Origin of the sequence: Phreatobacter sp. (assembly GCF_030691135.1) — a bacterium.
Lineage (GTDB): Bacteria > Pseudomonadota > Alphaproteobacteria > Rhizobiales > Phreatobacteraceae > Phreatobacter.
Genome location: NZ_JAUYFA010000058.1, coordinates 1 through 112,015, shown reverse-complemented (window position 1 = coordinate 112,015; position 112,015 = coordinate 1). Strand labels below are relative to the sequence as shown.

Genomic DNA, 112,015 nt, shown 5'->3' with positions numbered 1-112,015 from the left:
CCCGGATGCGAGGACGGCCATGACGCTTTCGGCCACCCCGGCACAGGCCCTCGCCGGACTGTCCGCGGCACTCGGCTGGTGCGCCCTCGCCCTGCAACTCGCCCTCAGCATCGGCGCCAGCCTGGCAGCGGGCGGATCGGTCGCCGGTGCGATCCTCGACTATTTCAGCTTCTTCACCATTCTGACCAACATTATCGTGGCCTGCCTGATGACGGTCATGGCTGCCGGACGGTCGATCGCGGCGGCGCTCCACGGCGCCGCGACGCTCTACATCACCGTCGTGGCGCTGATCTATTGGCTCGTGCTGAGGCCGACCGGGGATCCCGAGGGCTGGCAGAGGGTCGCCGATTCCCTGCTCCACGGCGTGGTTCCGGCGCTCGCTCTGGTGATGTGGCTCGGCTTTGCACCTAGAGGTGCCCTGAAACGCGCCGATCTGCCGGCATGGCTGATCTATCCGCTGACCTTCTTCGCCTATGCGATGGCCCGCGGGGCCGTCGACGGCTGGTACCCCTACCCTTTCCTCGATGCCGGGCGGTTCGGCTACCGGACGGTGCTGCAGAACGCCGTCGTGGTCACGGCGGTCTTCGCGGCCCTGGCCGTGACACTCGTCTGGCTCGACGGGTATCTGGCGCGCCGCGGCGGCAAAACCCCGTCCGGGTCACCTTGACACCCCTTCGGCCCGGACCTTATATCCGCGCTCTCGCGAGACGGTTCGCCGGATCGCATGCCCTTTGGGGCGGGGTAGCTCAGTTGGTGAGAGCGCAGGATTCATAACCCTGAGGTCGGCAGTTCGACTCTGCCTCCCGCTACCAAAAGGCCGTCACGGCTTCGATGCTCCCCATCCGTGGGACGCGGCCCACCCTGCCCTCTCCTGTTTCCCAAGCCCGGCGTCCACGCGTCAGCATTGTCGGTCGGCTCTCGCCCGCCGACTTCACGGTTGCGGCCTCGCCGGTTTGCCGTGTCGAGACTTGGCGGTCTGCGTCGGCACGCCACCGGGCGCCGTTCGCCTGCCCTCTCCGGCCGCGCTCCCGCAATGCAACCGTTTTGGCACAGCCTATCCTTACGGCTTCGTTAAACACCCGTATCGCCAGAACCGAAATGACCTCGCTGCCGGCCCGTGAAGTCGCCATTAGCGGCGAATTCCATCAATTCCGGTCGCTTTCTCAACGGCGCCGTTCTTGCTGCGTATCGGTCAACACCGTCGTCATGTCCCGATGGGAAACAGCGCCGGACCAGCCCCGCAGCGGGGCAGTCCGTTTCAACCCCATCCGGAAGGACCAAGGCGGTTAACGCTATCGGTAATCATCCGTTGATTGCCTCGGTCAAATGCAACACAACCGGTCCCGGGAACGGGGATCGGCTCGAAGGAGCGATCCGAAATGAACGTCAAGATCCGAGATATCATCGCCAAGACGGTTGAACTGCCGGGCGGCGTCACTGACCTCGTCGACACGAGCGATCTCTACGAGGCCGGAATGACCTCGTTCGGATCGGTGCAGCTCATGCTGGCGCTCGAAGAGGCGTTCGACGTGGAGTTCCCCGAGCGGATGCTGAACCGCCGGCTGTTCTCCTCCATCGCCACGATCCGCGCCGCTCTCGAAGAGCTGCGTTCCGAGAATGTCGGGGGCTGATCATGCTCGACAGGTCGGAACCCCGGAGCGTGCCGCAGGGCACCGATTTCACCGCACGCGCCAAGCAGGTCGCGAAGGTGGCGGCATCCCACGCGGATGCGGTCGACCGTGACGGACGCTTTCCCCGCGAGGCGGTGGCCGCCATGCGTGAGGCGCGCCTGCTCGGCATGATGATTCCGACCCATCTCGGCGGCGAAGGCGCCGATTTCGCCGACGTCGCCCGGGTTTGCACCACGCTGGGAGCCGCCTGTTCGGCGTCCGGCATGGTCTTCGCCATGCACCAGATCAAAACGTCGAGCCTGGTCCATCACGGGCTGGACAGCGACTGGCACCGCGACTTCATGGTCCGCCTCGCCGCGGAACAGTTGCTCCTCGGCTCGGCGACGACCGAGGGCGGCATCGGCGGCGACCTGCGCAATTCGATCTGCTCCATCGTGCCCGAGGGCGACATGGTGCGGCTGGAGAAGGACGCGACCGTCATTTCCTACGGGCTCGATGCCGACGCAATCCTGGCGACCGCCCGCCGCGCACCGGATGCCGCGTCCTCCGACCAGGTCATGGTCGTCATCGAGAAGGCACAGGCGAGCCTCGAGCAGACCTCAGTCTGGAACACGCTCGGCATGCGTGGCACCACCTCGCACGGCTTCAAGCTGGCTGCCACCGTGCCGGCCGCGCAGGTCTTCCCGAAGCCCTTCGCCGAGATCGCGGCCCAGTCCATGCTGGCGAGCTCGCATCTGTTCTGGGCCTCGCTGTGGTTCGGCATCGCCGGTTCGGCCCTGTCGAAGGCACAGGCGAGCGTGCGCGCCGCCGCTCGCCGCATGCCGAACGCTGTGCCGCCGGGCGCCGCCCGTCTCGCCGCCGCGGCCGCTGAACTCGCGGCTCTGAAGACCATCGTCCGCGACGGCATCGCCCGCTTCGAGGTGGCGCGCCATGACGAGGCGGCGATCAATTCCATGGCCTTCGCCGTCGCCATGAATGCGGTGAAGATCGAGGCCTCGCGCCGCGCCGTCGCCATCGTCCAGGAGGCGCTGACCATCGTCGGCATCCAGGGCTACAAGAACGACAATCCCTTCTCCATCGGCCGCCAGCTGCGCGACATCCTGTCGGCGCCGCTGATGATCGCCAATGACCGAATCCTCGCCAACACCGCGACCATGCTCCTCATGTCGCGTCTCGACACCGATCTGGAGGACTGAGACATGCTCGCCAAGACCGAGACCGCGACGTTCCTCGACGAACTCTTCGACCAGGGCCTGCTCATCGATACCGGCGTCGACGGCCTCTATGGCCGCTCCGGCCTGTTCGAGGCCATCGGCGACGGGTTCCAGGCGCTGGTCACCCGCTATGGCGGTGCCGACGACCCGGAAGTGGTGCGTTTTCCGCCTGCCATGTCGCGCTCGATCTTCGAGAAGTCCGGCTACATGAAGAGCTTCCCCCAGCTCGCCGGCACGGTCCACTGCTTCTGCGGCAACCCGGCCGACCATGTCAGCCTGCTGCAGACCATCGAGCAGGGCGGCGACTGGACCGAAGGGCAGAAGGCGAGCGAGATCGTGCTGACGCCCGCCGCCTGCTACCCGCTCTACCCGACGGCGGCGAAGCGCGGCACCCTGCCCGCCGAGGGGCGGCTTTTCGACCTGATGTCCTACTGCTTCCGCCACGAGCCCTCGAAGGACCCGGCGCGCCAGCAGTTTTTCCGGATGCGCGAATTCGTCCGCATGGGCACGCCGGACCAGGTCACCGAGTTCCGCGCCGCCTGGCTGGAGCGCGGCCAGGCGATGATCGGCGAACTCGGCCTGCCCTTCATGGTCGACGTCGCCAACGATCCCTTCTTCGGCCGTGCCGGCAAGATGCTCGCCGTCAACCAGCGCGACCAGCGCCTGAAATTCGAGCTCCTCATCGCCATCGAAAGCGAGGAGAACCCGACCGCCTGCCTGTCGTTCAACTACCACCAGGATCACTTCGGCAAGACCTTCGGCCTGACGACGGCGGGCGACGAGGTCGCGCATACGGCCTGCGTCGGCTTCGGTCACGAGCGGGTCATCCTCGCCCTGCTGAAGCACTACGGCACCAACGTGAAGCGCTGGCCGGCCTCGGTGCGCCAGTCGCTGGGGATTTGAACCATGGCAGCGATCTTTCCCCAGCTCTCGGCGGCGACCTACCGGCGCCATGGCCTGCATGATGCCGGCCGGGCCTGGCCGGAAACCAACTGCCACACCGATCTCTTCATCGAGCTCCTGCACACGCTCGGCCGCGAGCCGGCGGCAGCTCTCGGCATGACCCTCGCGCAGGATTTCGAGGGGGACCAGTTCACCTTCTTCAAGATCCCGAACGGCGACCTCGACGGGCTGTTCGGGCTCGACCTGCAGGAACTGTCGATCTACCGGCCACTGGTCGACCACCTCGAGGAGCAGGTCGCCCGCGGCCGTATCGTGCTGGTCGAGGTCGACGCGCATTTCCTGCCCGACACCCAAGGCGTGACCTACCGCACCGACCATTCCAAGACGACGATCGCGGTGAACAGCTTCGACCGTACGACGTCGAGCCTCGGCTATTTCCACAATGCCGGCTATTTCGAGATGGAGGGGGCCGATGTCGAGCATCTCCTCGGCTTTGGCGCCGTGCCGACGCCGCTCCTGCCGCCCTATACGGAATTCGTGAAGGTTGTCGGGCCGGGCTTGTCGGGCCGGGCTCTGAAGGATGCCGCACTGGCACGCCTCGCCTCGCATTGGGCCCGCCGGCCCGCGCGCAACCCGGTACTCGCCTATCGCGCGGCGATGCAGCGCCATCTTGACTGGCTGGCGACGCAGCCGGCCAGTTCGTTCCACCCCTACGCCTTCAACACCGCCCGCCAGTTCGGCGCCAATATCGCCTTGCTGGGCGACCATCTCGCCTGGCTCCGCGGCCAGGGTGTCGCCGGCCTCGACGACGCCGTGGCGGCGTGCGAGGCGATGGCGAACGGCATGAAGACCTTCCAGTTCCTCCTTGCCCGCGCCCTGGCGCGCAAGAAGACCGACGCGCTCGCCGCCGCCCTCGACGAGACCGCAGGGCAGTACGACCGGCTCATGGCGGAACTGGCCGAAGCCCTGCGCTTTCCCATGGCAGAAACCCGGACGCTCATCCGGGCGGCCTCCTGAGGCTCCGATGGATCCGATCCGCAGCGAAAAGGACGACGACCTCGTCCCGCTCGATGCGGGCTGGATGCTGGCCATCATGGAGCCGGGGGCCGCGGGCTCGCCGGCCGAGGCTGATTCACGCGGCGACTGGATCGCGGCTCAGGTGCCCGGGACGGCGGAAGCAGCGCTGATCGCTGCCGGCCGCCTCGTGCGCGGCACGCCGTCGGGCCTGCACGACCGGGACGTCTGGTATCGCTGCGGCTTCCATGCGGAAGGGCCGGCGACGCTCTGTTTCGAAGGCCTCGCCGGGCACGCCGACATCTTCCTCGACGATGAGATGGTGCTCGAGGCACGCTCGATGTTCGAGGCTCGCTCCTGCGACATCACCGCAACCGGCCGCCACCGGCTCGCCATCCGGTTCCTCGCGCTCAACCCCATCCTCGCCGCGGCCAAGGGCCCGCGGCAACGCTGGCGGCCGCAGATGATCCAGCCGGGGTCGCTGCGGCTGGTGCGCACCACGCCGCTCGGCCATATGCCGGGCTGGTCGCCCGATGTCGCGATCGTCGGACCCTGGCAATCGGTGACGCTGAGCCGTCACAATGACGGTCCCCGCCCGGTCGATCTCGCACTCGCGGCGCGCCTCGACGGCACCGAGGGCGTGCTCGATGTCTCCCTGTGTTTCGACGCTTCCCCTGCCGCGCCGGTCGAGATCCTCTGCGGCGGCCACGCCCAGACGCTCTATCCCGGCACCGACGGCCGTCTCACCGCAAGGCTGGTGCTGCCGGGTGTCGCCCCCTGGTGGCCTCACACCCATGGCGAGCCGACGCTCTACCCGGTGCACCTGCGCATCGGCGGGTGGCTGCTCGATTGTGGATCGGTGGGCTTCCGCTCCCTCGCCCTCGACCGCGGCCCAGACGGCAAGGGCTTTGCACTCATCGTCAACGGCGAACGGGTCTTCTGCCGCGGCGCGTCGTGGATGCCGCCCGATCCGGTCTCCCCGGGCGGCGCCGATCCGCTTCCCCTGCTGACGCTGGCGCGCGATGCCGGCATGAACATGATCCGCATTTCCGGTACCGCGACGCCGGAGAGCCGCGCCTTCCACGTCGCCTGCGACGCGCTCGGTATCCTCGTTTGGCACGACCTGCCCTTCGCCAATTTCGACTATCCCGGCGATGATCCCGCCTTCCGGACCGCTGTCGAGGCCGAAACCCGGTCGCTCCTCGGCCGGCTGCAGGCATCGCCCTCGCTGGCCGTGGTCTGCGGCGGCAGCGAGATCGCCCAGCAGGCGACGATGCTCGGCCTGAGGCCGGACCAGGCGGCCATGCCGCTGTTCGAGGAGGTGCTGGCAGCGGTCTCCGCCGTCGTCGCGCCGCAGGCGGTCTACGTGCCGCACACGCCCTGGGGCGGCCCCCTGCCCTTCGTCACCGACGAGGGCGTCACCCACTATTTCGGCGTCGGGGCCTATTGCCGTCCGATCGAGGATGCCCGCCGCGCCGATGTCCGCTTCGCCTCGGAATGCCTCGCCTTCGCCAATGTCCCGGCGCCGGCGACGCTGGCGCGGGAAGGCCTCGCCTCGCCGCAGGAGGCCGGCTGGAAGGACGGCGTGCCGCGCGATGCCGGTGCGTCCTGGGATTTCGAGGATGTGCGCGACCATTATGTCCGCACCCTTTTCGCCGTCGATCCCGTGACGCTGCGACGCGAGGATCCGGACCGCTACCTCGCCCTCGGCCGGGCCGCGCCCGCCGAACTGATGGAAGCCGTCTTCGCCGAATGGCGCCGCGCCGGCTCGCGCTGCGGCGGCGGTCTCGTCTGGTTCCTCAACGACATGAAGCCGGGGGCCGGCTGGGGCGTGGTCGACCGGCTCGGGCAGCCGAAAACCACATGGCACGCGTTGAAGCGCGCCTTCCGGCCGATCCATCTCGGCATCACTGACGAGGGACTCAACGGGCTCGGCATCCACCTCACCAACGAGACGGTATCGGCGAAGCGCGTGCGGCTGACGCTGGCGACCTATGGCGAGGGTCCGCATCCGCTCGTTCGTGCCGAGAAGGACATGGCACTCGCGCCGCGCTCGCAGACGAGCTTGTCCAGTTTCACGCTGGCCGGCCGGTTCTTCGACATGGCCCATGCCTATCGCTTCGGCCCCCTTGCCCACGACGCGACATTGGCCCGCCTGGTCGATCCCGACACCGGCGACCTCCTGGCGGAAGCCTGCCACTGTGTCGCCGGCCGCGCCGCCACACCCCGCGACATCGGTCTATCGGTGCGCCCGGTGATCCAGGATGGCGCTCCCGCCGTTTCCATCACGACCGAGCGGCTGGCTCGCTTCGTCACCGTCGACGATGCCGGTTTTCGTGCAGCCGACCAGGGGTTCAGCCTGGCGCCGGGCGAAACGCGTGTCGTTTCGCTCATCGGTGGCCATGATGACGCCGCCCCGCGGGGCGTCGTTGCGGCGCTCAACAGTTATCCAGTCCCCTACGAGGTCCCAGCATGATCCCCATCACGTTCAACGGCCTGATGGGCAAACTGCATCTGCCTGACGAGGGCCGCAGGTCCGGTGTCGGCGTCGTCATCGTGCCGCCGCACGGTGTCGAGGCGCTGGCGGCGACGAAGACGCTGCGCCGAATGGCGGAGGCCCTGGCCGAGGCCGGCCATGCCGCCCTGCGCTTCGATCTCCCGGGAACGGCCGATTCCCTCGGCGTCGATACGGATCCCGATCGCATCGCCGCCTGGGTCGCCGCGACCGGCGACGCGGCGACCGTCCTGGCGCGTCATGCGAGCGTCGGCGGGGTCGTCTATGCGGGTCTGCGCTTCGGTGCCACCATCGCCGCGATGGCGGCAGGGGATCGCTCCGGCCTCGCCGGGCTGATCCTGCTCGATCCCGTCGTGAAGGGCCGGCTCTACGCACGCGAACTGGCCATGACGGCCAGGGCTCTCGCCGAAGCGTCACGGCTCGATCCGGATGAGACCGCGACGGAAGCGGGCCTGTCGATCGCCGGGCTGACGACCTCGGTCGAAACGCTGGAGTCGATGCGCGGCATTGACCTGCAGCGGCTCGCGGTGCCTGCAGCGCCGGTTCTGCTGCTCTCGCGCAAGAGCAGCGCCGATGCGCGCCTGCTCGCCGGCGCCTGGGCCGCCGGTGACGTCACGGCCGCCGAGGTCCGGGGTTTCGAGGCGATCTCGCTCAGCCCGACCACGGCCGCTACCCCTGCGGATGTCCTGGCCGACACGGTCGCGTGGGTGAACGGGCTTGCCGGCAAGGTCGCCGACGCGCTCCCGCCCCCTGCCCTGGCCCTGCTCGCCGGACCGCACTTCACCGAGGAAGCGCTGGTCTTCGGTGAGGAGCTGGGTCTGTTCGGCGTGCTCTGCGAGCCCGAAACGGCTGCGCCGGGCCGCCCGGTTCTGCTGATCGTCAATGCCGGCCGCAATTCCCATGTCGGCTGGGCCCGGTCCGGCGTGCAGCTCGCGCGCGAACTGGCGGACCAGGGGATCGCATCGCTGCGGATGGACCTGGCCGGAATCGGCGATGCGGGCGACCGCGCCGGCAGCCCCGACAGTCTCGACAGCGTCCTCTACAACAAGGCCAACGAGCCTCAGGTCAGCGTTGCGATCGACCTGCTCGTCGGCCGCGGTTATGGAAACGTGACGCTGCTCGGCGCCTGCAGCGGCGCCTATCTGGCGCTCCAGCAGGCGACGCGCGACGAAAGGATCGGCGGCCTCATCATCGTCAATATACAGCGTTTCGTCTGGCGTCCGGGCGAAACCGTCGAGGAAGCGATCGCATCGGCCTATCCGCTGGCGGCGAGCTATGCCGCGAAGGTGTTCGAGGCGCGCGCCTGGCGACGGCTGCTGACCGGCGAGCGCAAGGTCGGCCCACTGATCCATGCCTTCGGCAAGCGTGCGACCGACCGTCTCAGGGCGCTGCGACCGAGCGACGGAACCAGGCAGGCGCGTGCGATCATGCGCCGGCTCAGTGAAAGGCGCGTCTCCGTCGACATCATCTTCAGCGAGAACGATGCGGGGCTCAGCGACTTGGCTCTGCATTTCGGCTCCGGCGGGCGTTGGCTGGCCGGCCAGGACAATGTCCAGTTGACGATCCTGCCGCAGGCCGACCACGACCTGACACCTCCTGCGGCCCGGGACATCCTGATCGCCCGGGCAGCGGCCATTGCCAAGCGCAGCAAGACCCCGTCCTGAGCAGCCGTTTCCCGCCGAGGCGTGGCACGGCATCTGCGATGGACCTGCCGAGGGCCCGACCGGCGTCCCCAAACGGGACAAGTCCGGGCACGCGAACCGAAGGTTCACGCCATGACGTTGAAGGAACTCGATCTTCCGGCCGGAGCCGTCGCCCGACGCGGTCGAGGCGGCTATGCCTGGATGCGGCTCGCGCTGAAGCTGTGCACCGCCGCAGTCGACTGGCTGGTGATCGCGCTCTCGAGCTATGTGACGTCCCTGCTCTACAGCCGGATCGCCAGCGGCGAGTGGTGGACCACGCCCTCACAGGCGACGCTCGCCATGCTTGTCGCCAGCACCTTCGTCATGCTCAGCGCGGTGCGGAGCCAGTATCAGATCGGCAATTATATCGGTGCGCGGCGCACCTTCGGCACCACCTTGACCATGTGGGGCGCCACCTTCTTCAGTCTGATGGCCTTCGCCTTCGCCACCAAGACCACCGACGCCTTTTCCCGCGTCGCCGTGATCCTGACCTTCCTCGTCGGATTGCCGGCGGTCTTCGTCGCCAGCGAACTGACGGGACGGCTGATGACGCTCGGTTCCAAATTCGGCGTCATCCCGGCCCGCCGCGTCATGCTGGTCGGCCGCGAGGATGACGTCTCGGATTTCGCCCGCCGCTACCAGCCGTGGAATGCGGGCATGTACATCGCCGGAACTGGGCTCCTGTCGCCCGGCGACGGCCCGGTCGGCCGAGACGATATCGCCCGCATCGCCAGCCAGGCGCGCGAGATGCAACTCGACGATGTCCTGATCATCGTGCCCTGGTCGCAGACCGAAACCATCGACCGGCTGGTCGATGGTTTCATGCGCATTCCGGTCACCATCCATCTCGGTCCCGAGCGGATCTTCGACCGGTTCCAGGACGTCCATATCGCCAAGGCCGGCGGCATCGCCAGCCTGCAGCTCGGTCGTCCGCCGCTGACTGCCGGCGAGGTGATGGCCAAGCGCGTCCTTGACATCGCGCTCGGGTCCTTCGCGCTGTTCCTGCTGACGCCGGTCCTGGTCCTCGTCGCCATCGCGATCAAACTCGACACCCCGGGGCCGGTCCTGTTCATGCAGCGGCGTCTCGGCTTCAACCAGCGGGCGTTCCAGATCGTTAAGTTCCGCACCATGACCGTCATGGACGACGGCGACGTGGTCCGTCAGGCGACGCGCAACGACCAGCGGATCACACGTGTCGGCCGTGTCCTGAGGCGCCTCAATCTCGACGAGCTGCCGCAGCTTCTCAATGTGCTGGCCGGCCAGATGTCGCTGGTCGGGCCGCGCCCGCACGCCATCGCCCATGACCGGGAGTTCGACGAGCGGATTGCGCTCTATGCCAGGCGGCACAACGTCAAGCCGGGCATTACCGGATGGGCTCAGGTCCACGGGCTGCGCGGCGAGACGGACACCGACGACAAGATGAAGGCCAGGGTGGAGCACGACCTCTTCTACATCGACAACTGGTCGATCCTGCTCGATGTCGAAATCCTGTTCCGTACCGTGTTCTCCCGCAAGGCCTACGACAACGCCTTCTGACGAAGACTCGGCTTGCCCCGGCCGCGCGCCGGGACGACAAGGCTGCGGCTGCCCCCGGGCGCCGCAGCCTTTTGTTCATCAGCGTGGGATTGTCGCGGCCGACGTGCCGGTCAGGCGGTCATGACCCGGTCGACGGCCGCCAGCGCATCGCGCCAGGAGGCCGCAACGTCGAGGCGGGCGCCGTGGCGCGGCAAGGCCGCTGCCTCCTCGACCGCCGCCGCGACCTCGTCCACCGTCGCCCGCAGTGGTACCAGCCTGAGTTGGCCTTCGCCGAGCAGACGCTGGTAGGTCGGGTGGTGGTCGAAGGCGCCCGGGCGTTCCGGCGCATTGACGACGACGGGGCGGCCGGACATGGCACAGGCGAGCACGCTGCCGCGCCGGCTGGTCAGCCCCTCGGCGAAGAGATAGGCGAAGACGTCGACCTCGGCGAAGAGCGCGAAGAGATCGGCATCGCTCGCGACATAGCCGGTGACGAGGACGCGGTCGGCGATCCCGAGGCTTTCCGCCCGCGTCCTGAAGTCCTCCTCGACGCGGTCCTGGCCCTTGACGAAAGAGCCGATGAAGACCGCGAAGGGATCCTCGCCGCGCTGCCTGAGCGCCGCGGTCAGGTCGAGGATCTGCGCCGACTGCTTGCGCGGATAGATGGATCCGAAATGGCCGAGGACGAGCTTGCCGCCACGACGCGCCTCGGCGAGGCGGCGTGCCGTCTCGTTCGACGGCAGGTCATCCGGTGCAACCACGTTGGGCGGGATCGGAACGATGCCGCGCCGGCGCGGCGCAAGGCGCGACAACGGATCTGCGGCTAGCTGGTCGGCGACCTCGGGCGATGAGAACAGCACGGCGGTGGCGAAGGGCAGCAGCGGCGCGTAGCTGGCGCGGCGTTTCCAGTCGAGATCGGCCCATTCGTGCAGGATGACGAGCACGGGCCGGCCCTGCGCCCTGGCTTGGGCCGCCGCAAGAACCGGATCGGCAAGCCGGCGTTTCCAGGCGACCACCGGCAGGTTGATCACCAGGACGCCGTCGCCGCGGCCATGGCCGAGCTGGCGCAACGCGGCCCGGTCACCGGCGGTCGCGGCCAGCCTGCGGGCGAAGGCCTCCACGCCGCAGGGTGTCGCGGTGTCGGAGACGAGAACATCGAGTCGGGCCTGGCCGCGGTCACTCAGCGACATGGGCGCGCCTCGCCAGAAAATGCAGGCCGAAGACCGCGAACAGGAAGGTGATCCAGATCGGGTCGAATCGGACGAAGAGGAAGCTCTCGAGCACGGACACATAGATCCCGAACAGCCAGATCTGCAGCAGCATCAGCAGGAGAGCCGGATCGGCGCCTCCGGCGCGCGCGGCGAGATAGTTTCGCAGCGGCCAGATCACGAAGACCGCCACCACGAGCACGAGACCGGGGATGCCCATGTTGAGCGCTGCGTCGATATAGCCGTTATGGGCATGGGCCGCGAGACCGCCCCACTGGGTTGTGTCCTCCTGGCCGAAGCGCGTCGATTCCAGCGCCCAATAGGCGGAATAACCGAAGCCGGTCAGCGGCCGTTCGCGGATCTTGTCGAGGGCGAGTTCCCACACGTCGGCGCGACCGGTGAAGGTGGCGTCGATCGGCAACATGCGGACGATGCCGGCAATCGCATCGCTGACGACGGTGCCGGGGCCGAGGATCAAAAGAATCGCCAGCGGCGTGAAGGCGACGACGCCGGCCCACCACCCGCTCCGGATGCGGGAAACCGCCAACGAGACCAGCAGGCTGACCACCAGGAGCATGGTGGAGCTCTTGGCCCCAGACATCAGCAGGATGAGCGAACAGAGCACGAGGAGCACGGAACCGCCCGGCACAAGGCCGGCGCGGATCGCGAAGATCATCATGAAGATGGTCATCGCGAAGATTGCGCCGGCCGAGTTCTTGTGCGCGAAGACGCCGCGCCAACCGCCGGCGAGCTGAGGCTCGCTGATGTCGGAGAGCTGGTGGACGGCGTATTCGGGAAAGAGCGCGATGCCGACGAGCGACAGGGCGACGAGAATGCCGACGGCGACCATCAGCAGGCCCGCGAGATCGCGCCGGCCCTTCGGCATCAGGAAGAGCGATGCGGTCAGCGCGGCGATCAGGCCAAACAGGATGAAGCGTCGCAGCGACAGCGAAAAGTCCGCCGAGGTGAGGACCGTGAAGGAAAGCCAGGCTGCGAGCGCGATCCACAGCGGATGGATCAGCGTCGCCACGGCCCTGGGCTGCGTCAGGATCGCGATGACGGCGGCGATGCCCGCCAGGATCCCATAGGCCGCATAGGCGGTGCCCTCCTGGCCGAAGGCGAATTCCAGCGAGGAGTTGTTGCCGAGGTCCGCATAGGGTTCCAGCGTCACCCAGGCGAGCAGGAACGCGCCGACGAAGACGAGCACGCGCGCCCAGCGCATCAGCTGAGCGAGATCGTCCGACGGCAGGCTGCGTGCCGAACCGGTGCCCTCGGCGGTGCTCATGAGGCGTTTCCTGCCCGGTAGGGCTGCTGCTCGACGCCGGCCCAGGCGGCGATGCGGCCGGCCGAGACGGCGAGCGGATGGGCGGCGACGACGGGGTTGCCGGTGCGCACCAGCGTCCCGATCGCGCGCAGCACCGCGAGCGGCACGATCGCGATGTCCTTAGCGATGATCCTGAGGCGTCCGGCCAGGCCCGGCGCATGTTTCAGCTCGACGGCCCGGTTGATCGAGCCGATCCGCATGCCCCGCCGCAGCACCCAGGATATGCGGGCCCGATCCGCAGGCACCGTCTCGGTGATCAGCGCCTCCTGGACCCAGAACGAGCGCAGTCCGGCCCGCCGGCAGCGGGTGAAGAAGTCCATGTCGCCGCCACCGAGGAAATTGAAGCGGGGATCGAGCGGACGATGGCCGAGACGCGCGAAGACGCGCCGCCGCATCAGGCAATTGCCGGTGCCGTAGATCATCGGAACAGGGCCGGAGCGGTCGTGGCTCGGCCAGAAGACCGGATGGCGGGCGAGCACGCGCGGCGCCTCATCGCGGAAGCGCGGCACGACGGGACCGCCGACGACGTCCGCATCCTCCCGTTCGGCGGCCGTGACCATGGCGTCGAGCCAGCCGGGAGATGCGACTTCGTCGTCGTCGATCATCAGGATGTGGTCCGCCCTGGGGAAGGTGGCCATGGCCCGAGCGAAGCCTGCATTGATCGCATGGACATTGCCCTGGGCGGTCTCGACGAAAGCCAGGCCCTGCAAGCCGCTCTCCGCCAGCCGGGTCTTGGCGACGGCGAGCCCCTCCAGGCCGGACGCGTCATTCTCGACGACCACCACCGCGAATGGGACAGCAGTGCGCTGGGCGGCGAGCGAGGCGAGCGTTTCGGCCAGCATGGCGGGACGCCGGAAGGTCGGGACGACGACGACGGCACGCACCGCGTCGGCGACCAGCCCGGCAGTCTGGAACAGCGCCGGTTCGGTGGACGTCTCGCTGCGGGACACTTCCATGGGGACAGTCTCAACCTGGTTCACGATCAAGGCCTCACGCGGGTGCGGACAGGGATGGTTGTCCTGCTGCAGCAAACCGCTTGCCGCCGGACGTCCCGCCTGCGTGACGGCTGCCCGCCGGTTGTTTGGCGCGTCTCTTGCCAGTTTCTTCCCAACGATCCGGACAAGGTGCGACTCTGTCCGGAAACAGGCCAGTCAGCCGGGAGGTGGGAGTGATCGAGGACAGCCGCAAGGTGACGACGAATCCCGCGTCGAGGCAGGAACGACCGCATGACGACCGTGGTGCGTCTCCCGACGGCGGCGATGTGTGCTCCGGTGGCCTTCTGCCGCGCCTCAGCCATATGGTGGGACGGCGCGTCCCGTTCCGTACGGCATCTCTCGCGCTCGACCAGCCGATCCTCTCGATCACCTTCGACGACTTCCCGCAATCGGCGTTCGAGCTCGGCGCGCGCATTCTCGATGATCACGGCGTCCGCGGCACCTTCTATGCCGCCTCCGGCCTCTTCGGGCTGACCGACAGCCGCTGGACGGTCGCAGGGGCTGACAAGGTCGCCGATCTGCATGAGCGCGGCCATGAGATCGGGCTGCATAGCCATGCGCACAAGCCGGCGAACAGGATGTGGCCCGCGGCCTTCGTCGCCGATCTCGCCGCCAACCGAGCGGCCTTGCGGCGGATCGTTCCGGGGCTGACGCGCGAGAACTATGCCTATCCCTACGGTCTCTGCGGCCTGATGCAAAAGAAGCACCTGGCTGGGACCGTGCGGAGCTGCCGCTCGGTGCAGACTGGGGTCAATGCCGGCCGCGTCGACCTCGACTTCGTCAAGGCCGTCGAGATCAGCGCGCGAGCGCTCACCGAGGCCAATCTCGAGCGCTGGCTGGACGCAGCCGAGGCCGCCAGGGGCTGGCTCGTCCTGTTCACCCATGACGTCTGCGACAGTCCGAGCATCTACGGCACGACCCCGCGGGTAGTAGAGCGCGTCGTCGCCCGTGCCCTCGAGCGGCGCTTTGCGATCCTTCCCGTCGATGCGGCGCTCGATCGGGCCGGTATCGCCTGAATCGAGACAGAAGCGGGTGGTCCCGTCCTTGCGGTGCATGAGCACGAACGAAGTCTCGTGTTCCACTCCGGTACGCCTCGTCCACCGAGGCAGGCCGGACAGGCCCAGGAAAGGACCCGACCATGTTTGACGATGGTCGTCCAGAACGCCGCGAACCGCCGATGCCGGCGCCTGTTGCAGGCCCGACGCTGTCCCCCACCGGTCTCGTCGCCGCCATTCTTCCTTACTGGCTGTCGATCCTGATCCTCGCGCTGATCTGCGCCGGGGTCGGCTACGCCGCGTCGCGCCTGATGACGCCGCGCTTCATGGCCACGGCCCAGATCTTTGTCGACCCGCGTGGCATCCAGGTCTTCGACAACGAGCTGACGCCGCGCCAGCAGGATTCCAACGCGGCCATCAACTTCGTTGAAAGCCAGGCGCGGATCGTCACGTCGCAGAGCGTGCTCTCGCGCGTCATCGACAGCGAGCGCCTGACGGAAGACCCCGAATTCAACGGACAGGGCGGCGCGTCCTGGGCCGTCAGCCTCCTGCGTTCCTTCGGCCTGCGCCAGGTAGCCGAGGAAAGCCTGCAGAACCGCGAGCGACATGCGCTCAACGCCCTCTACGACCGCGTCATCGTGCGGCGTCCGGAGCGCACCTTCGTGATCGAGGTGACGGTGCGTGCGGCCGACGGCGAGAAAGCCGCCCGCCTCGCCAATGCGGTCTCCCACGCCTACATCGACAGCCAGACGGCAGCCCGCGCCGATTCGGCCCGCCGTGCCACCCTGTCCCTCACCAACCGTCTCGACGAGTTGCGCAACCGCGTCCGCATCGCCGAGGAGCGGGCGGAGGATTTCCGCCGCCGCAACGGTCTCGTCGGCACGCGCACGCAACTCGTCAGCGAGCAGCAGCTGACCGATGCCAACAGCCAGCTCGCCCAGGCCCAGGCCCGGGTCGCCGAGGCCCAGGCACGCAGCGAGCAGATCCAGACGTCGCTGCGGACCGCGAGCCAGGCCGGCGCGCTGCCGGAGGCGGTCATGTCCCCGACGATCGCCGCCCTGCGCGGCCAGCAGGCCGAGGCGCGCCGCCGTCTCGCCGACGCCCAGACCGAGTTCGGTCCCCGCCACCCCACCGTCCGAAACGCCCAGGCCCAGGTCAGCGATCTCGACCGTGCCATCGCCGACGAACTCGGCCGTATCGCCCAGGCCGCCCGCGCCGATCTCGACCGCTCCCGTGCTGCCGAAATCACCCAGCGCCGGACCGTCGAGCAGCTGACCTCGCTCGCCTCGGAGGCCGGACAGGCCTTCGTCCAGCTCCGCGAACTGCAGCGCGAGGTGGACGTCAACCGTAACTTGCTGAACGCCTTCCTGGCACGGTCGCGCGAGACGAGCGAGCTGGAGCGGCTCGACACCAGCAATGCGCGGATCATCACCGTGGCGCAGCCGCCGCGCGACCGGGTGTTCCCGCCACGTGGCGTGGTCATGGCCTTTGCCGGCTTCACGATCGGCGGCGGGCTGGGCGTCGGCCTCGCGCTCCTGCTCGCGCTCCTCAAAGGGGGAACCGGCCAACCGCCATCGGTCGCGGTCGCCCGCCAGATCACCGCGCACCGCCCCGTCGCACGCCTGGTGCATTGAGATGAGCGACCCCTTCGACACGGCCTTCGCCGCCATCCCGACCGTCACGGTCGGCGATCTTCCGATCGCCGTCCTTGATCGCGCCGCGACCGCCGACTGGATGATCCGGGCGGCCCGCGAGCGCCGGCGCGGTCGGCGACCGCTCTACCTGACCTCGGCCAACGGCGAGGTCCTGGCCCGTGTCGCGGCAGAGCCCGAGCTCGCGGCCCTCGTGCGCGCGGCCGACCAGATCGTCGCCGACGGTCAGCCGCTGGTGGTCGCCTCCCGCCTCCGCTGCCGCACCGCGTTGCCCGAGCGGGTGGCGACGACAGATCTCTTCCACGACGTCGCACGCCGCGCCGAAGACAGTGGGACCAGCTTCTATCTCTTCGGCGCGACGCCCGACGAGAATGCCAGGGCCGTCGCCAATATTCGCCGGACCTATCCGCGTCTCAGGATCGCCGGTCATTGCCACGGCTTCCTCGACGGTGCCGCGCTCACGGCGAAGATCGCCGAGATCGACGCTCTCGCACCCGACATCCTGTGGCTCGCCATGGGCGTTCCGCACGAACAGCGTTTCGTGGCGAACCATGCCGACAGACTGACCCGCGTCGGGATGATCAAGACCTCCGGCGGCCTGTTCAATTTCCTGTCCGGGACCAATCGCCGGGCACCGGCCTGGATGCAGCGGGCGTCACTCGAATGGGCCTACCGCATCTGGCTGGAACCGCGACGCCTTTTCTGGCGCTATGCGGTCACCAACCCGAAGGCGATCTACCTGATGGCCCGGCACTCGGCCTGACACCCATGACCCCGCCCTGTTTGACCGTCTCGCGCGGTGCCCCTGATGGTCCCGTCGCCCTTGCCCGGAGCAGCACCCTGAACCAGAGCCGCGCGGATATCGCGATCATCCGTCCCTCCCCGACCCTGCTGACCCAGTTCAGCGGCGAGCGCCGGCTGTCGGTGCGGCCGTTGGAGGTGCGGGAGGCTGATTTCGACGCAAAGTTTGACGCGGATACACTCTTCTACGACGCGTTCATCGGCATTCGTGGCCGGATCGTTCTCGTCGGGCCGCCCTTCCTCAACCTGAGGCCGGCGCTCGAAGCCGCGACCATCGAGGCGAAGCCCTCTGGTCGCGTCTGTTCCTTCGAGCTGCGCGAAATGGACCGGCACGGGCAGATCCATGTCGTCGCACCCGACGGCACCGACGCACTCGTCATCACGTCGCCCCTCGGCCGAGTGGAGGTGAAGGTCCAGCCGAGCGAGGTCGATGTCTTCGCCGGCCGGCGCGTGATTTTCACCCAGTCGCGCAACAACGACCTGGTATGGATCCAGGACTGGGTGCGCTATGCGCGCGACATCCACGGCGCCGATGCCGTGCTGCTCTACGACAACGCCTCGACGCGCTACACACCGGAAGACATCGCCGACGCCCTCGGCGCCATTTCCGGCATCGCCGCCATTCGTATCGTGGACTGGCCGTTCAAATATGGTCCACAGGGGCTGGATGCCAAGCGTTTCTGGGATTCCGACTTCTGCCAGCATGGCGCCTGGGAACATGCGCGGCGGCGGTTTCTCGAGGCGGCGCGCAGCGTCCAGAACGCGGATGTCGACGAACTCGTGGTATCGGCTGACGGCCAAAGCGTCTTCGCCGCGGCGGAAGCCGATCCCTTCGGCATTTTGCGTTACCGGGGTCGCTGGATCGTCGGCACAGGCGATCCCGCCGCTTCGTTGGCCCCGCGGCTGCGGCACGCGGATTTCGATACCGTCCAGCGCGAAAAGCTGCAGCGGCGCTTCGGCGTTTTGCGACGAGATGTGCTGGCGTGCCCGGCCAAATGGTCCCTCGTGCCCTCGCGGTGTCCGGACAAGGCGCAATGGCGCGTCCATACGGTGGGGCATTGGCTCCCCGCCCTGAGGACCAGCGCCGCCTTCGGCTATCGCCACTTCCGCGAAATCAACGACAACTGGAAATATGCGCGCACGCGGGCGGACCGCTACGATCCGGCGATCCACGAGGTCGACGCTCGCCTGAAGGCGCATTTCGCCCGGGTCGACTGGACGGCGTAAGCTCGTCCCAAGGCGCACCGTCGCCGCCTTGCTCTGCCGTGAACAGCGCCGGTCAGGTCAGGGCGCTGCCCGGGCGGATACGCTGCATGACCAGCGAGCGCACGCCGGCGATATCGAAAGCGAAGGCCGCCGCGGCATAGGCGAGGACGCCCGTCACGACGGCGGCTGCGAAGGTCGCGACGTCGCCGGTCGCCCCGCTTCCCCCGACGAACGCGGTCGGGACCGCCATGATCAGCACCGCCGCCACGACCTTGAGGATCGGTCGCCAGGCGAAGGGCAGCGGATGGGCGCGGCGCGACAGCAGGTAGCCGGCGACGACCCCGGAGGCTTCGGCGATGACGAGCGACCATGCCGCGCCCTTCAGGCCGAAGGACGGCACGAGAAGGGTCATGGCGACGACATTGACGATGAGGATCGCAGTGCCGTGCGCCACCATGAGCGAGGGCTTCTTGGCGAGGTGGAAGCTGATCTGCACGAATTGCTGCGACACGGCATGGAACAGCCAGGCGAAGACCAGGATCGGGACCAGGACGGCGGCGGTGTCGCGAAATTCCGGGCCGAGAACGAGCGCGGCGAAATGCGGCGCGACGATCGCCAGGCCGACAACGGCGGGCGCGACGACGGCGAGAAGGAGCTCGCCGCTACGGGTGAGATGGGCGTCGGCAGCCGCTTTACCCTCCTCGGCCAGCGCCCGGATGGCGAGCGGAACCACCGCCGATCCGACTGACAGCGCCGGAAACAGGATGATCTGGCGGACGAGATCGGCGGACGCGCCATAGACGCCCGCGGCCGCATCGCCAAGGAGATAGGCGACGAGAAGCCGGTCGAGGGCCGAGTGGAGCGCGAAGACACCACCTGACATCGCCATCGGCACGCCGAAACCGAGCATGGCGCGGAAGGTAACGGGATCGACGGGCTTGCGCGGGCCCCTCCAGATGGCCGGAGAAAAGGCCAGGGCACCGATCACATAGGCGCCGGCGACGCCCGCGACGAGACCGAGACCACCCCAGCCCGCCTGCACCAGCGCGAAGGAGATGCCGATGGCGGCGAAGGCGCGGACCACCGTCGCCCGCATGTAGGAGGTCGAATCCAGCCGCGCCCGGAGGATTTCCTGGCCCAGTTCGAACAGGCCGAGCGCCGCCGCGAGCACGATCGCCGCCAGCGCCTTGTCGAGCGGGACGGCCAGTGCCCAGACGGTGACGCCGAGGGCCACGGGAAGCGTCGCGGCCGAGACGCCATAGGCGACGAGGGCCGTCAGGCGGATATCCGTCGCCTCGCCCTCCGATTCGAAGCGCAGGACCGACAGCCTGACCCAGGTGAAAAGCAGCGCCGAGACGATGCCGGCCACCGACAGCGCCACGACATAGACGCCGTATTCTGCCGGCGTCAGCAGCCGCGTGAAGAGGATCACCGACAGGAAGCCGAGGGCCGACGAGGTCCCGTGGGCCACCATGTAGGTGGAGGTCTGGCGGATCAGCATCAGCGACGATCCCGCAGGAAATGGGCGATGACCTGCATCATCGGCTTCGGCTGATAGGCGGCGTCGAGCGGCAACGGGCGGTTGATGAAGCCATCGGTGCGCTTGAAATAGATCGGTACCCAGGTGTGCTTGTCGGTAATGCCCCAGGTGAGGAGCGAATCGAGCGGCGCGGCGACGCGGATCGCATCCAGGAAATCGTAGACGCGCGACGCGACGAGGATGTCACGGACCTCCGGGGGGCCGGGCAGCTTGTCGTCGATGACGTCGAGTTCGGTGACCAGCACGGCGAGGCCCATGGCCCGGCATTCGGCGATGAAGGCGGAGAGCCCTTCCTTGTCGATGGCGAGCTCGCCGCGCAGGTGCCCCTGCAGGCCGACGGCATGAAGCGGCACATTGCGCAGCTTAAGGTCGCGGATGAGCCGCAGGAAGGCCTCGCGCTTGCGGCGGAACCGCGCGCCGACGAACTCGATGTCATATTCGTTGATGACGAGCTGGGCGGCCGGGTCGACGCGCGCCGCGGTGCGCAGGGCCAGCGCGATGTGGCTTTCACCCAGACGCTGCTGCCAGATCGACGGGCGGATGTCGGAACGACTCGCGGGATCATCGGGGATCGCCTCGTTGACGACGTCCCAGCTCTTGATGCGCCCGCGATAGCGCCCCATCACCGCCTCGATATGGCCGACAAGCAGCCTCTCGGCCTCGGAGGCCGAGGCGATGGACTTGGTCCAGTCGGGCATGGCCCCGTACCAGACGAGCGTGTGGCCGCGCAGCGACATGCCGTGGGCGGTCGCGAAGGCGATATGCTTGTCCGGCGCCGTATAGACGAACTGCTCGCGCGTCGGTCGGAGGTCATACCATTTCAGGCCACCCTCCCCGACAATCTGGCTGCAATGGCGGACCAGGGCGGCGCGGTAATCGGCTTCCTGATCAAGCGGCCCGTCGCGCACCGCCGCGCCATAAGGCAGTCCTGCCACCGGCGAGGTCGGCTGCGCAAAGGCGTTGCCGGCAAGCAGAGTCCCCAATGGGGACGAAGCGGCGAGGCCCAGCGCGGTGGCGGCCTTCAGGGACGACAGGATCGTTTCGCGACGGGACAGCATGGCGGCTCCTTGCCGAACTCTCGCAAGAGCCGTTCCCAAGAGAACCGGGGGGACAACGTGTCGCCGCGCCGATCGGCGCGCAGGACCCTTCGCCGGCAAGAATGACAGGTGACGGAAGAGGTTGGAACGCATTACAACGGATCGAAACACGGCAACCGCGCGTCGGGTCGGCAAGATCCAGGACCGCGGGGATTCGGCCCGGCATGAAAGAGGGACTGGCGACATGGTGAAGGCGATCCGCATCCACAAGACCGGCGGACCGGATGCGTTGGTCTATGAGGACGTGCTGGTGAAGCCGCCCGGTCCCGGCGAGGCCTATATCCGGCAGACCGCCATCGGCGTGAACTTCATCGACGTCTATTTTCGCAGCGGCCTCTACAAGCTGCCGTCCATGCCGCACGGCATCGGCATGGAAGCGGCCGGCGTGGTCGAGGCCATCGGGGCCGGCGTCACCGAAGTCGCTTTCGGCGACCGGGTCGCCTATGCCGGCGGCCCACCCGGCGCCTATGCCGAGAAGCGGATGATTCCGGCGACGCAGCTCGTCAAGCTGCCGAAAACGATCGACGACAAGACCGCCGCCGCGATCATGCTGCAGGGAATGACGGCGCGCTATCTCCTGAAGGAGACGCATCCGGTCAAGAAGGGCGATACGGTGCTCATCCATGCCGCGGCAGGCGGCATGGGGCTCTGGCTCTGCCAGTGGGCGAAAGCTCTCGGCGCGACCGTCATCGGCACGACGTCGAGTGCGGAGAAGGCGGCCCTCGCCAAGAAGAACGGCTGCAAGTTCCCGATCATCTATACGGAGGAGGATTTCGTCGCCCGCGTGATGGAGATCACCGGCGGCAAGGGAGTCCAGGTCGTCTATGACGGCGTCGGCAAGGACACGTTCCTGAAATCCCTCGAATGCCTCGCCGTGCGCGGCCACCTCGTCCTGTTCGGCACCGCCTCCGGCGTCCCCGACCCCGTCTCGCCAGCGGCGCTGTCGGCGAAGTCTGCGAGCCTGACGCGGCCCGGCCTCTACCATTACATCGCCACCCGCAAGGAGCTCCTCGCCAACGCCAAGGATGTCTTCGAGGCGGTGACCAACGGCACGGTGACGATCCAGAAGCCGAAGGAATATGCGCTCAAGGATGCCGCCAAGGCGCACAAGGACCTGGCCGGCCGGAAGACGACGGGGTCGATCATCCTGATCCCCTGACCGATCCCACCGGTTCGAGAAAGACAAACGCCCGGCCGCAAGGACCGGGCGTTCGTTTTTAAGGCACAGCTGGTCAGCCGCCCTGCCCCGGTTTGAGGCCCGGCGGGACATTGAGGAAGCCGCCCTGCTGTTGCGGTGCGCCAGGCTGGCCGCCGATGGCCTGCCCACCTGCCGGGGGCGCCGCCGCCCGACGGCGCTCGCCGAGGAGCTTCAGGCCATAGGCGCCGGCGACCCCGACGACGATCAGGATGATCGACATGATGGGACGGTGCCAGAACCAGGCGATGGCGAAGGTCGGCAGAGCGACCACCAGCGTCAGGGCCAGGGCGACGATCCCGGCTCCGGCAGCCATGGCCGATCCGAAGAGCGGAATGACGTCGGCAAGCACGACGAAGGGCCGCAGGATCATGTTGAAACCCATCCACATGGCGATCAGCACCACAACCCGCAGGATCCATGTCAGCATGCTGTTGGATTCATGCGCGTGGGCATAGAGTTCCTGGGCCGTCTTCGTGCCGGTCTCGCCGAGGAAGACCTCGCGGCCGTTCGATGCCTGATAGGGACCGAACCCCTGACCGACCTGGCGGGCGACCACCGTCGCCGGGCCTTCCGGCAGGACCGTGTAGGAGATGCGGACGTCGCCGACCACAGGGTTGCCGACGTCGTAGCCGACATAGACACCGCCGTCGTTCAGGCGGGCCTGACCGCCGAAACGCGACTGGAAGGCCCGCAGCTGCCCCTCGGTGATCTCGAGGCGGCGCTCGGTGGACGAGCCGAACAGGCCGATGACACGGCTGTCGGCACGGAAAGCGCCGAGGGTCGCGTTGCCGGCCGTCTGGCTTCGCCCGGTCACCGTCATGGCCGGGTTTGCATGGCCGTCCTGGCGGCGGAACCGGCTCGAATCGATGGGACGATCCGACCAGACCCGGGTGTAGTCATAGGTGGTGGTGCGGGTCTGGGAGCCGCCGGCATTGCTGCGCGTCTCGGTCCGCTGCTCTTCTTTCCACTGGTACATCTCGACCTTGCGGACGAGGCGCACCGCCTCGGTGGTAATCTGGAAATCACCGTCGGTGAGCCTGCCACCGGCGCGCAGATCGCCAGCGACATGGACGAGCTTGCCCTCGTTGGCCGGATCGACGCGGGTCGGCGCCACGGTCAGGGTCACGCCAGCGCCTTCGTTCAGGGCCCGGGTGGTCCCGATCGCCCGTCCCTCATTCCAGAAAATGCCCCAGATCGTGGCGGCGATCAGGCCGAGGCCGATCAGAATGCCGGTGATCGACTGCCACAGCCTTTCGAGAAAGCCGACATGCTCGGTCGTCGCATCGTCGACCGCGCCGCCTCCATCCTGAGGCCCCGTGCTCCAGCCGTCCGAATCCATCGTCATGAAACCATCCCCCTCGATCGTGGTGGACGGTAACTGGCCACAGGCGTGTTTCCGGGCTAGATCGCCGATGCCAGCGACTGTTTCAGCAGCGCAATCAGGGCGTGGCGATCAGTCGGTAGCCGATGCCCCGGACGGTCTGCAGATGCAGCGGATTGGCCGGATCGACCTCGATCTTGCGGCGCAGGCGGTTGACCTGGACGTCAACCGTGCGCTCGTTGATGTCGCCACCGGGGGCCGCGAGGTCGTAGCGCGGCACGGTCTCCCCGGGCTTCACCGCGAGAACCTTGAGCATGTCCTTCTCGCGATCGGTCAGGCGAACCACCTCGTCACCCTTCCTGAGCTCCAGCCGGGCGATGTGGAAATGGAAGTCGCCGAACTTCACCGCCTCGACGATCGGCTGCGGCGCGCTCATGGCCCGGCGGAGAATGCCACCGATGCGCAGCAGCAGTTCGCGTGGCTCGAAGGGCTTGGGCAGATAGTCGTCGGCGCCGATCTCGAGACCGGTCAGCCGGTCCGACAGGTCTGCACGCGCGGTCAGCATGAGAATCGACACGTCACTGGACGGACCCGCCTTGCCGCCCCGGATGGCCTTGGCCAGTTCGAAGCCGGTCTCGCCGGGCATCATCACGTCGAGGATGAGGAGGTCGAAGGTCAGCCCGTCGAGTTTCTTGCGGGCCGCGGCGGCGTTGTTCGCCGTGGTGATCCGATAGCCGTTATTCGTCAGGTAGCGCGCGAGCGTCTGGCGGATCACGCGGTCGTCGTCGACGATCAGCAGATGCGGCGCGTCGTCGGCGGGGGGCTTCGGCATGGTCGGCACGGTCGACATGACCTCAACGCTCCTTGCCGCGCAAGGCGCGATCGGCCTGGGTGATCATCCGCGTCACATCCTCGCGCCGCTCCGGATCGATCATCGCATAGAGGAAGCGCACCGCCTGGTCGCGCGTCGTGCCCGACTGGGCGATGGCACGGGCAAAGCGTTCGGTTTGCAGCTTGGCGAGCTCGAGAGCGAGCGCCTTGCCCTTGTCGGTCACGGCCAGCAGGCGCTGGCGGCGGTCGACCTGCCCTTCCTTCTGGAGGATGAAACCCTGATCGATCAGCTCCTTCAGGACCCGCGCGAGACTCTGCTTGGTGATCTTGAGGATGTCGAGCAGATCGGCCACCCGGATCTCGGGGTGTCGGAAGACGAAATGCAGCACGCGGTGATGGGCGCGGCCGAACTGGTAGCGCTCCAGCACATGGTCGGGATCGCCGACGAAGTCGCGATAGGCGAAGAACATCAGTTCGATGAGCTCATAGGCAGGATCGCGACCAGCCGGTTCTGTTCCGGTCATCGCGGTGCCGGAACTGGGGCGGCGCTGGGCCGGTGAGACATTTATGTCAGCCATGTTGACATATTCGATGCCGATTGTTACTCATCTGCCCGCATTCACGAAACGATCGTACCCAAAGGCTGCTCACCCCGTCGGGAATCGCCGCTCAGCGCCGCTTCCCGCATGACAAGGTTAGCCGGACCCGGCCCACTTCGCAAAACCGCGATGTGGACGCCCGAGAAGCCCGGAGAGTACAGGAGGAAGACATGTCTCTGGTCCCGTTCCACGACCGCGATGGATTTATCTGGATGGACGGCAAGCTCGTCCCCTGGCGCGACGCGCAGGTCCACGTGCTCACCCACGGTCTGCACTATGCCTCGGCGGTCTTCGAGGGCGAGAGGGCCTATGGCGGCGCGATCTACAAGTGCACCGAGCACTCGGCCCGGCTGCGCCAGTCGGCCGAACTCCTCGACTTCGAGATTCCCTTCTCGGTCGCCGAGATCGACGCCGCCAAGATGGCGACGCTGAAGGCCAACGGCCAGACCGACGCCTATGTGCGCCCGATCGCCTGGCGCGGTTCGGAGATGATGGGCGTCTCGGCCCAGCACAACACGATCCATCTCGCCATCGCCACCTGGGAATGGCCGAGCTATTTCGACCCGGCGACCAAGATGAAGGGCATCCGCCTCGACATCGCCGATTACCGCCGCCCGGATCCGGCGACGGCGCCGTCGACGTCGAAGGCGGCCGGCCTCTACATGATCTGCACCATCTCCAAGCACCGGGCGGAGAAGAAGGGCTACGCTGACGCCCTGATGTTCGACTGGCAGGGCCGCGTCGCCGAATGCACCGGCGCCAACGTCTTCTTCATCAAGGACGGCCAGGTGCACACGCCGCTCGCCGACTGCTTCCTCGACGGCATCACGCGGCGCACCGTCATCGACCTGTGCCGGAAGCGCGGCTTCGAGGTGATCGAGCGGCGAATCATGCCGGAGGAGCTGTCCAGCTTCAACGAGTGCTTCATCACCGGCACCGCGGCCGAAGTGACCCCGGTCTCCGAGATCGGCCCCTACTTCTACACGCCCGGCAACATGTCCAAGACCATCATGGAGGACTACACGGCCGAGGTGACGCCGAAGGCCGCAGCGGCCTGAGCCGCGGTATCTGCCGACAGGATGCGATGGCCGGGCTCGTCCCGGCCATCACCGTTCTGGGGACAATCAGAACAGCCGGCCGCCGCGCGGCACGTCATGGCCCGGGCCGATCAGGACGACCTCGCCGTCGGCATCCGGCACCCCAAGGGTCAGCACCTCCGACATGAATTTGCCGATCTGCCGCGGCGGGAAGTTCACTACCGCCAGCACCTGGCGACCGATCAGGGCCTCGGGCTGATAGTGCCGCGTGATCTGGGCGGAGGATTTCTTGCGGCCGATCCCCTCGCCGAAATCGATCACCAGCTTGATCGCGGGCTTTCGCGCCTCAGGAAAGGGTTCCGCCGCGACGATCTCGCCGACCCGGATGTCGACCTTCATGAAATCGTCAAAACCGATGGGCGGGCTGGACTGGGTCGGCGACATGGGGCTCTCGCGACGAAAAAGGCCGGGACGGACCCGGCCTTTCTCGCCCATTCATGCGGGACGTCAAGACATCCTCAGACCGGCGTGACCTTCGGATCGCGGAAATCGTCGCCGCGCCAGCCCCTGTCCCGGTCGTCGCGATCCTCGTTCGGCCGGCTCCTGGAAGACGAGCCGCGGCGCCAGGACAGCGGCGCGCAGAGGAGGCTCTTCAGCGGCGCCGTCAGCTGCTCGATGGACTTCAGCGTCTTCGCGGCCCGGCCCGCCTTGACGAGTTCCTCGTCGAGGACGCGCATGGTGCGCGCCAGTGCCGGGTCCTCGTCGTCGAGCCAGGCCTGCACCACCTTGGCGAAGGCGATGGCCAGCCCCTGGGCGCGGATCATGCCGCCCGCTCCCGGCACCTCGACGCCGGCGGCGGCCAGCATCCAGCGCTGCGAGCGCCGGGCCACGCCGTTGAGGGCGAGCGCCAGCGCCGGATCGCGCATGGCGGCGTGCGACAGGTTGCGGATCGCCGCCTTGTGGGGGGTCAGGAGATCGAGCCGGCGCATCAGCACGTCGAACAGCCGCTCCTTGGTGTCCTGGTCGGCGAGATCGGCGTCGATTCCGTCGAGCACCGCCCTGTCGATCCCGGCGACGAAGGCCTCGATGATGGAGAAGCGCGTATCGAAGCCGGCGCGGATCTCGCCGAGCGACAGGCCGGAGCGATCGGCGATGTCGGCCAGGGTCACGGCGTCGAAGTCACGTTCGGCCAGCAGGCCCATGAAGGCTGCGACGATTGCACCGTGGCGGTCTTTCGTGACGTCGGTTCCGGTCGTGTCGGTCATGGCCGTCTCCCTCGATGGAATGCCCTGAGACACAGATAGGTCGTCGGCGTCAGCCCGCCAGTTCCCGCGAGCGTTTCGTCGCAGCCGCGATGGCCTCGACGAAGGCGGCGTCGATGCCCTTCGCTCCCATCAGCACCTGCAGAGCCGCATGGGTCGTGCCGTTGGGCGAGGTGACGTTCTGCCGGAGCGTCGCCGGCTCGGTGTCGGGTGAGCGGAACATCAATTCGCCGGCGCCCTCGACGGTGGCGCGGGCGAAGCGTGAAGCGAGCTCGGCCGGCAGGCCCGCGGCGGCGCCGGCCCGGGCCATGGCCTCGGCGAGGAGGAAGACATAGGCCGGCCCGGAACCGGAAACGGCTGTGACGATGTCGATCCAGTCCTCGCGCATCAGCCATTCGACCCGGCCGACGGCGGCCAGAAGCGTTTCGACGGAGGCGCGCTGCGCCGTCGTGACATGGTCGTTGGCGGCCGCACCGGTGATGCCGCGGCCGACCGCAGCCGGCGTATTGGGAATGGTGCGGACGACGGCCGTGCCCCGACCGAAGACCTCCTCCAGCCGGGCGATGGTCTTGCCGGCCATGACGGAGACGATGACCGTGCGCGGGCCGACGACGTGACGCACCAGCGGCATGACGTCATCGGCGATCTGCGGCTTGACGGCCAGGATCAGCACATCGGCGACGGCGGGGTCGAGGGGATCGAGGGCGATGCCGCTGCCGTCGATGATGGCCTGGACATTGGCGGGCGGGCGCGGATCGATGACGGTGATGCGCGCCGGCGGCAGCCCGTGGCCGAGCCATCCTCGCAGAAGGGCGCCACCCATCTGTCCGGCACCGACCAGCACGACGTGACCGGTGAAAGCGGCAAGGGAACGGGAGGCGGCGGCGGGGTCGGTCATGGCGTCCTCGGGGCTCGACAGAGCCCACCGATAGCCGCCCGGGAGGCCGCTGTCACGCCTCGCCGGCCGTCTCGAACAGGGCGGAGTCCATGGCCTCGCGCGCCGACTTTCCAGCCCAGACGACGAACTGGAAGGCCTGATAGTAGCGGTCGCAGGCCTCCATCGCCGCGTCGAGCTGCGCCTCGCATTGCCGCCCAGAGGCCTCCGCGCCGCCGGCCAGAAGCAGGGCGTGGCGGAACATGACCACGCCTTCCTGCGGCCAGAGGTCGAAGTGACCAAGCCAGAGCTGCTCGTTGATGAGCTGAACCAGTTCCTTGACCTCGGACCGGCGACGGTCGGGAACCTTCAGGTCGAAGGCACAGGCCAGATGGAGCGATTCGATATCGTCCATCCAGGTGAAGGAGGCGTGATAGTCGGACCAGCGGCCGGTGACGGACAACGTGATCTCGTCATCCCCGGAACGGTCGAAGGACCATTCGTTCAGGGAGGCGAGGTTCTCCACCAGGTCGACAGGATTGACCTGGCGGTCGGTGCTTTCGATATCGGTCAAGGACATTCCGCCCCCGTGCGGTTCGCTCGGTTGTCGGACAGACGCGACGGGACTCAACTGAACCCGAGACCGACTGGCAACCGGCTGCGAGAGCCACCTGCAAGCTTTTGATTCGACTGTTCGAATCGATCTCTGACCCAGACCCTAACGCAGGATGGCGGCGCTGCCTACTGACCCGCCAACCGATCTTGGATTCGTCATCGTGCCGCAATCGCGACGTCATTCTTATCCACACGGAAGGGCTCGCGGCGATCAGTCCTCCACCGTTTCAGTGAGGATCGAGGTGAAATCGGCTATGGCCGCTTTTGCTCAAATTGCGGGCACGCTGCCGAGGCGTGCGGCAAGTGAAATCCAGCCATGCGCCCATTCCGGTTGTGCGCTGCACACGAACACGCCATCTTCGGCTGGTCGATAGCATTTTTCGGGTCACTTCCTCCCTGTGACCCTCGCGTCGCTGTCGGCGTTCCCCTCTGGAAGGCGGCTTCCAGGTGTTCTTCATCGGAAGCCGAAACTCATAAGGCCGGGCTCATCGAGCCCGGCCCTTTTTTTGGCACGCGGTGACGCAGTCAGGCCGCGCGTGCCTTGACGATCCGCTCCGCTTCACGGCCGGTCAGTTCCGCAAGGTGATCAAAAGCTGCGGTGAACGAGCCGACGCCGGCGGTCGCCGAGCGAATCTCGATGATGAGGTCGCCGACCTCCGCTTCCGGCAGCAACACGGAGACGATGTCCCAGCCGGGCCAATGGTCGCGGGTATCGAAGCCGAGAATCTGGCCGCGGCGGGCCGAGACGATGGCGTTGATCCGCGCCGTGGCATCCGAGGGGACCGCCACCGCGACACGTTGGATCGGTTCCAGCAGCACCGGGTGGCAGGCCCCGAGCGCCTCCTGGATAGCGATCCGCCCCGCCTGCTGAAACGCCATGTCGGAACTGTCGACGGTATGAAAGCTGCCGTCGGTCAGGGTCACGGCGATGTCGACCACCGGGAACCCGAGCGGCCCCTTGCGCAGGCCCTCCGCCACGCCCTCCCGCACGGCCGGGACATAGTGCCTCGGCACCACGCCACCGGCGATCGTCTCGTCGAACACAAAGCCGCTGCCGCGCGGCAGGGGCTTCACTGCAATCACCACGTCGCCGAACTGGCCGTGCCCGCCGGACTGCTTGCGGTGGCGTCCGCGCACGCCCGTGACCGCCCTCTTGATCGTTTCGCGATAGCCGATCGCCGGGCGCCCCTGGTCGACCTGCACGCCGTGGCGGTTCGCCAGCTTGGCGACGGCGATGCGCAGCTGCATCTCCCCCTGCCCCGCCAGGACGATGTCTCCGGTGTCCCCCCCAAGGGTGACCGTGAGTGAGGGATCCTCGTCGCAGAGCTTGCCGAGCGCGAGGCCGAGGCGGACATCGTCCTTGCGGTCGCGTGCCGACAGCGCCACCGACAGGACCGGCGGTGGTGCCGTGATGGTCGCCAGCGGCATGGTCGCGGTGCGGGCGGTGGTGATCGCCTCGCCGGTCGCGACATGATCGAGCTTGCCGAGCGCCACCGTTTCGCCGGCCTGCGCATCGCGCCGTTTCTCGACGCCCGGGCCGAAGAGCCGAAACAGCCCGGATGTCCGCTCCGCGATGCCGGCTGCTCCGGTCAGAACGGCCCCTTCGGCAAGTGTTCCGGACAGGAGCCGGGCGACCGAGAGCTTGCCTCCGTGGCCGGTATGGATGGTCTTCATCACCTGTGCCACGGTCTCGCCCGGGGGAACGCCCAGACGGGCAGCGGCGGCTGCGACCGGCGGCACGTCATGGCGGAGTGTCTTGAGGAGCCGCAGGACACCGTGGGTCTGCAGCGCGGACCCGAAAAGGACGGGCACGACGAGACCGGCGGCAAGTTCCCGGCCGAGGTCGTCGAAGATGCGGTCGCGCGGCGGTTCGAGGTCCGAGAGCAGCGATTCCATCAGCTCATCGTCATGGTCGGCCAGCGTCTCGAGCATGGTGAAGCGGGCTTCCTTCTCCCTCTCGAGGTCGGCACCGTGCAGCGGGATGACCTCGGATGCGGCATGCTCGCGGTAGATGAAGGCCCGTTCGAGTGCGAGGTCGACGAAGCCGGAGACGATGCCGTTCGACCAGATCGGGATCTGACGGAGCAGCATTGGAACCCGGGAGGCGGGCCGCAGCAGTTCGAGCGTCTCGCGCAGGCGGCGGCTGGCCTTGTCGATCTTGTTGATGAAGATGATGCGCGGAATGCCGCGCTCCTCGAGTTCGCGCAGGATCAGGCCGAGGGCCGGAACCTTCTTCTCGTCGGCCTCGCAGACAACGATGGCGGCGTCGATCGCCGGACAGACCGCCCGCATCTCATGGACGAAGTCGATGGAACCCGGGCAATCGACGAAGGTGTAGTCGTCGCCCATGAAGGCGGTCGTGGCGAACCCGGCCTCGACACTCATCTTGAACTGGCGGGATTCCACGCTGGAATCCGAAACCGTCGTGCCCGTCTCGGTGGAACCCATTCTCGCGATGGCGCCGGTTCGCTCCAGCACCGCTTCCAGCAAGGTGGTCTTGCCGCTCTGGAACGGGCCCACCAGCGCTATGCACCGGGGACCCGACTGTCTTCTGCCGGCTTGATCGCCCATGTCTGCAACCCCTCTTGTTGGGGTCCGGGCGAGAAGGTCGACCCGGAAGTGACAGGCCAAACGGAGGATCTTGTTCGGGGACCTCGCGTGAAGACCATCGTCCACCCGCAGGAGCCGGCGTGCAAGCGCGTCATCTCGCGATGCAGCGCAGGCTGCGCGACCTCAGCGCTGCGGCGGACGGCGCACCGTGCCGGTCCGGATGTCGTCGTCGGATTGCGGCATGCGGGCGGTCTGGATGCCCTCGGCGAGGTCCTTCGAACCGCGGTCGACGAACTGCGCGAGGACGACGGAGGCGGCAGCCACGGCGAACAAAACCCAGCGGGACATGGAAACCTCGGAACCGAACAACGCCTGACGACGTTTTGTCGCACAAGCGTGGTTAAGGTTGGGTTTCAAGCATTTGCAGTGCTTCGGGGCCGTGCGTTCACGGTTCCATCACACAACAGTGACACGCCGCCGCATTTTTGCCCGGAACCATCGCGGTGTTACCATGGTTTCGGTCAATCTCGTCTGCTCAAAGGATCCGCGGCCCGCCACTGATTCCGGCGGGCGGGCCCCGGGTGGACGTCGACCTCACAGGACGGAGCTGCCGAATGCTTCATTCGCCTCAATCCTTCCGCGTCGGAGCCCCGCGTGCGGGTTTCGGTCGTGGCTATCCCCGCGTTCCGACCATCGTCTCGGCCGGCATCGTCGCCGCGCTGATCCTCGCCCTCATCGTAGCGGGGATATCTTTGACGACCGAACTCGTCAGTCCTTCGGGGCTCGAGGACGGCGCGGATGCCGAAACGTTGGTCCTGTCCGGCACGGTGGTGCTCCTGACCCTCGGCCTGATCGGGCTTCTGGTCGCGATCCTGCGCCGCTATGTCTCCGTGAGCCAGGACCGCAAGGATCCCCCGTTCGCCGCATGATCGGGAGCACCATGTTCCAAGACCGCCTGCATCGCCGTGCGCTTCTGGCCAGGGGCCTGCCCGCCGCCGCCGTCGGCCTTGGAGCCCTGATGGGCAGATCGGCGGAGGCCCGCACCATCCGGGCCGACGCACCCGGCCAGCCGCTCGCCGTCACGACCATCGCTTCAGGGCTCGAAAATCCCTGGGGCGTCGCCTTCCTGCCTGACGCCACCATGCTGGTGACCGAACGCGGCGGGCGCCTGCGGCGCATCACGCCGGATGGGACGGTCTCACAGCCGTTGTCCGGCGTGCCCCAGGTCCATGCCGTCGGCCAGGGCGGCTTGCTCGGCATCGCCGTCGACGCCGATTTCGTCCGCAACCGTCGCATCTATCTGAGCTTCGCCGAACCGCGCGGTGGCGAGACCAATGCCACCGCCGTCTTCCGGGGGAGGCTCAACGCCGCCGGCGACGGCCTGGATGAGGGACGCGTCATCTGGCGCCAGCAGCCGGCCTTCGCCAGTCGGCACCATTTCGGCTCCCGCATCGTCGTCGACCGTTCGGGGCACCTGTTCATCACGACGGGCGACCGGTTCGGCCAGATGGACCTGAGTCAGAACCCTTCCAACACGATCGCCAAGATCGTCCGCATCACGACGGACGGACAACCCGCGCCCGACAACCGGACGGCCGTCGCCAAGGACGGCTGGGACCCGGCCGTCTGGGCCATCGGCCTGCGCAACGTGCAGGGCGCCGCCCTGCATCCACAGACAGGGCTCCTCTGGGTGAGCAACCATGGTCCGCGCGGTGGCGACGGACTCTACGCCGTCCGGCCGGGCGAGAATTACGGCTGGCCGCTGATTTCCTGGGGCACCCATTACGACGGCAGGCCCGTCAATGGCGGGCTTCGGGAGCGCGCCGGGCTGGTGCAGCCGCTCGTCCACTGGACACCATCGATCGCGCCGGCCGGCCTGACCTTCTACACCGCGGACCTGATGCCGGGCTGGAAGGGCAGCGCCTTTTCCGGCGCCCTCGCCGGCCGCATGCTGGTGCGGCTCGTCCTCGACGGCGAGGCGGTCGTGCGGCAGGAGCGCCTGTTGACTGATCTCGGCCACCGCTTCCGCGACGTCCAGCAGGGCCCCGACGGGGCGCTCTGGGTGCTGACCGATGCCCGCGAGGGCGCCCTCCTGCGCCTCGCGCCACCGGCCTGAGGCCGCCTCAGACGTCGGCGATGCGCGGATGCGGCGTCAGCACGACGCAATGGTGTCCCATCGCGTCGCCGCCGAGCACGAAGTGCTGGGCCGCGAAGGACTGCATCAGGTCGTTTTCATAGAGCCTGACGACGTCGCGCCGGCAGATCAAAAATTTCGGCGCGGCGACGATGTCCTCGCGGTCGATGACGCACATGACGCACATCTCCGGGTGGGCGACGAGATAGGCGTGCACGGTCACCACCAGGAACGGGTAGCCGGGGTGCAGCATGTCGTCGAGGCAGATCAGGCCCTGCGGATGGAGCCGGTCATGGGCCAGCGCGAGGTCATGGGTCAGCGCCTCGGGCGAATGCTCGCCGTCGATATGGATGAAGCGCAGCGGACCGCGGCCCGTCAGCCCGGCGAATTCGTCGACCGACAGCTTGCCGGTGTCGAAGGGGCGCGGGGTAAAACGGTCGGACGGCAATCCGCAGCGGGCGGCATTGGCGACAAAGCGGTCGAGCACATGGTCGTCCGGCCAGGAAAAGATGTCGAAACCGTAGGCGTGTTCGCCTGGGGCGAGCGCATGGCCCATGGCGATGAAGAACCGCCCCTCGAACGTGCCGATCTCGGCCACGGCGCCGCGGATGCCCATCTCGGTCTGGCGGCGCAGGATATGGCCGCAGATCGTTGCCGAAAAGCGCGAAGACATGCCGCGGACGCTGTCGAAGCCTTCGGCGAGATAGGTGTCGAGCAACGGAATGCCGCTGATGAAAGGCGTCATGCGGCCCTCCCCTGAAAGATGAAAAATGCGCCCGCGGCGATCAGGGAAAAGCCGATGGCATGGTTCCATGACAGCTGTTCCTTGAGAACCACGACCGAGAAGACGGCGAAGACGAGAAGCGTGATGATCTCCTGGATCGTCTTCAGTTCGGCGGCGCCATAGACCGCATGCCCGATCCGGTTGGCCGGCACGGCGAGGCAATATTCGAAGAAGGCGATCCCCCAGCTCACCAGGATGACGACCGAAAGCGGCGCCGCCTTGAACTTGAGATGGCCGTACCAGGCGAGGGTCATGAAGACGTTTGAGGCGAGGAGAAGCAGGATCGGCGAGACGAAGGGCGAAGTCAGCGACGCCATGGGGTACTCCGGAGCGGCGCTGCATGGCTAGCACGAAGTCGCCCCGCACCGCACGAGCCCCGGCGGCGGCGCAGCCTCAGCCGTATCTGAGCTTAAGGCCGACGATCACCAGTTGCAGGCCGAGCGTCACCGTGTTGGACAGGATCAACGGCAGGTCGCCCAGTGCAATCCCGTAGACGAGCCACAGGGCGATGCCGACGGTGAAGGCGCCATAGGCGGGCAACGAGATCGCCCGGGTGTCGCGGGTGCGGATGATGTGGATTGCCTGAGGCAACCAGCAGAAGGTCGTAACGAAAGCGGCGGCGAGGCCGATATAGGGAACGAGGGTCTGCGGCAGCACGTTGGCCTCCAGGCGGGTCAGGGCCGACTCGCCATAGCGTGATTGGATGTCGGGCTGTTCGGCCTATAGCCTGTCGGAAAGACCAAGGGAGCCCCCATGCTGATCAAGTCGAAGCGCGGATGGGAATTGCCGGAATCCGCGGTGACGCCGGAGCACATCTTTCTGTCGCGCCGGACCATGATGGCGGCCGGTGCCGGCGTCGCCGCCGCGGCCCTCGTCGGGAGGGCGGAGGCACAGGCCGCGCCCGACCCGACCGCCGACCTCTACCCCGTGCGCCGCAACGAGACCTACAAGGTCGAGCGGCCGCTGACGGCGGAGAACGTCGCCGGCAGCTACAACAATTTCTACGAATTCGGCACGTCGAAGCATATCGCCCATGCCGCCCAGGCGCTGCCGATCCGCCCCTGGACGGTGAAGATCGATGGCCTCGTCGAAAAGCCGCAGACGATCGACATCGACAAGCTGATCCGCGCCATGCCGCTGGAGGAGCGCGTCTATCGCTTCCGCTGCGTCGAGGCCTGGGCCATGACGGTTCCGTGGACCGGTTTTCCCATCAAGGCGCTGATGGACATGGTCCAGCCGCAGGGTTCAGCCAAGTATTTGCGCTTCGAGACCTTCGACACCCAGAGCTGGGCCCCCGGCATGCGTTCGCCCTGGTATTCCTGGCCCTATGTCGAGGGGCTGGCCATCGACGAGGCCGCGCACGACCTGTCGATCCTCGTCACCGGCATCTACGGCAAGCCCGTGCCGCGCCAGCATGGCGCGCCCCTGCGCCTCATCGTGCCGTGGAAATACGGGTTCAAGTCCATCAAGTCGATCGTCCGCATCTCTTTTACCGAGCAGCGGCCGCAATCGTTCTGGGAGCGCCTGCAGGGCGGCGAGTACGGCTTCTGGGCCAACGTCAATCCGGCGGTCGCCCATCCCCGCTGGAGCCAGGCGACGGAAGAGCTGATCGGCGGCGGCGGCCGCGTGCCGAGCCAGTTGTTCAACGGCTACGGCGAATATGTCGCACCGCTCTATCGCGGCCGCGAGCGCGAGCGCCTCTGGGCCTGAGGCGTCACGCCTCGCCCATCGGCGCGCAGCGGAACCCCTCCCGCCAGGGCCGGATCCGTCCGACCGACGGCGAGGGAAAATGCGCCATGCAGCACATCGTCTCGGTGTCGCAATAGCGCTCGAGGAAGGCGCGGCGGGTTGCTGCCGCCGCCGGCTTGTCGACGTCGAACCGCGTCGACAGGTGCGGATGGAGCGCCTGCAGCGGCGAGTGGATTAGATCGCCGGGCGCCACCGCCACGTCGCGCCCCTTGCCGAAGGCGATCGAGACGTGCCCCGGCGTATGGCCGGGCGTCGGCATCAGGCGGATATGATCGCCGATGGCGTGATCGCCGGCGACGAGGTCGGCCCGGCCCGCCGCAACGACAGGCAGGACGCTGTCCTGGAACGGAAAGACCGGGGCCTTTTCATCCGCCGCACGCCAGTGCTCGAACTCGCGAGCCTCGAAGACATAGCGGGCGTTGGGAAATGTCGGCACCCAGCGGCCGTTCTCTAGCCGCGTGTTCCAGCCGACATGGTCGGCGTGCAGATGGGTGCACATGACGAAGTCGATGTCGGCAACCGACAGATCCGCCGCCTTGAGCCCGTCCATGAAACGGCTGTCGGTCTTGCCGTGCCATTCGGGTCGCGTCGGGCGATGCTTGTCGTTGCCGATGCAGCTGTCCACCAGCACGACGTGGTGGGGCGTGCGCACGACATAGCTCTGGAAGGCGAGGCTCAGGCGATTGTCGGCGGTCAGCGCCCCCGCCGCCGTCAACCAGTCCCGCTCGGTGGACAGGGTCTCGGCGGTGAGGTCAGGAAGCATGTCGAAGGCGTCGAGGAAACCACCCTCCTGTTCCACGATGCGGTGGATGGTGAGATCGCCGATGGTCCAGACATGAGGCATGACGAATGGGCCCTCGAAGGTGTGACGCAGGACATACGAGCCGGAGGGCGGCTGTCAACGCCGGCAGCTTTCGGCGCCTCCCGCAGTCCGCGTACCAGAGATTTTCACCATCCATAAGCTGTGTTCTGCGTGACGAGCATCTAGTCATTGGTCTTCCGCGGCGGTCCGCCGAACATCGTCCCGACCCTTGTGACGCCAACCCGCGCGACACCAACACGGCGGTCACGCAGTTGCCATCGCGACCGATGACAGACTAAACCTCGGTTCGCGAGAACAGGATGAGGTCCACTCGCGGACACTGCGTGAATACCGTTTGCCGGACCGCGACGACGAGCTTCGTCAACGGCAGTTGTACGACCAGCATATCGCAGTAGCGCCGCACCGCCGTTAGGGCATGGAACTCTCGCCACAGGCGAGAGCCCCATTCTCGTCTCATTTCGTCTTTAGGGTTTCATGTATCGCTTGGCGTCTGGTGTGATTTCGTCCCAGCCGCTGGAACCCACCCGGGATCGGCCGCGTTGGCCTCCCGCGAGCAGAGACCCCACATCATGATATCAACGCTTCGCTTCGCGGCGATCGGCGCCGCATTGTTCGTTGTCGCCTCGGCGGCCGAGGCCCGCGCCGCGGATGCGGTCGGCCTCGCGTCCTGGTACCAGTTGCCTGGACGGACAGCCTGCGGCGGACGCCACAATCCCGAGGCGATGACGGCGGCCCATCGCTCGCTCCCCTGCGGGACCCTCATCAAGGTGACCAACCTGTCCAACGGCCGCTCCGTCGTCGTCACGATCGTCGACCGCGGCCCCTTCGTCCGCGGCCGCATCGTCGATATCTCGCGCGGCGCCGCCCGCAAGATCGGGCTGATCGACCGCGGCGTCGGCCGGGTGCGCGTCGCGCGATACTGACGGACCGTTCCATCAGAAACCACATGAAAAAGGCCTCGCAACATTCTGCGAGGCCTTCGTATTTCACAGCAACTTTGGAGCATTCACCGGTTGGCGCAGATGCGCCGGCCCCTGTGGATAACGTGGATAACCCGACGGGACGGCGACCCCTGTCAGGCGCAGGTCTTGGCCTTTTCCATCATCGCCACGAAGCGATCGAACAGATAGTGGCTGTCCATCGGCCCGGGGCTCGCCTCGGGGTGATACTGGACCGAGAAGGCCGGCTTGTCGGTCAGCGCGATGCCGGCATTCGACCCGTCGAACAGGCTGATATGGGTCGGCCGGGCATTGGCGGGCAGCGTCGCCTCGTCCACGGCGAAACCGTGGTTCATCGAGGTGATCTCGACCTTGCCGGTGTCCAGATCCTTCACCGGGTGGTTCGCCCCGTGATGGCCCTGATGCATCTTCATGGTCCGGGCGCCGACGGCGAGACCGAGCATCTGGTGGCCGAGGCAGATGCCGAAGGTTGGAATCTGCCGGTCGAGCACTGCCCGGATGACCGGAACCGCGTATCTGCCGGTAGCGGCGGGATCGCCGGGGCCGTTCGACAGGAAGACGCCGTCGGGCTTCAGCGCCATGACCTCGTCGGCGGTGGCGCTGGCCGGCACCACCGTGACCTTGCAACCGGCATTGGCGAGGAGGCGCAGGATGTTGCGCTTCACGCCGTAATCCAGGGCGACCACATGGAAGCGCGGCTCGCCGGCGGTGCCGTAGCCCTCGTCCCATTCCCAGATCGTCTCCGACCAGGGATAGCGCTGCGACGAGGTGACGCCTGGCACGAGATCGAGCCCGTCCATCAAGGGCAGGCCCGCCGCACGGCGCTTCAGCGCCTCGACATCGAATTCACCGCTGGGCGAATGGGCGATCACGGCATTGGGCATGCCGTTCTCGCGGATGAGCGCGGTGAGCGCGCGGGTGTCGACGCCGCACAGGCCGACGATGCCCCGGCGCTTCAGCCAGAGGTCGAAATGGCTGACGGAGCGATAATTCGACGGGCTGGTGATCTCGGCCTTCAGCACGACGCCGCGCACGCCCGAGGCGGCCGCCATGTTGACGGTCTCGATATCCTCGTCATTGGCGCCGACATTGCCGATATGCGGGAAGGTGAAAGTGATGATCTGACCGGCATAGGAGGGATCGGTGAGGATCTCCTGGTAGCCGGTCATGGCGGTGTTGAAGCAGACTTCGCCATCGGCGATGCCGTTCGCTCCAAGGCCGAAACCTTCGATCACCGTGCCGTCTGCGAGCACGAGCAGGGCCGTCGGCTTGGGATCCGTCCAGCCGGATTCGTCTTGTCTGTCTGTCATGAGGCGCCTACATAGCGACGACTTGGGCGTCGGTCAAAAGGAATGCGGGCTGTCGCCCACCGAAATCCACTGCCGCCCGGCTTCCGATCCCATCGGCCCCTGACGGCCTCTCCCGTGAGCCCGGCCGAACCCTGCCTGCCCTAGCGAGGATTTGCCCGTCATGCTGCGCGACCGTTTCATGAGCGATCTGAAGGAAGCCATGAAGGCCGGCGAGAAGCTGCGCCTCGGCACCATCCGCCTGATGCAGGCGGCGCTGAAGGACAAGGACATCGAGGCCCGCGGCGCCGGCAAGGGGCCGATCCCGGACGACGAGATCCTGCAACTCCTGCAGAAGATGGTGAAGCAGCGCCAGGAGAGCGCGAAGATGTATGGCGACGGCGGTCGGCCGGAGCTGGCCGACCAGGAAAACGCCGAGATCGCCATCATCTCGGTCTATCTGCCGAAGCAGATGGACGAGGACGAGGCCCGCGCCGCCATTGCCGCCGTCATCGCCGAGACTGGCGCGGCGGGGGTGAAGGACATGGGCAAGGTGATGAGCGAGTTGAAGAGCCGCTTTGCCGGGCAGATGGATTTCGGCAAGGCCAGCCCGCTCGTCAAGCAGTTGCTCGGCTGACGCATGGTGGAGGCGCTGGTCTGGCTGTTGGCCGATCTCGGCCGGATCAGCGGCGTCACCCTCTCGACGCCGGTCTATGCCGCCGCCTCGGCGCTGCACGTCGTCGGCATCGCCTTGCTCTTCGGCCCGATCGCGCTGGTCGACCTGCGGTTGGCGGGCGCCTTGCGGTCGCTCGACGTCACCGCCCTGACGATGCTGCGCACCACCGCGAAGATCGGCACGGGGCTGGCCGTGCTGACAGGCGTCCTCCTCGCCTCGGCGCGGCCGGACGAGTATTTCGCCAATCCGACCTTTCTCGCGAAGCTGGCGGTGATCGCCCTCGCCCTCGCCAATGCGCTGGCCTTCGAGGTCGCGGCGCGGCGGGTCGGGCTCCCTGCCCTCGTCGGACATCCCGCGGCCCGGGCGAGCGGCATCGCCTCGCTCGCCCTCTGGCTCGCCGCGATCGGGCTCGGCCGCTGGATCGCCTTTACCTGAGTTCGACGCGGCGACCGGCGACCTCGACCCATTCGGCCCGATAGACGTCCGGGTTGCCGCGGTTCTGGTAGGCGTAGACCCGCAAGGTCTTGCCCGGAGCGATGTCGTCGGCACTGAGCCCACGGGCCTGCATGCGCGACGTCGGCGCCAGCTCGATGATCAGTTCCCGGCCGTCCTTCTGCATGAAGAGCGTTCCGTGCGGGTTGGCGTAGGTCGAGCGCGCCACGGCACCGGAATGGTCGAGGATCTTGTCACGGTCGAAGCCGCCCCAGCCGTGATGGGCGGCCGCGGCACCCGACAGGATGACGGTTCCAGCGGTCGCAGCGGCGCCGAGGATCTTGCGTCGGTTCAGCATGGTCAGTCTCCCGCTCTGAGGTTGTCGGGCAGTCTAGCGCGCGGGCCGGGCCGCCGGACCATCACGCATCCTCACGCCTTCGTGAGCGCGCCCCCCGTCGCTCAGCGGCCGAACCGCAGGCGCGTCTGAGCGACGCTTACCATCGTGTTGTAGTTGTTCACGATCCACATGCGCTCGTGCCCGCCGGCACGGCGAGCGTCGCCACGCACGCGGGCCAGCTTCTGGCGGTATTCGCGCAGGCTGCCGAGCCAGGAGCCTGCCTGGCTGTCGAGGATCGAGGCGCCGCTCGGATCGGTCTCCTTCAGCTTGTCGAGCTCGCGCAGCGCCGCCGAATAGCGGGCGATGGCCGCGTCGAAGGCTGCGAGATCGACCACGGGACGGGCGTCGGACGGCATGAGGTCCATGACACCGCGCGCCTCGATCATGACGTTGCGGACGTTCCAGCGGGCGGAACGGCCCTCGCGCCGCTCGATGTCGGCGAGCTCGCGCAGGTTGATGTCGCCCCTGAAGGTCCGCATGTGCAGTTCGACATCGGCGCGGTCCTTGAGGAAGGCCTGCGCCGCCGGGACCAGGTCGCGGTGCAGTTCGCGGCCCAGCGCCGCGCCATCGTCCTGGTAGTCCTTGCGCTCGTAATAGACGTTGGCGCGGGTGATCAACGGCGCCAGCGCGCCGTAGGACTGGATGTAGCGGCGCATGGCGTCATCCAGATCCGGCATTGCCGGTTCCTGGACCACCGCCTGGGCGGCCTTCTCGAGCTCGCTGCGCACATCGTAGAGGCTGTAGAGCCCATAGGTGATGTAGCGCTCGCGTCCTGTCGGTCCGCGCTGGATATTGACCCAGCTGCGGTAGCGATCCCAGGATTCGACGGCCCGGAGGGTGCGGTTCAGCAGTTCCGTATAGGCGTTGGACTTGACGATCGCCGCCTGCAGCGCGGCATCCGGGGCCGGACGCGCCGGCGCTTGCGCCAGCGCCGGGGCGGCGGGGGCCAGCGTCGCGGCGACGAGGCCGAGCAGCAGCGCGCGGCGGTCGTGATCAGGGGTGTGGCATCGGCGGGTCATGGCGGATCCTCCTTCCATGACCGCGAGAGTCGCGTCCCGACGTTTCAATCCGTCTGCGAGGGACCGGCCGGATCGTTTCAGCGACCGGGCTCGGCGCACCAAAGCAAAGGCGCCGCCCGGCCGGGCGACGCCTCCGCAATCCGTACCGGTTCAGGCGCGTCAGCCCCAGCGGATTTCCAGGACCCCGTAGCTCTGGGCGCCCTTCGGCGTGTTCACCTCGACGACCGTGCCGGCCGACTTGCCGATCAGCGCGCGCGCCAGCGGCGAGGAGATCGAGATGCGGCCAGCCTTGGCATCGGCCTCGCTGTCGCCGACGATCTGCCAGACGCGCTCTTCCTCGGTGTCCTCGTTGACCAGCTTGACGGTCGCGCCGAACTTGACGGTGTCGCCGGAGAGCTTGGTGACGTCGATCACCTCGGCCCGCGCGATCAGGCTCTCAAGCTCGGCGATCCGCCCCTCGTTGAGCGACTGCTGCTCCTTGGCCGAGTGATATTCGGCGTTCTCCGAAAGGTCGCCATGGGAGCGGGCCTCGGAAATCGCCGCGATGATGCGCGGGCGCTCGACACGCTGGCGCTCCTTCAACTCGGCTTCGAGATTGGCGAATCCGCCGACGGTCATCGGAACCTTTTCCATGATGCTCGCCCTTGCCTTTCAATGACGAATAAAGGTCCGCGAGCCGAGGACGCCGGCCCCGCGAACCTTCATGGTTAAACCTTGGCGCGTTCCGGCAATGGCCGGAGATCAGGCCTTGCCGAAATAGCTCTGCAGCGCGCGCACCTCGAGGTCTCCCTCGAGATAGGCCTTGATGCCCTGTGCGGCAGCCACCGACCCTGCGAGAGTGGTGTAATAGGGAACCTTCTGCAAGAGGGCCGCGCGGCGCAGTGAACGCGAGTCGGAGAGCGCCTGGGCCCCTTCGGTCGTGTTGAAGACGAGCTGGACCTCGCGGTTCTTCAGCGCGTCGACGATATGGGGCCGGCCTTCCAGCACCTTGTTGATCTTGCCGCAGGGGATTCCCTGTTCGACGAGATAACGCTGGTTGCCGGAGGTGGCGATGATCTTGAAGCCGAGCGTGTGCAGCATCCGGATCGCTTCGAGGATGCGGGGCTTGTCGTCGTCGCGCACCGAGACGAAGACCGTGCCGGAGACGGGAACGATGGTCCCTGCCCCGAGCTGGCTCTTGGCAAAGGCGGTGGCGAAGGTCGTATCGAGACCCATGACCTCGCCGGTCGAGCGCATTTCCGGCCCGAGCAGGACGTCGACGCCGGGGAACCGGGCGAAGGGGAACACCGCCTCCTTGACGCCGACATGGTCGAGAACCTTCGGCTTCAGTCCGAAGGATGCCAGGCTCTCGCCCGCCATGATACGCGAGGCGATCTTGGCGATCGGCTCGCCGATCACCTTGGCGACGAAGGGGACGGTGCGGGATGCGCGCGGATTGACCTCGAGGACATAGATGTCGCCGTCCTTGATGGCGTACTGGACGTTCATCAGGCCGCCGACATCGAGGGCGAGGGCCAGCGCCTTGGTCTGGCGCTCCAGTTCAGCCAGCATGGAATCGGGCAGCGAATAGGGTGGCAACGAGCAGGCGCTGTCGCCGGAATGGATGCCCGCCTCCTCGATATGTTCCATGATGCCCGCGACATAGCTCGTCTTGCCGTCGGCGAGGCAGTCGACGTCCACCTCGATGGCGTCGGACAGGTAGCGGTCGAAGAGCAGCGGATTCTTGCCGAGGACGGTGTTGATCTGGCCGGTCTTGTCGTTGGGATAGCGGGCCTTGACGTCGGCCGGCACCAGTTCGGGCAGCGTGCCGAGGAGATAGTCGCCGAGCTGGCCTTCCTCGCGGATGATCTGCATGGCGCGGCCGCCGAGCACATAGGAGGGCCGCACGACCAGCGGATAGCCGAGCTCGCCGGCGATCAGGCGGGCCTGTTCGACCGAATAGGCGATGCCGTTCTTCGGCTGCTTGAGGCCGAGCTTGTCGAGCAGGCGCTTGAAACGGTCGCGGTCCTCGGCGAGGTCGATGGCATCGGGCGAGGTGCCGAGGATCGGGATGTCCGCCTCCTCGAGCGCGCGGGCGAGCTTCAGCGGGGTCTGGCCGCCGAACTGGACGATGACGCCCTTCAGCGTGCCGTTCTGCTTCTCCCGCTCCAGGATCTCCAGCACGTCCTCGGCCGTCAGACTCTCGAAATAGAGCCGGTCCGAGGTGTCGTAGTCGGTGGAGACGGTCTCGGGATTGCAGTTGATCATGATCGTCTCGAACCCGGCGTCCGAGAGCGCGAAACAGGCGTGGCAGCAGCAGTAGTCGAACTCGATGCCCTGCCCGATCCGGTTCGGGCCGCCGCCGAGGATGACGATCTTCTCGCGGTCAGTGGGACGCGATTCGTCGGCGAGAGCGCCGGCGAAGGGCGCCTCGTAGGTCGAGTACATGTAGGCGGTCGGGGACGCGAATTCCGCGGCGCAGGTGTCGATGCGCTTGTAGGCGGGACGCACGTTCAGGGTACGGCGCGCCTTGGCGACTTCGGCCTCGGTCTTCTGCGTGAGCACGGCGAGGCGCGCGTCCGAGAAACCCATGGCCTTGAGCCGACGCAGCGCGCCCGCGGTCTTCGGCACGCCCTTGGCGCGGACCTCGGCCTCGACGTCGACGATGCCGCGAATCTGTTCGAGGAACCAGGGGTCGATGCGGCAGTAGGAATGGATCTCCTCGTTGGAGATGCCGAGGCGCATGGCCTGCACCACCTTGAGGAGGCGGTCGGGCGTCGGGGTGCCGAGGGCGGCACGGATGGCGTTCTTGTCGTCGCCTTTGCCGAGGCCCTCGATCTCGATCTCGTCGAGCCCGGTGAGGCCCGTCTCGAGGCCCCGCATGGCCTTCTGCAGCGATTCCTGGAAGGTGCGGCCGATCGCCATGACCTCGCCGACCGACTTCATCGACGTGGTCAGCACCGGGTCGGCGCCGGGGAACTTCTCGAAGGCGAAGCGCGGCACCTTGGTGACGATGTAGTCGATCGTCGGCTCGAAGGAGGCCGGTGTCGCGCCGCCGGTGATGTCGTTCCTGACCTCGTCCAGCGTGTAGCCGACGGCGAGCTTCGCCGCGACCTTGGCGATGGGAAAGCCGGTCGCCTTGGAGGCCAGTGCCGAGGACCGCGACACGCGCGGGTTCATCTCGATGACGACGAGGCGGCCGTCGGCCGGGTTGACGGCGAACTGCACGTTCGAGCCGCCCGTCTCCACCCCGATCTCGCGCAGGACGCGGATCGAGGCGTCGCGCATCATCTGGTATTCCTTGTCGGTCAGCGTCAGCGCCGGCGCGATGGTGATGGAATCACCGGTATGGACGCCCATCGGATCGAGGTTCTCGATGGAGCAGACGATGATGGCGTTGTCCGCGTGGTCGCGGACCACCTCCATCTCGAATTCCTTCCAGCCGAGAACGCTCTCTTCCACCAGAACCTCGGTGGTCGGCGAGGCGTCGAGGCCGCGCTCGACGATCTCGATGAACTCGGCCTTGTTGTAGGCGATGCCGCCGCCCGTTCCGCCCATGGTGAAGGAGGGACGGATGATCGCCGGCAGGCCGATGTCGTCGAGCACGTCGATGGCCGCTCCGAGCGACTGGACGACATGGCTCTTCGGCGTCTGCAGGCCGATCTTGGCCATGGCCTGGCGGAACCGCTCGCGATTCTCCGCCTTGTCGATGGCATCCGCCTTGGCGCCGATCATCTCGACGTCGAACTTGGCGAGAACGCCCATCTCCTCGAGCTTCAGCGCCGTGTTCAGCGCGGTCTGGCCGCCCATGGTGGGCAGCAGGGCGAAGCCGCCGGGGACGACATAGCGCTCCTTTTCGATGATCTTGGCGACGATATCGGGCGTGATCGGCTCGATATAGGTCGCATCCGCCATGTCCGGGTCGGTCATGATGGTCGCCGGATTGGAGTTGACGAGCACGATCCGGTAGCCCTCCTCCTTCAGCGCCTTCACCGCCTGAGTTCCCGAATAATCGAACTCGCAAGCCTGGCCGATGACGATCGGGCCGGCGCCGATGATCAGGATGGAGGAGATGTCGGTGCGTTTCGGCATGAGGCTCCGGCCCTTTGAAGGCTCGTCTGGATCTTCGGGGCTGCGCGGCTCAAAAAAAGAGGCCGGACTCGTATCGAGCCAGCCTCCCGCAACCGCATCCCCTGAAAATCGGGTCGCGTGATTAAGAGGCCCCTATAGACGGCTTTCCCGTCGATGGGAAGCCGCGATGGCGGCCTGAGCACCCGCCGGACGTCGATGCCGGGGGAAAAGACCTGCGCACAGAAACGCGGCGGTTCCATCTGCGGCCGGGATTCATGCGTCCACAGCGAGCGAACCGCTACCAGCTACCGTCACCACGCGTTTCGCCCGACGGCTTGTCCGGCAACGCGGCGAGGATGCCCTGCGACGACGTGTTCACCGCCGAATCGCTCGTGGTGGTGGCCGGGCTGATGACACCGCTGCAGCCGTGCCCCAGCCGGGTGCTGTTGGCGAACGCGCGGCGGAAGGCCCGGCGCATCTGCCGGCACGAAGCCGGCGATGCGGGACGGTCAGGGTCGGCTCGCCGTCGCCCTTGGCGACAGTTTCTCGGCGAGGGTCCGGCCGATATTCACGCCGAGGCAATGGTAGCTGCCGTCGACGAGGTGGTCGCCGGCGGTCGGCAGCATCTGGTCAAGCCGCAGGCGTCCCGACTCCATGAGGAAGCCGAACATGTCGCTGCGGCGAAAGACCGCCGTCTCGGTTTCCGCCGCGACCTCATGCAGGGCCGCGACATAGCCGGCATAGGCGGGGAAACGATCGGGCCGCGGCAGGGGCAGCTGATCCACGAGCATGACGTCGGCACCACCGTCACGGATCCTGGCGATGCCCTTGCGGAGGATCCGCTTGAACTTCTCGATGCCGATATCGTTGATCGCATCGAAGACGCCGGTCTGCCAGATGACGAGCCGCGGCTGCTCGGAGAGCACGTCCGCGTCGATGCGCTGATACATCTGATGCGCGGAATTGCCACCGATGCCGGCATTGACGACATCGATCTCGTGACCGGGCAACAGGTGGGCGAGTTCCTTGCGGAGCACCGTCGGATAGGATCGCTCCTCGGAGGAGGCTCCCGCACCCTGCGTCGACGACGAGCCGAGCGCGACGATGGTGAGCTTCTGGCCATCGGCGATGGCCGCTCTCGCAAGGGGCAGATCAGCCGCAAAGCCGCGCAACGACTCCGGGACGGTGCAGGTCGCATCGACGGCCGGGCGCATACCCGTCCCCAGGGCCGGCGGACTCGCGAGAGCCACCAGAGCCAGGAATGCCCCGAGGAACCGGATGGACCACGAGTGTATCACGCCGCCTTCACCTCGCCGACGCCAGGCAGAGCCCTGGCAGAAGCTTTCGCTGTCGCACCACGGTACCATTCAAGCACAGTTGCGGTGCCGAGCAAGAGGGTAATGCCGACAACGTTGACGGCAACCTGCATCGGCAGGCCGCGGCCGATCTCGGTGAGGGCGAAAGTGCCGAGCAGCGACAGGATGATGCCGAAGCAGAAGAGCGGGAGCGAGTGACGTCCGGCCTGTTCGAGCTGGCGCGCCACCGCCGAACCGAGCCAGCCGGCCGTACGCGGCACATGTGCGGCAATGAGGTAGGCGAGCGACAGCGCGTGGGCGAAACGCCACAGCGACAGGTTGGTCTTGTCGAGGTCGAGGCGCCAGTCATCGGGCAGGATCAGGCCTTCCATCCCGGCAATGACGGCCCAGGGGGCGGCACTGACCAGACCGAACAGGACGATGGCGATCGCTACGACGGTGATGAACGGCGAGCGCGGAAGCGCGACACCGCGCAGGGCGGCCTGGCCCGTCACTATTCCGACGGCGAAGAGCAGTTGCCACGCGAAGGGGTTGAAGAACCAGACACCACCGGTGGACATGTTGGGGATGGCGAGTTCCAGCATCCAGGCGGCGCCGTAAAGCCCTGCGGAGGCGGCGAGCGCCAGGGCCGGCGAGACCCGCGCCAGCAGCCAGAGCAAAGGCAGCATGCCCAAGAGGACGATGTAGAGCGGCAGGATGTCGAGGTAGTTCGGCAGGAAGACGAGCGCCACGGTTTGCAGCAGCGTCGTGGCCGGGTCCTGGAAGAACGGCAGGATCGCGACGTGTTCGTAATAGAGCGGGTTGCCGAAGCGCACGGCCATGAAGGCGACGGCGACGGCCGTGAACACGAAGAGCCCGAGATGGGCGAGATAGAGCTTCCAGATGCGGGCGACGATCTGGGCGGTGCCGGTCACCAGGCTGCGGCGGTCCATCACCGTGCCGTAGGCGAGTGCCGCGGAGAAACCGGCGAGCAGCACGAAATGCTCTGCCGCGTCGGAAAAACCGAGAGAGGTCGGGGTGACGCGAATCAGGATGTTTCCCGCGACATGGTCGATGAAGATGATCAGGAGAGCGAGGCCGCGGAACACATCGACGCGGACGTCCCTCTCCACACGCACCGGAGCTTTCGGTGACGCGCCGAGCCAGAACCAGGAGCCGAAGGACAAATGGGTGGACATGCAGACCATATCTGGAGGGAAAGGCCGGACGCTCCGGCGCTTTTGCAGTGCAGCATCCCTATCCGGAAAACATGGCTAAAGTTTTGATAGCGCGATCACGAAAGCCCACGCGTGATCACGACTGCGCGAGTGCCTCGCGGAGGACGTCCCTGACACGGTCGGGGCGCTCCATGGGGAAGAAATGCGAGGTGTCGGGCAGCGTCTCGACGGGGACGTGGGGTGCGACGCGGGCGAGCCGCGCTTCGCCGCCATAGACGGTGGACCGGACGCCGCCGGCCAAGATCCTGACAGGAACCTCCACCCGCTTCAGCGCGCCCCATGGATTCTGTGTCTGCGAGGCGAAATTGGCCGCTTCCCAGGCCGGGGCGCAGGCGAGCCGGACGCCCTCGGGGTCGTCGACGAAGCCGCCAGCGACATAGCCCTCCAGGAATCCCGGCTGCCACGAGGCGAAGGTCTTGCGGGTGCGGTAGGTCGCCACCGCCTCGTCCCTGGACGGAAAGACGGCGCGGCGCTTGGCCGCACCGACGGCGAGGTCGATGTTGCGCATGCGGGCCGCGCCCCAGGGCGTGCGCGCGTAGAGCCACAGCCACGGGTGCATCATCACGGGGTCGAGGAGAACGAGCCCGCGCACGCGGGCGGGGCGGCGCGCCGCCGCCAGCAGCGCCGCGACCGATCCCATCGAATGACCGGCGAGGATGGGCGGGCGGGCGCCCGCGGGCACGATCCGGTCGAGGACCTCGACGAGATCGTCGGCATAGGCGTTCCAGTTCGTCATCCGCACCGGTTCTGCCGGCAGGCTGGACAATCCGTGACCGCGCAAGTCGAGAGCGACGATGCTGTTGCCGGCTCCCAGCGGCGCGAGCAGCGGGCCGTAGGTCGCGGCGTTGAAGCCGTTGGCGTGGAGAAAGACGAGGTCGGGCGGCGTCTCGCCGGCCCCCCAGCGCAGACCCGACATCGCACCGTCCGGCAGGGCGATCGACAGGCGGTCACCCGGGTCCGCGGGGGTCGTCGTCATGATGGCATCCGTGCTGTTCGATCCCCGGCGCTCTCGCTGCGCACACGGTCAGTCGACAGGCGCGATTTCGAGCGGCACCGCCGCCTCGTCCTTCACCTGGCCGAGGGTCAGGACGGTGCGCACATTGCGCACATTGGGCGTCGCGGTGAGGTCGGAGACGAAATTCTGAAAGCTCGCCAGGTCCGGCGCCACGCATTTCATGACGAAATCGAAATCGCCCGAGACCGTGTGGCATTCGCGGATGACCGGCCAGTGCCGGACCTTCTCGGCGAAGGCGTGGAGATCAGCCTCGGCCTGGCTCGCCAGGTGCACCATGGCGAAAACGGTGATGCCATATCCGAGTTTCTCGCTCGCCAGCAGCGCGCGGTAGCCGCGGATGACGCCCATCTCCTCCAGCGCGCGCACGCGCCTGAGGCAGGGCGGCGCCGAAATGCCGACCCGGCTCGCCAGTTCGACATTGGTCATCCGCCCGTCGCCCTGAAGCTCGCGGAGAATCTTCCAGTCGATGGCGTCCAGGCGGGCCTTCACGGGGCACGTCTCCACGGTGGCTGATGTATCAGCCGAGTAGCGCAACCCCCCTTTTTGCGCAACAAAATTTCGCGCATCGCCAGACGGCGACCGGCCCGCGCCGATGGGTATCAGCGGCATTCCCGCGCATGGACAAAACGGTAGCACGCCTGAAACTTTGGAACCGAGCGGGGCAAAAGGGGCGTCAGGCGGGACGTCGCGCCTTCGAGGACGAGCGCCTGCTGGATCGGACAACCAAGGATCAGCTCCGCATCACAAAACGCCACGAAAGTATCGCTATGCGATGCATATCATTCAGATTTGTGCGGCATCCCATCAATCCATTTCGTTGACAAGATGATGAAGTCGGTGGAATGAGCCTTGCGCCAAGCGCATAGCTGTTCCAGATTATCGGCCTGCGGGGCCTTTTTCGGCGCCTTCTCCTATCCCTCGGCCGGACATCATGGTCTCCCATCGCGAGCGCGTCGTCATCATCGGTTCCGGCCCGGCCGGCTACACGGCCGCCATCTACGCGGCCCGCGCCATGCTGAAGCCGGTCATGATCCAGGGCATCCAGCCCGGCGGACAGCTGACCATCACCACCGACGTCGAGAACTATCCGGGCTTCGCCGACGTCATCCAGGGTCCCTGGCTGATGGAGCAGATGGAGAAGCAGGCGGCCCATGTCGGCACCCGCATCGTCTCCGATCACGTCGCCGCCGTGGACCTGCAGCAGCGCCCGTTCCGCATCACCTGCGAATCCGGTGACGTCTACGAGACGGACGCGCTGATCATCTGTACCGGCGCCCAGGCCAAATGGCTGGACTTGCCCTCGGAGCAGAAGTTTCGCGGCTTCGGCGTCTCCGCATGCGCCACCTGTGACGGCTTCTTCTACCGCAACAAGGATGTGCTGGTGGTCGGCGGCGGCAATACGGCCGTCGAGGAGGCGCTTTTCCTCACCAATTTCGCTTCCAGGGTGACCGTCGTCCATCGCCGCGACGCCTTCAAGGCCGAGCGCATCCTGCAGGAGCGCCTCTTCGCCCATCCGAAGATCGAGGTGGTGTGGGACAGCGCGCTGGACGAGATCATCGGTCGTGACGATCCGACCGCTGTGACCCGCGTGCGTCTGAAGAACGTCAAGACCGGTGAGATGCACGAGCGCCCCGTCGCCGGCGTCTTCATCGCCATCGGCCATGCCCCGGCCGTCGAACTCTTCGAGGCCCAACTCCGCAAGAAGCCGACCGGCTATCTGTGGACCGCTCCCGATTCCACCGCCACCGACGTCGCCGGCGTTTTCGCCGCCGGAGACGTCACCGATGACACCTATCGCCAGGCGGTCACCGCCGCCGGCATGGGATGCATGGCCGCCCTCGAAGCCGAACGGTATCTCGCTCACCACGCGACGATCCGACAAGCCGCAGAATAAGACGGGCAAAGCAGCCGCCTCCGGGAGACTTCGATGGACTGGGACAAGCTGAGGATCTTCCATGCCGCCGCAGCAGCGGGCAGCTTCACCCATGCAGCCGATACGCTGGGACTGTCGCAGTCGGCCGTTTCGCGACAGGTCTCGTCGCTGGAGCAGGACCTCAAGGTTCCCCTGTTCCACCGCCATGCCCGCGGCCTGGTGCTGACCGAACAGGGAGAGCTTCTCTACCATACGGCGCAAGACGTGCTGATGAAGCTCGAAAGTGCCAAGATCAAGCTGACGGACTCGAAGGAACGGCCGAACGGCGAACTGAAGGTGTCGACCACCGTCGGCCTCGGCACCGCATGGCTCGCACCGCGTCTCGGCGAATTCCTCGACCTCTATCCCGACATCCAGATCAAGATGATCCTCACCGACGAGGAACTCGACCTGTCGATGCGCGAGGCGGATGTCGGCATCCGCGTGCGCCAGCCGGTGCAGCCAGACCTCATCCAGCGCAAGCTGTTCCAGATCAAGTTCCACGCCTTCGCCTCGTCCGACTACCTGAAGCGCAACGGCTCGCCGAAGAACGCCAACGAACTCGACGGTCACCGCATCCTGGCCTTCGGTGGCAGGGCGCCGAACTACATGCAGAATGTCACCTGGCTATCGACCGCCGGCCGCAGCGGCATGGTTCCGCGCTCCTTCGCGATGACGATCAACAACATCTCGGGGCTGGTGGCGGCGGTCGAGAACGGCATCGGCATCGCGGTTCTGCCCGACTATCTCGTCCGTGACGGATCGGGGCTCGTCCAGATCCTCGACGATGAGGAAATGCCGGTGCTCGACGCATGGTTCGTCTATCCGGAAGAGCTGAAGTCGGTCGCCCGCGTGCAGGTGTTCCGCGACTTCCTCGTCTCCAAGGCGCAGCGCTGGCCGGGTTGAGCCGGCCCGAAAACGAGATCCGGACCTGTGGCGTGAAGGCCCTGCTGCCCTAGAGGCTCGACCGGGGCGCGTCATGATCCCTAGGGGTCGGCCTTCACTCTCATCGCCCGGAAATGGCCGCCTGGCGACAAACGAACGCGTCCCGCATTCGCTCGACGCTACGGCGAGCCTCGAAGGACGCACTTGGCCCGCGCACGTCTTTGGCCCGTGCAACTCGCCCACTCTCGGGCAGATGGCTCAGCCGGCCGACAGCCGCGCCTCCAACGCCTCGATGCGCGCCTTCAGTGCCTCGTTTTCCTCGCGGGCCTTCACGGCCATGTCGCGCACGGCCTCGAATTCCTCGCGGCTGGGCAGGTCCATGTCGCGCAACAGGCGCTCGGCCTGGGTCTTCACGAAGGTGTCGGCCTCGCGCTTCATGCCCTGGGCGAAGCCCGCGGCATCGGTCATGAACTTGGCGAACTCGTCGGCGATGCGGTCGCTGCTCTGTGTCATGGGATCTCTCCGCTGCTGGTCAGGGTATGGGGTCGCACCGGCCGCGGCGCAAGAGCCGACGGGGCTGCTTGACCTCGCGGGCCGGCGCGGGCAAACCGCCTCCATGACGCTCCTCGCCCTGCCCTTTCCCGTCATCGACCCGGTCCTGATCGCGGTCGGCCCGCTGGCGATCCGCTGGTATGCGCTGGCCTATATCGGCGGGTTCCTGTTCGGCTGGTGGCTGGCCAAGAGGCTCGTCGCGACCGACCGCCTCTGGCCCGGCGGCAGGGCGCCCTTCGCGCCGGCGGTCATCGACGACGCCATCGTCTGGGCGGCGCTCGCCGGCATTCTCGGCGGCCGCCTCGCCTTCGTCTTCGTCTACAATCTCGACTATTACCTCGCCAACCCGGCCGCGATCCTGGCGGTCTGGGAGGGAGGCATGGCCTTCCACGGCGGCATCGTCGGGGCGGTCGTCGGCCTCCTCATCTTCGCGCGGCGCAATTCCCTGCCGCTCCTGCCGCTGGTCGATCTCGCCGCCGTCGTCGCACCGATCGGCATCGCCCTCGGCCGGCTCGCCAATTTCATCAAGCCGGAGCTCTGGGGCCGCGTCACCGATGTGCCGTGGGCCTTCATCTTCCCCGGTGCGGGGCCGGAGCCGCGCCACCCCAGCCAGATCTACCAGGCGCTGACCGAGGGGTTGCTGCTCTTCGTCGTCCTGCTGCTGATCGTCCGGGCCGGCGGGCTGAAGCGACCGGGCCTCCTCGCCGGCTGTTTCGGCATCGGCTATGGGCTGGCGCGGTCCTTCGGCGAGCTGTTCCGCCAGCCCGATCCGCAACTCGGCTTCCTCTTCGCCGGCGCGACCATGGGCCAGCTCCTATCGGTACCGCTGGTCGGCGTCGGGCTGTGGCTGGTGCTCAGGTCGCGGCGCCAGCCGGCATGACGCCGTTGGCGGCGGAGCTGAAGGCGCTCATTGCGACGGAAGGACCCCTGCCCGTCGACCGTTTCATGGCGCTGGCGCTGGGTCACCCGCGCCACGGCTACTACATGACGCGTGACCCCTTCGGCGCCGCCGGAGACTTCATCACCGCGCCGGAGATCTGCCAGGTCTTCGGCGAGCTGACCGGCGTCTGGGCGGCCAGCGCCTGGGAGGCGTTGGGCCGGCCGGCGGCCGTCGCCCTCGTCGAGTTCGGGCCGGGGCGCGGCACGCTGATGGCCGATCTCCTGCGCGCGGCAGAGGCGCTGCCAGCCTTTCGGGCGGCCCTCTCGGTGCATCTGGTCGAGACCTCGCCCGTGCTCGCGGCGCGGCAGAATGAGGTGCTGAGCGCGGCGAGTGTACCGCTCGCCTGGCATCGCGACCTCTCGACCGTCCCGCCCGGGCCCGCCATTCTCGTCGCCAACGAGTTTCTCGACGCCCTGCCGATCCGGCAATTCGTCATGACTGCCGCCGGCTGGCGCGAGCGTGTCGTCGGGCTCGTCGACGGAGCGCTCGCCTTCGGCCTCGCCCGCGATCCCGTGCCGCAAGCGCTCATCCCCGCCGCGCTCCGCCAGGGAGAGCCAGGGGCGGTCGTCGAGATCTGTCCGGCCTTCCATCACCTCGCGGCCGGCCTCGCCGCCAGGCGCGCTCCTCTGGCCGGCCTCTTCATCGATTATGGCCATGTCGCATCGGCCCATGGCGAGACGCTGCAGGCGGTACAGGCGCATCGCTTCACCGATCCCCTGGCCGCGCCGGGAGAGGCGGACATCACCGCCCATGTCGATTTCGAGGCTTTCGCGGCGGCCGCCGTTGCCTCGGGCCTTGCGGCCTCGCCCGCCGTCGACCAGCGCGCCCTGCTCTTCGGCCTCGGTCTCCGCGAGCGGGCGGAACGTCTCGCTCAAAGCCGCCCGGACGCGTTCGAGACGCTGCGGGCCGGGGTCGAGCGGCTGATCGATCCGGCCCCTGCCGGCATGGGATCGCTGTTCAAGGCGATGGCGGTGGCCTCGTCGCGCGATCTCCTCGACCGGCTGCCGCGGCTCGCCTGACGTCTGCGCGGCGCCGATTGACACCGGCGCGCGAAGCAGATTTCGCTTTGCCCATGTTCGTGACCTCGCCCGCCCTCGCCGCCCTGCCCGGCATTCGCCATGCCTTCTTCACCCGCGAGGGGGGCGTGTCGGAGGGGCTCTACGCCTCGCTCAATGCGGGGCTCGGCTCGGGGGACGACGGCGGGAACGTGCGCGAGAACCGCCGCCGCATGGCCGCCACGCTGGGCGTCGCCGACAATGCCCTGATCTCCTGTTTCCAGATCCATTCGCCCGACGTCATCATTGCGGACAGGCCCCATGACGGCGGCGACCGGCCCAAAGCCGATGCGGTGGTGACGCGGGTGCCCGGCATCGCCTGCGGCGTCGCCGCCGCCGACTGCGGACCAGTGCTCTTCGCCGATGCCGCGGCGGGCGTGGTCGGCGCCGCCCATGCCGGCTGGAAGGGGGCCATCGGCGGGGTCCTTGAGGCTACCATCGCGGCGATGGAAGGGCTCGGCGCCCACCGCTCCCGCATCAGCGTCGCCATCGGCCCTCTGATCCGGCAGCCGAGTTACGAGGTCTCGCAGGCCTTCGTCGACCAGTTCCGCGGCACCGACGAGGCCTATGCCCGGTTCTTCGCCCCAGGCCGGCCGGGCCATGCCCAGTTCGACCTGCCGGGCTTCATCTCCGCCAGGCTGTCGGCCGCCGGCATCGTCCATCTCGACGACCTGCGCCTCGACACCTATGCGGACGAGGCGCGCTTCTACTCCTACCGGCGCACCACCCACCGCAAGGAGCCAGACTACGGCCGGCATATCGCCGGCATCGCCCTGGCCACCTGAGCCGCGTTCGTATCGCACCGCGGCACGATACGGCCTTTTCCGCGTCACCCAGGCGTCACACCCTGTTGATGGCCAGGTGGGTAAGGCGCGCGCGGCATTGTAGCGCGGGGGTTCGGTTGCTATGAGGGCGCCTTCATCGCTGCCCCGAGAGCTGCCTCATGTCGCGAAAACCCGGGATCAAGATCGTTTCCGGCAATTCCAACCGGCCGCTCGCCGACGCGATCGGGGCCTATCTCAACACGCCCCCGGCCAAGGCCTCCGTCCGCCGTTTCGCGGATATGGAAATCTTCGTCGAAATTCAGGAGAACGTGCGCGGCGAGGACGTCTATGTCGTCCAGTCGACATCGTATCCGACCAACGACCATCTGATGGAGCTGCTGATCATCTGTGACGCGCTGCGTCGCTCCTCGGCCAAGCGCATCACCGCGGTGATCCCTTATTTCGGTTATGCCCGCCAGGACCGCCGGTCCGGCTCGCGGACGCCGATCTCCGCCAAGCTCGTCGCCAACCTGATCACGCGCTCCGGCGCCGATCGCGTCATGACGCTCGATCTCCATGCCGGGCAGATCCAGGGCTTCTTCGACATCCCCACCGACATCCTGGTCGCCGCGCCGCTGCTGGCGAAGGACATCCGGGAAAGCCGCAGCATCGAGGACGTGATGGTGGTTTCGCCGGACGTCGGCGGCGTGGTGCGCGCGCGCGCGCTCGCCAAACGCATCGACGCACTGCTCGCCATCGTCGACAAGCGCCGTGAGCGCCCGGGCGAGAGCGAGGTGATGAACGTCATCGGTGACGTCGAGGGCAAGAGCTGCATCCTCGTCGACGACATCGTCGATTCCGGCGGCACGCTGGTCAACGCCGCCGAGGCGCTGCTGGCGCGCGGCGCCAAGGACGTCTCGGCCTACATCACCCATGGCGTGCTGTCGGGCGGCGCCGTCGCCCGCATCACCGCCTCGAAACTGAAGGAACTGGTGATCACCGATTCCATCCAGCCGACCGAGGCGGTCCGGGTCGCCCGCAACATCCGCACGCTATCGATCGCCAGCCTCATCGGCGAGGCCATCGCCCGCACGGCGAGCGAGGAAAGCGTGTCGAGCCTGTTCGACTGAGGCTCAGCGCAGCGCCGCGAGCCGGCGCTCGACCTTCTGCAGAAATCCTGTGCGCAGGTCGGTACCGGCACCGTCGATGCCGTGCAGCCCCAGCCACAGCGTGCGGCAGCGCGGGGCGACGAGGGGGCGGAGGCCGCGGAGCAGGGTCCGGCGGCCGGGCTCAGACATCACGAGACGCCACCACCACCAGGGCGAGCCGAGCGTCGAGACCGCACCGATGAAGCGGATCTGCGTCAGCACGCGGCCGATCGGCTTGCCGGCCTCGGGCATGGTGAAAGTCGCATGCGGCACCCAGACGCGGTCGAGCCAGCCCTTCAGCATGGCCGGCAGCCCGTACCACCAGGTCGGATAGACGAAGAGCAGCCCTTCCGCCCAGCGCAGGGCGTCGAGATGGGCGGCGACGGGCGCCTCGTTGGCGCCGGCGGTGTGATAGGCGCGCCGCTCACCGGCATCCATGACGGGATCGAAACCCTCGCCGTAGAGATCGATCAGCCTGATCTCGTGACCCGCTGCGGCGAGGGCGGCCAGCGCCCGGTCGCGCAGGGCGGCGGTGAAGCTCTCGGGACAGGGATGGCAGTAGATCACCAGCATGCGCATGACAGGCCCCGGCAGGAGAATCGTCAGGTCCCAGCGTGCACAGCTCGTCCAAGGATGCTAGACGGCGGGCCATGGCTCCTCCCCTTCTGCAACTCCAAGACATCGCCCTGACCTTCGGCGGCACGCCGCTGCTGACCGCGGCGAACCTCTCCGTCGAGGCCGGCGACCGGCTCGCCTTGGTCGGCCGCAACGGCTCGGGCAAGTCGACGCTGCTCAAGATCGCCGCCGGCCTGATCGAGACGGACGGCGGCAGCCGTTTCGCCCAGCCGGGCGCGACGATCCGCTATCTCCTGCAGGAGCCGGACCTTTCCGCCTTCCCGACGACGCTCGCCTATGTCGAAAGCGGGCTCGGGCCGAGCGACGACCCCTATCGCGCGCGCATGCTGCTGGAAGACCTAGGCCTGACCGGCGAGGAGGGCACAACCTCGCTCTCGGGGGGCGAGGCCAAGCGCGCGGCGCTGGCCCATGCCATCGCGCCGGAACCCGACATCCTGATTCTCGACGAGCCGACCAACCATCTCGACCTTCCCGCCATCGAGTGGCTGGAGAAGACGCTGCGACGCCTCTCCTGCGCCATCGTCATGATCAGCCATGACCGCCGCTTCCTCGAGACGCTGTCGCGCGCCACGGTCTGGCTCGACCGCGGCACGACGCGGCGCCTCGACAAGGGCTTCGGCCATTTCGAGGCCTGGCGCGACGAGGTGCTGGAGCAGGAGGAGAAGGATCAGCACAAGCTCGACCGGCAGATCGCCCGCGAGGAACACTGGCTGCGCTATGGCGTCTCGGCCCGGCGCAAGCGCAACGTCCGCCGTCTCGGGAACCTCCATGCCCTGCGCAAGGATTTCCGCGAGCACCGCAAGGCGGTCGGCACGGTGTCGATGACCGTGAGCGAGGCGGAAGTCTCGGGCAAGCGCGTCGTCGAGGCCCGCGGCATTTCCAAGCACTACGGCGACCGGACGATCGTCGACGATCTGACGATCCGGATCCTGCGCGGTGACCGGCTCGGCATTGTCGGGCCGAATGGCGCTGGCAAGACGACGCTGGTCCAGTTGCTGACGGGGACGCTGGCTCCCGATTCCGGCACGATCGACCTCGGCACCAACCTCGCCATGGCGACGCTCGACCAGAAGCGCGAGGACCTCGATCCCGCCATGCCGCTGACGGAGGCCCTGACGCGCGGGCGCGGCGACTATGTCACCATCAACGGCGAGAACCGCCATGTCATCGGCTACATGAAGGACTTCCTCTTCTCGCCGGAGCAGAAGGGCACGCCGGTCGGCGTCCTGTCGGGCGGCGAGCGCGGTCGCCTGCTGCTCGCGCGGGCGCTCGCCTCGCCCGCCAATGTGCTGGTGCTCGACGAGCCGACCAACGATCTCGACCTCGAGACGCTCGACCTGCTGCAGGAAATGCTCACGGACTTTCCCGGCACGGTCATTCTCGTCTCGCATGACCGCGACTTCCTCGACCGGGTCTGTACCTCGGTGCTCGTCAGCGAGGGGAACGGGCGCTGGGTGGAATATGCCGGCGGCTATTCCGACATGCTGAACCAGCGCGGTGCGGGGATCGCGGCGCGCACCGTCGCGAGGGCCGCCAAGGGCGAGGCGACGTCACCGACAGCAGTCAGGACCGAGCCGCAGGCCGAGCCAACCCGCCGCAAGATGTCGTTCAAGGACAAGCACGACCTCGACACGCTGCCGGCGCGGATGGAAGCGCTGCAGCGCGACATCGCAAAGCTGCAGGCGATCCTCGCCGATCCCGCACTCTATGCGCGCGACCGCGCCGCCTTCGACCGCGCGAGTGCGTCGATGACCAAGGCGCAGGGCGACATGTCTGCCGCCGAGGACCGCTGGCTGGAACTTGAAATGCTGAAGGAAAGCCTCGAGGCGTGACGCCGATCAGGCTGCCACGCCGGCAAAGCGCTCGTTGAACGAGTAGCCGGAGCCGCGGACCGTGCGGATCGGGTCCGCCTCGCGGCCGCGCTTCACCGCCTTGCGCAGCCGGCCGATATGGACGTCCACGGTGCGCTCGTCGATATAGACGTCGCGGCCCCAGACGCCGTCGAGCAGCTGTTCGCGCGTGTAGACACGGCCGGGTGACTGCATCAGGAATTCGAGCAGCCTGAACTCGGTCGGGCCGAGGTTGATTTCGCGACCGGCGCGATGAACGCGGCGGGTCTCGCGGTCCAGCTCGATGTCTCCCGACTTCAGGAGGCTCGACAGGTGTTCAGGCTTGGCACGGCGCAAGAGCGCACGGACCCGTGCCAGCAGTTCCGGAACGGAGAACGGCTTGACCACATAGTCGTCGGCACCGATGGCGAGCCCCCTCACCCGTTCGCCCTCTTCACCGCGGGCGGTGAGCATGATCACCGGCAGACGCTCGGTCTCGGGGCGCAGGCGGATGCGGCGGCACAGTTCGATGCCGGACAGGCCAGGCAACATCCAGTCGAGAAGGACAAGGTCGGGAACCGCTTCGCGAAGCCGCACCTCGGCCTCGTCACCGCGGCCGACGACTTCGACCTGATAGCCCTCGGCTTCCAGATTGTAGCGCAGAAGAACCGTGATCGGCTCCTCGTCCTCGACCACCAGAATGCGTGCGGTCATGGAGATGTCCTTGTTTGCCCGGTGCTGCGATCAGAGGCCGACCGTTGCCATCGTCGTGGTGTCGAGTTTCGGACGCTCGTCGGGCAAGGTGACGCCCTTGACCATGTAATGAACGGTCTCTGCGATGTTGGTGGCGTGATCGCCGATCCGCTCGAGATTCTTCGCGCAGAACAGGAGATGCGTGCAGGAGCCGATATTGCGCGGATCTTCGAGCATGTAGGTGAGGAGCTCGCGGAACAGCGAGTTGTAAAGCGCGTCGATGTCGCCGTCGGACTTCCAGACGTCGAGCGCCGCCACAACGTCACGCTGGGCATAGGCGTCGAGCACCTGCTTGACGCGCTCGAGAGCGAGACGGGCCATGGCGTCGAAGCCGCCGGTCACCTTGGCCAGCGGAACCGAGCCATTCATCGCGGTGACGCGCTTGGCGATGTTCTTGGCGAGATCGGCGATCCGCTCCAGATCGGAGGCGATGCGCAGGGCACCGACGATCTCACGAAGGTCGACGGCCATCGGCTGGCGCTTGGCGATGATGAGGATGCCGAGTTCCTCGATCTCGCGCTGCAGGGCGTCGATCTGCGGATCGACCGAGCGCACTTGGCGCGCAAGCTCGAAATCGCTGCGAATGAGGGCGTCGATGCAGCCGACAATCTGCTTTTCGGTCAGTCCGCCCATCTCGGCCACGCGCTGTGCCAGGCCTTTGAGGTCGTTCTCGAAGGCGCTCACGGTATGTTCGGTCATGGCAGGCTCCTGCGAGAGGGCGAAAGGGACTTGTTGAATAACCCTGCGCCGCGACGGTTCTATGCCCGTCAGGTGACGCATCAATGACACCGATTGCGTATTTTTTTCAATGCCTTGCCGATGTTGCGACAAATTGGCGGCAGAACGCATCCGCAATCGCGGCACACAGCGTCGTCAGGACGCGGTCGAGACGGGCGCGCCGGCATCCTCGCCACGGTCGGCGGCCTCGATCCGCACGGTGAAGGTCGCCCCCTCGCCCTGGACGCTCTCGATGGCGAGCCGGCCGCGGTGACGGTTGAGGATGTGCTTGACGAGGGCGAGGCCCAGACCCGTACCGCCTTTTTCCCGGCTCGAGGCGATGTCGACACGGTAGAATCGCTCGGTCAGACGCGGCAGATGCTCGGTTGGGATGCCCGGGCCATGGTCGCGCACGCTGACAACGGCCTCGGCGCCGCGGCCGTTCCGGTTCTCGCGGGCCAGGGCGATGTCGACCCGCCCCCCCTCGGCGCCGTATTTGATGGCGTTCTGCACGAGGTTCTCGAAGAGCCTGATGAGTTCGTCCTGATCGCCCTTGACCGGCAGGGTCGCCTCCCCCGCCTCGATCTCCACCGACACCCCCTGCGCCTTCGCATAGGGCCCCAGCGTGTCGCGCACATGGCGCAGCAGCTGCACCAGGTCGACCACGGTGACGGGCTGAACATGTTCGTTGAGCTCGATTCGCGACAGCGAGAGCAGGTCGTCGATCAGCCGCGACATGCGGCGGGCCTGGGCCAGCATGATGCCGAGAAACCGCTCGCGGGCGTCAGGATCGTTGCGGGCGGGTCCCTGAATGGTCTCGATGAAGCCGACGACGGAAGCAAGCGGCGTGCGCAGCTCGTGGCTGGCATTGGCGACGAAATCGGCCCGCAACTGTTCGAGGCGGCGCTCCTCGGTGAGATCGCGAAGGGACAGGAGGATGAAATCGGCGCGGCCGCCGTCCCGCGCTTCCGGCGTGACGGCGACCGGCGTCGCCTCGACGCTGAACCAGCGCGCGACAGGAACCCGTTCGGAATAATCGATGACCTGGGGGCTGTTGCTGGCAACGGCGCGCCGCACGATCTCGACCACTTCGGGCGCTCTGAGCGACAGAGTCAGCGGCTCGCCGCGTCTGAGGCTGGGCAGCAGTGTCGCGGCGCGGGCATTGTGGGTGCGCACCACCAGTTTCGGGTCGAGGAGGATGGCGGGAACGGGCAGCGCCGCCATGAGGCCCTCGACCGAGAGGTCCGTCAGCCGCGCGGCGCGCCGGGCCATAACGTCGTCTTCCATCGGCGCGCGGACGCGCGGGCGGCGGCGGACGAACGTGCCGGCTCCCACCAGGGCGAGTCCGGCTCCGGTGGCATAGGGCAAGGCCAGATCGCCCGCCGCTGCGAGGATCAGCGCGAGCAAGGCTCCGGCCCCATAGAGGAACAGGGTGCCGAGCCACCCTTCGTTCCACCCGGTGTCGATGTCATCACCCACTGGCGCGTCCCTGCCTTGATCGTGCTGCCCGTCCCGCCGGCGAGAACACGATCCCGGGGGTCATCTCAATCGCGCCGGAAGACGACGCTCGCCGCCCACCCCGTGAACAGGGCGAGCATGGCGGCGGCGAGTCCATAAAGAACACCGTGATCGCGGGCCGCATTGGCGACGAAGGCCTCGAATCCGGTCTTCGTCACTTCGAAGTTCGTACTCTCGCGGGCGAGGATAACGCCGCCGGACATCAGGAAGATGTCGACGTCGAAAGAACCGACCGGCGTGTTCGGAACAATGGGGATGTTGGCACGAAACAGGTTGGGGGTGAGGAAGGTCACGCCGGTGGGGTTCTCGCGATAGAGACCCTTGGCGCGGTTGATCCGCAGCAGGGCGTCGCGGAAAGCCGGGGTCGCCGCGGGATCGGGTCCGAGCCGTGGGGTGATGGCGGTGAGCGAGTCGACGCCGATCTGCTGGCGCGCCCGCAATTCAATATCGGCAAGGTCGGCAGCGGCTTTGTTCGACAGCAGCGCATAGAAGGCCGGCATCTCGACGAACTGGCGGGAATCGGTGTTGACCCAGATGCCGAAGAAGCGGGTCTTCTGCCGCGTGACCATCAACGCGCGGGGGCCGCGGACGACGACGGCCATGTCATAGCCGCCGGGACGGGAGATCGTCTGCGCATCGCGCTCGATCGAGCCGAACAGGACGATCTCGGATCCGACGAAATTGGACGTGATCTGCAGCCGGTGGGTGGAGAGCGAGGTGATCATCGTCTCGGCCCGGGCGGGCACGACCGTGAGCAGGACCAAGATGACGAGGACGATGCGGCTCATACCCGCACCACCCATTCCAAAACCGTGCTGGAGAAGGGGTCGTCGGGCCGAACGACGAGATCGATGAGGAAGCGCATTCCGACCGCGAGCACGACGAGACCGAGCAGCAGGCGCAGTTCCTCGCCCTTCATCGACAGCGATGTGCGGGCGCCGAACTGGGCGCCGACGACGCCGCCGATCATCAACAGGAGGGCGAGGACGACGTCCACCGAGGCGTTGGTGGCGGCATGGAAGACCACCGCCATCAGCATGGTCACCAGCGTCTGCAGGCTCGACGTGCCGATCACCACCGCCGTCGAGACCCGAAGGAGATAGACGAGCGCCGGCACGAGAAGAAAGCCGCCGCCGATCCCCATGATCGAACCGAGGAAGCCGATCCCGAGCCCGATGCCGACGACCGGGATCGCCGAGACGGTGATGCGCGACCGCGGGAAATGCATGACGAAGGGCAGCCCGGTGCCGACCCTGCGATCCCGGGCCGGCAGCAGCTTCGGCGGCTCCCCCGAGCGCGAACGGGCGATGGCCCGGCCGCTCTCGACCACCATCAGCATGCCGATGCCGCTGAGCAGCGTGACGTAGGACAGGGCGATGAAGAGGTCGAGCTGTCCTTCGCGTCTGAGGAGCGAGAAGGCGGCGACACCGCCGGCCGTGCCGAAGGCGCTGCCGATCAGCAGCACACCGACCAGTTTCGGATCCACCGCATTCTTGCGCCAATAGCTCAGGGTGCCCGACAGGGACGAGGCGGCGATCTGGCCGGAGACGCTGGCGACGGCGATGGCGGGCGGTATGCCGATGAAGATGAGGAGCGGTGTCAGCAGGAAACCGCCGCCGACGCCGAACATGCCGGAGATGAAGCCGATCGCCAGCCCCATGCCCAGGATGAGGAGCATGTTGACGGGCAATTCGGCGATCGGAAGGTAAAGCTGCACGGTTGTCCCCGGCCAGGGTGTGCACCCATCGAAGGCCGGAAAACACCTGTCACGTCAAGGCCAAACGGGCGACCGCGGGCGCATTTCAGCGCAGGTCTAGTATGACCGTGGCATGCCGAGCACATGCTCGCCGACATAGGCGAGGATCAGGTTGGTGGAGATCGGCGCCACCTGGTAGAGCCGCGTTTCGCGGAACTTGCGCTCGATGTCATAGTCGGCCGCGAAGCCGAACCCGCCATGGGTCTGGATGCAGGCATTGGCCGCCTCGAAGGAGGCATCCGCCGCCAGCAGCTTGGCCATGTTCGCCTCGGCGCCGAATTCCGCGCCGGCATCGCAGAGGGCGGCGGCCTGAAAGCGCATGAGGTCGGCGGCGCGGATGTTCACATAGGCCCGTGCGATGGGGAACTGGATGCCCTGGTTCTGCGCGATCGGGCGGTCGAAGACGATCCGCTCGGAGCCGTATTTGCGGGCGCGCTCGATGAACCAGTAGCCGTCGCCGATACATTCGGCGGCGATCAGCGTGCGCTCCGCGTTGAGGCCGGAGAGGATCGTCTTGAAGCCCCTGCCCTCCTCGCCGATGAGGTTCTCGGCCGGGATCTCGAGATCGTCGAAGAAGACCTCGTTGGTCTCGTGGTTGACCATGTTGCGGATGGGGCGGACCGTCATGCCGCGCCCGATCGCCTCGCGCAGGTCGACGAGGAACACCGACAGGCCGTCGGACTTCTTGCGGACCTGGTCGATCGGTGTCGTGCGGGCGAGCAGCACCATGAGATCGGAATGCTGGACCCGGCTGGTCCAGACCTTCTGGCCATTGATGACGTAGCGGTCGCCCTTGCGGACCGCCGTCGTCTTCAGCTTCGTCGTATCCGTGCCGGTCGTCGGCTCGGTCACGGCCATGCTCTGCAGGCGCAGTTCGCCCGCCGCGATCTTGGGCAGGTAGCGCGCCTTCTGCTCATCGGAGCCGCCGCGCAGGATCGTGCCCATATTGTACATCTGGCCGTGGACGGCACCGGAATTGCCGCCGGAACGGTTGATCTCCTCCATGATGATGGAGGCTTCCGTCAGCCCGAGGCCCGAGCCGCCATATTCGGCCGGGATGAGGGCGGCGAGCCACCCGGCCCGCGTCAGCTCCTCGGTGAAGGCCTCAGGATAGCCGCGCTCCTCGTCGATGCCGCGCCAGTAGGCGTCGTCATAGCGTCCGCACAGGTCGCGGACGGCGTCCCTGAGGTCGGCATGGTCGTTGGCGTCCGGGATGGTCAGCGGCATCATGGTTCTCCAGCGGACGTGGTTATGGGTCGCTTCGCCGGGGCTGGAAAGCCCTCCGGAGGGAGGACGGCGGCGCAGTCTTTGCTTGTCCGGCAGCGTGCGTCCCCATCTCTGCCTTTGACCGGCCGGTCGTCACCCTTTACCGATCATCACCATGGCCATTCTCGCAAAGCTGCATCACGTCACGCGCTACCTCTACGACCGTCCGGTCACGCTGGGCCCGCAAGTGATCCGCCTGCGACCCGCGCCGCACAGCCGCACCACCATTCCCAGCTACTCGCTCAAGGTGGTTCCCGAGCAGCATTTCGTGAACTGGCAGCAGGACCCGCACGGCAACTGGCTGGCGCGTTTCGTCTTCCCCGAGAAGACGACCGAATTCTCGGTGACCGTCGACCTCGTCGCCGACATGGCGGTGGTCAATCCCTTCGACTTCTTCATCGAAAGCTACGCCGACACGTTCCCCTTCACCTATGCGCCGGCTCTCGCCGAGGAACTGGCGCCGTACCTCGCCATCGAGCCGACTGAAGCCCATTTCGAGCGCTATCTCGCCGGCATCCCGCGCAGGCCGACGCAGACCATCGATTTCCTGGTCGCCCTCAACCAGCAGCTGCAACAGGACATCCGCTATATCGTCAGGATGGAACCGGGCGTCCAGACGCCGGACGAAACGCTCGAGAACGCTTCGGGCTCATGCCGCGATTCGGCCTGGCTCCTCGTCCAGCTGGCGCGGCGCCTCGGCCTCGCCGCGCGCTTCGTCTCGGGCTACCTCATCCAGCTGAAGCCAGACCTCAAGGCGCTCGACGGGCCGGCCGGCACGGAGAAGGACTTCACCGACCTCCACGCCTGGACCGAGATCTACATTCCCGGCGCCGGCTGGGTCGGCCTCGATCCGACCTCCGGCCTTCTCTGCGGCGAGGGACATATCCCCCTGGCGGCGACGCCGCACTACCGTTCCGCAGCCCCGATATCCGGGGCCGTCGAACCGGCGGAGGTGTCTTTCGTCTTCGACATGCGCGTCGACCGCATCGACGAGCGCCCGCGCGTCACCGCGCCCTTCTCCGACGAGGCCTGGCAGCGCCTCGACGCCCTCGGCGACCGCGTCGACGCCGACCTCGTGGCTGCAGATGTCCGTCTGACCATGGGCGGCGAGCCGACCTTCATCTCCATCGACGATTACGAGGGCGAGGAGTGGAACACCGCAGCCGTCGGTCCGACGAAGCGGGAGCGCGCCGACGTCCTTATCCGGCGGCTGCGCGACACCTTCGCGCCCGGCGGCTTCCTGCATTACGGCCAGGGCAAGTGGTATCCCGGCGAAAGCCTGCCGCGATGGACCTTCGCCCTCTACTGGCGCCGCGACGGCAAGCCGGTCTGGCGCGACGAGACCCTCATCGCCCGCGAGGCGGCGGCGACGCCTGCGACGATCGACGGCGCCGGGGCTCTCGCTGCCGGGATCGCCGAGAAACTCGGTCTCGACGGGGAGGCGGCGCTCCCGGCCTATGAGGACCCGGCCCACTGGGTGATCAAGGAGGCCGAGCTTCCGGTCAATGTCGATGCGCTGGACTCCAAGCTCGAGGATCCCGAGGCCCGTGCCCGGATCGCCCGCGTCTTCGCCCGTGGCCTGACCCATCCGTCGGGCTTCGTTCTGCCGATCCAGCGATGGAACGCCGCACCGGCGACGTCCAACTGGATGACGGAGAAGTGGAAGCTGAAGCGCGAGAAGCTCTTCCTCGTGCCCGGCGACAGTCCGGTCGGCTACCGCCTCCCCCTCGGCTCCCTGCCCTATGTGCCGCCGGCTGCCTATCCCTATGTCGTCGCCGCCGATCCCTGGACTGTGCCGGCCGAACTCCCAGATCCCCACGACATCGAGGGGCGGATCACCCAGCGCGTTTCGGTCGAGCGCGAAAGGGAGGCCGAGCGGACCGACCAGGTCGAGCAGGTGCTGACCGAGGACAATTCGGTGCGCACGGCGCTGGCGGTCGAGCCGCGCGACGGCAAGCTCTGCGTCTTCATGCCGCCGACCGAGCGGCTGGAGGACTATCTCGAACTGCTCGCCGCGACCGAAGCAACCGCCAAGGAACTGGGTCTGACCGTCCATGTCGAGGGCTATCCGCCGCCGACCGACCCGCGCCTCAACGTCATCAAGGTCACGCCCGATCCCGGCGTGATCGAGGTGAACGTCCACCCCGCCGCCTCCTGGCGCGAATGTGTCGCGATCACGCAGGGACTCTACGAGGAGGCGCGTCTGGCGCGTCTCGGCACCGAAAAATTCATGGTCGACGGCCGTCACACCGGCACCGGTGGCGGCAACCACGTGGTCGTCGGCGGGGCGCGGCCGGCCGATTCACCCTTCCTGCGCCGGCCCGACCTGCTGAAGAGCCTCGTACTCTACTGGCAGCGCCATCCGTCGCTCTCCTACCTGTTCTCCGGCCTCTTCATCGGCCCGACGAGCCAGGCGCCGCGCGTCGACGAGGCCCGCCACGACGGGCTGTACGAACTCGAGATCGCCATGGCGATGGTGCCGAAGCCCGGCGAGGGCGCAGCGCCCGCGCCCTGGCTCGTCGACCGCCTGTTCCGCAACCTGCTGGTGGATTCCACCGGCAATACCCACCGCACCGAGCTGTGCATCGACAAGCTGTTCTCGCCCGACAGCCCGTCGGGTCGCCTCGGCCTCGTCGAGTTCCGTGGCTTTGAAATGCCGCCAGACCCGCGGATGAGCCTCGCCCAGCAGCTCCTTATCCGCGCCCTCGTCGCCTGGTTCTGGAAGGAACCGCAGGACGGAGGCCTGGCGCGGTGGGGCACGGCGCTGCACGACCGGTTCATGCTGCCGCATTTCGTCTGGGAGGATTTTCTCGGCGTGCTCGGCGATCTCGGCCGCGCCGGCTACGCCTTCGACCCCGCATGGTTCGAGGCGCAGTTCGAGTTCCGCTTCCCGCTCGCCGGTCAGGTCGACCATGCCGGCGTGCGCATGGAGATCCGGCAGGCGCTGGAGCCCTGGCATGTGCTCGGCGAGGAGGGAGCGATCGGCGGCACCGTGCGTTTCGTCGATTCCTCCGTGGAGCGCCTGCAGGTGCGGCTGGTCGGGTTACAGCCCGAACGCCACACGGTGACCTGCAACGGCCGCCCGGTTCCGTTGACCGCCACCGGACGCAGCGGCGAGTTCGTCGGCGGCGTGCGCTTCAAGGCCTGGCAGCCGCCGTCCGGCCTGCAGCCGACCATTCCGGTCCATGCGCCGCTGACCTTCGACATCGTCGATGTCTGGAGCCGCCGCTCGATGGGCGGCTGCGTCTACCACGTCGCCCATCCCGGCGGGCGCAGCTACGACACGTTCCCGGTCAATGCCTATGAGGCCGAGGCACGACGCCGCGCCCGGTTCCAGGATCACGGCCATACGCCAGGCCTCGTCGATCCCCCGCGCGGCGAGCGGTCGGGAGAGTTTCCCGCGACGCTCGACCTGCGTCGTCCGCCGGTGCATTGACACACCATGACCTTCCGGAGCCAACGCACGACCGATCACCGCGCCGAACGCATCCTGGCGATGCTGGCGCGTTATCAGCCGGTGCCCGGCGTCTATGACGAGATCCTCGACGCGAAGGGCGAGCCGCGCGAACACTGGAAGCCGGTGCTCGCCACCCTCGCCGATCTCGGCCCGCGGGAGCTCGAGAAGCGGTTCGCCGGCGCCGATCGCTACATGCGTGATTCCGGCGTCTTCTACCGCGTCTACGACGATCCGAAGAACGGCGAGAGGGCCTGGCCGCTGGCCCATCTGCCACTGGTCATCGCTCCCGACGAGTGGAAAGCCCTCTCGAAAGGCCTGCGTGAGAGGGCGGAGCTTCTGGAATTCGTCCTGAAGGATCTGTTCGGCCCGGCCGATCTCGTGCGCGACGGGCTGGTGCCCGGCGCGACCATCGCCGGATCTCCGGACTTCCTGCGACCGCTGGTCGGCACACCGCCGCGCGGCGGTTCGCACCTCCTCTACTACGCCGTCGATGTCGGCCGCGGCCCGGACGGCCGATGGTGGGTGCTCGGCGACCGCGCCCAGGCCCCTTCGGGCGCCGGTTATGCGCTGCAGAACCGGCTCGCCATGGCGCGTTCGCTGCCGGAAATCTACCGAAACCTGCCGGTCGAGCGGCTCGCGGGCTTCTTCCAGTCGCTGCGCTCGGAGTTCTCGTCGCATGCGGCGGCGACGAATTCGCGCGTCGCGGTGCTGACGCCAGGGCCGCTCAACGAGACCTATTTCGAACATGCCTTCCTGGCGCGCTATCTCGGCTTCCTCCTGGCCGAGGGCGCCGATCTCACGGTGCGCGACGACACGCTTTATGTCCGCACGGTCTCCGGCCTGAAGAAGCTGGAAATGGTATGGCGCCGGCTCGACGCCGATTTCGCCGATCCACTGGAACTCAATCCGCGCTCGCAGCTCGGCGTTGCCGGCCTCGTCCACGCCATCCGATCGGGCAAGGTGACGCTGGCCAATGCCCTGGGATCAGGGGTGCTGGAGGCGCGTTCGCTGCTCGCCTTCCTGCCCTCGATCGCCCGCGCGCGCCTCGGCCGCGACCTCGCCATACCGCATGTCGCGACATGGTGGTGTGGCCAGCCGCTGGAGCGCGGCGCCGTCATCGCCGATCTCGATTCCTTCGTGATCGCCCCGGCCTTCACGCAGACCATTCCCGGGCTCCTCGACGACGGCGCGGTCCTGGCCTCCAGCCTGTCGCCGGAGCACCGCTTGCGGCTGGCAGAGGAAATCCGCCTGCGCGGGTCCGACTTCGTCGCCCAGGAGGTCGTCAAGCTCTCCACCATGCCGGTCTGGAACGACGGTTATCTGGAGCCCCGCCCGTTCATCCTGCGGCTGTTCCTGGCCCGTGTCGGTGACGGCTGGGAGGTGATGCCCGGTGGCTTCTGCCGCATCGGCGACAGGGTCGACGCCCGCGCGGTGACGATGCAGCGCGACGGCCGCTCGGCCGATGTCTGCGTCCTGGCGGAGGGGCCGGTGGCGGAGACGACGCTGCTGCCGACGCCCGACAAGATCGAGCTCCGGCGTTCGACCTCGTCCCTCCCCAGCCGCGCCGCGGACAACCTGTTCTGGCTCGCCCGCTACATGGAGCGGGCGGAGGGGACGCTGCGCCTGCTGCGGGCGCTTGGCGACCAGGTCGGCAGCGGCGAGACGACCGGGCCCGACATGCTCAAGCGCCTCGTCGACCTGCTGATCACATGGGAGGCCCTGCCGAAGGATACGGTGCTCACCGAGCCGCAGGCCGTCGCCGCGGCGGTCCTGCATGGACGCACACCGGGCGGGCTCCTGTCGCTGTCGCGATCGGCGCACAATGCCGCCTCCGTCATCCGCGACCGGTTCTCACCCGACGCCTGGAAGACCATCAACGACATGGTCCACCTCGCCGAAGGTGACAAGCGCCTCGAGACGGGCGCCCTCGACCGGGTCGAGACCGGGCTGCGGCTGGCCGCCGTCTTCTCGGGCCTCACCCAGGAGAACATGAACCAGCTCATCGGCTGGCGCTTCCTGAAGATCGGCAAGCGGATCGAGAGGGCACTGGCCATCTGCCGGTTCGGACGCAATTTCGGCGATGCGCGCTCAGGGACGGCGGGGCTCGATCTGCTGCTGGCGCTGGCCGACAGCCAGATCACCTATCGCCGCCGCTACGTGATGATCGCCGCGCGCGCGCCCGTCCTCGACCTCATCGTGCTCGACCCCAACAATCCGCGCTCCGTCGCCTTCCAGGTGGAGCGGATCGCCGACCATCTCGCCCACCTGCCCGACCATGCCGCTGACGGACGGCTGAACGTGCCGGAGAAGCTGATCGCCCGGACGCGGGTCGACCTGCAGACGGCGGATGCCCATACGCTCGACAGCCGCCAGATCCTCGCCATCGAGCAGCGGCTGATGGCGATTTCCGACGAGGTTTCCGAGCGCTACTTCACGCATCGCGACGGGGCGAACCCCGTCGGTCCCGCAACCAGCGATCTGTTCTGATGCGCTACCAGGTCCGCCAGGTCACCGATTACAGCTATGCGCGGCCGGTGGTGTTCGCCCAGCACGTGCTGCGCATCATGCCGGTCGACCGCCCGGGCCAGCAGGTCTCGCGCTGCGACATCGCCATCACGCCGAGCCCGGCCATGCGGCGTGACGACAGGGACTTCTTCGGCAACCGGCGCATCTTCCTCGATTTCGATCGCCCGCACCGGACCCTGTCGATCGAAATGCGGGCAGACATCACGGTGGCGGGGACGAGCCGGCCGCTGCCCGGCATGGACCCGCCCTGGGAGCGGGTGCGCGAGACCGCCTTCGCCAGCGCCGACATGTCGCCTTCATCACCGGTCCATGCACTGTTCCCGTCGACCTATGTGCCGCGCGACCCGATGATCCGCGCCTATGCCAGCGCGTCGTTTCCGCCGGGCCGCCCGGTTCTCGAAGCCGCCTTCGACCTCGCCAAACGGATCCAGGGCGATTTCAAATATGCGCCGGGGACGACGGACACCTCGACGCCGGCCGCCAAGGCCTTCGCCATGCGGCGCGGGGTCTGCCAGGACTTTACCCACATCATGATCTCGGGGCTGCGCGGGCTCGGCCTGCCCGCGGCCTATGTCTCGGGCTTCCTGCGCACCATCCCGCCCGCCGGCAGGCCGCGCCTCGAGGGTGCCGATGCGACGCATGCCTGGGTGTCGCTCTGGTGCGGACCTGAACTGGGATGGTGGGGGCTCGACCCGACCAACGGCCTGATCGTCGGCGAGGACCATATCGTGCTCGCCATCGGGCGCGATTTCGTCGATGTCGCACCGAACGGCGGCGTGGTCATCGCGGCCGGCGACCATGACATCGCGGTAGCGGTGGACGTCAAACCGCTGGGGGCCTGAACCAGCGCCGGCGTCGCCGTTAACCCGCTGGTCGACATCGCGTTACATCCTCATTTTCCTTCTATTTTCTCGTTTGTTTTATGGATTTTTGCGAGGATCGCGTCGAAGGGAGGGTCTTGCCATGTCCCTGCTTCTGTCTCCGACCGCCATCCTAGGACGTCCTGGGAACGCCGCGCCGCCGCCGTTGCCCGATGAACCGGCCGAAGCGCCGCGCCACAGCGAACTGCTCAAGCGGCTGGGTATTCACAGCTGGTCCATCGACCTGAAGACCGAACGGGTCCGTTGGGACACCGTCGATGCGAACAATCGGACCATCGTCATCAAGGCGACGCTCTCCGACCTGCTCAAGCAGGCCCACGACGAGGATGCGGCCAAGTTCCGCGCCCATCTGAAGCAGGCCATCGACACCGGCAGTGCCGGTCCCGATCATTTCCGCTTCGACGACCTCGACCACGCCGACAGCGAGATCGAATCGGTCTGCGTCCTGAAATGGCTGTCCGGACACCCGGTCGTGGTGGGTCTCTACCGCAAGTGCGAGAAGGAAAGACGGCAGGCCGCGATGGTGGGCGCGCTGCGAACCAGCCTCGATACGCTGATCGCCGAATCCACCAGTTGCATGGTCGTCCTCGCCCGCGACGGCACGGTCCTCAACTGCAACCCCGCCTTCCTGAAATGCCTCAACGTGCGGGACAAGCGGATGGTGATCCGCCAGAACGTCTTCGGACTGGTCGAGAGCCTGTCCGAAAAGCTCGAGGCGATCATCCGCGGGGCGCTGCTCTCGAACGAGGCGCTCGCCGGACAGGCCGTCATGACGTTCTCGGCCGGTCAGGTGCGCAACGTCCGGTGGAAAGCCTTCGGCATCGGCTTCCTGCGGGGAGAATCGGCCACCCGGGTCTTTTCCTTCGACCTGCGCCGCGCCGAGGGCGACGATCTGCCCGACTAGGTCGGCACGGCGACCCCGGCCGGGCGATGCCGACGCGCGCCATGTGGTCGAGGTGACGCCGGTCGCCGTGTGACCGGCGTCAGGACTCGAAGGCCATGCTGAGACGGCGACGGAACTCGGCATAGTCGCGCATGACGACCATCCTTGAGGGCACCACGAGATGCGCCAGGGTCGCCTCATGGGCGCCGATCCAGATGGGAATCTCCTCGGGCAGGCCGCGGTCGAGCCAAACAAGATCGTGCTGGAGGGAACCGCCGGGGACGCTGTGCACCGCACTGACGACGAGAAGCGCCGCCTGGGACCCGGCCACATCGGCCGCGAGTTCTCTCGCCGGCATCCCCGCGCCGAAATAGATCATGCGATGGCCGAGCGATGCGGCGAGATAGGCTCCGGCGAGAAGGCCGAGTTCATGACGTTCGTCGCCGAGCGTCGCGAAGGCGATCGGCCGCCGGTGCGCTGCGGGCGCCAATGCGCTGGTGGCGGCAGTGACGACGTCGCGCGCCTTGGCCGAAAGCCGGTGCTCGCCGCCGACCCCCAGCCTGCCCTCCTGCCAGCGCTGGCCGATGTAGCGGATCGCATGGCCGTAGACATCGATGGCCAAGGCCGGTGGCGACGCTGCGAAGACGAAGCGCAGGAGCATGCCGAAGGCTTCGACGTCGCAGTCGTCGACCGCCCGTTCGAGCTTGATGACCATGTCCCGGTCGAGGGCACCAGCGCTGGAGATCGCGGGCTGCAACTGCTTCAGTTCGTCGGTGGTCAGGCCACGCAGTTCCGACAGCCGATGCCCACTGTCGATCAGGCCCTTGACGAGCATGAGCCGCTCGACATCCTCCGCCGAATAGAGCCGATGACCGCCGACCGAACGAGACGGCGTGATCAGCGCGTGGCGCGTTTCCCAACTGCGCAGGGTCGAGACATTGACGCCCGTCAGCTGCGACAGTCGGGAGATGTCGATAGCCCTGTTCATGGGGTGCCCCGGTCGCCGTACGGATAGACAAAAACCGATACGCGATTCTGCATGACTACCATGACGGTCTCGCTCGCCGCACAGCGTCTGCACAGTTTGATACTGCACAATGATTACACATTTCTCCACAGGAATTTGATTGTCCGCGACGAGCGCGCCTTGGTTGTCGTTACGTCAGATAATGTGGGTTTTTGCGATATATCGATTCAGATTTTGTTCAATCGCGGCGAGTGATGGATGGCGCCAGAACGAAAGCAAATCCAACCGGGAAACGTGATGATGCTGTTTCGTAACGACGCTGCCGCCAAGCTTGCGGCCATCGACCGCTCCCAGGCGGTGATCGAATTTGAACCCAACGGCCGGATCGTCACGGCCAACGAGAACTTCCTGAAGACGGTCGGCTACAGGCTCGAGGAAATTCGCGGACAGCACCACTCGATTTTCGTTGCTCCCGACGAACGCGACAGCCAGGACTATCGTCAGTTCTGGGACAATCTGCGCGCCGGCAAGTTCCAGGTCGCCGAATACAAGCGCATCGGCAAGGGCGGCAAGGAGGTCTGGATTCAGGCGTCCTACAATCCGGTGATGGATTCCCGCGGTCGCGTCTACATGGTCGCCAAATATGCGACCGACGTCACCGAGCAGAAGCTCCGCCACGCCGACATCCAGGGACAGCTGGCCGCCATCCACAAGGCGCAGGCGGTCATCGAGTTCGAGCTCGACGGCAAGATCATCACGGCGAACGAGAATTTCCTCGGCGCCGTCGGCTATGGCCTCGACGAGATCCGCGGACGGCACCATTCGCTGTTCGTCGCGCCCGCAGAAGCGCATTCCAACGAATACAAAGCTTTCTGGGCCTCCCTGGCGCGCGGCGAGTTCCAGGCGGCGCAGTACAAGCGAATCGGCAAGGGCGGCAGGGAGATCTGGATCCAGGCGACCTATAATCCGATCTTCGACATGAATGGAAAGCCCTTCAAGGTGGTCAAGTTCGCCACCGACATCACGGCCATTGTCAAGGAGCAGGAACGCCGCTCCGAGGTGCAGCGGCAGATCGACGGTGATCTTGTCGGCATCGGTGAATCCGTGTCCCGCGCCAAGCACGAGGCGACCCAGGTCGCCGCAGCCTCGATCCAGACGTCAGGCAACGTCCAGGCGGTCGCCGCGGGTGCCGAAGAGCTCTCCGCGTCCGTCGGCGAGATCAGCCGACAGGTCACGAGTGCTCGGGATATCTCCAGCGGTGCCGTCGAGCAGGCTGCGAGGACCGGCGAGATCGTATCGGGCTTGTCTACTGCTGCGGCGCGCATCGGCGACGTGGTGCAGCTCATCAACAGCATCGCCGCCCAGACCAACCTTCTTGCCCTCAACGCCACGATCGAAGCGGCACGCGCCGGCGAGGCCGGAAAGGGCTTCGCGGTCGTCGCCTCGGAGGTCAAGAGCCTCGCCACCCAGACCTCGCGGGCAACCGAGGAGATCGGTGCTCAGATCGCATCGGTACAGGCGTCCACCGAGGGGGCGGTCAGCGCCATCGGCGACATCTCCTCGACGATCATGCGGATCAGCGAGATATCGACGGCCATCGCCACGGCGGTCGAGGAACAGAGCGCGGTGACAGCCGAGATGTCGTCGAACATGCGCGTGGCCGCGGAAGGCGTCCAGGCCATCTCCAGCAGCATCAGCATGATCGCCACGTCATCTGGCGACATCGACGAGGCGACCGCCAAGGTCCGGATCGCATCGCGCTCGCTCGCCTGATCGAATGTCCCGTCGACAATCGACCCCGGCCACTCAGGCCGGGGTATAGAGCCTGCCGAGGTCGAAGCGCGCCATGTCGTCGAGCAGCTTGACGAATTCGGCCGCCTGCCAGCCGGCGGTCGCCCTGCCCTTCCCGGCATCGGCGAGCGTGGCGTCACCCGCGGCTCCGTCAGGGTTGATGTCCTGCGCCATCCAGCCGAAGGCGTGGTTCAGCGTCGGCCGAAGATAAGTGAATTCCTTTTCCATCGACACCATGACCGGCTCGAACAGCCTGGCCGCACCCATGTCGACAAGGTCGGGCCGGAAATGCAGCATGAGCGAGGTCTCGACATCGCCGGCGTGGATGCCGTGTTTGATGTCGAGGTCGCCATAGAGTCCCGGCGGCCGGCCGAAGGCGGTCCAGCTCGTCACCACGGCAAGCTGGCGGAAGCGGATGCGCAGCTCGCGCGCCACGACGCGCATCGGATCGAGATTGCCGCCGTGGGAAGTCAGAAGCACGATCTTGTCGATGCCGGCGCGCTTCACGCTCTCGCCGATCTCGATCCAGCTCTTCAGCACGGTCTCGGCAGAGAGCGTCAGGGTGCCCTTGGAATGGAGGTGCTCGTTGGACTTGGCGACCGCCTCGACGGGAAGGAAGAGCGCGGTCACGCCGGGCCCGACCAGCGGAAAGGCGGTCTCGATCATGCCCTGCATGATGGATGTGTCGGTGGAGACCGGCAGATGCGGCCCGTGCTGCTCGATCGCCGCCAGCGGCAGCACGGCGACGGTGGTCGCCGGATCGAGCCGGTCGAAATCGGTGGTCTTCAGGTCACCCCAGTGACGGGCCGGCATGGGAGGTCTCCGCAAGGCTCATGTCACGGCTGTTGGCAAGCCGCGCTCCGGCGCGCAATGTGCGCGCCGGACAAGGGCCGCGCAATGCACCGGCCCGGCCTTTCCAGCAAGCGGAGCCTTCGATGACTTTCGACCTGATCCTGCGCGGCGGCCGCGTGATCGACCCCTCGCAGAAGATCGACGGGGTGCGCGACGTCGCCTTTACCGGCGGCAAGGTGGCCGCGGTGGGCAAGGATCTGAAGCCGGGTCCGGGGACCGAAATCCGCGATGTCTCGGGTTACATCGTCACGCCGGGCCTCATCGACCTCCACACCCATGTCTATTGGGGCGGGACCTCGCTCGGGATCGATGCGGAGGAGTTCTGCCGCACGTCGGGCGTCACTACGGCCATCGACACCGGCTCGGCCGGGCCCGGCAACTGGATGGGCTTCCGCAAGCACGTCATCGAGAAGAGCCAGGTGCGGATTCTCGCCTATCTTCATGTCAGCCACGCCGGCATCTACGGTTTCGACAAGAAGGTCATGGTCGGCGAGAGCCGCGAGATCGACATGCTGAACCCGTCGGACTGCGCCCGCGTCGCCGACGAGAACCGCGACCTCATCGTCGGTATCAAGGTCCGCGTCGGCCGCAATTCCTCCGGCACCAACGGCGAGGCGGCGCTCGACATGGCGCTGCAAGTGGCGAACGAGGTGGGCATGCCGCTGATGGCCCATATCGACCATCCCCCGCCCTCTTACGAACATGTCATCGGCCGCCTGCGCCCCGGCGACGTGCTGACCCACGCCTTCCGCCCCTTCCCCAACGCGCCCGTCACCGCCCAGGGCGCCGTGAAGCCCGAGGTCGTCGCCGCGCGCAAGAAGGGCGTCATCTTCGACATCGGCCATGGCAAGGGCTCGTTCTCGTTCAAGACGACGCGGGCCATGCTCGCCGGCGGCTTCGAGCCGGATGTCATTTCCTCCGATGTCCATACGCTCTGCATCGAAGGCCCCGCCTTCGATCAGGTCACGACGCTCTCGAAGTTCCTGTGCATGGGCATGCCGCTTGACCGGGTCATCGCGGCCTCGACGGTCAACGCCGCCATGGCGCTGAAGCGTCCCGAACTCGGCAGCCTGAAGCCAGGTTCCGCAGGCGATGCGACGATCCTGTCGATCAAGGACGGCAAGTTCGACTATGTCGACGTGGTCGGCGAACATCTGATCGGTGACAGGAAGATCGTCTCGGAAGGCACCGTCGTGGCAGGCAAATGGTGGCACCCGAAGCGGTCCAACAAGTTCCGCAAGCTCGCCACTGCATGACAGAAGGCCGCCTGAATACGAAAAGCCCGGCGTCTCCGCCGGGCTTTTTTGTGGTCTGGCGCGGCGCGCGGATCAGGCGGCGCGGATGCGGCCGAGGAAGCCGGCGACAGCACGGTCCAGTTGCACGGAACCGTCCTTGAGGTGACGCGCGGCCTCGTTCATGGCATTGGCCGCCGCGCCGGTCTCGTCGGCGGCGCGGGTGACGCGGCCGATATCGGTCTCGACCGAGCGGGTGCCCGACGCGGCTTCGGAGACCGAGCCGGCGATGCCATTGGTGACGGCGGACTGTTCCTCGACGGCGGCCATGATCGAGAACGACACCGAGTTGATCTCGCCGATGGTGCGGTTGATCGCCTCGATGGCGGCGACCGCATCGCCGGTGACCGACTGGACAGCACCGATCTGGCTGGCGATCTCTTCCGTCGCCTTCGACGTCTGAGCGGCGAGGCTCTTGACTTCGGTGGCCACCACCGCGAAGCCGCGGCCGGCCTCACCGGCCCGCGCCGCCTCGATCGTCGCGTTGAGCGCCAGGAGATTGGTCTGCGCGGCGATGGCGTTGATGAGGGCGACGACATCGCCGATCTTCTGGGTCGATGTGGCGAGGGTGGCGACGATTTCGCCCGTACGGGTCGCCTGCTGAACCGCAGAAGCGGCGATATGCTGGGCCTGGGCGGTCCGGCTGGAAATCTCGCCGATGGACGAGGCGAGTTCCTGGGCCGAGCTGGCCGCGCTCTCGACGCTCTGCGTCGCGCCGGCCGAGGTCGCGGCCACGGTCTGGCCGAGTTCGGAGACGTTACGGGCGACGAGACCGACGCGGCTGGCATTGCCGACGATCTCCTCGGCGGAGCGGGTCACCGTGGCGACGACCGACTGCACGGTTCCGGAAAATGCATCGGCGAGCTCAGCCATCTCGCGGGTCCGCTGCGCGCGGTTAGCGCCTTCACGCTCGGCTTCGGTCGCCTTGAGGCGCTCGACCTCGCGGACATTGTCGCGGAAGACCAGAACGGAGCGGGCCAGCCCGCCGATCTCGTCCTTGCGGTCGGTGTCGCTGACTTCGGCATCGGTCCGTCCGTCAGCGACCGCGTCCACCGCGCTGGTCAGGCGACCGAGTGGGCGGGTCACACCGGTGAGAATTGTCCAGAAGGCGGCCAGGCCAGCGAGGACGGCGAGGCCGACCGTCAGAGCGATAAGCCAGGTCAGCGTCTGGCGGGTTTCTTCCACTTCCTGCGAGAGAGTCGTGACATGCCGGGCGTTCGACTGTGCGAAGGCAGCCATTTCGGCATTGAGCCGCGTGCGGGTCTGGCGGTTAGCGTCATTGTCGCCGATCACGCGAGCCGCCTGGTTGCCGCTGGTGCGGCCGGCCTGGGCGAGCTCGTTGCGCAGCCTGATGAAGGCTTCCGTCTGCTCGAGAAGCCGGTTTTTCAGGGCCTCGTCCTCAGGACGGGCCAACCCGGCCCATTCGGTGATGACCGTGCGCAAACTGGCCAGTTCGCGATCCTGGCCGGCGGCGAAGCGCTCGAGGGCTTCCTTCTGGGCCGACATGTAGATGCCGCGCGATTCCATGACGACAGCATAGATCAAGCCGTTGGCACGCTCGGCGAGCTGGGTGACCCGCGCCGTGCGCTGGTTTTCCGTCACCGCATGCTGATACCGCTGGAAGCCATAGCCGGCGACGCCTGCGACGATCAGTGAGGCGACCGTCAAGCCGCCAACGATGGCGAACAGCTTGGTCTTGATCTGCATGAATTGTTCTCCCTAGATATACCGTTATGGTGGTGCGTTATTGCTTGCCGTGGCGTTAACGCATGTCGTCCCTGGCCATTGTCGGGTTGTGCGGCATGACAGCGGGCTCGGGAAACGCTAGAGCCGGTGGGTTCAATGGCGAGACGAGCGACCCGATGCGACCCGCAGCACATCCTCCGCGCGCAGATGTGGACCTCGATCGGTTGGCGCCACTTCTCGGCGACGTGCCGACCATCACCGAGCCCACCATCGTCCGGCGGAAATCGCGCGACTTCTTCTGGTATTCGCCCATTCTGGCCGAGGAGCTGAAACAGGTCGCGGCCGACATCATCGTCCGGCCGCGCGACGAGGCGGATGTGATCCGGACCGTTTCGGCCTGTGCGAAGTTGCGCGTTCCGCTCACCGTCAGGGCCGGCGGCACCGGCAATTACGGCCAGGCCATGCCGCTGGCGGGCGGCGTGCTCCTGGACATGACGGACATCACCGGGGTCGTCTGGCAAAAGCCGGGATCGGTCCGCGTGCGCGCCGGCACGAATATCCTGGCGCTCGACCAGGAGACCCGGCCGAACGGCTTCGAGCTGAGGATGCATCCTTCGACGAAGCGCACCGCCACCATCGGCGGCTTCGTCGCCGGTGGTTCGGGCGGGGTCGGGTCGGTCGCCTATGGCGGCCTGCGCGAGCCGGGCAACATCCTCGCGGCCCGCATCGTCACCATCGAGGAGGAGCCGCGGGTTCTCGAACTCCGGCAGGACGCGGCACAGAAGGTCAACCGCGCCTATGGCACGACGGGCATCATCACCGAGCTCGAAATGCCGACGGCGCCGGCCTGGCCCTGGATCGACGTGGTCGTCGCCTTCGACACGTTCATGCAGGCCTTCGCGGCCGGGTGCGACATCGCCCATGCCGACGGCGTGGTCAAGAAACTGGTGACGCCGATCGCCTGGCCGATCCCGGCGCAGTTCACCGCCCTGAAGGACGCCTGTCCTGACGGCAAGGCGATCCTCGTCTGCATGATCGCCGAGCCGTTCCTCGAAAGCTTCCGGGCCATCCTCGGCGGACGCGGCACGATCACGCGTGAAGCGCCGTCACGCGAGGAACCGACCGAGACCCCGCTCTACGAATATGCCTGGAACCACACGACGCTGCAGTGGCTGAAGACCGACCGGTCCATCACCTACCTGCAACTGCTCTACCCTCATGACCGTCTGGAAGACAGCGTGCGGGAAATGATGGAGCGCTTCGACGGCGAGGTCCTGCCGCATCTCGAATTCATCCGCTTCGCCGGACGCATCACCTGCTCGGCCCTGCCGATCGTGCGCTATTCGACGCCGGAGCGGCTGTTCGCCATCATCCGCGAGCACGAGGACAGCGGCGTCATGGTCGCCAACCCGCATGTCTTCGGCCTCGAGGGCGGATCGCGTCACAAGCGCGCGGAGGCCGACCAGCTCGGGTTCAAGGCCGAGGTCGATCCCATGGGCCTGCTCAATCCCGGCAAGATGGAGAGCTACGTGCCGGTCCGGTAAGGACGGGCACGGGACTTGCCAGTCGGACCCCGTTCCTCGTTCCGCAGGCGATCCATGCGCGTCCTCTATCTCTATTGCCACCCCCTCCCCGAGAGCTTTCATGCCGCCATCCGCGCCGAGGCGCTGGCGGCCCTCCTGGCCGCGGGCCATGAGGTCGACCTGCTCGATCTCTATGCCGAGGGCTTCGACCCCGTTCTCTCCGAGGATGGCCGCCGGCGCTATCACGACGAGAGCCGCGACCAGCAGGGGCTGGAGCCTCTGATCGCGCGACTGCGCAATGCCGAGGCACTGGTGGTACAGTTTCCAACCTGGAGCTTCGGTCCGCCGGCCATGCTGAAAGGCTTCTTCGACCGCATGTTCATGCCGGGGGTCGGCTTCGACATTTCCGATCCGGCGGCGGTCAAGCCGCTGCTCGGCAACCTGCGCTCGATCACCGGCATCGTCACCTATGGCAGGCCGTTCTGGTATGCGGTCTATATGGGCGATCCGCCGCGCAAGATCGTCATGCGCTATCTGTGGTGGTTCACCGGCTGGAAAGCGCGCCGCCGCTATCTCGCGCTCTACCACCTCAACGTCGCGAGCGCCGACAAGCGCGCCGGTTTCATCGCCAGGGTGAAGGCGGCGATGGCGGGTTTGTGACGGGGCGGCTGCAACGCGCGGGCTTACGTCATGGCCGGGCTTGTCCCGGCCATCCACGACTTGAAAACCGCATGCCAATAGAAGAATCGTGGATGTCCGGGCCTGACGCGGTTCGGTCGGCGTGACCTCAGCCGAGTCAGTTCTCCCGCTTCAATGCGCTCTCGTGCCAGCGGCGCAGCAGCAGATGCGAAATCCAGCTGATCGTCAGGAAGATGGCGATCCCGGACATCGAGATCATGATCAGGGCCGCGAACATGCGCGGGATCTTGAGCTGGTAGCCGGCCTCGAGGATGCGATAGGCGAGGCCCGAGGCCGAGCCGCCCGACCCTGCCACGAATTCGGCCACCACCGCGCCGATCAGGGCGAGGCCGCCGGAAATCTTCAGGCCGCCGAGGAAATAGGGCAGCGCGGCCGGCAGCCGGAGATAGCGCAGGGTCTGCCAGCGCGATGCACCGTAGAGCTCGAACAGGTTGCGCAGGTTGTGGTCGGCCGAGTTGAGCCCGAGGATGGTGTTCGACAGGATCGGGAAGAAGGCGACGATCCACGCGCAGATCAGCAGCGACAGGTTGATGTCGCCGACCCAGATGATGATCAGCGGCGCGATCGACACGACCGGCGTCACCTGCAGGATCACCGCATAGGGAAACAGCGACTTCTCCAGCCATTTCGACTGGGTGAAGAGCACGGCAAGGCCGACGCCGAGGGAGACCGCGGCGATCAGCGCTGCGGCGGTGATCCTGAGCGTCACCCAGAGGGAGGCGGATAGCGTCGTCCAGTCCGTCACCAGCGTCTTCGCGATGAGCCACGGGCCCGGCAGGATGAAGTGCGGGATCTCCCGCCACCAGACGATGGTCTCCCAGGCGGCGAGCGCCAGGATCCCGATCCCGAGCGGGGCGAGGATGCCCGGCCAGGCCTCGGTGGAGATGCCGAGCACCTTGCGGTCCTCGCGGAAGATCGGCCGGGCCTCGGCATCGGTGCCGTCATGGGGCACCGCGGCGGGTGAAAGGGTCGCGTCGGTCATGCGGAAATCGCCTCCTTCAGCTTCTCCGATGCGATACGGCACCATTGGGCATATTCCGCGGAGGTGCGGAACATGTCGTCCCGCGGATAGGGCGCCTCGACCCTGAGATCCGCCATGACCCGCCCCGGCCGCGCCGCCATGACGACGATGCGCTGGGACAGATAGACGCTTTCGAAGACCGAATGGGTGACGAAAACGGCGGTGAACTGGTTCGCCTCCCACAGCCGCAGGAGATCGTCGTTGAGCTTGTGGCGGGTGATCTCGTCGAGTGCGGCGAAGGGCTCGTCCATCAGCAGGATCTTCGGATGGGTCACCAGGGCGCGGGCAATGGACACGCGCATCTTCATGCCGCCGGAGAGTTCGCGCGGATAGCTCGTCTCGAAGCCCTTGAGGCCGACGAGAGCCAGCATCTCCGCGCCGCGGGCCTGAGCCTCGCCCTTGTTCGTGCCGCACAGCTTCAGCGGCAGGATGACGTTGTCGAGCGCCGTCGCCCAGGGCATCAGCGTCGGATCCTGGAAGACGAAGCCGAGTTCCCGGGCCGGTCTGCCCCAGGCGTCGTGGTTCATGGTCGCCCAGTCGATGGTCCCGACGCTGGGATCGCCGAGACCGGCGATCATGCGCAGCAGGGTCGACTTGCCGCAGCCGGACGGCCCGAGCAGGCTGACGAACTCGCCACGCGCCAGGTCGAGATTGACGTCGCGAACGGCAATGGTGCCGTTCGCGAACTGCTTGGACACATGGCGGACGGCGACGAGCGTCCTCGCGCCCTTGGCCACCGGGCTATCGGCTTCGGCAAGGTTCACGTCAGGCCCTGCCCACGCCCTTGTTGACGAAGCGCAGGTCATAGGCCCGCTTCACGTCGATCCCGGCCGGGAAGACACCGGCGTCGCGCATCTGCACGTAGAAGGCCTGCCAGCGCGCGTCCGTCATGGCGCCGATGCCGAGCGTCGTCGCATCGCCGGACATGACGATGCCGTTCTCGGTCATGACCTTGATCGCATAGTCGATCTTCTTCTGATCCATGTCAGGATTGTCGCGCATGATCAGCTTGTTGGCCTCGGCGATGGCCGGCCCGCCCTTCATGTACTCGGCCCAGCCCTCGAGCGAGGCGGTGACGAAGCGCTGCACGACATCGGCGCGCTCGTCGACCATCTTCCTCGAGATGTTGATGGTGGTGTTGTAGTTGGCGAAACCGGCATCGGCGATGAGATGGACCAGCGGCTTCACCCCGCCCTGCTGCTCGATGGCGAAGGGCTCGGAGGACAGGAAGCCCTGCTGGCAGATGTTCTTGTCGGCGAGGAAGGGCGCCATGTTGAAGGTGTAGGGGCGCACCTGCTCGTCGGTGAAACCGAAGCGCGCCTTCAGATAGGGCCAGAACGACGTGCGCCCGCCGGCACCGACCAGGATGGTCTTGCCCCTGAGCGCGGCGAGGCTGTCGTTGCCGACGCCAGGATGGCAGATGATGACCTGCGGGTCCTTCTGGAAGATCGAGCCGATGCAAAGGAAAGGCAGGTTTTCCTGCACGTAGCGGACAGCCTCGAAGGAGTTCGACATGATCATGTCGACGCGGCCGCCGAGGAGGAGCTGCGAGGGGTTCTGCTGCGGGCCGCCCATGCGGATGTCGGCCTCGATGCCGTACTTCCGGTAGATGCCGGCGGCGACAGCCTGGTAGAAGCCGCCATGCTCGGCCTGGGCGCGCCAGTTGGTCTGGTAGGACACCCGGTCGAGGCCCTGGGCCGTCACGAGGTCCGACCGCATCAGATAAGCGGCGGAGACACCGGCACCGAGCACGAGGGCACGGCGGCGGGAGATGCGGTTGGCGGGGGATGTGACGGACATGGCGACCTCTCTTGCAACGGGCCTCGCAAGACCCTTGAAATCCATGACGGCGATCAGAGCAACGGGCGTGCCGGCTTATCCTACGATATCGTGAAGGCGCCCGGATCAGGGTGCACAATTATTGTGCATTTTGCCGTTTCCGCAGCGTAAATTGTCACCTTCCGCACCCCCCTTCCGCCGACATGACGGCATGGCGCACGGCGATGCAATTTGGCACTGTGTCGCTTCATCGAACGGACGGAAACCATGAGCGCTCTCGACCGCCTTCGGGCCGACCTTGCCGGCATCTCTCTTGTTGAGGATGCCGCGTCCGTGCGGATGGCGAGCCGCGATTTCTTCTGGTTCTCGCCGATCCTGAAACCGGAGCTGGAAGGTAAGGTCGCCGACCTCGTCGCCATCCCGGCGGACAAGGACGAACTCACGCGCATCGCCGCCGCCTGCGCCCGCCACCGCATCCCGCTCGTCATCCGCGGCGGCGGTACCGGCAATTACGGCCAGGCCGTGCCGCTGGCCGGCGGGCTCATCGTCGACATGCGCCAGCTCAACCGCCTGGTCTTCGCCCGGCCCGGCGGCGCACGCTTCGAGGCCGGCGCCAACATGCTCGACATCGACAAGCTGCTGGACCCGCACGGCCAGGAACTGCGCTTCCATCCCTCGACGCGGGCGCAGGCCACCATCGGCGGCTTCGTCGCCGGCGGCGCGGCGGGCGCCGGCTCGTGCACCTGGGGGCAGATCGACAATCTCGGCGCCGTCACGGCGCTCCAGGTGATGACCGTCGAGGAGACGCCGCGCCTGATCGAGCTGCGCGGCCGCGAGATCCTCAAGGTCATGCATGCCTATGGGGTCAACGGCATCATCACCGAGGTGGAGGTTCCGACCGCCCCGGCGCACGACTGGGCCGAGCGGATCGTCACCTTCGACAGTCTGATGGCTGCGGCCCGGTTCGGCCAGGCCTTCATGGAATGCGACGGCATCGCCAAGAAGCTCGTCTCGGTCCACGACCCGCGCATCGTGCCCTATCTCAAGCGCCTCGCGCCCTATCTGCGGGAAGGCCGCGCCTTCGCCATCCTGATGGTGTCGGAACCGCAGGCGGACACGCTCGACCTGCTGATCGCCGACCACAAGGGCGAGGTCACCTTCCGGCGCGGCGCGGCCGAAGCCAAGGCGGTCGCCTTCGGCACGCACCGGGAGCGCGGCGGCCCCGGCCCGCTTTACGAATACACCTGGAACCACACGACACTGCACGCCCTCAAGATGGACCCATCCATCACCTATCTGCAGCTGCGTTTTCCGGCGCCGAACAATCTCGCCCTGGTCGAATGGGCGGCCAAGGAATTCGACGAGGACGTCTATTTCCACCTCGAGTTCCAGCGCCGCGAGGGCAAGGTCATCACCTCGTCGCTGCCGCTGGTGAAGTTCACCACGCCCGAGCGCCTTATGGAGATCATGGCCAGGGCGGCGGAAGGCGGCGTGCAGCCGTCGAATGCGCACAGTTTCGTGCTCAACAATGCCGGCTGGAAGCGAATCGACGCGCCGCAGCCGGAATTCAAGCGGCACGCCGATCCCCATGGCCTGATGAACCCGGGCAAGCTGCTGGGCTGGGAGGCAGAGGCGCAGCAGGCGGCGGAGTAGGACGCTACCCCTCCGGCCCCACCGCGCCCCTCTGCTCGACGATGCGGCGGTACTCGTCCGGCTGGCGGTGCAGGTCGAAATTGAAGGTCGTCGCCTTGTAGCTCCGGGTCAGGTCGAGGTCGCAGCGGGCGACGACGAGTTCATCCTCCTGCGTCAGCGCCTGGCCGATCACCTCGCCGGTGGGCGCGATGATGGAGGAGCCGCCGATCATCTCGCAGCCCTCCTCCACCCCGCACTTGGCGACGCCGACCACCCAGGTGGCGTTCTGGTAGGCGCCGGCCTGCATGACGAGCTGGTTGTGGAACTCGCCGAGACGGTCGTGGTCCGGGGCCGGCGGATTGTGGCGCGGCGTGTTGTAGCCGAGGAGGATCATCTCGACGGATTGCAGCCCCATGACCCGGTAGCTCTCCGGCCAGCGGCGGTCGTTGCAGATCATCATGCCCATATTGCCGCCGAGGGCGTTCCAGACGCCCCAGGAGAGGTCACCGACCTCGAAATAGCGCTTCTCGAGATGCTGGAAGGCGCGCCAGGGCTCATGGCCGGCATGGCCCGGAAGATGGATCTTTCGATATTTGCCAACGATCTCGCCGGACTTGTTCACGAGGATGGCGGCGTTGAAGCGCCGCCCCTCGGGCGTCAGCTCGGCGTAACCCATCGAGAAGCCGATGCCGAGCCGCGCCGCCTCGGTGAAGAGCGGCGCGGTCTCGTTGGACGGCATCTCGCGCTCGAAGAAGGTGTCGATTTCGTCCTGGCTCTCCATCCACCACCGGGGGAAGAAGGTCGTCAGGGTGAGTTCGGGAAATACGACGAGATCGCAGCGGTGCGACGCCGCCTCGCGCATCAGCTCGAGCATCCGGGCGACGATCTCGCGGCGTGAATGACCCCGCTGGATGGCACCCATCTGGGCGGCGCCGACGGTGACGATACGGCTCATGGGGCTTCCCTCTCGACCTCTGCGGCATCCCTGCCGACGATCTCACGATAGATGGCGGGGTCTGTGGCGCCCTCGGTGCCGATGCAGAGCACCCGCGAGGCGGCATCGATGCCGAGCAGCGTGCGCATGGCGGGATCGGCGGCCACCGCCCGGAAACCGGCGAGGCCGGCCACGCCCGACTCACCGGCAGCGATGCCCTGGCCGGCGAGGAGGCGCATCGTCCCGGCCGCGAGCGCGTCGGGGATCGCCATGAAGGCGTCGGCGCCGGGCGACAGCAGCGTCCAGGCGAGTTCCGAAGGTTCGCCGCAGGCAAGGCCCGCCATGATCGTGTCGAGATCGCCGCCGACGCTCGTCCAGCGTCCCGCCGCGGCGCTGGCGAGAAGGCAGTCGGCCTTGTCCGGTTCGACCACCACCAGCACCGGCCGGTCCGCCCCCTGACTTTCCCAGTACCAGGACAGGACACCGGCCGCGAGACCGCCGACGCCGCCCTGGATGAAGACATGGGTCGGCCGGGCGCCCTGCCCCTCCGCCTCCAGCGCGAGGACGGCATAGCCCTGCATGACATCGCGCGGGATGAGGTCATAGCCCGGCCAGGATGTGTCGGAGACGATGGTCCAGCCGTTCACCGCGGCGGCCTGCGCGGAGGTCCGCACCGCATCGTCGTAATTACCGGGGACCCGCCGCACCTCGGCGCCGAAGCCGGCGATGGCAGCCGCCCTGCCCTCGCTCACGGTTTCGTGGACATAGATCACCGCCTCGACACCGAGACGCCTGGCGCCCCAGGCGACGGCGCGGCCGTGATTGCCGTCGGTGGCGCAGGTGACCGTCAGGCCCGCCGCCGATCCCCGCGCGGCGACCAGCCGCTCGACCGCATAGGCCCCGCCGAGCGCCTTGAAGCTCTTCAGCGCGAAGCGATGTGCCTCGTGTTTGTAGAGCACTTCGGCGACGCCGGTCTCAAGCGCGAGGTTTGCGAGCGACATCATCGGTGTCGGTCGGTAGCCGTCCCAGGCGGCAATGGCATGATGCGCCTGCGCGGCCTTGGCGAGCGACAGGATCGCCTGTTCGGCCGCGCCGTAAGCACGCCGGCGGTCCAGCGCGGGATTGGCCAGGAAGGCGGCGCCACCGGCCATGGGCATGAGATCAGGCATCGTGAAACCAAAGGGCGATGGATCGGGCAGTCGCGGGGAAGCGCAAGTGGTAGGCTGGCCGCCGGCGTCTGTCACCACACCGGCGCGCGCGTCTGCCGTTCCGGAACTGCCGAGCCCCCTCAAGACCCATGGCGGCCCCGCGCCGTACAAATAAACCATTGTCGTTCTTTACTATTCGTGCGATGATGTCTCATCGTTGCAACGTGTCGTCACCTTGCTGCGGTGCAATTCGATCCATTGGCGATCTTTCAAGAGCGCGCTCTGTTGATCCGCGCCGCCGTCAATGCGAAGCGAGGCAGGTCCAGCGTCATTGCGCCGGATTTGATGATCGAATGCGATCCTGACGACCGCGCCCCTTTTTCTTGCGATTGCGCTTCGATCCGGTGCGCCAGTGTTGCTGGCCTCGCGCCGGACTGTGCGCGTTCGCCGACAGAAAGCTCACCCATGACCCATCACGGTTCCCTCCACAGGTCGCTGTCACCGCGCCATTTCGACGAGACCCGCGGCGAAGGGTCATCCGGCTGCCCGGCCTGCGGCACCCGCCATCCCATCGCACCGATCAGCTCACGCAACCTCGCGCCCGACCGCATCCAGCACGACTGGCATTGCGACGCCTGCGGTCACGGCTGGACCACGACGCTGACGATCATGGTGGAAACGCGCCGCGGGATGCTTCCGTGGTCGCGCCAGGGTGTCGAAGGCTCCGGCAAGCCCGGGGAGTCACTGCCGGCCTTCGTCACCGCCGGTGCCCTCGCCCCGCGCCACGCCAATGATGCCGGCGGATCGTCCGGGATCTCCGGTCGCGACACCTTGCGACGCATGGGGCATGTCTCGCCCGCAGCGTCGGCAACCGTCATTCCGTTCCGTCTATGACCGTTCCCATGACGATCACCAGCCTGCTGCGCGGTCTCGCCTTCACAACCGTCTGCGTCGCGACCATGGCCGGCGCCGCCACCGAGCCGCCGGCGGAAACCGGACGGGCGCCGACCACCGAGGAACGGCGGGCCATCGAGTTCCAGCTGACCGAAGCCGGCTACGCTGCGGCGGGGGACGTGACGCTGGTCGGCAGCCGCTGGTCGCTGAAGGCGTCCGTCGTCGCAACGGGCGCCCGGTTCACCCTCGAACTCAGCAATCTCGACTTCGCCATCCTCAGCCGCCGCGCCGCCCCCTGAACGGCGGCAGCCTTCAGCCGAAGCGTCCAGCCGTCGCCCAGCCATGCGCGGAGTGGATGCCTCGCTCGCCCCGGGCCTTGCTGGAAAACCACGCGGGCCCGTGGAATGGTCCTGCCTGACACATCGGGCGGCCAGCGAACGGAACCTCAGGACATGCGCATCTTCACGGCCAGCATCGCCACGGAGACCAACACGTTCTCGCCGATCCCGACGGCGATGGAGAACTACCTCACCTGCGTCGCCTTTCGCCCGGGGGAACACCCGGCCGACCAGCCGACGCTGTGCAGCGCACCGCTTTTCGTCGCCCGCCGCCGCGCCACGCAGGAAGGGTTCACGCTGGTCGAGGGCTCCTGCTTCTTCGCCCAGCCGGCCGGGCCGACGACCCGGGTCGCCTATGAGACGATGCGCGATGAAATCCTCGGCCAGTTGCAGGCCGCACTGCCGCTGGACGGCGTGCTCCTCGGGATGCACGGCGCCATGGTCGCCGGCGGCTACGACGACTGCGAGGGCGACGTGCTGGAGCGCGTGCGCGCGCTGGTCGGACCAAAATGCGTCATCGGCGTCGAACTCGACCCGCACAACCACATGACGCTGAAGCGCGTCGGCCTCGCCGACATCATCATCTGCTTCAAGGAATATCCGCATGTCGACATCGTGCCGCGCGCCGAGGAACTGGTGACGCTGGTGCTGAAGACGATCCGCGGCGAGATCCGCCCGGTGGCCTCGCTCTACGATTGCGGCATGATCGCCTTCTATCCGACGACCTCGGAGCCCAACACGTCCTTCGTCGCCCGCCAGAAGAGTTTCGAGGGCCACGACGGGGTGCTCTCCGTCTCCTTCGTGCATGGCTTCCCCCATGCCGACGTGCCGGAAATGGGGTCGCGCATGCTGGTCTATACCGACAATGCCAAGGCGCAGGGAGACGCGCTGGCGATCCGGCTCGGCGAGGAGATCGTCGCGCTGCGCGGCAGGACCGCGCCTCCCAACCTCGACTTCGTCGACGCCCTCGACCAGGCGCTCGCAACCGATACGGCGACCGGACCCGCCATCATCGCCGAGCCGGCCGACAATGCCGGCGGCGGCTCCGCCTCCGACAACACGATGTCGCTGCGCGAACTCGTCGCCCGCGGGGTCGAGAACGCCGCCGTGGCGCCTCTCTGGGACCCGATGGCGGTCGGCTTCTGCCATGCCGTCGGCGCCGGCGCGCGGCTGCGCCTGAGGATCGGCGGCAAGACGTCCGAGCTGTCCGGCGATCCGTTCGACGCCGATTGCGAGGTGCTGGCGGTGGCGAAGGACTGCCACCAGAGTTTCGGCGAGGCCAAGGGGCCGGTCGGCGATCTCGCGGCGGTCAGGATCGGCGGCGTCACGGTGGTCATGAACACCAACCGCGCCCAGGCGCTAGGGCGCGAACTCTTCACCGCGCTCGGGCTCGACCCGGCTTCCTACCGGCTGCTGGTGCTCAAATCGGCCCAGCATTTCATGGCGGCCTATGGGCCGCTCGCCTCCCGGGTCTTCTATTCGGAGACGCAGGGCCCCTCGACCCAGCGCTACGAGAAGCACAGCTACGACCGCATCGCCCGGCCGAAATGGCCCATCGACGCCGAGGCGCCGGGCGCGCTGATCCTCTGATCCGGCCTCAGCGCACCCGTTCGGGGCTGAGGTCCGTCTCCAGGCGCTGCGAATAGCGGCTCATGGTGTAGCAGGCGACGAAATAGACGAAGGCGGCGTAGAGATAGGCCTCGGTGGCAAAGCCCAGCCAGGCGGAATCACCGAGGGCCGAGCGCAGCGTCGTGAAGAAGTCGAAGATGCCGATGATGAGTACCAGCGTCGTGTCCTTGAACAGGCCGATGAAGGTGTTCACCTGCGCCGGAATGGTGATCTTCAGGGCCTGCGGCAGAACGATGAACCGCATCGTCTGGGCATAGTTCAGCCCCAACGATTCGGCGCCCTCGAACTGGCCCTTCGGGATCGCCTGCAGACCGCCGCGGAAGACTTCCGCCATATAGGCCGCGGCGAAGAGGATGAAGGCGATCTGGGCGCGGATCAGCCGGTCGATCTCGACGCCCTGTGGCATGAAGAGCGGCACGATGAAGGTCGCGATGAAGAGCAGCGAGATCAGCGGCACGCCGCGGATGAATTCGATCCAGGCGACGGACAGCGCCCGCACGATGGGCCGCTTCGAGCGGCGGCCGAGCGCCAGGATGATCCCGATCGGATAGGCCATGGCGAGGCCGAAGACCGACAGGAAGATGGTCACCAGCCAGCCGCCCCAGAGCTGCGTCGCCACCGGTGCGAGGCCGGGGATCGGAATGCCGAGGACCGAGCCGCCCATCAGCCCCCACATGACCGCGAGCACCGCGAGCCAGGCATAGATCAGCTCGCGGCGCCAGAAGAGGCGCTGCGTCGAGAGGGCCACCATGACGGCGAAGATCACCAGGACGGTGGCCGGCCGCCAGCGCTGCTCGAAGGGGTATAGGCCGAAGACCGAGAACCAGAACTTCTCGCTGATGAAGGCCCAGCAGGCGCCGCCGGCCTCGCGGCACTGGGCCGCGGTGCCGATCCACGTCGCGTTGACGAAGGCCCATGACAGGAAAGGCGGCAGGGTCCAGGCGAGGATGGCGAGGCAGACCACGGTGATCACCGCAGTGCCCGGGGTGCCAAAATAGGTTCGGAACAGCGCGACCGGCAGTGACGGCAGAACGCTCGCCGGCGGCTTCAGGTCGGCGAGCTTTTCGCTGGCGACATAGTGGACGAGCGCGTCCGGTGCGACTGGGCGGTTCATGGCATCAGCGCTCCCGGATCGCGACACGGCCGTTATACCAATTCATGAAGCCCGAGGTCAGAAGCGAGATCGTCAGGTAGACCAGGGCGAAGACAAGGATCACCTCCACGGCGCGACCGGTCTGATTCATCGTCGTGTTGGAGACGTGGACGAGCTCGGGGTAGCCGATCGCTACAGCCAGCGACGAGTTCTTGGTGAGGTTGAGATACTGGCTGGTGAGTGGCGGGATGATCACCCGCAGCGCCTGCGGCAGGATGACGAGCCGCATGATGCGCGGCGCCGGCAGACCCAGGGCCCGGGCTGCCTCCCACTGGCCCTTGTAGACCGAAACGATGCCGCCGCGGACGATCTCGGCGATGAAGGCAGCGGTGTAGAGGACAAGGCCGAGCAGAAGGGCAACGAATTCGGGCGAGAGTTCGATGCCGCCGGTGAAGTTGAAGCCCTGGAGAACCGGAACGCTCAGGGTCGCGGGGAAGCCCTGCGCGGCCAGTGTCAGGAACGGAAGGCCGATGATCAGCGCGGCGGCGATCGGCAAGGTCGGCGGCGCGTCGCCGGTGGCCTCGCGGCGCCGCTGCAGCGCACGGGCCGCGATGAAGGCGCCGACGATGCCGGCGACGAGGGCCCAGATGACGGGCCAGAGCGCAGGCGACCATTCGACCCACGGCACCTTCAGGCCGCGGTTCGACAGGAACATGCCCGGCCCCAGCGGCAGGGCCTGTCGCGGACCCGGAAGGGCATTGATGATGGCGTACCAGAGGAAGAGTTGCAGCAGCAGCGGCGTGTTGCGCACGACCTCGACATAGCCGGAGACCAGGCGCGCCAGCAGCGGGTTTGAGGACAGGCGCATGACGCCGAGCGCGACCCCGAGCAGGGTGGCGAGAATGATCCCGACCACCGCGATCCGCAGTGTGTTGAGCAGGCCGACGAACAAGGCACGACCGTAGCTGTCGGTCGGCGCGAAGGGGATGAGCCCCTCGCCGATGGCAAAATTGGCGGGACGGCCGAGGTAATCCCAGCCGAAGATCAGACCACGCGCCACCATGTTGGCGGACATGTTGTTCCAGGCCGCCCAGACGACGACGAGGACGAAGACGACGAGGATCGACTGCAGCGCCAGACCGCGCTTGACCGGATCGTTCCAGAACGCCGTCTTCGCTGCCGGGGGGGTCTCGATCGTGCTCATGTCAAGGCTTCCAGGGTGCCGGTGGCACGGAAGAAGGCACGCAAGAAGCATGCCCGGCAAAGAGGAACCGGGGCGCTCGCGCGCCCCGGTTGGTCATGACAGCCGGAGTTCGGCATTATGGCCGGTCAACGGGCCGGCGGGGCGTAAAGCAGGCCGCCCTTGGTCCAGATGTTGTTGTGACCGCGCTCCAGGCCGAGCGGCGTGTTGACGCCGAGGTGACGCTCGAACATCTCGCCGTAATTGCCGAAGGCCTTGATGATGGTGCGGGCATACTGGTCGTTGGCCGCGCCGATCGCCGTGCCCATGCCGGGCTCGACGCCAAGCAGGCGACGGATGCGCGGATCGGTGGCAGAACCAGCGATCTGGTCGACATTGGCCTGGGTGATGCCGAATTCCTCGGCGTCGATCAGGGCGAAGACCGTCCAGGCGACGATGTTGGTGAACTCTTCGTCGCCCTGACGGATGGTCGGGGCGAGGGGCTCCTTCGAGATACGCTCCGGCAGGATCACGTGGTCGCGCGGGTTGCTGAGCAGCGTGCGCTGCGCGGCGAGCGCGGCGAAGTCGTTGGTGAAGATGTCGCAGCGGCCCTGGTCATAGGCGCGGCGCAGTTCGTCCAGCGCCTCGATGACGACGGGACGGAACGTCATGTTGTGCTGGCGGAAGAAGTCCGCGAGGTTCAGTTCGGTCGTGGTGCCCGGCTGGACGCAGACGGTGGCACCATTCAGCCCGCGGGCCGAGGTGACGTTCAGGCGCCGCGGAACCATGATGGCCTGGCCGTCATAGAAGACGATGGCCGGGAAGTTGAAGCGGTTGACACCGGTGTCGCGGGTCAGGGTCCAGGTCGTGTTGCTCGACAGGACGTCGACTTCGCCGTTGGTCAGGGCCGGGAAGCGCGACTGCGTCGTCACCGGCACGAACTCGACCTTGGACGGGTCGTTGAAGATGGCGATGGCGATGGCACGGCAGACCTCGACGTTGAAGCCGCCCCAGACGCCCTGGGCGTTCGGCACACCGAAGCCGGGGTTGGACGGGCCCTGCACGCCGCAGCGGAGCGTACCGCGGGCCTTGATGGCGTCGAGGTCACGGCCGGCTTCTGCGGCCGTCGGGCCGAACACGAAGGCCGCGGCCGCGAGGCCCGCCAGGACGAAATTCCTGATCATTCGTTACTCTCCTGTAAAAACCTGCGGACCAGCCGGAGCGGCGGCCGCCGGTAAAACCACCTCGCTCCCGGAACGCCCGCGAGCCCTGGTAAGTTCTGAAATTGTTCCTTTACGTTTTCAACGGGGGCATCAATATCTGTGACAATTTGCATCAGGGCTGTTTATCGATTGCGCAGGCTGACCCGTTTTTGCCGTATTGCGTGGCAGAGGCCGGTCAGCAGCCGGCCTGATGGTCGCCGCATCTGGGTTCCCTGCCGGGATCAACGGAGACCACATGCCCATCGAACGGGCAGCGGGCGCGACATCCTGCGGCCTCTGAACGACACGCGCGGCAATCTGCCGCACCACGTTTTGCGCAGGGCGGTCATTCAGCGGGTCGGACGGGACCCGTCCCGATAGGTGCGGGCATCGAGGCCGTGAACCTTGAGCCGCGAGGCGAAGGTGGTCGGGCGGAGGCCAAGACGCTCCGCCGCGCCGCCCGGACCGGATACCTTGCCTCCCGCCAGTTCCAGGGCGGCGACGAGGTTGTGACGGTCGCGGGCCCGGCGATTCTCCTCGGTCAGAACGCCAGGGCCGGCCGGCGCGAGGGGCCCGGGCACCGGTAGGCGGATCGACGAACCCGGCAGGTCGATCATCAGGCGGCCGTTGCGGGCGAGGATGGCTGCCCTTTCGATGACGTTCTGCAATTCACGCACATTGCCCGGCCAGGCATAGCCGGCGAGGCGGCGAACGTCAGCCTCCGACAGGCCGAGCCCGGAAGTCTTCAGCTTGCGCTCGGCGTGGCGGAGGAAATGCAGCGCCAGCGACGCGACGTCGTCAACCCGCTCGCGCAGCGGCACGGAATGGATGGGAAAGACGTCGAGGCGGAAATAAAGATCCTCGCGGAAGCGCCCTGCCCTCACATCGGCCCTGAGGTCGCGGTTGGTCGCGGCGATGACGCGGACGTCGACACTACGGGTGCGCTCCTCGCCGACGCGTTCGAACTGGCCTTCCTGCAGGATGCGCAGGAGCTTGCCTTGCAGCTCCAGCGGGATCTCGCCGACCTCGTCGAGGAAGAGCGTGCCGCCGTCGGCGAGTTCGAAGCGGCCGAGGCGGTCGCGCAGGGCGCCGGTGAAGGCGCCCCTGACATGGCCGAAGAATTCGCTCTCGAAGAGTTCGCGCGGAATGGCTGCGCAGTTGACGCGGATCAGCGGCCGGTCCCGGCGCGCGCTCGCCTCGTGGATGGCGCGGCCGATCAGTTCCTTGCCGGTGCCGGATTCGCCAGTGACCAGGACCGTGGCGTCGGTCGGGGCGACGAGGTCGATCTGGCGCAGCGTCTTCTGGATCGCCGCCGAGCGGCCGATGATGCCGCGGTGGTTGCTCTCGATGCGGATTTCCTCCTGCAGATAGGCGTTCTCCCGCTCCAGCCGCTGGCGCAGCGTATCGACCTCGGCGAGCGCCTGCCGCAGCTTCTCCTCGGCCTCGCGGCGACGGCTGACGTCGCGAAAGACGATGACGGCGCCGATGATGGCGCCGCGCTCGCGGATCGGTGTCGAGGTATATTCCACCCAGAGCGGCGTGCCGTCCTTGCGCCAGAACACCTCGCCCGCCACGGTCTGGACGGCGCCGTTGCGGAAGGCGGCATAGATCGGGCAGTCGTGGTTGGGATAGGGCGTGCCGTCGGCGCGGTGATGGTGCACCAGGGAGTGCATGTCCTTGCCGACCAGTTCCTCGGCCGTCCAGCCGAGCAGCGCCTCCGCTGCCGGATTGACGAAGGTGGTCTTGCCGTCGGCGTTGACGCCATAGATGCCCTCGCCGGCTGCCTTGAGGATGAGCTGGTTCTCCTTCTCGATCGTGTGGAAGAGCCGCTCGACCCGTTTCCACTCGTCGATCCCCTGGCGCAGCGTGCCGTCGGCATCGGCGTCGACGTCGCGGCGATGGCGCGCCGCCAGATCCGCCATGGTGAGGAGAACGAGCGGGCCATCGGCCGCCGGCAGCACGGTGCCGGCATATTCGAGCCGCAACTCGCCGCCGCCGGCCTTCAGCGGGGTCAGGCTGCGGGTGAAGGCCCGGCCGCGGTGCAGGACCTCCTCGGTGAAGACGACGAGCGCCGGACGCTGGCCCCGGTGGAGATCGGTGATCTTCAGCGTCCGCAGCACCGCCACCGGATAGCCGAGCAGATGCTGCGCTGCGGGATTGGCGTCGCGGATCGCCCCCGACCGCGGGTCGACCACGACGGCCACATCGGACAGGCTGTCGAAGGCCGGCCCGAAGGACGACCCCGCGGCAAGGGACGGTGCGGCGGATGACGATGCGGCACTGGCCATGCGCGGGTCTCCAATTTCACGACTATTCGTGCTCTTGATCCCGATCTTTCGTCAATCACGAATTTTCGTTGTCACGCGAACCGGCGGGTATCCGCCATTTTGTCCGCTTTCTCACGGGCCCGCGCACTGGCCCCAACCTTGCTTGACCAGTCTCAGTGAAGCCGAGGCGCCGAACGCCGGAACCCTGAGGACGACCCATGGCTCTGTTCGACAATCCCTTCAATGCCGCGAAAAAGTTCCTCAAGGGCTGCGTCTGCGGGCGCCACGCCTCCGATACCGAGCATGAGGCCGAGATTAAGGCCGAGGCGGTCGCCGTCGAGGCGGCCGGCGAGGAAAGCCGCTATCGCCGCATCGTCGAGCAGGCGGTGATGCGGGCGCTGTTTCCGCAGGATCACCAGCGCCGTGCCTTCCTGAAAGCGGTGGGTGCCACGACGGCGGCCGCCGCCATTGCAACCTTCTTCCCCATCGGCGCGGCGACCGAGGCCCTCGCCCAGACCGGTCCGATCGAGAAGAAAGACCTCAAGGTCGGCTTCATCCCGATCACCTGCGCGACGCCCATCATCATGGCCCATCCGCTCGGATTCTATTCGAAGCACGGTCTGAACGTGGAGGTGGTGCGCACGGCCGGCTGGGCCGTCATCCGCGACAAGACCATCAACAAGGAATATGACGCCGCCCACATGCTGGCGCCGATGCCGCTCGCCATCACCATGGGCGTCGGCTCCAACCCGATCCCTTATTCGGTCTCGGCCATCGAGAACATCAACGGCCAGGCCATCACCCTCGCCAACAAGCACAAGGACAAGCGCGACCCAAAGGACTGGAAGGGCTTCCGCTTCGCCGTGCCCTTCGACTTCTCGATCCACAACTACCTCTTGCGCTACTACCTCGCCGAGGCCGGCCTGGACCCCGATCGCGACGTGCAGATCCGCTCGGTGCCGCCGCCGGAAATGGTCGCCAACCTGCGCGCCGACAATATCGACGGCTTCCTCGGCCCGGATCCGTTCAACCAGCGCGCGGTCTTCGACGGCGTCGGCTTCATCCACCTGCTGTCGAAGGAACTGTGGGACGGCCATCCCTGCTGCGCCTTCGCGGCCAGCCGCGAATTCGTCACTACCCTGCCGAACACCTACCGTGCCCTTCTGAAGGCGATCATCGACGCCACCGCCCATGCGCAGAAGGCGGAGAACCGCAGGGAGATCGCCACGGCCATCGCCGCACCTAACTATCTCAACCAGCCGGTCACGGTGCTGGAGCAGATCCTCACCGGCACCTATGCCGATGGCCTCGGCCAGGTGAAACGCGACCCGAACCGCATCCAGTTCGATCCCTTCCCGTGGGAGAGCTTCTCGGTGTGGATCCTCACCCAGATGAAGCGCTGGGGCCAGATCCGCGGCGATGTCGACTACAACGGCATAACCCGGCAGGTGTTCCTGGCCACCGACGCGGCGGCAATGATGAGGGAACTCGGCCTGACCCCGCCCGAGACGACCAGCAAGACCTTCTCGGTCATGGGCAAGCCCTTCGATCCGGCGAAGCCCGAGGAGTACATCGCCTCCTTCGCCATCAGGCGCTGACAGGCACGCCAGGACCCACCCCGATGACCCGGCCTCCCGTTCCGCCTTTCACGCTGGAAACGGCGCACCAGAAGGTGCGCGCCGCCGAGGACGCGTGGAACACCCGCGATCCCGAACGGGTGGCGCTCGCCTATACCGAGGACAGCACCTGGCGGAACCGGTCCGAGTTCTTCACGGGCCGTCCGGCGATCCGATCCTTCCTCGTCGCCAAATGGGCGAAGGAGATGGACTATCGCCTGATCAAGGAGCTCTGGGCCTTCCACGAGAACCGGATCGCCGTGCGCTTCCAGTACGAATGGCACGATGCTTCCGGGGCCTGGTTCCGCTCCTGCGGCAACGAACAGTGGCAGTTCGACGCCGCGGGCTTCATGGAGCGGCGCGAGGCCAGCATCAACGACGTGCCGATCGGCGAGGCCGATCGCAGGTTCACCTGGCCGCTCGGCATACGCCCCGCCGATGCCCCCGGCCTGACGGAGCTCGGATTGTGACACCCGCCATGCAGGAGGCCCGGCCATGACCCGCTCGATCGGTGCGAGGGCGTTCGTCCTCTCCCTCGTCATCCTCGCGATATTCCTGGCGGCCTGGCACGTCGCCGTGGGCTCGGGCGGCGGCGGCGGCGGCCAGGTGGTCGATCCGGAATACGCCAAGCTCGTGGGAGCGGCGGCGGCCACTGGCGGCCAGACGCCGATGCCGGGACCCATCGACGTCGGCAAGGCAATCTGGAAACACCTGTCCGACCCGTTCTACGTCCGCGGCACCAACGACATGGGCATCGGCATCCAGCTCGCCTATTCGCTGGTCCGCGTGCTCATCGGCTTCGGCATCGCCGTGGCGGTCGCCGTGCCGCTCGGCTTCCTGATCGGGATGTCGCCGCTCATCTATCGCGCTCTCGACCCCTTCATCCAGGTAATGAAGCCGATCTCGCCGCTCGCCTGGATGCCTCTCGCGCTCTACACGATCAAGGATTCCTCGCTCTCCTCGATCTTCGTCATCTTCATCTGCTCGCTCTGGCCGATGCTGATCAACACGGCCTTCGGGGTCGCGTCGGTGCGCAAGGACTGGCTGAACGTGGCGCGCACCCTCGAGGTCGGGCCGGTGCGAAAGGCCTTCACCGTGATCCTGCCGGCCGCCGCGCCGACCATTCTGACGGGAATGCGCATTTCCGTCGGCATCGCCTGGCTGGTCATCGTCGCAGCCGAAATGCTCGTCGGCGGTACCGGCATCGGCTACTTCGTCTGGAACCAGTGGAACAACCTGTCGCTCACCGACATCATCACGGCCATCCTGCTGATCGGCCTCGTCGGCATGGTGCTGGACCAGATCCTCGCCCGCCTCACCCGCCTCGTGACCTATCCGGAGTGATGCGGATGGCCCGTTCCTACATCTCCATCGAGGGCATCGCCCGCCGTTTCCCCGCCCCCGAGGGCGGTCGCACCACCATTTTCGAGGACCTCTGGTTCGCCATGGAGCGCGGCGAGTTCGTCTGCGTCATCGGCCATTCCGGCTGCGGCAAGACGACGGTGCTCAACATCCTCGCAGGGCTCGACGAGACGAGCGAGGGGGCAGTCATCATCGACGGCAAGGCGATCGAGGGCCCGAGCCTCGACCGCGCCGTCATCTTCCAGAGCCACGGCCTCCTGCCCTGGCGGACGGTGCTCGGCAATGTCAGCTATGCGGTCTCCTCGAAATGGCGTGACTGGCCGAAGGCCAGGGTCGAGGAGCATGCGCGCAAGGCGATTGCGACCGTCGGTCTGACGGGCGCCGAGATGAAGAAGCCGGCTCAGCTTTCTGGGGGCATGAAGCAGCGCGTCGGCATCGCCCGGGCGCTGTCGATCGAGCCGAAGATCATGCTGATGGACGAGCCCTTCTCGGCCCTCGACGCGCTCACCCGCGGCACGCTGCAGGACGAGGTGCGCGGCATCTGCCGCAATACCGGCCAGACCGTGTTCATGATCACCCACGACGTCGACGAGGCCATCTATCTCGCCGACAAGATCGTGCTGATGACCAATGGACCGGACGCCCGGATCGCCGAGATCGTCGCAAATCCTTTGCCGGCTGATCGCTCACGCAACGAAGTCCACAAGCATCCGGCCTATTACCCCGTGCGCAATCACATCATCGACTTCCTCGTGGCGCGCTCCAGGAGCTTCACCGAGGAACTCGCGCAGCCCGGCAGGGTCTGGAACCGCCGCGCCCCGCCGATCGTCACGCCGGGTGCGCCCGACGCCGCGCCCCCGCTGGTCCGGGCCGTCTGACACTCGCCACCCCCTGCCCCGTTATACCCAAGGAGACGGACATGATCCGCGAAGAGCTCACGGAAAAGATTCTCGACATCAAGCGCGAGAAGGGTTGGACCTGGAAGCACATCACCGACGAGATCGGCGGCATGTCGCCGGTGCTCGTGATCGGCGCCCTGCTCGGCCAGCACAAGCTGGTCAAGCCGCTCGCCGCCAAGGCGGCCGCTCTCTTCGGCCTGACGCCGATGGAGGAGCGGATGCTGAACGAGGTGCCCTATCGCGGCACCGGCACGTCGATGCCGCCGACCGATCCGCTGATCTACCGCTTCTACGAGCTGGTGCTGGTCAACGGCCCGGCCTGGAAGGCGATCATCGAGGAGGAGTTCGGCGACGGCATCATGTCCGCCATCGACTTCAACATGGAGTTCGAGCGCGAGCCGAACCCGAAGGGCGACCGGGTGAAGATTTCCATGTCCGGCAAGTTCCTGCCGTTCAAATATTACGGCAACGAGCAGGGCGTTCCCGACTACGGATTCAAGGAGGCCTGACCGGCCCGTTGCGACGGCGGCGCCGGGAGACCGGCGCGGCCGACCGCCGCCGCTCAGAACCCGGCCTGCACGGCGATGATCGTCTCGCCGCGGATATCCTCGGTGAGCTGTTCTTCCAGCCGGCCGAACTCCGGCGTGGTCTTCAGCTTGTAGGACCGCGGGTGAGCAAAGGGTATCGGGACCTCGCTCTTGAAGCGGCCGGGCCTGGCGCTCATCACCAGCACGCGGTTGGCCATGAACACCGCTTCCTCGATGTCGTGGGTGACGAAGAGCACGGTCTTGCGGTGCGTCTCCCAGATCGACAGCAGCAGTTCCTGCATCAGCGAACGGGTCTGGTGGTCGAGCGCACCGAAGGGTTCGTCGAGCAGCAGCACCTTGGGATCATTGGCCAGTGCCCGGGCGAGCGCGGTGCGCTGCTGCATGCCCCCCGAGAGCTGCTTGGGATAGTGGTTGGCGAATTGGGTGAGGCCCACCTGCGCCATCAGCTTCTCGGCGGTGGCGCGGCGCTCGGCCGCCGCCACACCGCGCTCGCGCGGGCCGAACTCGATGTTCTCGACAACTGTCAGCCAGGGAAAGAGCGTGTAGCTCTGGAACACCATGCCGCGATCGGCGCCCGGGCCGGCAACGGGCCTGCCGTCGAGGGTGACGGTTCCCGTGGTCGGCCGGTCGAGACCGGCGACGATCCGCAGAAGGGTCGACTTGCCGCAGCCCGAGGGGCCGAGAATGGCGACGAAATCGCCCTCCCCGACCGTGAGATCGACCGGTGACAGCGCCTGGACGGGCTCGCCGCCACGCACCGAGGGGAAGGTGCGCGAAACGCCCCTGACGACGACGTCGCTCATATCGTGCTCCAGGGGAACATCTTCTGGTTCACGGCCTTGAACAGGAAGTCCGAGATGAGGCCGATTACGCCGATCACGATGATGCCGAAGATCATCTGGCCGGTGGCAAGCAGCGCCTGGCTCTCGATGATCATGTGGCCGATGCCGGAGGACGAGCCGATCAGCTCGGCAACAATGACATAGGTCCAGGCCCAGCCGAGGACGAGCCGCAGGATCTCGGCGATCTGCGGTGCCGCATAGGGCACCATGACCCGGCCGACGATGCCCTGGTCGCGCGCGCCGAGCGTCAGCGCCGCCTCGACCAGGTCGCGGCGGATCGATCCCACCGCCACCGCCACCATCAGGACGATCTGGAAGACCGAACCGACGAAAATGACCAGCAGCTTCTGCTTCTCGCCGACACCCGCCCAGAGAATGAAGAGCGGGATGAAGGCGGAGGCCGGCAGATAGCGGGCGAAGGAGACGAAAGGCTCGAAGAAGGCCTCGACCGGCTTGTAGGCGCCCATGGCGAGGCCAAGCGGCACGGCGACGAGTGCCGCCAGGATGAAGCCGCCGACGACGCGCCAGACGGTGACCCCGATGTCGACGAGGAAGCCGTGGTTGGTGATGAGATACCAGCCCTCCTGCAGCATCGTGACGGGATCGGCGAGGAAGATCTTCGGCACGAGGCCGCCGAAGGTCACCGCCGCCCAGGCCGCGAAGAAGATGACGAAGAAGGAGATGCCGAGAACGACACGCGCCGTCGTCGATACGGGCTCGAGGGGTTTCATGGACTCATCCGTTCCGATGCGGGCATGGGCGCAACTTCCCAAGCGTCATGGCCGGGCCAAAAGCGGCCTGCGGCCGCCGCTCAAGGCTTGGACACGCCGGGGCTTTGCCCCGGCCATGCCGGCCATCCACGACTTGACCACGACCTGGCAGGAATTCGTGGATGCCCGGCACGAGGCCGGGCATGACGTCGTGGGCGGTCGCGGCTTTCGCTCACGACCGCCGCATTCGTCCGCCCCTACTGGATGAAGCGCGTGTCGACCATGGTGTCGAAGTTCGGCTTGTTGCGGATGATGCCGAGCTCGAGCAGCAGGTCGGCGGCCTTCTCGGAGAACGTGCGCCACTCGCCGGCGAAGAAAGTCCGGTTCGCCTCGCGGTCCTGCCAGCGCAGATACTGGGCCGAATTGCCGAATTGTTCGGCCGTCTGGCGCACGTCGGCGCCCATGATGCGGTAGGACTCCGCCTGGTTGGTCTTGATCATCTCGAGCGCCTCGAAATAGCTCTTGGCGAGCGCCCGGACGGCGGCCTCGTTGGCCTGGATGAAGGCCGGCGTGCAGCCGAACGTGTCCATCACCATCGGATAGTCGAGGGTGGTGGCGATGATCTTGCCGGCCTGGGGCGCATTGCGCACCGAGGACAGGAAGGGCTCGTAGGTCATCGCCGCATCGTTCTGGCCGGCGACGAAGGCCTGGGCGGCGGCTCCCGGCTCCATGTTGACGACGGTGACGTCGCGGATGGAGAGGCCGTTCTCCTTCAGCATCCAGGCGAGCGTGAAATAGGGCGCAGTGCCGGGGGCGGAGGCTGCCACCGTCTTGCCGCGAAGGTCGCGGATCGAGTTGATGCCGTTGCGGACCGCCATGCCGTCGGCGCCGTAGCTCTTGTCGAGCTGGAACAGCTGGGTCGTGGCGATGCCGTTGGCGTTCCAGACGATCCAGGTCTCGACCGTGGTGGCGGCGCACTGGAGGTCACCCGAGGCGATGGCGAGGTGGCGGCTCGCCTGCGGGATCTTGCGGATCGTCACGTCGAGGCCGTTGCGGGCGAAGATGCCGGCTTCCTTGGCCAGCGTCAGCGGCGCGAAGCCGGTCCAGCCGGAAATGCCGATGCTGACCTTGGTCTGGGCACTGGCGGGGCCGGCGAGAGCCAGGCCGACAGCAAGGGCCGCGCCGGCCAGGAGGCCGCGCAGGGTGGACGGTTGCGACATCGTCGTTCTCCTCTGGCGGTCCTTACGAACATGACCGCTTCTCGCACCAGTCTAGGGGTGCTGTTCCATAAGGTGGCATACGAATATCTACGTAAGTGACGCAGATTCCTGTGCAGCGCAGCACAATGCTGCGCCGCCGTGCATCGGCGTCAGGGCGCCGGCGCCGCCGACGCCCGTCCGGATCAGCTCTTCACCCAGCTGGGCGCTGCGAAGCGGAACTGGTCGAGGGTGTTCTCGGCGATGCGGAACCACAGGTTCGAATCGTCGGTGAACTTCTTCCAGCTGTCGTAGACGGTCTTGAACTCCGGGCTCTTCGCGGCGAAATCGTCGAGCGTCTCGACGGTCGCCTTGAGGCAGGCGTCGAGAACCGGGCGCGGGAAGGCGCGCAGCTGGGCTCCGGCCGCCACGAGCCGGCGCAGGGCGTCCGGGTTCTTGGCGTCGTAATTGGCCATCATCTGCACGCATTGCTCGCTCGCGGCGGCCTCGTAGGCGGCCTTGAAGGCGGGCGGCAGCTCGGCCCATTTCGCCTGATTGACGAAGGAGGTGATCTGCGCCGCGCCCTCCCAGAAACCGGGCGTGTAGTAGAAGCGCGCCACCTTGGCGAAGCCGAGCTTCTCGTCGTCATAGGGGCCGATCCACTCGGCGGCGTCGATCGTGCCGCGCTCGAGCGAGGAATAGATGTCGCCGGCGGCGATCTGCTGGGGCACGGCGCCGAGCTTGGAGAGGACGGTGCCGCCGATGCCGCCGATGCGGAACTTCAGGCCCTTGAGATCCTCGAGCGTGTTGATCTCCTTGCGGAACCAGCCGCCCATCTGGACACCGACATTGCCGCAGGGGACCGCGACGAGGCCGAACTTGGCGAAGACATCGCGCATCAGCTCCTTGCCGCCGCCCGCCACCATCCAGGCCTGCTGCTGGCGGGTGTTGAGGCCGAAGGGCATGCCGCCGTCGAAGCCGATGGCCGGGTTGCGCCCGAAAAAGTAGCTGGAGAGCGTGTGGGAACACTCGACCGTGGAATTCGACGTCGCATCGAAGACGCCGAGGGCCGGCACGATCTCGCCGGCGGCGAAGACCTGGATCTGGAACCTGCCCTCGGTGATCTGGCTGATGCGCTCGGCCATGGCCATGGCCGAGCCGTGGATGGTGTCGAGGCTCTTCGGCCAGCTCGTCACCATGCGCCAGCGCACGGTGGGAGCCTGGGCCAGAGCCGGCGCAGCGAGGGTTGCAGCGGCAGCGCCCGCCGTTCCGGCCAGAAAATGACGTCTCTTCATGTTGGTCTCCCGTGTAATCGGCGTCGGTGGCCCTTTTGCGTGCCTTCCTCGACGTTCCCCCAAAGACTGGTCGTGTGATGCGTCAGCGGCCGCCCTTCTTGCCGATGACCATGAAGCAATGGACGTAGTCCATGGCGTGGCCGGCGGGGTTCTGGGCGACGTCGGCCTCGTAGGCGCCGTAGAAGGCGTCGACGATGGAGCCCCGCTCATGCGCCGACCGCTTGGCGTCGAGAGCGCCGGCGAAGACGGTCTCTGACCAGGAGCGCAGGGTCGGCACATAGGCGCTGGCGAAAGCGGCGGCGTCGCCGTGCCTGGCGAAATCAGCCGCATAGGGGCAGGCCGTCACCGTCGTCGAGATGTGATCGAGCCTGAGGCCGGCGCGGGAAACGGCCGAGCCCTTGTCGCGGAAGGGCGCGGCGAATTCGTCCGGCGTCTTGTAGAACTGCTGGAACGTCGCGCCCCGATATTCCGCCTCGGTGATGCGCCCCTTCTTCCACAGGTCGCGCCAGTGGCGGGCGAAGGCGTCGAACATGTTCACACCGCCGGTATGGCCGAGATAGCGGCCCTGCTCGTCGGCGCAGAAATTGGCAAGGACCAGCCTGCCGCCGGGCGCCAGTTCCCTGGCGCGGGCGAGCAGGATCGTGTCCCAGTCGGCCATGGCCTGGCGGCGAAACAGCGCCTGTTCCGCCGCCGTGGCGCCGACCGCCTGGACATGGTCGGCGATGAGCCCGGGCCGCTTGCTCAGCCAGTGCATGGCGGTAGCGGAAAAGCCGAGATGCAGCGTGCCGTCCGGCACGATCTGCTTGTAGAAGCTCGTCCCCGAGCCGGCGATGTAGAGGTTCGGCGTCTCGGCGAGCGGCGTCTTGGCCTGGTCGCCGAGGAGGCCCTGGGTGAGCCGGAACAGCGCCGAGAAGTCGTTGTGCGGCAGGTCGGTATAGGTGACCTGGATGGCGCGGTCGGGGGCCCGCTGCCGGACCGTCTCGACGAGGCGCCGCATCATGTCGAGGGAGGTGCCACCATCGGCGGCGCCGTAGTCGCAGACCGAGAAGGCGGTCTTGGCCGGCTTGATCGCCATGCTCCCGAGGGCTTCGACGACGAGGTCGCCGGCCTTGTCGATGACGGCCTTGGCACCCACGGTGTTGGAGGAATAGTAGCCGGCGCCGCGCATCGCGATCACCTGGGCCGAAGCCTTGCCTGCCATGCGCATTTCCCTCGGTGCGGCTTTCGAAGAACAGCCTATCTGCAATGGTCGGTGACGCAACGCCAAAACGTCTGCGGTATTCTCCGGATCAGTCGTTGTCGGTCAGCCCTGCGCCGGCGCCCAGGACCCGCGACTGCGCCGATGCCGGGACATAGGTCCTGGCGGCCAGCGCCTCGAGCGCCGCGAGCGTCGCCGGGGCCACCGCAGCGCGGGTCGCCACGCCGGAACCCGGCGCGCCGAGGCCCGCCGCTTCAAGGGTCGCCTCGCAGCGCGCCAGCGCCGCCGCTTCGGCAGCGACGTCGTCAGCCGTTCCGGCGAGAGCTGTGACCAGCGCCGGCCAGTCGCGGCCCGCCGTGGCGAGCAGCCGCGCCGCCCGGCCGAATTCCTCGGCGCCGCCCCAGGACAGCCCCGCCCCCCGCGCTGCCTTGGCGGCGAGAGTCTCCACCTCGTTGAGCGACATGTCGATCAGGCCGGCCGTCACGAAAGCCACCTCATGAGGCGATGCGCTCCCGGTCCTGCCGGCAGATCTCCTCCGGGAAGGGCGCATCGGCGAAGAGCGAAATCCGCAGCCAGCGGTCGGAGCGCGGATCGAAGCGGCTGGCGCCAAAAAAGGCGAGCTTGGCCCGCAGCAAATCGACGGGCCGCATGGTGGCCGCGACGAGATTGTCGCGCACCTCGGCATAGGGATGGGCGATGGCGACCTGCGCCCGCCGCACGACATGGCGGAAGGCGGGCTGCCGCATCAGGAAGGCGGCGACCGGCTCGTCCTGTCGCGCGGCGAGTAGCGCCGCCCCGAGCCGGCTCACGTCACGGGCCACCGCCAGCGGCTGTTCGCGTTCAGCGCCGTCCTCTGCCCCGCGCTCGCCGAGCCGCGGCTCCAGCTTTTCTTCCGAGACGTACCAGAAGCGCGCCTCGCTGGCGGGGTCGGAAAAGTCGAACCGGCGCACCCAGCCGTAATGTTCGGCGAGCTGGGCGATCAATGCGCCGACGGTCATCGTCCCGTCGATGCGGAAGACGGTGTCCTCGTCGGCCTGCATGGTCTCGGCCAGATCGTCGACCAGGGCGCCGTGCGGCTCGAGAACGAGCGCCACCACCGCCTCCTGTGCTTCGACGGACAGAGCCTCACAGGCGTGACGATAGAGCGCGTCCCAGGGATCGGGCCCGGCCAGGAGCGGTCCGGCGGCGGCGGCCAGGGCGGCGAGATCATCTGCCAGCACCGCGACCCGCGGCGCCTGCACCGGATCCTCGGTGTGCCAGCGGCTCACGGTCTGGCGCATCGCCGCCAGTGCCGTCCGGAACGCCGCCTGTTCGGCGGGACCGGCGGCGGCCAGCGCGCGCACCCGCGCCAGCGCCGTCTCGCGGGCATGGAACCAGCGGTGGACCAGGAGGGGATGACGGACCAGGAAGGGCGCCATGCCGAGGCCGGTGGAATTGCCGACGCCGAGGCTGCGCCGCAGCGACGGGTCGAGGGTCGTCGCACGCGCCCCGCCCTGCGCCGCAGCGACATGTTCGACGAGATCGAGGGTGAAGGCGCGGATCAGCCAGACAGCGAGCATCTCGGCGCGGAACGGACCGGCGAGTTCGGTGCGGCCGGCGATGCGGTCGCGGTCGGCGATGCCGAACTTGCCGTTGCCGTAGACGGCGGTGGTGCGCATCAGATAGCCGACGCTCGCCAGCAGATCCGCATCCGGCTGATGGCCGTTCGCGAGGCTTTCGGCCACATGGGCGAACAGACGGACACTCTTGTTGGCGCGGGCCAGCACCAGATCGCGCTCGGTGAAGCGGCCGGCCTCCTGGCGCGGGGCATTGGCGCGCAGCCGGGCGATCTCGGCGGCGTCGGGGACGCCGTCATAGAGGACATAGCTCGTGTCCCAGGCCTCGGCGATGACGCGGTCGGTGCGCATCTCGTCGGCGAGCGGCGTCGAGAAGGCGACCAGCGAATAGGTGCTCGCCGGCGCGACGACGGTCAGCACGGCATGGCCGAAGCCTTCCGGATCGATCTCCCAGGCGGTGCGGCGATAGGACCAGCCCTCACCTTCCACCCGCCGCAGCAAGGCGCGCAGGAAACTCAGCCGCGTCGGATGGGCGGCGCCAAGGCGGTCGAGCCGCATCACCTCGTCAGGCGGGCGGAGGGCCATCGTCATGCGCCCTGCCCCGCCAGCCGGAGCAGCATGGCCCCGGTCGCCTCGTCGACCTCGACGCCCTCGGCGGCGATGCGGGCGCGCGCTGCAGCCCGCCGTCCGCCGGGAAGCCGTCCGCCGGTTTCGGCGCCCAGCGCTTCGACCACGACGCTGAGCCGGTCGGCGAAGGCGCCGCCGGAGGAGATGTCCGGCGCCAGCGCGATGAAGAACTGACCGGTCCTCGGCGGCCCGCCTGCGGGGCCGGAAAAGGGGCTCGCCTGGATGCCGGGCGTCGCGCCCGCGAGACAGGCGGCGAAGACTTCCACCAGCAGCGCCGCGCCGACGCCCTTGTAGCCGCCCGACGGCACCATCGTGCCCTTGAGGCCCTCGACCGGGTCGGTGGTCGGCCGGCCGTCGGCGTCCAGCGCCCAGCCCTCGGGAATGGCCTCACCGGATTTCGAGCGCTTGATCACCTCGCTCTTGGCGATGACGCTGGCGCTCTGGTCGATGACGAAACGGGCGCCGCCGGCGCCGTCCGGGACCGCGAGGGACCAGGGATTGGTGCCGAGCACCGCCTTGCGACCGCCGGAAGGGGCGATGGAGGCCGGCGCATTGGTGAAGCCGAGGCCGACGAGTCCTGCCTCGGCGATCCGCTCGGTATGATAGGCGAGGACGCCGCAATTGTAGGAATTGCGGATGGCGAGGCTGGCGATGCCCTGGCTTCGCGCGGTGGCGATCAGGTCGGGCAGGCCGAGGTCGATGGCGGCGTGGGCGAAGCCCGCACCGGCATCGACGACCAGGCTGCCCGGGGCCGGCCGGGTGAGGACCGGCTCGGCGCCGCCGATCACCTTGCCGCAGGTCAGATGCTCGCAATAGACCGGCAGGTACATCAGCCCGTGGGAGCGGATGCCGTCGCGCTCGGCACCGGCGAGGCCGGCGGCCAGCGCCTTGGCCTGCACCTCGTTCGCCCCATGCCGGCGCAGCGCCGCAGCGGCGAGAGCTTCGATGGCATCGACTGTCATGCGCGGCATGTCATTTCCTCAACCCCTCGGGGCCGGCAGCCCCACCGGCCGCCGCAGCCCTCATGCATGGTCCGCGCCAGTCTCACCCCGGCGCGAGGGCCCGGCGCAGGAATGCCATCCAGTTCTCGCCCATGATGCCCTCGACCTCCGCCGGTGCAAAGCCTGTGGCGGCGAGGCCCGCGGCGATGCCCGGAAAATCGGCATTGCTGCGAAACCAGGCGGGCTGGGCCGGAAAGACCGGCGGCCCGTTGGGGTTCGCAGCCGTCTGGAACGTCCAGCGCCCGTCGCGCATCCATGCGACGGCGGAATCGGGCTGGTCCTGGCAGAGGTCCGAGCCGATGCCGATGCGATCAGGGCCGATCCGCTCAGCGAGGCGCGCCGCCATGGCGGCGAATTCGGCGAGGGTGCAGGCCGAGCCGCCGGCCAGATGGTGCGGATAGAGCGACAGGCCGAGGAGGCCGTCATGGGCGGCGAGCGCGTCGATGACGCGGTCGGAGACGTTGCGGGGCGTGTCGCGCCACCAGCGCGGATTGGCGTGGGAGACGGTCACCGGCCGCGCCGAACGCTCGATCGCCTCGATCGCGGTGCGCTCGCCGGCATGGGACATGTCGATGACCATGGCGAGCCGGTTCATCTCGGCGATGACCTCGCGGCCCATGCGGGTGATGCCGCCGTCCTCATATTCCTGCCAGCCGGCGCCGAGCAGCGACTGGTTGTTGTAGGTGAGCTGGAGAAAGGTCAGCCCGGCATCGTGCAGCACTTCGAGCAGACCGAGATCGGCCTCGATCGGCGACGGGTTCTGCATGCCGAAGAGGATCGCGGTGCGGCCGCTCGCCCGTGCCGCCTCGATGTCGGCCACGGTCCGTGCCTTGACGATGAGGTCGGCATGGTCGGCCAGCCGCCGGTTCCAGGCGACGAGCAGATCGACGGTCTCGCGGAAATTCTCGTGATAGCCGACGGTGGCATGGACGGCATCGACGCCGCCGGCCCGCATCTCCTCGAAGATCCTGCGAGACCAGTTCGCATATTGGGCGCCGTCGACCACGAAGGGACGCTGGCGGGACGAGGGAACCGGCATGAAGGAGACCCGTTGGACTGGCGGGGACGGCGTGCTTACGCCACGTTAGAACGGCGCGCGCCCGGCAGACCAGTGCATGGCCTGCGGGGCTGGCCCCGTGCCGGCGAGGTTCTCGCGCCGCTCGCCGCGGCAAAAGGAGATGGTGTCCGGTGGCCGGCGGCTTCGGGCTGACGGTCCTTGTGGCCTGTCCACCCGTCCGGCTCACTCGACAGCGGCGAGGCCTTGCGGCTTACTCCCACCGCCACCGGGCAAGGCTGGCGTCACGCCGCCCAAGAGACATCACGAGGACACACCATGGACATCCGCCGCTGCGGTTCGATCGATTCCCGCCGTCCCCCGGCCGACTGGTTCACCGGCAGCGTCTGGCAGGACCCCATCGTCGAGGCCGAGGCCCCCGCCCGCGTTCGCGCCGCCGTGGTGCGATTCGACCCCGGCGCCCGCACCAACTGGCACACCCATCCGCTTGGGCAGACGCTCTTCGTCATCGAGGGCAGCGGTCTCGCCCAGACCCTGGGCGGTCCGATCCAGGAGATCCGCGCCGGTGACACGGTCTGGATCCCGCCGGGCGAGAAGCACTGGCACGGCGCCGCCCCCGGTACGGCGATGACCCATATCGCCATCCACGAGGCGCTCGACGGCAAGCATGTCGACTGGATGGAACCGGTCACCGACGCGCAGTATTCCGGCACCTGAGGCCGGCGCCGCGGCCTCATGGGGCCGCGGACAGCCTCTGCCCGGTCGGAATGGCGGCCCCGGCAGGACTCGAACCTGCGACCAACAGCTTAGAAGGCTGTCGCTCTATCCAACTGAGCTACGGGACCGGAACCGGCCGCCGCCTGTCCCCTCAATGGGTCCAGGCGCCGACCCGGTTGAACTTGAAATTGTCGGAATAGGCGGCGAGGCGGCGCTTGGGCGCCTCGGCCTCGGCGACCTGATAGGCGATGCCGTTCTTCTCGGCATAGGCGACCGCCTCGTCCCGCGTGGCGAAGGTCAGACGGACCTGCTGGGCCATGTCGGTCGCGCTGGTATAGCCCATCAGCGGCTCCACCGTGCGCGGGGCCTCGGGCTCGAACTCCAGGCGCCACTGGTCGGTCTTGGCGAGGCCCGACTGGGTGGCCGTCCTCGCGGGCTTGTAGATACGGGCGACCACGTCATTCCTCCGGATCTGGTCGGGGCGACTGGATTCGAACCAGCGACCTAGAGTTCCCAAAACTCTCGCGCTACCAGGCTGCGCTACGCCCCGTCAGGCTTGGCAATAGCCGAGGGAAGCGGCAGCGGCAAGCAC

At 67.3% G+C, this 112,015-nt stretch carries 102 protein-coding genes, 3 tRNA genes and 1 pseudogene; 46 read left to right on the top strand and 60 right to left on the bottom strand.

Features of this window, described 5'->3' with window-relative positions:
* Positions 1-19 precede the first annotated feature (19 nt).
* From Q8O26_RS10430 to Q8O26_RS10390, 9 genes are all read left to right on the top strand, one after another.
* On the top strand, positions 20-667 hold the full coding sequence (locus Q8O26_RS10430; protein WP_305575451.1) for a Pr6Pr family membrane protein: 648 nt from the start codon (positions 20-22) through the stop codon (positions 665-667).
* A 68-nt stretch (positions 668-735) separates the two neighbouring features.
* A tRNA-Met gene (locus Q8O26_RS10425) sits at positions 736-812 on the top strand.
* Between the two features lie 567 nt (positions 813-1,379).
* The gene (locus tag Q8O26_RS10420; protein ID WP_305575450.1) at positions 1,380-1,631 is read left to right on the top strand and encodes an acyl carrier protein; all 252 of its coding nucleotides are present in this window, start codon (positions 1,380-1,382) and stop codon (positions 1,629-1,631) included.
* 2 nt (positions 1,632-1,633) lie between these two features.
* Positions 1,634-2,827, top strand: coding sequence for an acyl-CoA dehydrogenase family protein (locus Q8O26_RS10415; protein ID WP_305575449.1), 1,194 nt, complete (start codon positions 1,634-1,636; stop codon positions 2,825-2,827).
* 3 nt (positions 2,828-2,830) lie between these two features.
* A complete protein-coding gene (locus Q8O26_RS10410) occupies positions 2,831-3,748 on the top strand; it encodes an amino acid--[acyl-carrier-protein] ligase (RefSeq protein ID WP_305575448.1) in 918 nt (305 codons plus the stop codon).
* 3 nt (positions 3,749-3,751) lie between these two features.
* Positions 3,752-4,765 carry a DUF1839 family protein gene (locus Q8O26_RS10405; protein ID WP_305575447.1) on the top strand — a complete coding sequence of 338 codons (1,014 nt, stop codon included), beginning with the start codon at positions 3,752-3,754 and terminating at the stop codon, positions 4,763-4,765.
* A gap of 7 nt (positions 4,766-4,772) precedes the next feature.
* Positions 4,773-7,238, top strand: a complete 2,466-nt coding sequence (locus Q8O26_RS10400; protein ID WP_305575446.1) for a glycoside hydrolase family 2 protein — start codon at positions 4,773-4,775, stop codon at positions 7,236-7,238.
* A complete protein-coding gene (locus Q8O26_RS10395; protein WP_305575445.1) occupies positions 7,235-8,941 on the top strand; it encodes an alpha/beta fold hydrolase in 1,707 nt (568 codons plus the stop codon). The genes Q8O26_RS10400 and Q8O26_RS10395 overlap by 4 nt, the downstream gene beginning before the upstream one ends.
* A gap of 111 nt (positions 8,942-9,052) precedes the next feature.
* Positions 9,053-10,495: an undecaprenyl-phosphate glucose phosphotransferase gene (locus Q8O26_RS10390; RefSeq protein ID WP_305575444.1), complete on the top strand. Its 1,443-nt coding sequence runs from the start codon at positions 9,053-9,055 to the stop codon at positions 10,493-10,495.
* A 110-nt stretch (positions 10,496-10,605) separates the two neighbouring features.
* Here the strand turns inward: Q8O26_RS10390 and Q8O26_RS10385 are convergent, their stop codons facing one another.
* The 3 genes from Q8O26_RS10385 to Q8O26_RS10375 are packed head-to-tail and all read right to left on the bottom strand — an operon-like array spanning position 10,606 to position 13,962.
* Positions 10,606-11,664: a glycosyltransferase gene (locus Q8O26_RS10385; protein WP_305575443.1), complete on the bottom strand. Its 1,059-nt coding sequence runs from the start codon at positions 11,662-11,664 to the stop codon at positions 10,606-10,608.
* A complete protein-coding gene (locus tag Q8O26_RS10380; protein ID WP_305575442.1) occupies positions 11,651-12,967 on the bottom strand; it encodes an O-antigen ligase in 1,317 nt (438 codons plus the stop codon). Before Q8O26_RS10380 ends, Q8O26_RS10385 begins: the two co-directional genes overlap by 14 nt.
* On the bottom strand, positions 12,964-13,962 hold the full coding sequence (locus Q8O26_RS10375) for a glycosyltransferase family 2 protein (protein WP_305575441.1): 999 nt from the start codon (positions 13,960-13,962) through the stop codon (positions 12,964-12,966). The genes Q8O26_RS10380 and Q8O26_RS10375 overlap by 4 nt, the downstream gene beginning before the upstream one ends.
* 212 nt (positions 13,963-14,174) lie before the next feature.
* On the opposite strand from Q8O26_RS10375, the gene Q8O26_RS10370 reads away from it, so the two are divergent.
* The 4 genes from Q8O26_RS10370 to Q8O26_RS10355 all read left to right on the top strand — a co-directional run bounded on the left by Q8O26_RS10370 (position 14,175) and on the right by Q8O26_RS10355 (position 18,676).
* Entirely contained in the window at positions 14,175-15,017 is an 843-nt protein-coding gene (locus Q8O26_RS10370; protein WP_305575440.1) for a polysaccharide deacetylase family protein, read from the top strand.
* A 122-nt stretch (positions 15,018-15,139) separates the two neighbouring features.
* Positions 15,140-16,630 (top strand): GumC family protein, encoded by a 1,491-nt coding sequence (locus Q8O26_RS10365; RefSeq protein ID WP_305575439.1) that lies wholly within the window; start codon positions 15,140-15,142, stop codon positions 16,628-16,630.
* A 1-nt stretch (position 16,631) separates the two neighbouring features.
* Entirely contained in the window at positions 16,632-17,411 is a 780-nt protein-coding gene (locus Q8O26_RS10360) for a WecB/TagA/CpsF family glycosyltransferase (RefSeq protein ID WP_305575438.1), read from the top strand.
* 5 nt (positions 17,412-17,416) lie between these two features.
* Positions 17,417-18,676 carry a hypothetical protein gene (locus Q8O26_RS10355; RefSeq protein ID WP_305575437.1) on the top strand — a complete coding sequence of 420 codons (1,260 nt, stop codon included), beginning with the start codon at positions 17,417-17,419 and terminating at the stop codon, positions 18,674-18,676.
* Positions 18,677-18,728: 52 nt separating this feature from the next.
* Here Q8O26_RS10355 and Q8O26_RS10350 read toward each other — a convergent pair whose 3' ends face one another.
* Together Q8O26_RS10350 and Q8O26_RS10345 are read right to left on the bottom strand one after the other, a co-directional pair.
* Positions 18,729-20,156 carry a lipopolysaccharide biosynthesis protein gene (locus Q8O26_RS10350; RefSeq protein ID WP_305575436.1) on the bottom strand — a complete coding sequence of 476 codons (1,428 nt, stop codon included), beginning with the start codon at positions 20,154-20,156 and terminating at the stop codon, positions 18,729-18,731.
* Entirely contained in the window at positions 20,156-21,253 is a 1,098-nt protein-coding gene (locus tag Q8O26_RS10345; protein WP_305575435.1) for an endo-1,4-beta-xylanase, read from the bottom strand. The genes Q8O26_RS10350 and Q8O26_RS10345 overlap by 1 nt, the downstream gene beginning before the upstream one ends.
* Positions 21,254-21,476: 223 nt before the next feature.
* Between Q8O26_RS10345 and Q8O26_RS10340 the strand changes: the two genes are divergently transcribed.
* Positions 21,477-22,451 carry a quinone oxidoreductase gene (locus tag Q8O26_RS10340; protein ID WP_305575434.1) on the top strand — a complete coding sequence of 325 codons (975 nt, stop codon included), beginning with the start codon at positions 21,477-21,479 and terminating at the stop codon, positions 22,449-22,451.
* Positions 22,452-22,524: 73 nt separating this feature from the next.
* Here the strand turns inward: Q8O26_RS10340 and Q8O26_RS10335 are convergent, their stop codons facing one another.
* The 3 genes from Q8O26_RS10335 to Q8O26_RS10325 all read right to left on the bottom strand — a co-directional run bounded on the left by Q8O26_RS10335 (position 22,525) and on the right by Q8O26_RS10325 (position 25,220).
* Positions 22,525-23,835 carry a TMEM43 family protein gene (locus Q8O26_RS10335; protein WP_305575433.1) on the bottom strand — a complete coding sequence of 437 codons (1,311 nt, stop codon included), beginning with the start codon at positions 23,833-23,835 and terminating at the stop codon, positions 22,525-22,527.
* 94 nt (positions 23,836-23,929) lie between these two features.
* Positions 23,930-24,661 carry a response regulator gene (locus Q8O26_RS10330; protein ID WP_305575432.1) on the bottom strand — a complete coding sequence of 244 codons (732 nt, stop codon included), beginning with the start codon at positions 24,659-24,661 and terminating at the stop codon, positions 23,930-23,932.
* A 4-nt stretch (positions 24,662-24,665) separates the two neighbouring features.
* A complete protein-coding gene (locus tag Q8O26_RS10325) occupies positions 24,666-25,220 on the bottom strand; it encodes a MarR family winged helix-turn-helix transcriptional regulator (protein ID WP_305575431.1) in 555 nt (184 codons plus the stop codon).
* Positions 25,221-25,411: 191 nt separating this feature from the next.
* Here Q8O26_RS10325 and Q8O26_RS10320 point away from each other — a divergent pair, with 191 nt between their 5' ends.
* Positions 25,412-26,299: a branched-chain amino acid aminotransferase gene (locus tag Q8O26_RS10320; protein ID WP_305575430.1), complete on the top strand. Its 888-nt coding sequence runs from the start codon at positions 25,412-25,414 to the stop codon at positions 26,297-26,299.
* A gap of 66 nt (positions 26,300-26,365) precedes the next feature.
* Here the strand turns inward: Q8O26_RS10320 and Q8O26_RS10315 are convergent, their stop codons facing one another.
* The 6 genes from Q8O26_RS10315 to Q8O26_RS10290 all read right to left on the bottom strand — a co-directional run bounded on the left by Q8O26_RS10315 (position 26,366) and on the right by Q8O26_RS10290 (position 31,927).
* Entirely contained in the window at positions 26,366-26,722 is a 357-nt protein-coding gene (locus Q8O26_RS10315; RefSeq protein ID WP_305575429.1) for a tRNA-binding protein, read from the bottom strand.
* A 74-nt stretch (positions 26,723-26,796) separates the two neighbouring features.
* Positions 26,797-27,543, bottom strand: a complete 747-nt coding sequence (locus Q8O26_RS10310) for a TetR/AcrR family transcriptional regulator (protein ID WP_305575428.1) — start codon at positions 27,541-27,543, stop codon at positions 26,797-26,799.
* A gap of 49 nt (positions 27,544-27,592) precedes the next feature.
* Positions 27,593-28,438: a pyrroline-5-carboxylate reductase gene (proC, locus tag Q8O26_RS10305; protein WP_305575427.1), complete on the bottom strand. Its 846-nt coding sequence runs from the start codon at positions 28,436-28,438 to the stop codon at positions 27,593-27,595.
* A 52-nt stretch (positions 28,439-28,490) separates the two neighbouring features.
* A complete protein-coding gene (locus Q8O26_RS10300) occupies positions 28,491-28,994 on the bottom strand; it encodes a YbjN domain-containing protein (RefSeq protein WP_305575426.1) in 504 nt (167 codons plus the stop codon).
* A gap of 560 nt (positions 28,995-29,554) precedes the next feature.
* Complete coding sequence (locus tag Q8O26_RS10295) at positions 29,555-31,600, bottom strand: elongation factor G (RefSeq protein ID WP_305575425.1); 2,046 nt, start codon at positions 31,598-31,600, stop codon at positions 29,555-29,557.
* 162 nt (positions 31,601-31,762) lie between these two features.
* Complete coding sequence (locus tag Q8O26_RS10290; RefSeq protein ID WP_305575424.1) at positions 31,763-31,927, bottom strand: hypothetical protein; 165 nt, start codon at positions 31,925-31,927, stop codon at positions 31,763-31,765.
* A gap of 266 nt (positions 31,928-32,193) precedes the next feature.
* Between Q8O26_RS10290 and Q8O26_RS10285 the strand changes: the two genes are divergently transcribed.
* The gene (locus Q8O26_RS10285) at positions 32,194-32,508 is read left to right on the top strand and encodes a hypothetical protein (RefSeq protein WP_305575423.1); all 315 of its coding nucleotides are present in this window, start codon (positions 32,194-32,196) and stop codon (positions 32,506-32,508) included.
* A gap of 11 nt (positions 32,509-32,519) precedes the next feature.
* Complete coding sequence (locus Q8O26_RS10280) at positions 32,520-33,695, top strand: PQQ-dependent sugar dehydrogenase (protein WP_305575422.1); 1,176 nt, start codon at positions 32,520-32,522, stop codon at positions 33,693-33,695.
* Positions 33,696-33,702: 7 nt separating this feature from the next.
* Here Q8O26_RS10280 and Q8O26_RS10275 read toward each other — a convergent pair whose 3' ends face one another.
* The 3 genes from Q8O26_RS10275 to Q8O26_RS10265 all read right to left on the bottom strand — a co-directional run bounded on the left by Q8O26_RS10275 (position 33,703) and on the right by Q8O26_RS10265 (position 35,154).
* Positions 33,703-34,458 (bottom strand): class I SAM-dependent methyltransferase, encoded by a 756-nt coding sequence (locus tag Q8O26_RS10275; RefSeq protein WP_305575421.1) that lies wholly within the window; start codon positions 34,456-34,458, stop codon positions 33,703-33,705.
* The gene (locus Q8O26_RS10270; protein WP_305575420.1) at positions 34,455-34,814 is read right to left on the bottom strand and encodes a DMT family protein; all 360 of its coding nucleotides are present in this window, start codon (positions 34,812-34,814) and stop codon (positions 34,455-34,457) included. The genes Q8O26_RS10275 and Q8O26_RS10270 overlap by 4 nt, the downstream gene beginning before the upstream one ends.
* A 76-nt stretch (positions 34,815-34,890) precedes the next feature.
* Entirely contained in the window at positions 34,891-35,154 is a 264-nt protein-coding gene (locus Q8O26_RS10265; protein WP_305575419.1) for a SemiSWEET family sugar transporter, read from the bottom strand.
* Between the two features lie 96 nt (positions 35,155-35,250).
* Between Q8O26_RS10265 and msrP the strand changes: the two genes are divergently transcribed.
* On the top strand, positions 35,251-36,207 hold the full coding sequence (gene msrP, locus Q8O26_RS10260) for a protein-methionine-sulfoxide reductase catalytic subunit MsrP (RefSeq protein WP_305575418.1): 957 nt from the start codon (positions 35,251-35,253) through the stop codon (positions 36,205-36,207).
* Between the two features lie 4 nt (positions 36,208-36,211).
* Here msrP and Q8O26_RS10255 read toward each other — a convergent pair whose 3' ends face one another.
* On the bottom strand, positions 36,212-37,090 hold the full coding sequence (locus Q8O26_RS10255; RefSeq protein ID WP_305575417.1) for an MBL fold metallo-hydrolase: 879 nt from the start codon (positions 37,088-37,090) through the stop codon (positions 36,212-36,214).
* A 548-nt stretch (positions 37,091-37,638) separates the two neighbouring features.
* On the opposite strand from Q8O26_RS10255, the gene Q8O26_RS10250 reads away from it, so the two are divergent.
* Positions 37,639-37,992 (top strand): septal ring lytic transglycosylase RlpA family protein, encoded by a 354-nt coding sequence (locus Q8O26_RS10250; protein WP_305575416.1) that lies wholly within the window; start codon positions 37,639-37,641, stop codon positions 37,990-37,992.
* A 152-nt stretch (positions 37,993-38,144) separates the two neighbouring features.
* On the opposite strand, the gene carA is transcribed toward Q8O26_RS10250, so the two are convergent.
* Positions 38,145-39,338: a glutamine-hydrolyzing carbamoyl-phosphate synthase small subunit gene (gene carA / locus Q8O26_RS10245; RefSeq protein WP_305575415.1), complete on the bottom strand. Its 1,194-nt coding sequence runs from the start codon at positions 39,336-39,338 to the stop codon at positions 38,145-38,147.
* Positions 39,339-39,498: 160 nt separating this feature from the next.
* On the opposite strand from carA, the gene Q8O26_RS10240 reads away from it, so the two are divergent.
* Positions 39,499-39,951 carry a GatB/YqeY domain-containing protein gene (locus tag Q8O26_RS10240; protein WP_305575414.1) on the top strand — a complete coding sequence of 151 codons (453 nt, stop codon included), beginning with the start codon at positions 39,499-39,501 and terminating at the stop codon, positions 39,949-39,951.
* Between the two features lie 3 nt (positions 39,952-39,954).
* Entirely contained in the window at positions 39,955-40,425 is a 471-nt protein-coding gene (locus tag Q8O26_RS10235; RefSeq protein WP_305575413.1) for a DUF2214 domain-containing protein, read from the top strand.
* Here the strand turns inward: Q8O26_RS10235 and Q8O26_RS10230 are convergent.
* The 9 genes from Q8O26_RS10230 to Q8O26_RS10190 all read right to left on the bottom strand — a co-directional run bounded on the left by Q8O26_RS10230 (position 40,418) and on the right by Q8O26_RS10190 (position 49,925).
* Positions 40,418-40,780: a DUF6152 family protein gene (locus tag Q8O26_RS10230; RefSeq protein ID WP_305575412.1), complete on the bottom strand. Its 363-nt coding sequence runs from the start codon at positions 40,778-40,780 to the stop codon at positions 40,418-40,420. The two genes, Q8O26_RS10235 and Q8O26_RS10230, sit on opposite strands and share 8 nt — an antisense overlap.
* A 101-nt stretch (positions 40,781-40,881) precedes the next feature.
* Positions 40,882-41,838: a YiiG family protein gene (locus Q8O26_RS10225; protein WP_305575411.1), complete on the bottom strand. Its 957-nt coding sequence runs from the start codon at positions 41,836-41,838 to the stop codon at positions 40,882-40,884.
* A 159-nt stretch (positions 41,839-41,997) separates the two neighbouring features.
* Positions 41,998-42,471 (bottom strand): transcription elongation factor GreA, encoded by a 474-nt coding sequence (greA, locus tag Q8O26_RS10220; RefSeq protein WP_305575410.1) that lies wholly within the window; start codon positions 42,469-42,471, stop codon positions 41,998-42,000.
* Between the two features lie 108 nt (positions 42,472-42,579).
* Positions 42,580-45,909, bottom strand: a complete 3,330-nt coding sequence (gene carB / locus Q8O26_RS10215; RefSeq protein WP_305575409.1) for a carbamoyl-phosphate synthase large subunit — start codon at positions 45,907-45,909, stop codon at positions 42,580-42,582.
* A gap of 277 nt (positions 45,910-46,186) precedes the next feature.
* Positions 46,187-46,366 carry a hypothetical protein gene (locus Q8O26_RS10210; RefSeq protein WP_305575408.1) on the bottom strand — a complete coding sequence of 60 codons (180 nt, stop codon included), beginning with the start codon at positions 46,364-46,366 and terminating at the stop codon, positions 46,187-46,189.
* A gap of 31 nt (positions 46,367-46,397) precedes the next feature.
* Positions 46,398-47,102 (bottom strand): SGNH/GDSL hydrolase family protein, encoded by a 705-nt coding sequence (locus tag Q8O26_RS10205; RefSeq protein WP_305575407.1) that lies wholly within the window; start codon positions 47,100-47,102, stop codon positions 46,398-46,400.
* 80 nt (positions 47,103-47,182) lie between these two features.
* Complete coding sequence (locus tag Q8O26_RS10200) at positions 47,183-48,382, bottom strand: OpgC family protein (protein WP_305575406.1); 1,200 nt, start codon at positions 48,380-48,382, stop codon at positions 47,183-47,185.
* 115 nt (positions 48,383-48,497) lie between these two features.
* Positions 48,498-49,397: an alpha/beta fold hydrolase gene (locus Q8O26_RS10195; RefSeq protein ID WP_305575405.1), complete on the bottom strand. Its 900-nt coding sequence runs from the start codon at positions 49,395-49,397 to the stop codon at positions 48,498-48,500.
* Positions 49,398-49,445: 48 nt separating this feature from the next.
* Positions 49,446-49,925, bottom strand: coding sequence for an Lrp/AsnC family transcriptional regulator (locus Q8O26_RS10190; RefSeq protein WP_305575404.1), 480 nt, complete (start codon positions 49,923-49,925; stop codon positions 49,446-49,448).
* Between the two features lie 442 nt (positions 49,926-50,367).
* On the opposite strand from Q8O26_RS10190, the gene trxB reads away from it, so the two are divergent.
* Both trxB and Q8O26_RS10180 read left to right on the top strand, forming a co-directional pair.
* Complete coding sequence (trxB, locus tag Q8O26_RS10185) at positions 50,368-51,330, top strand: thioredoxin-disulfide reductase (RefSeq protein ID WP_305575403.1); 963 nt, start codon at positions 50,368-50,370, stop codon at positions 51,328-51,330.
* Between the two features lie 33 nt (positions 51,331-51,363).
* Positions 51,364-52,254, top strand: a complete 891-nt coding sequence (locus Q8O26_RS10180) for a LysR family transcriptional regulator (protein WP_305575402.1) — start codon at positions 51,364-51,366, stop codon at positions 52,252-52,254.
* Positions 52,255-52,491: 237 nt separating this feature from the next.
* Here Q8O26_RS10180 and Q8O26_RS10175 read toward each other — a convergent pair whose 3' ends face one another.
* Positions 52,492-52,746: an accessory factor UbiK family protein gene (locus Q8O26_RS10175; RefSeq protein WP_305575401.1), complete on the bottom strand. Its 255-nt coding sequence runs from the start codon at positions 52,744-52,746 to the stop codon at positions 52,492-52,494.
* Positions 52,747-52,849: 103 nt separating this feature from the next.
* Between Q8O26_RS10175 and lgt the strand changes: the two genes are divergently transcribed.
* The 4 genes from lgt (at position 52,850) to Q8O26_RS10155 (ending at position 56,674) form a co-directional block, all read left to right on the top strand.
* Complete coding sequence (gene lgt, locus Q8O26_RS10170; RefSeq protein ID WP_305575400.1) at positions 52,850-53,665, top strand: prolipoprotein diacylglyceryl transferase; 816 nt, start codon at positions 52,850-52,852, stop codon at positions 53,663-53,665.
* Positions 53,662-54,744, top strand: coding sequence for a class I SAM-dependent methyltransferase (locus Q8O26_RS10165; protein WP_305575399.1), 1,083 nt, complete (start codon positions 53,662-53,664; stop codon positions 54,742-54,744). The genes lgt and Q8O26_RS10165 overlap by 4 nt, the downstream gene beginning before the upstream one ends.
* A gap of 53 nt (positions 54,745-54,797) precedes the next feature.
* Entirely contained in the window at positions 54,798-55,565 is a 768-nt protein-coding gene (gene pgeF / locus Q8O26_RS10160) for a peptidoglycan editing factor PgeF (protein WP_305575398.1), read from the top strand.
* A gap of 158 nt (positions 55,566-55,723) precedes the next feature.
* Positions 55,724-56,674 (top strand): ribose-phosphate pyrophosphokinase, encoded by a 951-nt coding sequence (locus tag Q8O26_RS10155; protein WP_305575397.1) that lies wholly within the window; start codon positions 55,724-55,726, stop codon positions 56,672-56,674.
* Positions 56,675-56,677: 3 nt separating this feature from the next.
* On the opposite strand, the gene Q8O26_RS10150 is transcribed toward Q8O26_RS10155, so the two are convergent.
* Positions 56,678-57,271 (bottom strand): NAD(P)H-dependent oxidoreductase, encoded by a 594-nt coding sequence (locus tag Q8O26_RS10150; RefSeq protein ID WP_305575396.1) that lies wholly within the window; start codon positions 57,269-57,271, stop codon positions 56,678-56,680.
* A gap of 71 nt (positions 57,272-57,342) precedes the next feature.
* Here Q8O26_RS10150 and Q8O26_RS10145 point away from each other — a divergent pair, with 71 nt between their 5' ends.
* Positions 57,343-59,160, top strand: a complete 1,818-nt coding sequence (locus Q8O26_RS10145) for an ABC-F family ATP-binding cassette domain-containing protein (RefSeq protein ID WP_305575395.1) — start codon at positions 57,343-57,345, stop codon at positions 59,158-59,160.
* A 6-nt stretch (positions 59,161-59,166) separates the two neighbouring features.
* Here the strand turns inward: Q8O26_RS10145 and phoB are convergent, their stop codons facing one another.
* The 6 genes from phoB to Q8O26_RS10115 all read right to left on the bottom strand — a co-directional run bounded on the left by phoB (position 59,167) and on the right by Q8O26_RS10115 (position 65,128).
* Positions 59,167-59,871, bottom strand: a complete 705-nt coding sequence (gene phoB, locus Q8O26_RS10140) for a phosphate regulon transcriptional regulator PhoB (RefSeq protein ID WP_305575394.1) — start codon at positions 59,869-59,871, stop codon at positions 59,167-59,169.
* 30 nt (positions 59,872-59,901) lie between these two features.
* On the bottom strand, positions 59,902-60,609 hold the full coding sequence (gene phoU, locus Q8O26_RS10135) for a phosphate signaling complex protein PhoU (RefSeq protein WP_305575393.1): 708 nt from the start codon (positions 60,607-60,609) through the stop codon (positions 59,902-59,904).
* Between the two features lie 174 nt (positions 60,610-60,783).
* Positions 60,784-62,106 (bottom strand): ATP-binding protein, encoded by a 1,323-nt coding sequence (locus Q8O26_RS10130; protein WP_305575392.1) that lies wholly within the window; start codon positions 62,104-62,106, stop codon positions 60,784-60,786.
* Positions 62,107-62,171: 65 nt separating this feature from the next.
* Entirely contained in the window at positions 62,172-62,933 is a 762-nt protein-coding gene (locus tag Q8O26_RS10125) for a TIGR02186 family protein (RefSeq protein WP_305575391.1), read from the bottom strand.
* Positions 62,930-63,862 (bottom strand): sulfite exporter TauE/SafE family protein, encoded by a 933-nt coding sequence (locus tag Q8O26_RS10120; protein WP_305575390.1) that lies wholly within the window; start codon positions 63,860-63,862, stop codon positions 62,930-62,932. The genes Q8O26_RS10125 and Q8O26_RS10120 overlap by 4 nt, the downstream gene beginning before the upstream one ends.
* Positions 63,863-63,958: 96 nt before the next feature.
* Complete coding sequence (locus tag Q8O26_RS10115) at positions 63,959-65,128, bottom strand: acyl-CoA dehydrogenase family protein (RefSeq protein ID WP_305575389.1); 1,170 nt, start codon at positions 65,126-65,128, stop codon at positions 63,959-63,961.
* A 154-nt stretch (positions 65,129-65,282) separates the two neighbouring features.
* On the opposite strand from Q8O26_RS10115, the gene Q8O26_RS10110 reads away from it, so the two are divergent.
* From Q8O26_RS10110 to Q8O26_RS10095, 4 genes are all read left to right on the top strand, one after another.
* Complete coding sequence (locus Q8O26_RS10110; protein ID WP_305575388.1) at positions 65,283-68,603, top strand: DUF2126 domain-containing protein; 3,321 nt, start codon at positions 65,283-65,285, stop codon at positions 68,601-68,603.
* A gap of 6 nt (positions 68,604-68,609) precedes the next feature.
* Positions 68,610-71,111: a circularly permuted type 2 ATP-grasp protein gene (locus Q8O26_RS10105; protein WP_305575387.1), complete on the top strand. Its 2,502-nt coding sequence runs from the start codon at positions 68,610-68,612 to the stop codon at positions 71,109-71,111.
* Positions 71,111-71,992: a transglutaminase family protein gene (locus Q8O26_RS10100; protein WP_305575386.1), complete on the top strand. Its 882-nt coding sequence runs from the start codon at positions 71,111-71,113 to the stop codon at positions 71,990-71,992. The genes Q8O26_RS10105 and Q8O26_RS10100 overlap by 1 nt, the downstream gene beginning before the upstream one ends.
* A 121-nt stretch (positions 71,993-72,113) precedes the next feature.
* A complete protein-coding gene (locus Q8O26_RS10095) occupies positions 72,114-72,935 on the top strand; it encodes a hypothetical protein (RefSeq protein WP_305575385.1) in 822 nt (273 codons plus the stop codon).
* 79 nt (positions 72,936-73,014) lie between these two features.
* Here Q8O26_RS10095 and Q8O26_RS10090 read toward each other — a convergent pair whose 3' ends face one another.
* The gene (locus tag Q8O26_RS10090) at positions 73,015-73,902 is read right to left on the bottom strand and encodes a MerR family transcriptional regulator (protein WP_305575384.1); all 888 of its coding nucleotides are present in this window, start codon (positions 73,900-73,902) and stop codon (positions 73,015-73,017) included.
* A gap of 276 nt (positions 73,903-74,178) precedes the next feature.
* Here Q8O26_RS10090 and Q8O26_RS10085 point away from each other — a divergent pair, with 276 nt between their 5' ends.
* Positions 74,179-75,654 carry a PAS domain-containing methyl-accepting chemotaxis protein gene (locus Q8O26_RS10085; RefSeq protein ID WP_305575383.1) on the top strand — a complete coding sequence of 492 codons (1,476 nt, stop codon included), beginning with the start codon at positions 74,179-74,181 and terminating at the stop codon, positions 75,652-75,654.
* A gap of 33 nt (positions 75,655-75,687) precedes the next feature.
* Here Q8O26_RS10085 and Q8O26_RS10080 read toward each other — a convergent pair whose 3' ends face one another.
* Positions 75,688-76,485 carry a creatininase family protein gene (locus tag Q8O26_RS10080; RefSeq protein ID WP_305575382.1) on the bottom strand — a complete coding sequence of 266 codons (798 nt, stop codon included), beginning with the start codon at positions 76,483-76,485 and terminating at the stop codon, positions 75,688-75,690.
* A 122-nt stretch (positions 76,486-76,607) separates the two neighbouring features.
* Here Q8O26_RS10080 and Q8O26_RS10075 point away from each other — a divergent pair, with 122 nt between their 5' ends.
* Positions 76,608-77,780 carry an amidohydrolase/deacetylase family metallohydrolase gene (locus Q8O26_RS10075; RefSeq protein WP_305575381.1) on the top strand — a complete coding sequence of 391 codons (1,173 nt, stop codon included), beginning with the start codon at positions 76,608-76,610 and terminating at the stop codon, positions 77,778-77,780.
* 72 nt (positions 77,781-77,852) lie between these two features.
* On the opposite strand, the gene Q8O26_RS10070 is transcribed toward Q8O26_RS10075, so the two are convergent.
* Positions 77,853-79,523, bottom strand: a complete 1,671-nt coding sequence (locus tag Q8O26_RS10070) for a methyl-accepting chemotaxis protein (RefSeq protein WP_305575380.1) — start codon at positions 79,521-79,523, stop codon at positions 77,853-77,855.
* Positions 79,524-79,726: 203 nt separating this feature from the next.
* Here Q8O26_RS10070 and Q8O26_RS10065 point away from each other — a divergent pair, with 203 nt between their 5' ends.
* A complete protein-coding gene (locus Q8O26_RS10065) occupies positions 79,727-81,046 on the top strand; it encodes an FAD-binding oxidoreductase (RefSeq protein WP_305575379.1) in 1,320 nt (439 codons plus the stop codon).
* 54 nt (positions 81,047-81,100) lie between these two features.
* Positions 81,101-81,685 (top strand): NAD(P)H-dependent oxidoreductase, encoded by a 585-nt coding sequence (locus tag Q8O26_RS10060; RefSeq protein WP_305575378.1) that lies wholly within the window; start codon positions 81,101-81,103, stop codon positions 81,683-81,685.
* A gap of 136 nt (positions 81,686-81,821) precedes the next feature.
* Here the strand turns inward: Q8O26_RS10060 and Q8O26_RS10055 are convergent, their stop codons facing one another.
* The 3 genes from Q8O26_RS10055 to Q8O26_RS10045 are packed head-to-tail and all read right to left on the bottom strand — an operon-like array spanning position 81,822 to position 84,545.
* On the bottom strand, positions 81,822-82,706 hold the full coding sequence (locus Q8O26_RS10055; RefSeq protein ID WP_305575377.1) for an ABC transporter permease: 885 nt from the start codon (positions 82,704-82,706) through the stop codon (positions 81,822-81,824).
* Positions 82,703-83,509, bottom strand: coding sequence for an ABC transporter ATP-binding protein (locus tag Q8O26_RS10050; protein WP_305575376.1), 807 nt, complete (start codon positions 83,507-83,509; stop codon positions 82,703-82,705). Before Q8O26_RS10050 ends, Q8O26_RS10055 begins: the two co-directional genes overlap by 4 nt.
* A gap of 1 nt (position 83,510) precedes the next feature.
* On the bottom strand, positions 83,511-84,545 hold the full coding sequence (locus Q8O26_RS10045; RefSeq protein WP_305575375.1) for an ABC transporter substrate-binding protein: 1,035 nt from the start codon (positions 84,543-84,545) through the stop codon (positions 83,511-83,513).
* Positions 84,546-84,791: 246 nt separating this feature from the next.
* On the opposite strand from Q8O26_RS10045, the pseudogene Q8O26_RS20745 reads away from it, so the two are divergent.
* Positions 84,792-85,304: pseudogene (locus Q8O26_RS20745) on the top strand (FAD-binding oxidoreductase); the annotation flags it as partial.
* Positions 85,305-86,181: 877 nt separating this feature from the next.
* Here the strand turns inward: Q8O26_RS20745 and Q8O26_RS10035 are convergent.
* Positions 86,182-87,111, bottom strand: coding sequence for an N-carbamoyl-D-amino-acid hydrolase (locus Q8O26_RS10035; protein WP_305575373.1), 930 nt, complete (start codon positions 87,109-87,111; stop codon positions 86,182-86,184).
* Positions 87,108-88,259, bottom strand: a complete 1,152-nt coding sequence (locus Q8O26_RS10030) for a diaminopropionate ammonia-lyase (RefSeq protein ID WP_305575372.1) — start codon at positions 88,257-88,259, stop codon at positions 87,108-87,110. Before Q8O26_RS10030 ends, Q8O26_RS10035 begins: the two co-directional genes overlap by 4 nt.
* Before the next feature lie 264 nt (positions 88,260-88,523).
* Between Q8O26_RS10030 and Q8O26_RS10025 the strand changes: the two genes are divergently transcribed.
* The 3 genes from Q8O26_RS10025 (at position 88,524) to Q8O26_RS10015 (ending at position 91,060) form a co-directional block, all read left to right on the top strand.
* Positions 88,524-89,132: a hypothetical protein gene (locus Q8O26_RS10025; RefSeq protein ID WP_305575371.1), complete on the top strand. Its 609-nt coding sequence runs from the start codon at positions 88,524-88,526 to the stop codon at positions 89,130-89,132.
* Positions 89,133-89,140: 8 nt separating this feature from the next.
* Entirely contained in the window at positions 89,141-89,431 is a 291-nt protein-coding gene (locus Q8O26_RS10020) for a hypothetical protein (protein ID WP_305575370.1), read from the top strand.
* Positions 89,432-89,584: 153 nt separating this feature from the next.
* Complete coding sequence (locus Q8O26_RS10015; RefSeq protein WP_305575369.1) at positions 89,585-91,060, top strand: M81 family metallopeptidase; 1,476 nt, start codon at positions 89,585-89,587, stop codon at positions 91,058-91,060.
* 7 nt (positions 91,061-91,067) lie between these two features.
* On the opposite strand, the gene Q8O26_RS10010 is transcribed toward Q8O26_RS10015, so the two are convergent.
* From Q8O26_RS10010 to Q8O26_RS09995, 4 genes are all read right to left on the bottom strand, one after another.
* A complete protein-coding gene (locus Q8O26_RS10010) occupies positions 91,068-92,213 on the bottom strand; it encodes an amino acid ABC transporter permease (RefSeq protein ID WP_305575368.1) in 1,146 nt (381 codons plus the stop codon).
* 4 nt (positions 92,214-92,217) lie between these two features.
* A complete protein-coding gene (locus Q8O26_RS10005; RefSeq protein WP_305575367.1) occupies positions 92,218-93,396 on the bottom strand; it encodes an amino acid ABC transporter permease in 1,179 nt (392 codons plus the stop codon).
* Positions 93,397-93,521: 125 nt separating this feature from the next.
* Positions 93,522-94,553, bottom strand: coding sequence for an amino acid ABC transporter substrate-binding protein (locus Q8O26_RS10000; RefSeq protein ID WP_371134522.1), 1,032 nt, complete (start codon positions 94,551-94,553; stop codon positions 93,522-93,524).
* A gap of 371 nt (positions 94,554-94,924) precedes the next feature.
* Positions 94,925-96,862, bottom strand: coding sequence for a sigma 54-interacting transcriptional regulator (locus Q8O26_RS09995; protein WP_305575365.1), 1,938 nt, complete (start codon positions 96,860-96,862; stop codon positions 94,925-94,927).
* Between the two features lie 197 nt (positions 96,863-97,059).
* Here Q8O26_RS09995 and Q8O26_RS09990 point away from each other — a divergent pair, with 197 nt between their 5' ends.
* Genes Q8O26_RS09990 through cynS form a run of 5 tightly spaced genes read left to right on the top strand, consistent with a single transcriptional unit; the run spans position 97,060 to position 101,227 of the window.
* Entirely contained in the window at positions 97,060-98,439 is a 1,380-nt protein-coding gene (locus tag Q8O26_RS09990; RefSeq protein ID WP_305575364.1) for a CmpA/NrtA family ABC transporter substrate-binding protein, read from the top strand.
* Positions 98,440-98,462: 23 nt separating this feature from the next.
* Positions 98,463-98,927 carry a nuclear transport factor 2 family protein gene (locus tag Q8O26_RS09985; RefSeq protein ID WP_305575363.1) on the top strand — a complete coding sequence of 155 codons (465 nt, stop codon included), beginning with the start codon at positions 98,463-98,465 and terminating at the stop codon, positions 98,925-98,927.
* A 25-nt stretch (positions 98,928-98,952) separates the two neighbouring features.
* Positions 98,953-99,801, top strand: coding sequence for a nitrate ABC transporter permease (gene ntrB, locus Q8O26_RS09980; protein ID WP_305575362.1), 849 nt, complete (start codon positions 98,953-98,955; stop codon positions 99,799-99,801).
* 5 nt (positions 99,802-99,806) lie between these two features.
* Positions 99,807-100,697: an ABC transporter ATP-binding protein gene (locus tag Q8O26_RS09975; protein ID WP_305575361.1), complete on the top strand. Its 891-nt coding sequence runs from the start codon at positions 99,807-99,809 to the stop codon at positions 100,695-100,697.
* Between the two features lie 41 nt (positions 100,698-100,738).
* Positions 100,739-101,227, top strand: a complete 489-nt coding sequence (gene cynS, locus Q8O26_RS09970; RefSeq protein WP_305575360.1) for a cyanase — start codon at positions 100,739-100,741, stop codon at positions 101,225-101,227.
* Positions 101,228-101,280: 53 nt separating this feature from the next.
* On the opposite strand, the gene Q8O26_RS09965 is transcribed toward cynS, so the two are convergent.
* The 9 genes from Q8O26_RS09965 to Q8O26_RS09925 all read right to left on the bottom strand — a co-directional run bounded on the left by Q8O26_RS09965 (position 101,281) and on the right by Q8O26_RS09925 (position 110,730).
* On the bottom strand, positions 101,281-102,069 hold the full coding sequence (locus Q8O26_RS09965) for an ABC transporter ATP-binding protein (RefSeq protein WP_305575359.1): 789 nt from the start codon (positions 102,067-102,069) through the stop codon (positions 101,281-101,283).
* Complete coding sequence (locus Q8O26_RS09960; RefSeq protein WP_305575358.1) at positions 102,066-102,839, bottom strand: ABC transporter permease; 774 nt, start codon at positions 102,837-102,839, stop codon at positions 102,066-102,068. Before Q8O26_RS09960 ends, Q8O26_RS09965 begins: the two co-directional genes overlap by 4 nt.
* Before the next feature lie 236 nt (positions 102,840-103,075).
* Positions 103,076-104,038 (bottom strand): ABC transporter substrate-binding protein, encoded by a 963-nt coding sequence (locus Q8O26_RS09955; RefSeq protein ID WP_305575357.1) that lies wholly within the window; start codon positions 104,036-104,038, stop codon positions 103,076-103,078.
* Positions 104,039-104,220: 182 nt separating this feature from the next.
* Positions 104,221-105,309 carry a TRAP transporter substrate-binding protein gene (locus Q8O26_RS09950; protein WP_305575356.1) on the bottom strand — a complete coding sequence of 363 codons (1,089 nt, stop codon included), beginning with the start codon at positions 105,307-105,309 and terminating at the stop codon, positions 104,221-104,223.
* Between the two features lie 82 nt (positions 105,310-105,391).
* On the bottom strand, positions 105,392-106,510 hold the full coding sequence (locus Q8O26_RS09945; protein ID WP_305575355.1) for an SAM-dependent methyltransferase: 1,119 nt from the start codon (positions 106,508-106,510) through the stop codon (positions 105,392-105,394).
* 88 nt (positions 106,511-106,598) lie between these two features.
* Positions 106,599-106,991 carry a DUF3726 domain-containing protein gene (locus Q8O26_RS09940; protein WP_305575354.1) on the bottom strand — a complete coding sequence of 131 codons (393 nt, stop codon included), beginning with the start codon at positions 106,989-106,991 and terminating at the stop codon, positions 106,599-106,601.
* A gap of 10 nt (positions 106,992-107,001) precedes the next feature.
* Positions 107,002-108,654 carry a hypothetical protein gene (locus Q8O26_RS09935; protein ID WP_305575353.1) on the bottom strand — a complete coding sequence of 551 codons (1,653 nt, stop codon included), beginning with the start codon at positions 108,652-108,654 and terminating at the stop codon, positions 107,002-107,004.
* Positions 108,651-109,661, bottom strand: a complete 1,011-nt coding sequence (locus tag Q8O26_RS09930) for an Ldh family oxidoreductase (RefSeq protein WP_305575352.1) — start codon at positions 109,659-109,661, stop codon at positions 108,651-108,653. Before Q8O26_RS09930 ends, Q8O26_RS09935 begins: the two co-directional genes overlap by 4 nt.
* A 73-nt stretch (positions 109,662-109,734) precedes the next feature.
* The gene (locus Q8O26_RS09925; protein ID WP_305575351.1) at positions 109,735-110,730 is read right to left on the bottom strand and encodes a membrane dipeptidase; all 996 of its coding nucleotides are present in this window, start codon (positions 110,728-110,730) and stop codon (positions 109,735-109,737) included.
* 294 nt (positions 110,731-111,024) lie between these two features.
* On the opposite strand from Q8O26_RS09925, the gene Q8O26_RS09920 reads away from it, so the two are divergent.
* Positions 111,025-111,423, top strand: a complete 399-nt coding sequence (locus tag Q8O26_RS09920) for a cupin domain-containing protein (protein WP_305575350.1) — start codon at positions 111,025-111,027, stop codon at positions 111,421-111,423.
* Positions 111,424-111,474: 51 nt separating this feature from the next.
* On the opposite strand, the gene Q8O26_RS09915 is transcribed toward Q8O26_RS09920, so the two are convergent.
* From Q8O26_RS09915 to Q8O26_RS09905, 3 genes are all read right to left on the bottom strand, one after another.
* Positions 111,475-111,551: transfer RNA gene (locus Q8O26_RS09915), tRNA-Arg, on the bottom strand.
* A 23-nt stretch (positions 111,552-111,574) separates the two neighbouring features.
* Positions 111,575-111,880 carry an ETC complex I subunit gene (locus Q8O26_RS09910; RefSeq protein WP_305575349.1) on the bottom strand — a complete coding sequence of 102 codons (306 nt, stop codon included), beginning with the start codon at positions 111,878-111,880 and terminating at the stop codon, positions 111,575-111,577.
* A gap of 16 nt (positions 111,881-111,896) precedes the next feature.
* A tRNA-Pro gene (locus Q8O26_RS09905) sits at positions 111,897-111,973 on the bottom strand.
* Between the last annotated feature and the right edge of the window lie 42 nt (positions 111,974-112,015).

Bases quoted from the DNA above. Each gene is read 5' to 3' on its own strand.
- Q8O26_RS10115 (WP_305575389.1), bottom strand. From the start codon at position 65,128: ATGCCGCTGACCATCCCGGACGCCAACGACCATGCCGACCTCAGGGAC.
- Q8O26_RS10300 (WP_305575426.1), bottom strand. From the start codon at position 28,994: ATGTCCTTGACCGATATCGAAAGCACCGACCGCCAGGTCAATCCTGTC.
- Q8O26_RS10275 (WP_305575421.1), bottom strand. From the start codon at position 34,458: ATGACGCCTTTCATCAGCGGCATTCCGTTGCTCGACACCTATCTCGCC.
- Q8O26_RS09965 (WP_305575359.1), bottom strand. From the start codon at position 102,069: ATGAGCGACGTCGTCGTCAGGGGCGTTTCGCGCACCTTCCCCTCGGTG.
- Q8O26_RS10205 (WP_305575407.1), bottom strand. From the start codon at position 47,102: ATGCGCCCGGCCGTCGATGCGACCTGCACCGTCCCGGAGTCGTTGCGC.
- Q8O26_RS10310 (WP_305575428.1), bottom strand. From the start codon at position 27,543: ATGACCGACACGACCGGAACCGACGTCACGAAAGACCGCCACGGTGCA.
- Q8O26_RS09955 (WP_305575357.1), bottom strand. From the start codon at position 104,038: ATGTCGCAACCGTCCACCCTGCGCGGCCTCCTGGCCGGCGCGGCCCTT.
- Q8O26_RS10100 (WP_305575386.1), top strand. From the start codon at position 71,111: ATGCGCTACCAGGTCCGCCAGGTCACCGATTACAGCTATGCGCGGCCG.
- Q8O26_RS10350 (WP_305575436.1), bottom strand. From the start codon at position 20,156: ATGCTGATCCGCCAGACCTCCACCTACATGGTGGCCCACGGGACCTCG.
- Q8O26_RS10335 (WP_305575433.1), bottom strand. From the start codon at position 23,835: ATGACGATGGATTCGGACGGCTGGAGCACGGGGCCTCAGGATGGAGGC.
- Q8O26_RS10340 (WP_305575434.1), top strand. From the start codon at position 21,477: ATGGTGAAGGCGATCCGCATCCACAAGACCGGCGGACCGGATGCGTTG.
- pgeF (WP_305575398.1), top strand. From the start codon at position 54,798: ATGTTCGTGACCTCGCCCGCCCTCGCCGCCCTGCCCGGCATTCGCCAT.
- Q8O26_RS10345 (WP_305575435.1), bottom strand. From the start codon at position 21,253: ATGCTGTCCCGTCGCGAAACGATCCTGTCGTCCCTGAAGGCCGCCACC.
- Q8O26_RS09995 (WP_305575365.1), bottom strand. From the start codon at position 96,862: ATGGCCAGTGCCGCATCGTCATCCGCCGCACCGTCCCTTGCCGCGGGG.
- Q8O26_RS10020 (WP_305575370.1), top strand. From the start codon at position 89,141: ATGACGATCACCAGCCTGCTGCGCGGTCTCGCCTTCACAACCGTCTGC.
- Q8O26_RS10195 (WP_305575405.1), bottom strand. From the start codon at position 49,397: ATGACGACGACCCCCGCGGACCCGGGTGACCGCCTGTCGATCGCCCTG.
- Q8O26_RS10015 (WP_305575369.1), top strand. From the start codon at position 89,585: ATGCGCATCTTCACGGCCAGCATCGCCACGGAGACCAACACGTTCTCG.
- phoU (WP_305575393.1), bottom strand. From the start codon at position 60,609: ATGACCGAACATACCGTGAGCGCCTTCGAGAACGACCTCAAAGGCCTG.
- Q8O26_RS10035 (WP_305575373.1), bottom strand. From the start codon at position 87,111: ATGAGCCGTATCGTCACCGTCGGCGCCGCCCAGATGGGTGCCATCCAG.
- carA (WP_305575415.1), bottom strand. From the start codon at position 39,338: ATGACAGACAGACAAGACGAATCCGGCTGGACGGATCCCAAGCCGACG.
- Q8O26_RS10055 (WP_305575377.1), bottom strand. From the start codon at position 82,706: ATGACCGACGCGACCCTTTCACCCGCCGCGGTGCCCCATGACGGCACC.
- Q8O26_RS10085 (WP_305575383.1), top strand. From the start codon at position 74,179: ATGATGCTGTTTCGTAACGACGCTGCCGCCAAGCTTGCGGCCATCGAC.
- Q8O26_RS10360 (WP_305575438.1), top strand. From the start codon at position 16,632: ATGAGCGACCCCTTCGACACGGCCTTCGCCGCCATCCCGACCGTCACG.
- lgt (WP_305575400.1), top strand. From the start codon at position 52,850: ATGACGCTCCTCGCCCTGCCCTTTCCCGTCATCGACCCGGTCCTGATC.
- Q8O26_RS10315 (WP_305575429.1), bottom strand. From the start codon at position 26,722: ATGTCGCCGACCCAGTCCAGCCCGCCCATCGGTTTTGACGATTTCATG.
- Q8O26_RS10230 (WP_305575412.1), bottom strand. From the start codon at position 40,780: ATGCTGAACCGACGCAAGATCCTCGGCGCCGCTGCGACCGCTGGAACC.
- Q8O26_RS10395 (WP_305575445.1), top strand. From the start codon at position 7,235: ATGATCCCCATCACGTTCAACGGCCTGATGGGCAAACTGCATCTGCCT.
- Q8O26_RS10430 (WP_305575451.1), top strand. From the start codon at position 20: ATGACGCTTTCGGCCACCCCGGCACAGGCCCTCGCCGGACTGTCCGCG.
- Q8O26_RS10410 (WP_305575448.1), top strand. From the start codon at position 2,831: ATGCTCGCCAAGACCGAGACCGCGACGTTCCTCGACGAACTCTTCGAC.
- greA (WP_305575410.1), bottom strand. From the start codon at position 42,471: ATGGAAAAGGTTCCGATGACCGTCGGCGGATTCGCCAATCTCGAAGCC.
- Q8O26_RS10400 (WP_305575446.1), top strand. From the start codon at position 4,773: ATGGATCCGATCCGCAGCGAAAAGGACGACGACCTCGTCCCGCTCGAT.
- Q8O26_RS10290 (WP_305575424.1), bottom strand. From the start codon at position 31,927: ATGTCCCGCTGGGTTTTGTTCGCCGTGGCTGCCGCCTCCGTCGTCCTC.
- Q8O26_RS09945 (WP_305575355.1), bottom strand. From the start codon at position 106,510: ATGGCAGGCAAGGCTTCGGCCCAGGTGATCGCGATGCGCGGCGCCGGC.
- Q8O26_RS09935 (WP_305575353.1), bottom strand. From the start codon at position 108,654: ATGACGATGGCCCTCCGCCCGCCTGACGAGGTGATGCGGCTCGACCGC.
- Q8O26_RS09990 (WP_305575364.1), top strand. From the start codon at position 97,060: ATGGCTCTGTTCGACAATCCCTTCAATGCCGCGAAAAAGTTCCTCAAG.
- Q8O26_RS10045 (WP_305575375.1), bottom strand. From the start codon at position 84,545: ATGTCCGTCACATCCCCCGCCAACCGCATCTCCCGCCGCCGTGCCCTC.
- Q8O26_RS10355 (WP_305575437.1), top strand. From the start codon at position 17,417: ATGACCCCGCCCTGTTTGACCGTCTCGCGCGGTGCCCCTGATGGTCCC.
- Q8O26_RS10415 (WP_305575449.1), top strand. From the start codon at position 1,634: ATGCTCGACAGGTCGGAACCCCGGAGCGTGCCGCAGGGCACCGATTTC.
- Q8O26_RS10295 (WP_305575425.1), bottom strand. From the start codon at position 31,600: ATGGGCGATCAAGCCGGCAGAAGACAGTCGGGTCCCCGGTGCATAGCG.
- Q8O26_RS09950 (WP_305575356.1), bottom strand. From the start codon at position 105,309: ATGAAGAGACGTCATTTTCTGGCCGGAACGGCGGGCGCTGCCGCTGCA.
- Q8O26_RS10075 (WP_305575381.1), top strand. From the start codon at position 76,608: ATGACTTTCGACCTGATCCTGCGCGGCGGCCGCGTGATCGACCCCTCG.
- Q8O26_RS10250 (WP_305575416.1), top strand. From the start codon at position 37,639: ATGATATCAACGCTTCGCTTCGCGGCGATCGGCGCCGCATTGTTCGTT.
- Q8O26_RS10125 (WP_305575391.1), bottom strand. From the start codon at position 62,933: ATGAGCCGCATCGTCCTCGTCATCTTGGTCCTGCTCACGGTCGTGCCC.
- Q8O26_RS10180 (WP_305575402.1), top strand. From the start codon at position 51,364: ATGGACTGGGACAAGCTGAGGATCTTCCATGCCGCCGCAGCAGCGGGC.
- Q8O26_RS10005 (WP_305575367.1), bottom strand. From the start codon at position 93,396: ATGAGCACGATCGAGACCCCCCCGGCAGCGAAGACGGCGTTCTGGAAC.
- Q8O26_RS10325 (WP_305575431.1), bottom strand. From the start codon at position 25,220: ATGGCTGACATAAATGTCTCACCGGCCCAGCGCCGCCCCAGTTCCGGC.
- Q8O26_RS10145 (WP_305575395.1), top strand. From the start codon at position 57,343: ATGGCTCCTCCCCTTCTGCAACTCCAAGACATCGCCCTGACCTTCGGC.
- Q8O26_RS10280 (WP_305575422.1), top strand. From the start codon at position 32,520: ATGTTCCAAGACCGCCTGCATCGCCGTGCGCTTCTGGCCAGGGGCCTG.
- Q8O26_RS10095 (WP_305575385.1), top strand. From the start codon at position 72,114: ATGTCCCTGCTTCTGTCTCCGACCGCCATCCTAGGACGTCCTGGGAAC.
- Q8O26_RS10320 (WP_305575430.1), top strand. From the start codon at position 25,412: ATGTCTCTGGTCCCGTTCCACGACCGCGATGGATTTATCTGGATGGAC.
- Q8O26_RS10110 (WP_305575388.1), top strand. From the start codon at position 65,283: ATGGCCATTCTCGCAAAGCTGCATCACGTCACGCGCTACCTCTACGAC.
- Q8O26_RS10165 (WP_305575399.1), top strand. From the start codon at position 53,662: ATGACGCCGTTGGCGGCGGAGCTGAAGGCGCTCATTGCGACGGAAGGA.
- Q8O26_RS10210 (WP_305575408.1), bottom strand. From the start codon at position 46,366: ATGCGCCGGGCCTTCCGCCGCGCGTTCGCCAACAGCACCCGGCTGGGG.
- Q8O26_RS10405 (WP_305575447.1), top strand. From the start codon at position 3,752: ATGGCAGCGATCTTTCCCCAGCTCTCGGCGGCGACCTACCGGCGCCAT.
- msrP (WP_305575418.1), top strand. From the start codon at position 35,251: ATGCTGATCAAGTCGAAGCGCGGATGGGAATTGCCGGAATCCGCGGTG.
- Q8O26_RS10365 (WP_305575439.1), top strand. From the start codon at position 15,140: ATGTTTGACGATGGTCGTCCAGAACGCCGCGAACCGCCGATGCCGGCG.
- Q8O26_RS10255 (WP_305575417.1), bottom strand. From the start codon at position 37,090: ATGCCTCATGTCTGGACCATCGGCGATCTCACCATCCACCGCATCGTG.
- Q8O26_RS10240 (WP_305575414.1), top strand. From the start codon at position 39,499: ATGCTGCGCGACCGTTTCATGAGCGATCTGAAGGAAGCCATGAAGGCC.
- carB (WP_305575409.1), bottom strand. From the start codon at position 45,909: ATGCCGAAACGCACCGACATCTCCTCCATCCTGATCATCGGCGCCGGC.
- Q8O26_RS10150 (WP_305575396.1), bottom strand. From the start codon at position 57,271: ATGCGCATGCTGGTGATCTACTGCCATCCCTGTCCCGAGAGCTTCACC.
- Q8O26_RS10155 (WP_305575397.1), top strand. From the start codon at position 55,724: ATGTCGCGAAAACCCGGGATCAAGATCGTTTCCGGCAATTCCAACCGG.
- Q8O26_RS10375 (WP_305575441.1), bottom strand. From the start codon at position 13,962: ATGGAAGTGTCCCGCAGCGAGACGTCCACCGAACCGGCGCTGTTCCAG.
- Q8O26_RS09920 (WP_305575350.1), top strand. From the start codon at position 111,025: ATGGACATCCGCCGCTGCGGTTCGATCGATTCCCGCCGTCCCCCGGCC.
- Q8O26_RS09975 (WP_305575361.1), top strand. From the start codon at position 99,807: ATGGCCCGTTCCTACATCTCCATCGAGGGCATCGCCCGCCGTTTCCCC.
- Q8O26_RS10270 (WP_305575420.1), bottom strand. From the start codon at position 34,814: ATGGCGTCGCTGACTTCGCCCTTCGTCTCGCCGATCCTGCTTCTCCTC.
- Q8O26_RS10330 (WP_305575432.1), bottom strand. From the start codon at position 24,661: ATGTCGACCGTGCCGACCATGCCGAAGCCCCCCGCCGACGACGCGCCG.
- Q8O26_RS10285 (WP_305575423.1), top strand. From the start codon at position 32,194: ATGCTTCATTCGCCTCAATCCTTCCGCGTCGGAGCCCCGCGTGCGGGT.
- Q8O26_RS09930 (WP_305575352.1), bottom strand. From the start codon at position 109,661: ATGCCGCGCATGACAGTCGATGCCATCGAAGCTCTCGCCGCTGCGGCG.
- Q8O26_RS10105 (WP_305575387.1), top strand. From the start codon at position 68,610: ATGACCTTCCGGAGCCAACGCACGACCGATCACCGCGCCGAACGCATC.
- Q8O26_RS10235 (WP_305575413.1), top strand. From the start codon at position 39,955: ATGGTGGAGGCGCTGGTCTGGCTGTTGGCCGATCTCGGCCGGATCAGC.
- Q8O26_RS10380 (WP_305575442.1), bottom strand. From the start codon at position 12,967: ATGAGCACCGCCGAGGGCACCGGTTCGGCACGCAGCCTGCCGTCGGAC.
- Q8O26_RS10175 (WP_305575401.1), bottom strand. From the start codon at position 52,746: ATGACACAGAGCAGCGACCGCATCGCCGACGAGTTCGCCAAGTTCATG.
- Q8O26_RS10060 (WP_305575378.1), top strand. From the start codon at position 81,101: ATGCGCGTCCTCTATCTCTATTGCCACCCCCTCCCCGAGAGCTTTCAT.
- Q8O26_RS09960 (WP_305575358.1), bottom strand. From the start codon at position 102,839: ATGAAACCCCTCGAGCCCGTATCGACGACGGCGCGTGTCGTTCTCGGC.
- trxB (WP_305575403.1), top strand. From the start codon at position 50,368: ATGGTCTCCCATCGCGAGCGCGTCGTCATCATCGGTTCCGGCCCGGCC.
- Q8O26_RS10090 (WP_305575384.1), bottom strand. From the start codon at position 73,902: ATGAACAGGGCTATCGACATCTCCCGACTGTCGCAGCTGACGGGCGTC.
- Q8O26_RS10070 (WP_305575380.1), bottom strand. From the start codon at position 79,523: ATGCAGATCAAGACCAAGCTGTTCGCCATCGTTGGCGGCTTGACGGTC.
- cynS (WP_305575360.1), top strand. From the start codon at position 100,739: ATGATCCGCGAAGAGCTCACGGAAAAGATTCTCGACATCAAGCGCGAG.
- Q8O26_RS10030 (WP_305575372.1), bottom strand. From the start codon at position 88,259: ATGCCTGATCTCATGCCCATGGCCGGTGGCGCCGCCTTCCTGGCCAAT.
- Q8O26_RS10225 (WP_305575411.1), bottom strand. From the start codon at position 41,838: ATGACCCGCCGATGCCACACCCCTGATCACGACCGCCGCGCGCTGCTG.
- Q8O26_RS09985 (WP_305575363.1), top strand. From the start codon at position 98,463: ATGACCCGGCCTCCCGTTCCGCCTTTCACGCTGGAAACGGCGCACCAG.
- Q8O26_RS10010 (WP_305575368.1), bottom strand. From the start codon at position 92,213: ATGAACCGCCCAGTCGCACCGGACGCGCTCGTCCACTATGTCGCCAGC.
- Q8O26_RS10420 (WP_305575450.1), top strand. From the start codon at position 1,380: ATGAACGTCAAGATCCGAGATATCATCGCCAAGACGGTTGAACTGCCG.
- ntrB (WP_305575362.1), top strand. From the start codon at position 98,953: ATGACCCGCTCGATCGGTGCGAGGGCGTTCGTCCTCTCCCTCGTCATC.
- phoB (WP_305575394.1), bottom strand. From the start codon at position 59,871: ATGACCGCACGCATTCTGGTGGTCGAGGACGAGGAGCCGATCACGGTT.
- Q8O26_RS10080 (WP_305575382.1), bottom strand. From the start codon at position 76,485: ATGCCGGCCCGTCACTGGGGTGACCTGAAGACCACCGATTTCGACCGG.
- Q8O26_RS09925 (WP_305575351.1), bottom strand. From the start codon at position 110,730: ATGCCGGTTCCCTCGTCCCGCCAGCGTCCCTTCGTGGTCGACGGCGCC.
- Q8O26_RS10390 (WP_305575444.1), top strand. From the start codon at position 9,053: ATGACGTTGAAGGAACTCGATCTTCCGGCCGGAGCCGTCGCCCGACGC.
- Q8O26_RS10200 (WP_305575406.1), bottom strand. From the start codon at position 48,382: ATGTCCACCCATTTGTCCTTCGGCTCCTGGTTCTGGCTCGGCGCGTCA.
- Q8O26_RS10385 (WP_305575443.1), bottom strand. From the start codon at position 11,664: ATGTCGCTGAGTGACCGCGGCCAGGCCCGACTCGATGTTCTCGTCTCC.
- proC (WP_305575427.1), bottom strand. From the start codon at position 28,438: ATGACCGACCCCGCCGCCGCCTCCCGTTCCCTTGCCGCTTTCACCGGT.